The organism is Paracoccus sp. TOH (assembly GCF_030388245.1).
GTDB classification, from domain to species: domain Bacteria; phylum Pseudomonadota; class Alphaproteobacteria; order Rhodobacterales; family Rhodobacteraceae; genus Paracoccus; species Paracoccus simplex.
In genome coordinates this window covers 57,672-171,440 of record NZ_CP098361.1, presented here as the reverse complement: position 1 = coordinate 171,440, position 113,769 = coordinate 57,672, and the positions used below count along the sequence as shown (strand labels likewise).

The following is a 113,769-nucleotide window of genomic DNA, read 5'->3' as shown; positions in this document are numbered from 1 at the left end:
GTCGAGGAGGCCTACGCATGAGCCGCACGGTCATCGTATCCCATTCGCATCCGAACCTGCGCTACGGCGGCGGCGAGGTGGCGGCCTATCGCCAGTTCCAGCACCTGCTTTCGCTGGGCGAGGACGTGTTCTTCATCGGCTCGACCATCGGCCCCGAGGACAGCGCCCGGTATTTCGACCCCAGCCAGCAGGTCATCAGCTTCGGCCCGCGCGACTTCTGCCTGCGCGGCCGCGGCATGGATGCCTTTACCATGGAACATGCCGAGATCCGGGACGAGGACTGGATCTTCGAGTTCCTGCTGGCCCTGCAGGGCGATGTCTATCACTTCCACCATTTCTGGAACATCGGCGCCGGCACCATCCGCCGGCTGCGCGCCGCTCTGCCGCAGGCGAAATTCATCTGCACCCTGCACGAATTGACGGCAATCTGCGCCAATCACGGCCAGATGGTGAAACGCTCGGGCGAACTTTGCCATGCCGCCAGCGAAGTCGCCTGCGCCGCCTGCATAGCGCGGCCGCCGATCGATTTCGTGCTGCGCCAGACCCGGATGCGCGAGCTGCTCGACCTGTTCGACCACCTGCTCTCGCCCAGCGAGTTCCTGCGCCGGCGCTTCGAGGACTGGGGTTTGGCCCCGGGCCGGATCGCGGTGATCGAGAACGGCCTGGCCTATCCGACCGGTTTCCGGCCCGAAACAGAGGCCGAGCTTCTGACCAAGTCCGGCCGCTTCGCCTTTTTCGGACAGGCCACGCCGACCAAGGGCCTTGATGTGCTGATCCGCGCCGCTTCGTTGATCGAGGCGCGGAAGGAGGCGTTCGACATGCCGCTCAGCCTCGAGATCCACGGTGTGGACAAGGAGGGCTTTGCCCGCATCTGGCCCGATCTGGAGGTTCCGGACAGTGTCCATTTCCGCGGCAGCTATCGCCCGCAGGACTGCGTGGAGATCATGCGGGGCTATGGCTGGATCATCATCCCGTCGATCTGGTGGGAGAACTCGCCGGTGGTGATCCAGGAAGCCCGCGCCGCCGGCACCCCGATGATCGCGTCGGATATCGGCGGCATGGCCGAAAAGACCGAGGGCTGGGGCGTGCAGTTCCGCGCCGGCGATCCGGTGGCATTGGCCGATGCGATCCTGTCGGTGCATGGTAACGTGGAAACCTTGACCGATCAGAAATGCCTCATCACCGCGCCATTGAATCTGGCAGGGTTTGTCGAGATTTGGCGGAGCACCTGCCACATTTCGCGTAAGGACACCATCGCAAGAGAGCGAAAGATGTAATGACCCACAAGACCATTCCTTACCGCTATTATAATACCATTCGAAATTGCGGTGACGCTGTGACGGCCTATATATTGGCAAAGGTTTTTGAAGTGACTGGGCGTGTCGTTCCGGTGACCGAAGATCACCTGCTTGCGATTGGCAGCGTCTTCTTCATGGCAAGCAAGAAGTCGCATATCTGGGGTTCCGGCGTTATGAACCCCAAGATGAATATTCCCGGAGTTGATCCGTCTTTGATCAGCGCATTGCGGGGGAAAAAAACCGTCGCTTACCTTCGTTCGCTTGGCCACGACATTCCTGATCTTCCTCTCGGCGATCCGGGCGTTCTTATTTCCGAATTTATGCAGCCCTCGGCAATCAGCAAGTATCGTGCCGCTGTCGTCCCACATCACAGTGGTTTTGGCAGCAAACGCTGGCAAGCCGCTCGCGAAAGCTCCGAAATATGCCTGGTGGACATGATGGACGATACTCTTCTGCCGATCCAGATGATCGCAGAATCAGATGTCGTCCTTTCGCAATCCCTTCACGGGCTGATCTTTGCCGCTGCCCTTGGGAAGCCTTATCTGTGGATCTCCGGACATAGTGACGAGTTGTGGAACTGGAAGTTTCAAGATTGGTTCACCACCTGCGAAAACGCCCAAACTGAGCCGGTATTGCTTAACGTGCCTTTGGAAGGGATGATCCGGCGTGCGGAGCTTCGTCCCTGTATTATTGATCGCGCGGCACTGAAGGCCGCGTTCCCGCGCCAACTGATAGAGGAACATGATGATCCGGTTCCGGACTTCGATTTCCATCGCCGCGCCTCTCCCGCGCAGGTTTTTCTTGATGGAGAGTTCTTTGGAAACACAACGGACCCTGTTCAGGACGTGCGCGAATTTACGAAAAAAGCAACACGTATCAAGAATTCTGTCTTTGCCCGTATGCCGGAACCGACATACACGGCGATCATATCGAACAGATCTACGCATATTCCTGACCGCGTCGCGCTCCTCCAGGGTCAACGCTATCTGGACGAGCATCGCGATATCCAGTTCATCTGGTATCCGGCGGACGTTCCCTCTCAGAGCCACCACCGGTTTGTGAAGGCAGGAGTCCGACTTTCTTCAGGGGCTCTTGGCGATGGAAGCGTCTTGCTGCGACCGTGCGACCATCTACCTGCAGACGCTGAATACGCGATCTACAGTGACTGGCAGCAGAAAGAGAAAGGCGACATTCCGAAGGAGTTTTGAGGGATAGGTCCAGCGCAGAAAGACAATAGCGTCGCTCCAGGCTTCACCAACCCCGCTGCGGAAAGAAAAATGAGGTGTCGAGTATCATAGCGCCTGCGAATGAAACCTACTGTGAATGTTGTGTTCGCAAAAAGGAAAGAACATGAAGATAGCCTTGTTATGGTCGAGCAAGGACTGTGGCCTCTACTCGAACTCGGATTTCGATTTGCTTAACAAGCAGATCGGAATGAACAATGGGAACTTGGCCTTTGTCTATGCTATCAGCCACCAGATCGAGGGAGAGATTGACTTCTTTCCGTGGCACACATCGCCGGAAAAGTTGAACACCTATGATTTCATTGTTTTTCCTGGGGCGAATCAGCTCGGAAAACACACGGATCTCGGTTCGATAGCTGGCACCTTGGCAAAAGTGACCAAGCCGGTTATTGTGATCGGCTTGGGCGCGCAGGCGAAAGGGTTCGATGCCGATATTGAGTTGACAGAAGGGACGGCAAACTGGCTTGAAGTGTTAATTGAGAACGGGAAGCGTAACGGAATTCGGAATATATATACGCGAGGGCCTTACACGACCGAGCAAATATACAAGTTGACCGGCGTAAAGACTTTGGCGAACGGCTGCCCTTCCCATTTCATCAATGCGCGACCGGATCTCGGTCGGAGGGTTGAGAGAAACTGGAAAAAAAACCCTCTTCCGCAGCGCATCGCAGTTGCCGGTGGACATGAAAGTTGGGAAAATACACGGGTTATAGAGCAACAGCTTGTCGCTCTCATGATGGATCCGATGTTTCCCGGAGTTTATATTGTCCAGTCCATGGACAATATGATAAAATTGTCGCGTGGCTTGTTTGATGATATTCCTGACTCCTCGTTTGATTTATTGAGAAATCATATAGCGCCTCATTATTCGAAAGAGCAGTTTTCAAGCTGGGCATTAAATTATGCCCGATCTTATTATGATGTCGCCTCATGGATGGATGAGCTTCGCAGGTACGACCTGCTCATTGGCCCCCGTTTTCATGGAGCGCAACTTGCCATACAGGCTGAGCGCATGGGCTGCACGATCACGATTGATACTCGTACTGAGGAGATGTGCCGAGAAACGGGTGTCCCGTTCTTGCGAGCGGAGGATCTGGCCATGCCTCTCACGAGAAGTCACTTGAAAGAGCTTATAAAATTCGACAGTGAATCTTATGATGCGCTCCGCGCGGCTAGATGCGCTCGTTATGTCGAGTTCCTTAAGGCGGCGGGCTTAAGGCCTTCCAAGCATCTTGTTGAAATATCCAATGCATAAACAACGCAATTGCATGAACAGCACAACTTCATAAGGGCGATGGAATGCGAGAGCTGATCTTGATCAGAACGCACTTTTATTGTGAGGCGACCGAACGATTCTATAATTATCTTAAGTCAACATCGAATCGTGATATCGCGTTTGTTTGCGATGAAACAAATGGCAATGTCGACGTCGGGTGCGGAAAGGTCAAGATTTCAATATCCGCTGACACAATAAGGGAAATGGGGCTGTACGTGCCCTCGAATTTTGGCTGGCTTTGTGGGGATTACTTTATATATGCTGCATCGCAGCTTCTCCGGGGATATGATAGATATTGGCTATTGGAATCCGATGTAAGGTTGAGCATGAGTTCGAGCGCCAATTTTTTTGATGCGTTTTCTGAAGATTTTTCAGATATTTTTGCCTTTCATGTGTATAAAGCAAAAAGCAATTGGTATTGGTATAAGCCGATGTCCCACTTTGAATGCGACGTCTATGCATGCCTGTTTCCCTTTATAGGGATAACCAGGGCGGCGGCAGACTTTGCATTTTCTGCCAGAAAGGAGATCTCGAAGACCTTCGATGGAGTCGTTCCAAGAAGTGAGAGAAGGCGCTGGCCAAACGATGAATCGTTCCTGATGACGACTTTGATGGCAAATGGTTTTACCTGCAGGAATATGAACGACGGGGCTATTAAATATATAACAGGCGAGACCTTTGGGGTGGGCTTGCCTAAATCGGATATCAGGCTTTCTAAGCAGGATCCGGATGGGATGATATATCATCCGGTTCATTTCAGTGAAAGATTCACCGCGAAAGCAGACAGGTGGCTAACCACTTACATCAAGAGCAAGGCAACAGCTGAAAAAATGCGTGATGTCTTTACGCAGGAGTTCATGGATGACTTCAGAGCGGAGTCAAATGAGCAGGAATTCGCGTTGTTTCGGGAGAGGTTGCATAAAGCCATTGAGGATTCTTCTAAGTCGTGTTGACTCTGTTGCACAAAACGGCTGTTGGCCGAGGTTCTCCTTTCCTCGGATAGATTTATCCCGGGGCTGCTGTGACAGGGACGCCGAACGCGGTGTAATCGTTCAGGACGGCGATGCGGACTTGGAGCTCCACCACCTAGCGGTCAAAGTCTCGCGCCATGAGCCGTTGGCCCAACAGCTTCACACAATGCATCTTTGTTTCGACGCGGCTTCGGCGGTGGTATCCGGTCCATTGTAACCGACCGACTGTTATCGCGGCGACTGTGTCTTGATGCGGCCTTGTTGCACCAAGGAGGCCTGAGATTCACTTTGGGAATCCAATATAGTAGCCGAATGGCCTGAGCAGACCGCCGAAGCCGACCTGCAAGACCACCAACTGGCATGCGTACAACCAGGCGCTGAGGCAGCGCGGATCTCTGACCGTCTGGTTCGATCCCTTGATGCAGTGGGAAACAGTGGCGTCAGGGCGGCGTGGCTGCCAGCAGGCCTAGAGCGACGCTGCGATTCGGCCTGCCTGACCATCAAGGTTCTCTTCGGCCGGCCGCTCCGCCAGGCCACCGGCTTCGTGGCAAGCCTTCCGGAGCTCTCGGGGCTCGGCTGGGCCGTGCCGAACTTCGGCACCCTTTCCCGGCGGCGGAAGACCTTGGAGGTCGTCATTCCATTTCGTGGTTTCAAGCGGCCGTTACACCTGCTCGTCGACAGCACCGGCATCAAGGTGGAGGGCGAAGGAGAGTGGCACAGGCGCAAGCATGGCGGCTCGAAACGAAGGGTTTGGCGCAAGGTCCATCTCGGGAGCGACGAGGAAACACTCGAGATCCGGGCGGTGGCAGTCACTTCAGGCAATGTCGGCGATGCTCCGATGCTGTCGGACCTGCTTGCCCAGATCCCGTGTAGGGGGACTAACTCTGGCACTGGACATGGATTTGTGCCGAAACCCCACAAAAGCCTGACAGGACGGAAGAAAAGGTGCCCTCGGGCGTGTCCCGCCCCTATGCCGGCGTGTCCTGATCCATCGTCGTGTTCACCAAGACCGGCGTCGGCGGCACAGATGACGTCTGGTTCTACGACGACATCCGTGGCGACCGTGCTGTCATCGCAAAGGAGGCGGTGGTGCCCCAGGAGCCAGAGATCACCGGGGCGGCTGATCGGCTCCTCCGGGGTTTGCGGGATCTCGTTTTCGCTCTCCTGCGGATTGGTGCCCGCATCGAGGCTCGACATCAGCGCGTTCACCTCGTCCTCGGTGAAGCCCGTCAGACCGAGGTCGAAATCCGCCTCCAGAAGGTCCGCCAGTTCGAGGTTCAGCAGGTCCTTGTCCCATTCGGCATTCTCGCCCGAACGGTTGTCCATGATCCGGAAAGCGCGGACCTGGGACGCGGTCAGCCCTTTGGCGACATGCACCGGCGCGGTCTTGAAGCCGAGCTTGCGCGCAGCTTCCAGCCGGGTGTGCCCGGCCAGCACGACCATCGCCTCGTCCACCATGAGGTTCAGGTAGGGGGAGTATGGCGGCAGGTTGAAAATGGTTTTAGCCGAGCTTCAACAACGGCAGCCTTTCCTCAGGCACTTGGGCCATGTAGGCCTCGCGCCACTCGTCGTTGATGCTGGCTGACTGTCGTTGAGTTCGAACCGGCTCGTCTACCTGTTCCCGCGACGGCATGTCCGCATCCAGACGTTCCAGCATCTGTTTCATCAGCGTTGGTCGCAGGCTTGGATCGACGAGGTCCTCGAACGCCACCCGAAGGACTGGCAATTTTTCCTGCTTTGAGAGGTACGACCCCCAAAAATTGTTTTCCGCGCGAAGATTATTGAGGTTCCTCTCGATCGCGGCAAAATCGTACCTTGGCTCTGCTTTTCTTGGCGCACCAGAAATCCACTGACCGGTCTGAGCCGCGATGGTATATGATATCGCCTGTCCCAAGATGTCTCGGCGATAAATCCAGAACACGGCGCGGAGATCGCCGAGAATGCTGATGTCGTATTCGCGACGGAATGGCGCAAATTGGTGCCAATGGGCCTTCAGGCCGAACCAGCCGGTTGGGCCGGTCCGGTGTCGGATCACTTCGCGCAGGGTGGGCTCTACTTCTTCCGTCCCGAAGCGATGCATCCACAGCTTCAGATTAGCTCGATGAAGGTATTCCAGCGGCACACCGAACGGCCCTGCGTCCTTCAGCATGTGCCCGAGCATATGGCTGCCGGACCTAGCCGTGGACGCGATGAGGTAGGTGCGAACAGGCCCCTCATAGGCCGGCAGGTCCATGTCGGTGGAGAACTGCTGGGGATACGGACTTAGCCGCTCGTAGAGAGATTGCATCGTTTTCCGTCGCCTGGGGGAAATTGTTCCTTCATCTTAGGGGTGATGGGAGACCGCGCAAGACTCCGCACGCAACTTTTATGCTGGGTCAGGGCATCACATGCCTCGAATTCTGCCCTGGGAACGCCCATATTCTTCACGGCATTCCGGGGCGCCCATGGGCATTCGGCGCGACGGCGATGTAAAAGCTTTTGCCCGGCTCGATGCACTGCGCAGGGCGTGCGGATGATCGACGACGGGGTGCCGTTGCGCGATTGCCATGCGGTTGAGGCCATCCCGACCGCCTCCGTCCGCAACCCCGACAGTCGTCCCGTTGCGCTGGCGCCTGCCAGACACGATACGAACGACCATCACGCTTCTCGACGGCCGATCGGCGTCGCCTATCCCGTGGATCGCTGGCCTGAACTAGGCTGGATGGGCGCACTGGAAGATCTGGTGCAGGCTCTGCGTGAGCCAGGGCTTACCCTCTGGGTCGCAAGCCCTGCCTGCTGGATGCACCGCCGCTCTGCGTATCGTTAGGGTCGAATGTCCCTTGCAGGCGCTGACCGCTCGTCTGCCCTTTGGTCAACACGGCGCGCTGCGGCTGGTCGCCTCGCACGGACCCCAGAGTCCTGTCGATGTACAGGACAGCATGGATCGCGGTAGCAGGGGGATGTCGATTCCCGCGAAGATCGGCTGCGTGCCCCAGGTCCCGAACGCGTGGGTCAAGAGGCCGAGATCGACAGCGGCAGGCGTCCCGAGCGATATGGCCGAGAGGATCAACGGCCTGTTCAAGGCCGCGCTCAGCCACTGCCGTGGCCCTTGGCGCAGCTGTGAGGGCGTCGAATATGCCATACTGGGGCGGGTGGACTGGGTCAGCGACCGACGTCCCCTCGAACCCATGTGAAACATCCCGCCCACCGAAACAGAGGTCAACTTCTATGCTGCTCTGCACCCATGGGCAGCGTAACTAACGAAAAATCAGTCTCCGGCAAACCTGGTGCGGTTTACAATGAGACAGTTCCAAGAGTCGCTCGCGCTTGCCTTCCCGGAAGATCTGGCCCACCGTCGGCTGATCTGTCCCAGCGGCGTCATGGCCGTCTCGTCCCCGTTTCGTTGTTTGCCCATGCCAAGATCCGCTTCTCCGCCCCTCTGTTCCCCGAGCGTCGCATGAGCGGCGCGCTTTCCGGCCTGCGCATTGTCGAGATCGCCGGCCTTGGCCCGACGCCCTTCTCGGCCATGTGGCTCGCCGACCACGGCGCGCGGGTGCTGCGCATTACCCGTCCCGGCGCCCGGCATATCTTCGGACTCGAGCGCGACGTGCTGGACCGCGGCCGCGACTGGCTGGAGCTGGACCTGAAATTGCCCGCAGGGCGCGACCTGGCCCGCGACCTGATCCAGCGCGCCGATGCGCTCATCGAGGGGATGCGGCCGGGGGTGATGGAGCGGCTGGGTCTCGGACCGCAGGATTTCCCCGATAACCCGCGGCTGGTCTATGGCCGCATGACCGGCTGGGGGCAGGGCGGGCCGCTGGCGCATTCCGCCGGCCATGACCTGACCTATATCGCCATCACCGGGGCGCTGCATGCCATCGGCCCGGCCACGCATCCGGTGCCGCCGCTGAATCTGGTGGGCGACTTTGCCGCCGGCTCGATGTATCTGGTCGCCGGCATGCTGGCGGCGATTCTCGCGGCACGCGAGACCGGGCAGGGGCAAGTGGTGGATGCGGCGATCTCGGACGGGGTGGCGCATCTGATGGCGATGATCTCGGGGATGCGGGCGGCCGGCATCTGGCAGGATGCGCGGCAGGCGAACCTGCTGGACGGCGGCGCGCCCTATTACGCCTGCTATCCTTGTGCCTGCGGCGGCTTCCTGGCGGTTGCCGCCATCGAGCCGCAATTCTGGGCCGAGCTGATCCGGCGCCTGGGCCTTTCTGCGGCCGATCTGCCCGACCGCGCCGATCCGGCGAACTGGCCGGTGCTGCGGGCGCGGCTGGCGGAACGCATCGCCACCCGCAGCCGCGACGACTGGGCGGCGGCGCTGGAGGGCACGGATGCCTGCGCCGCGCCTGTGCTGGCGATCGACGAGGCGCCGCGGCATCCGCACAACCGCGCCCGGGCGGTGTTCTCGGGCTCTGAGCCGCGGCCGGCGCCGCTTCTGTCGCGCACGCCGGGCCGGTTGGGGCCGGGGCGCCAGCTCTCCGAGGCGGAGGCGCGGGATCTGTGGCGCTGAGGCGGCATTCCTGTTGACTTGCCCGGCCGAATCCGCGATATACCCGCGACCGGCCGGGCACATGTCCGTTGCCGGCATGTTATTTTGAACCTCACCCACAAGGGTGCGCTGTCCGAAGGCGGGGGCCGACCCCATCAACATCCGCGATGCGGGGCCGAAGGACGCGGCAGAACAAGGAAAGACGGAATGTTCGCAGTTCTGAAGACGGGCGGCAAGCAGTACCGGGTCCAGGCCGGTGACGTGCTGCGCGTCGAAAAGCTGAACGCCGAAGCCGGCGACAAGGTCCAGTTCAACGACGTGCTGATGATCGGCGCCACCGTGGGCGCGCCGCTGGTCGCCGGCGCCGCGGTGCAGGCCGAAGTCATCGACACCATCAAGGCCGACAAGGTCATCACCTATGTCAAGCGCCGCCGGAAGCATTCCTCGCAGCGCACCCGCGGCCATCGTCAGCAGCTGACCCTGGTCCGCATCACCGACCTGCTTGAAAACGGTGGCGACAAGACCGATGTGAAACCGGCCGTCGGTGCCCGCACCAAGCTCGCGGCAGCAGCGCAACCGGCGGAAGCCAAGAAGTCGAAAGCCGAAGCCTCGGCCGCAGACGCCAACTGAGACAGAAGGAGACTGAGCCATGGCACATAAGAAAGCAGGCGGTTCGTCCCGCAACGGCCGCGATTCGGCCGGCCGTCGTCTCGGCGTGAAACTCTATGGCGGCCAGCAGGCCGTCGCCGGCAACATCATCGTGCGCCAGCGCGGCACCACCTGGTGGCCGGGCCAGAACGTCGGCATGGGCCGCGACCATACGCTGTTCGCCCTGACCGACGGCCAGGTGACCTTCCGCAAGGGCCTCAAGGGCCGCACCTACATTGCCGTGCTGCCCGCCAATCTCGAGGCCGCCGAGTAAGCCGATTTTAACACTCGGGTGCTAAAAAAGGGGGATCGGCGCAGGCCGGTCCCCTTCGCGTTTCCGCAGAGCGCACCCATATGATTTCGAGTGAATTGGGGGAGAACAGTGACATGAACGAATTGATTGCCTCGGATGCGCGGCAGGTCGAGATCGTGACGGAGCGTTTCGTGCTGCGCCCGCTTCGGGCGTCTGATGCGGGGCTCATCGCGCATTACACCGCCGATCGCCGCGTGGCCGAGGGAACCCGTTCGATCCCGCACCCCTTGCCGCCCGGCGCGGCCGAATCCTATGTCCGCCGTGCCATGGCGGAGGACCGCGACGAGGATGTCTGGGCCATCGACGGTTCGGCCAACAAGCTCGCGGAATTGCTGGGGGTGGTCTCTCTGACCCGCATCGACCAGGAACAGTCCGAACTGGGCTTCTGGATTGGCGCGGGTTTCTGGAACACCGGGTTCGCCACCGAGGCGGTCTCGGCCCTGGTCGAGGCGAACCCGCATCGCTCGCGCACGCTGTTTGCCGAGGCGTTCCAGGACAATCCCGGCTCGGCCAGGGTGCTGACCAATTGCGGCTTCGAATATCTGGGCGATGCCGAAAGCTGGTCGGTGGCGCGCGACGCCCGCGTGCCGACCTGGACCTACCTGCGCAAGATGGGCTGAGCGGTTCGGCTGTCCTGTTCGCAAGGGCTCGCATCCTGCATGCGGGCCCTTGCTGTTTGGAACCGTGGGCTTTCCCGATAAAGCAGGGGCGGTGCTGGAAGCCCCTCGGCGATGTCTGTCCGCGCGTCAGGTCGATCCGTTTATCGCAGCGGTGCGCCCGGAAGGATCGGTCCTGTTAACCTTCGGCGGCATTGAAGCGGCCCATCCGGGACGGGGGTTGTCCTGCGGAACGCGTCGGCTGCGGCAGCTATGGTCTGACATGTGCTGATTTCCAAGCCCGAGGGACTAGGGCATGAAGAAGCACAGAATCAAAGGGCATGGAATGCCGGCTCGGCACGCGCATCGAGAGACGGCGGCCCGGTCCTTCAGCGCCGCCCGAGATGGATCCTGCCGCTTGGGACGCCGTGCACTCGGACTCGTTTTCTCCTCGCGCTGGTTGCCGGCGCTATCGACCGGCAGGCGGAGCGCCTTTTAACAGGCAGCTGAAAAAGGATTTCGAGTCTGTTCTGCGGAGGCAATGGTTCTTCGATTTGTTGCAACTCGTCCAGACGTTCATATTTTTTGAGTCATTTCGGGGCGAGTGTCCCGGATCCCAGAGCCGGGTCGAGACATTCGGGCACTTTTCAGCAGCCTGCTAAAGCCGCGGGAGGGGAGAGCGGCGATCCCCGGGTTCATCCATGGAACGAACCGGATCGTCAGCGAGTCCCCGCGCTTGAGCGCTCCTTCGCAGGCTGGCCGGTGGCCACGAGTGTCGGTCTGCGCATAGAGCCCAGAGTATCCGTCAGCCCGGCGTTGCAGGGCCGCAGCCCCCCAAACGCCCGCCATCGGCCGGCCAGTGCCATCAGCCCCAGACCTCCACAAATTCGCGCCATTCGCCCTTGCTCATGCCGCTGTTTTCCTGGGTGACGGTGTCGCCGGCCAGCCGGCGCTTCAGCGCCTCGACGCCCTTGGCGGAAAGCTGCGCCCCGCCCAGCCGGTAATCCTCGAAGGCGGCATAGGCAAAGGGCACCCAGTCTCGGACGATGCCGCAGATGGTTTCGGCATAGGCGCGGATCTCGTATTGCGCATGGGCGTCAGCGCGCAGGCGCAGGAAGTGGAACAGGTTGTGCAGGTCCACCTTCCAGTACCATTGCGTATAGACATTTGCCGGCAGGTTCATGCGGGCCAGTTCGCGCGCCAGCCCTTGCTGGCCTTCCTGGCTCAGCATCTGCTCGTAATGGTCATAGCTGCGCATTGCATCCTCGCGCAGCAGGTCGAGGACGCGCGCCGCCTCGTCGCCTTCCAGCACCTGGCCGCGGCCCTGGTTGTTCACGGTCGATTGCGCAGCCAGGTGTTCGGGCGCCGGGATGTAGAATTCGCGGTCCAGGATCGAATAGCGCGCTGAATATTCGTTCACGTTGGCGGTGCGGTGGCGGATCCATTGCCGGGCGACGAAGACCGGCAGCTTGACGTGGAACTTGACCTCGCACATCTCGAAGGGGGTCGAATGCCAGTGCCGCATCAGATAGCGGATCAGCCCCTCGTCGTTCTGCACCGATTTGGTGCCGCGACCATAGCTGACCCGCGCGGCCTGGGTGATCGCGCCGTCGTCGCCCATGTAGTCGATGACCCGCACCAACCCGTGGTCCAGCACCTGATGCGCCTGGTAGAGATGGCCCTCCATTCCCGCGGAGACGGCGCGCAGGGTGGGGCGCGGGGTGGCGCGCAACTCGTCGATCTCGGCCTGTTGTTCGGCGGTCAGGGGCATGGCGGAATCCTTCGTGCTGTTGGGCATATCTTGTGGCACCGAAGGGTGATTCAATCAACTGGCAGTATGGGCGCCGCGGGTGCAGCCAATCGTCCCACGTTGCGGTCCGGCCGCCGCCATGCCAGTCTGGTGGCACCGAACGGGAAAGGGATGACGATGAAGGTCCGCTATCTGCATACCATGGTCCGCGTGCTCGATCTCGAGAAGACGATGGCGTTCTTCCGTCTGCTCGGGCTCGAGGAGACGCGGCGAATCGACAACGACAAGGGGCGCTTCACCCTGGTCTTCATGGCACCGCCCGGCCAGCCGGAATGCCCGGTCGAGCTGACCTGGAACTGGGACGGGGACGAGGGCCTGCCCTCGGACAGCCGGCATTTCGGCCATCTCGCCTATCGGGTCGAGAACATCTACGAGATGTGCCGGCGGCTGATGGAGGCCGGCGTGACCATCAACCGGCCGCCGCGCGACGGCCACATGGCCTTCGTGCGCAGTCCCGACAACATCTCGATCGAGCTGCTGCAGGAGGGCGAGCACCTGCCGCCCGAGGAGCCCTGGGCCAGCATGGAGAATACCGGGCACTGGTAAGCGCCAGCGGGCGGGGCGAGCCGGGATGCGCGGCGTTTCGCCCTTCAACGGCGCCCGCGCCGCCTGAAAACCGCCCCGCCCGCGGCTTCCGGGCGCACCCGGCGGCGGGCGGCGTGCCCGGCGGACCAGGACGGGACGACCCGGCGATGCTTTCCGCCGCCGTGTTCGGAGATGCGTTCGGAAGCGGCGCGGTTCAGTAGATATACCGGATCTGTTCCGCCCAGAACCGTTCCACCCGCCGCCATTGCAGATTCACCGTCTCGATCGGCGGGTCGTCCAGCACGCCGGACAGGTCCAGCCCTTCGGCATGGCGCATGAACAGCCGCGCCACGCTGTCGCGCACCTCCTGCCCGGTCGGGGTCAGCCGCACCCGGACCGAGCGGCGGTCCATCTCGCAGCGTTCGTGATGGAGATAGCCCAGCTCGACCAGTTTCTTGAGATTGTAGGACACGTTCGAGCCCTGATACATGCCGCGCGTCCGCAACTCTCCCGCCGTCACCTCGGACGTGCCGAGATTGTAGATCAGCAGCGCCTGCACGGGCGTCAGGTCGGAGCGGCCCAGCCGCTCGAACTCGTCCTTGACCAGATCCTGCAAAAGCCGGTGCAGGCGTTCAAGCATCTGCAGGCTTTCCAGATAAGCCTCGGCCCGGCTGGTCCGCGGCATGGGCCGCAGGGCGGGCACCGTTTGGGCAGAGCTGCGCTGTTGCATGGGCGGGTTCCGTTGATGGCCTCGTTTCGGCCACCATGGCGCATATTTCCCAATCTTCGGTTAACCCGCGCCCGGATGGCTAAAATTGCGGCTATTTCCCCGCCAGCCTGGCATGGGCGAAGCCGGCGATGCGGTCCAGCATCGGCAAGATCGGCGCGGGTCCGGGGCGGGCATCGCCCAGCCGCGCGGTGATCCAAGGATAAAGGTCCTGGTCGTTCTCGGCCAGCACCGCCTCGTAAAGGTCCAGTTCTTCGGCGCCCAGCCCGGCCAGTTCGCTGTCGGCGAAGGGGCCCAGGATCAGGTCCATCTCCTTGGTGCCGCGCCGCCAGCTGCGCATCCGCAGCCGTTTCAGCCTTGCCTCATGCTCGTCCATATCCGTCCCCGGCTTGCCTGTCCGCGGGGGGGCGCCTATGACGGGGCGACCCAGCCGCAGGATGAATTCGATGAGCTTTTTGTCCCAGACGCTCGCCCGCGTCAAACCCTCGCCCACCATCGCCATCACCGGCCGCGCCCGCGAACTGGCCGCCGAGGGCCGGGACATCATCAGCCTGTCCGCCGGCGAGCCGGATTTCGACACCCCTGCGCATATCCGCGAGGCCGCCAAGGCCGCCATCGACGCCGGCCATACCCGCTATACGGCGGTGGACGGCATCCCCGAGCTGAAGCGCGCCATCTGCGACAAGTTCGCGCGGGAAAACGGCCTGGACTATGCGCCCGGGCAGGTGACGGTGGGCACCGGCGGCAAGCAGATCCTTTACAACGCGCTGATGGCGACGCTGAACCCGGGCGACGAGGTGATCGTGCCGGCGCCCTATTGGGTCAGCTACCCGGACATGGTGCTGCTGGCCGGCGGCACGCCGGTGGTGATCGAGGGCGCCATGCAGAACGGCTATCGCATCACCCCCGAACAGCTGGAGGCGGCGATCACGCCGCGGACGAAATGGCTGATCCTGAACTCGCCCTCGAACCCGACCGGCGCCGGCTATGCCGAGGAGCACATGCGCGCCCTGACCAAGGTGCTGCTGCGCCATCCCCATGTCTGGGTGCTGGCCGACGACATCTATGAGCATCTGGTCTTCGACGACTTCCGCTTCGTCACCCCGACGCAGGTCGAGCCGGCACTGACGGCCCGCACACTGACCATGAATGGCGTGTCGAAAGCCTATGCCATGACCGGCTGGCGCATCGGCTATGGCGCCGGGCCCGAGGAGCTGATCCGCGCCATGGCCAAGCTGCAATCGCAATCGACCTCGAATCCCTGCTCGATCAGCCAGTATGCCGCGCTGGCGGCGCTGCAGGGGCCGCAGGATTACATCGCGGAAAGCCGCGCCGTGTTCCAGCGCCGCCGCGACCTGGTGGTCGCGGGGCTGAACGCCTGTCCCGGCATCGACTGCCCGGTGCCGCAGGGCGCCTTCTACGTCTATCCCTCGATCGCGGCGCTGATCGGCAAGACCTCGGCCGGCGGCACGCTGATCGCCGACGACGAGGCCTTCGCCACCGCGCTGCTGGACGAGACCGGCGTGGCGGTGGTCTTTGGCGCGGCCTTCGGGCTTTCGCCGCATTTCCGCATTTCTTACGCCACATCGGATGCGGTGCTGGCGGATGCCTGCGCGCGGATCAGGGGGTTCTGCGAAGGGCTGCGCTGAACATGGATAGAGGCGGGCTTTGGACCCGCCTCGTCCATGTCTCGGATGGATTCGAACCCGACCTCCAGTTTGTGTTGCGACTTGCGACGCATCACGCCCGTTCGGCTGCCGTCAACGATCCCTGATCAGTCCTTGACCCGATCAGGATAGCACCGCCTCCCGCCCCGCCAAAGCGGAATCGCCTAGATCACGTCGACCGCCTGCGCGGTGACATAGGCGCGCCGCGTGCGCAGGGCGGCATTGTCGCGCAGCCGCCAGACGCCGCGCACGATGTCGGCAAGGCCGGGGATCACGGCGATGCCGGTATCCATGCCGGTGACGTGGTTCTCGCAGATGGTCAGCAGATGCCCGCGCCAGCCGAACTGGCAGATGCCGAAATGCGGCGCAGGCGCCTCGACCGGGAACAGGCCCTCGGCCATCGCGACGCTGTTCTGCCCGACCGAGGCCCGCGCGACATGGCCCAAGAACAGCCCATGCGCCGGCGTGGCGCTGGAGAGCGGGTTCAGCGTGATCGTGTTGCCGCTGACAACGGCATGGGCGATGCGGTTCGCCGGCGGGCGGCTGCGCCAGATCGGCTCGCGCGGATCCCCGCGCCCCGAGGCGGCGATGCGGATGCCGTCATTGGCGGCCTCGATCCGGTTGCCGGTGATGCGTGCCTCCTCCACGGTATCGCCGCCGATGACGATGCCCTGGGCCAGGAAAGGCGTCTGCGCCAGGCGGAAATGCTTGTCGGGCAACAGGTTCACCGTCCTGCCGGCGATCACGGCCCGGCCGCCGTGACCGGCGGCCTCGCTGAGCAGGTTGCGCAGGTGACGGCGCATCTCGCGCGGATCGACGATGCGGCTTTTGCTGTTCGCCGCCAGGGCACGGGCCAGCGCCGGGCCGAAGCCCGGCAGCATGCGCAGGGCGACGCCCCCCCGATACATCGGAATCTCGATGGCTTGGCCGTCGAAGTAGAACCTTTCTTCGTCGATTTCGTCGAGCTGATCAGGCGGCTCGTCGGAGAACGGATTGCGCGCGCGCCGGACTGTCAAAGCAGGCCAGCTGCTATCGCGTGCCGTACTGAAGCGCAGCAGGCCGCGCCCGATCAGGGCACGCTGGCGGGCGTCCGCGGCGATGCGCAGCGCCGGGAGCCCGGGGCTGGCAGCGGCAGGCCGGATCAGGTTGTCCTCGACGATGATGCGGCTGGCGCCCACGACCTGGACGCCGATCTGGGCCTGGCCGGGTTTCAGCACGCAGTCGCGGATGCGAAGCTCTTGCCGGCGGCCCAGCCGGCCGATGCTGGCGATGCAGGCCGAGGCGCGGTCAAGGCCCGAGCGGCAGCCCGCCCGCACCCGTTCCACCGTGATGTCGCCGCAGCCCAGCATGGTCAGCGCGCCGTGGCGGCCGCTGCCATTGCCATTCGGCCCGCCGTTCACCGACAGATCCGCGACCCGCACCGAGGCGCAGCCCTCGAACAGCAATGCCGCCTCGCCCTCGGCGACCGAGACCACGGTCTGCGGCCCGGTGCCCTGCACGATCACATGGCCCAGCCGGGTTAGGGGCAGCGTCTGCTGCAGCTGGAAATTCCCGCCGGCCAGGCACAGCCGGATGCTCTGGCCGGGCACCAGCGCCTCGACGGCGGCGCGCAGCTCGTCGCGGTTGCGCACCAGCGCCGTGCAAAGTCCCTGACCCGAGCGGCCGGCCAGCGCCTCGATCGCCTCTTGCACGGTCTCGGCGCCCAGCCCGGTGGCGCTGTCGTCATAGCCGACATCCTCGGCCTGCAGACAGGTCAGCGCCGGGAAGGTGGCGCGCAGGTCGGTGATCTGCGCGATGCCATCGCCCGCGCGCCACGCCAACGCCAGCGGCACCCGCCGCACGCCCCAGGTCATCGGCGGCACCGCCGCGTCCGCGGCGCCGGGACAGGGCGGCCAGATCACCGCGCCGGTGGCGGCGCGGGCCTCGAACATCCAGGCGTCGCCCGCGACATAGCTGCCGTCGGTGAAGGCGACCTGCACGCCGCGCTCCAGCAGGGTCGGCGCGGCCGTCAGCGGCAGGCCGAGCGCCGAGGCGCCGCCATGGTCCCAGCGCCGGACGCGCGGGTTCACCATCTGGTCGAAATTGCCGATGCCGGGCGAGAAGGTCGCCACGCCCTCGGTCAGGGTCATGCGGGTGAAGGTGCCGGGCCGGCCAAGCGCGGCGTCGCGGTCGTCAAGCACCTCGACCCAGCCGCCCGAAGGGAAACCCAGCGCCTCGTCCTCGCGCGCGCCCAGCAGGATGAACGCGCCGCCCTCGTTGCGGCCGAGCCGCGCGGTGACCGAGCCGTTCTCGCGCGACCAGACGAAGCGCGCCTGCGCCCGCGTGCCGCCCCGGACGATCTGGACGCGATAAAGCTGGTTCTCCTGGCTCAGATAGCCGGCATCGGGCGGGATCAGGCAGTCGCTGTCGTCGGGCAGGTCGGCGGCGGGGGCGGTGCCGGCACTCATCCGGCCGGTGCCGGGGCGCCAGTCCGGAAAGTCCGGCGCATGGCCGCAGCCGGCGCGGGCGACGATCTCGGCGCGCTCGGCATCGGTCAGCGTCACCGGGCGGATGGCGACGCGCCAATGCGCGCGCTCGCGCACCGCCGTATCGACGCCCGACAGCGCCGGATCGGCCAGCAGCCCGTCCTGCAGCGCCGAGACCTCGTCCTTGCGCAGCTCCAGATGGATCAGCATCTCGGCGCCGTCCTGCACGATCTCGGTCAGCGGTTCCAGGTTCAGCCCGCCGCCCTGGTCGGCATAGGAGATCGGCGCCGGGTTCTCGACCCGGACGCCATCCACCCAATAGCTGCCGGCGCCGATGCCGAAGCCGCCCGCGCCGGCGGTGATGGCGAAGCCCGGTGCGGTCTTGGGCGTGCCGCCCGGCCCGATGACGCGGGCAAGCGCGCTTTCCATGCGCTCGGTCTGGATGGCCGTATTCTCGTTCCAGTCCGAGTCGGTGTAAAGCCGGCCCTGCTGCATCAGCACGCCCGAATAGCCGCGATGCTTCGCGTTCAGGCCGCGCCAGCGTGAAAAATCCCCGGTCATGTCAACCTCCTCGTTCTGGGCGCGTCAGCTTTCATGGAAGATCCCCGCGGCATGGCCGAAGCGCAGGAAATCCTCGATGCTGCGGGCGATGTTGTCGTCGCGGACGGTCAGGGCGGCGCGGTTATAGGCGCCGATCTCGCCGCCGTTCTCGGCCCCGCGGCGCAGGGCGTCGGGCGTGCCGGGGGCCAGCAGGAAATAGTCGGGATCGGCATAGCGCAGGCCGGCGAAGACCGGCGCCGGGCCGCGGATGCAGCGATAGAGCCGGGGTGTCGGCGATCCCTCGGGCACCAGCGAAAAGCGGATGCAGCCGACCTGCCGCCGCGCGGCCGTCACCGCCGGGGCCGCACCCAGAAACAGCGTGTCGGTGGTGGCGGGCAGGCCCCCGGCCGTCTCCTCCTCGGCGATCAGGCCGCCGGTGAAGCCGTCGGTCTCGACCCGGCCGCGCAGCGTGCAGCGGGTCAGGCTGAGGACGTGGCGCAGCGTGTTCGGGGCCGCGAAGATCGCCCGCGCCGTGCCGCTGCCGGCGTCGATGATACAATCGGCGAAGCCCGCCTCGACATCCGAGGCCAGCCGAACCGGCCCGGTCACCACCCGCTCGCAGTCCAGCGCCATGCCCGTCGCCTCAATCAGCAGCGAGACCTCGCCGGGCGAGACCGGGTCGCCCAGCCGGTCGAGCCCCAGCCCCGGCACCAGCGTGCAATCGCGCAGGACCAGCGTGCCGGGCGCATTGGCATTGCCGCGGATGCGCAGCATGCCGCCATGCAGCCGCAGCCCGTTCAGCTCGACCCGCGCAGCGCGGCCCAGGGTGATGGTCAGGGGCGCGGAAAGCCGCACGGTCGGGAAGCGTCCCTCGGCGGCGATCAGCCGCAGCACGCCGCCGTCCGGGACCGCGATGCTGGCGCCCGCGCGGTAATGCGTGCTTTGCTCCAGCAGGAAGGTGCCGGCGCTGCCGTTCTCGGCGATGCGGGTGGCGATGACCACCGAGGGCGGGATCGTCACCGCGTCCTCGACCGAACCGATCGAGGCCAGCCGGGCCTGTTCGCCGCCGCCGATCTCGCAGGGGCGGGCGAAATGGCAGGTGACGCGCACCGTGCCGCTGCGGTTCGCCCCGACCACCAGCCGGCCCAGTTCCGGGTCGATCAGGGTGCGGTCGGGCAGGGGCGCGCGGTTCCACGGCTCGGTGCCACCGCCGGCGCGGTCGCCCAGATGGGCGGCGCGGATCTCGGCCAGCGGCACCTCGGCATTGCCGACGAAAACCCGGATCGCCCGGCCCTCGCCATAGAAGCGGCCGGGATCCTCGGCCATCAGCGCGCGGCTGATCGGGATCGGCAGGGCGGATTCGCGCATCGACTGTTCGATGGGCGGCCGGGCCTGGGCGCGGTCGAAAAGCGGCGCGTCGCAGCCCAGCGGATGGAAGCGGAAGGCGCGCCGCCCCGCCACCACCGGGTTCACCTGATGGTTGCTGATCGGCCAGGGCCGCAGCCGCCAGACATGCAGCCCGACATTGCCCAGGTTCCAGCGCCCGCCGCGCGTGTCGATGCGCCGGACCTCGACCCCGCGCGAGGCGCGCTCATAGGCCGCGCCGATCCGCGCCAGCCCCGGCTTGTCGCGGAAATCCACCGCCGCGCCCATGGCGGGATGCGTCAGGCGCATCGACTGCGCATGCACCAGCTTGCGGCCGTATTCCACCGCCAGCGCCGGCAGGTTGGCGCTTTCCGAAACGGCGTGTTCCAGCGCCCGCAGCGTGCCCTTGCGCGCGCGCAGCGCCAGCGCATCGGCGACGCGGGCGCGCAGGTCCAGCCCTTCGGGAATGTCGCCCAGGCCCCGCACGCCCAGCAGATCGCCCAGATAGGGCACCACCCAGGGCGCGCAGGTCTCGATGAAGGCGTCGTCGTAAAGCCGGTCGATCTGCTCGTCCGCCACCTGCGCCTCGCGCGCGATCAGCGAGGCGAGCGTGCGCAGCGGGCCGAAATCCTGCGCCTCGCGCGGGTCGGTCGGATCGAGCCGGCCCTTGACCGCGGCGCCCTCGGCCGCGTCGCGCAGCCGCATATAGGCGGGCAGCAGGGCGAAGATGTCCTCGGTCGTCAGTCTCATGCCGCCACCTCCAGATGCAGCCGGATGGGATCCAGCGTCAGCAGTTCGGCCGCGACCGGCAGCGCCCCGGCAAGGTCGGGCCGGCCAAGCGCGGCGGTCAGGCGCGGCTGCAGTCGCGGCGTGTCGCCGGTATAGAGCGCGTCAAGATCGACCCCGACGACACCCGGCGCCGATTGCAGCGCGGCGATGACCTGCGCCTGGCTGACGCCTTGCCCCAGCTCGCGCGCGTCGAACGAGAATGCCGCCAGCACCGCCCGGCGCGCGGCGTCGATCACGTCCTCGGGCATGTGGCCGGGATCGGCGAACAGCCGCGCCGCCAGGCCGAAGCCGGTGGGGCGATAATTGCGCAGGCCGACGCGCAGGTCGGATTCGCCCGCTGCCAGCAGTGCGGCGCGCAGGTTCTGCATGTCGTCGCCGGTCTCGGGCAGGATGGCGCCGCCCTGTCCGGCGACGGTGACCAGGATCGGGCGGGCGAAGCCGTCGAAGGTCCAGTCGGCCCGCGCCTTGGCCACGGCGGCAAAGCCGCGGGCGAAATCCTCGTAATCGCGCAAGGACACGGCGCGGCCCAGCGTCAGGACGCCCATGGGCGCGTTGCGGCGTGCATCTTCCAGCCGCTCGGCATCGGCGCCGCCGGCGGGGGACAGGGGGTTCGTCACCGCCTTCAGCCCGGCGGGCTTGGTCGCCAGCAGCGACAGATGCCCAGCCTCCAGATGACCGGACAGCCCGGCGCCGCGCCGATAGACCGCTTCGACATTGCCCTGTCCGGTGGGCAGGCGGGCGCCGCGCAGCCCGTCGCCGAAGACGACATGGGCGCTGCCGTCCTCCTCGATGCGCAGCAGCCAGACCCGGTCCTGCGGCCCGGCGGCGCGGAAATCCTCCACCAGATCCCAGCGGATGCGGTTGACCCGCAGCTCGATCGCCGGGACCATGCCGCGCGCGTTGCGGGCCGAGACATGGGTCAGCGGCACGGATTTCAGCCTGAAGCGCTGGAAGGTCCGGGTGGCGTCGCCGTCGCCCAGCACCTCGGCCACCGTCTCGCCATGCGTGGCCAGCGCCACATTGGCCGAGATGCGCACCGTGTCGCGGACATAGCGATGCGCCAGCGGCTGGGTAAAGGTCAGCAGCGAATGGTCGCCGACGATCAGGTTCTGCGCCAGCACCCGGATCTCGGCCGCCGTGACGCCGGCCAGATCGGCGCGCTCGCCGGTGATGGCCAGCACCTTGCCGGGCATCAGCTGCAGCTCGGGCGTGGCGATCTCGACCTGGTCGGCGCCAAGCGCGCCCGCGGCCTGCCCGACCGGATCGGTGATCGGCAGGTCGGCCAGCGGCAGCGGTTCGGGCAGGGCATGGGCGATGCTGCCGCGGGTGCTGAAGCCCGACAGCGCGATCAGCGCGCCGTCCGGCGCCAGCCCCTTGTCGTCCACCTCCAGCCGCGTGACCTTGGCCGCGAGGCCGTAAGCCTCGACGCCCTGGGTCTCGGCGGCATGGATGCGCAGCCAGGCCTCGTTCGCGGCATCGCGGATCAGCAGGCCCTGGCCGGCGGTGATCTCGGGATGGTCGCGGTCCAGATAGAGATAGGCGCGGTTGCCCGGCGCGGTGTCGCCGACCTCGCCGGCGGTGGCGGTGACCGCCCCCGGCGCGCCGATGCCGGAATCCGCCGGCAGCAGCTTGACCGCGGCGGTATTGCCGAAGAATCCGGCGCGGACGCGCAGCACCGCCGGGCGGATCGGCCCCTCGGCCCGGAAGTCCGAGGCCTGCACCGCCTGCCGCATCTCGCGCGCGGTCAGGCTGTGGAAATTGCTGGCCGCGGCCAGCGTCGCCACCGACCAGCCATGCCCGGCCAGCAGCGCCACCATGCTGCTGGTCGAGAACGCCAGCCCCGGCGTCCAGACGGCCTGCAGGATCGGCCGGAAGCCGTAGGGCGGCTGGCTGGCGGGATCGCTGCGCAGCGCCAGGATGCGCCGCCCGCCGATGCCGTCGCGCAGGCCCGAGACCCGGCGCAGGAACCCGGCCTGATCGCCCGCGCCGGCGGCCACCGGCACCTCGCCCCGCATCAGCAGCAGCGGATCGCCAAGCGCCAGGCGCGGCGCGTCCTGCGCCAGCTGGATTTCCTCGGCACCCGCGGCCAGGATCTGCGGCCAGGCCATCAGCGGCCGCATGGCGTTCCATTCGGCGCGCGCCAGCAGCGACTCGACGGTCTCGAAAAGCTGCGGCAACTCGCCGTCGCGCGGGATCGAGCGCACCTGCAGGCCGGGCGGATAGTCCAACACCGCCTCGGGCGCGTCATGGGGTTCGGCCTCGAAGACCAGATGGCACGAGGCCGCCTTGGCCGGGGCAAGCTCGTAGCCGATCAGCCTGGCATGGGCGCGGACGCTTTCGCGCCGGGTCGCGGTGCGCAGATAGGCCTCGTTCGCCTGCCGCTCGGCATAGAAGGTCAGCGTGTCCAGCGTGGCCGCCCAGGCGTCCAGCAGGCCCAGGGTGAAGTCGTCCTGATCCCGGCTGCGCAGCTCGGACAGGCCGGGGCGGTTGCCGTCCGCCAGCCCGCGGCGCAGCGCGGCCAGGAAGGTCGGATGCGTGCCGGCGCGGGCGCGCAGCGCCGGCAGGCCGGCGCGGTTGACGATCGGTTCCGGCGTGGGTTTGACGCTGCTCATCTGCCCCCCCTCGTCTCGATGGTCAGCCGTCCCTCGCCGGGGCGGTTCGGGTCGTTCGACAGCACCGGGATCTCGCGCGGGCCAAAGGCCAGCACGCCCTCGGCGCTGGCATCGGGCTGGCCCGAGCGGCCAAAGGCGGTGACGCGCAGGTCGGCCACCCCCGGCACATCGAGCCCGGCGCGGTAGATATGGCTCAGGTAGATGCGGCTGCCGAAGGTGACGTTGTCGGGATGGAAGAAGCCCGGCCGCCCGTCCTCGGCCAGCCCGGCGGAAAAGCGCGCGGCCAGCGCCCCGGCCACCTTGTCGGCGAAGGCGTCGGCTGCGGCGCAGGCGCGGATGGCGATGGTCAGCGGCACCAGGATCGGCGCGTCCACGGTCAGGTCGTGGCCCATCATCCGGTAGGGTTCCAGATAGTCGAGCAGCATCTGCCGGAAGGGTTGATCCACCGGCAGGCCGGCCACCCGGTCCACGGTCAGGAAGATCGCCGGCCAGCCGCCCAGCCAGCGCTTGCGGGCGGTGGCGCGCTGCACCTGGGGATGGGCGTCCAGCAGCGCCTCGTAATCGGCCAGCGTCACCGCGCGCCTTTGCAGGTGGAAGCCGACCGGCGCGCGCTGGCGCACTTCCGCCACGGTCTCGCGCTCTGCGCCGCCGGTGGCGGGTAGCGGGTTGGTCACGCCCGCGACATTGGCCGCCACCGCGCCCGAGGCGGCGACCCGCGCCAGCGCCCCGGCGCCGATATTGCCGGCGCGGCCGTGGCCGACGCGATAGCTGGCGGTGAAGCCGTCACCGGGCAGCGGCGTCTTGCCGTTCAGGCTGGGCAGGGCGCCGTGCGGCTGGCCGAAGCGCAGCCGGGTGGTGCCGTCGGCCTCGACCTCGGGGACGAAGACCAGCGTATCGGCGGGCTGGCCCAGCAGGTCGGGCACCGGCAGCCAGCGGTCGGTCTCGTCGGTCGAGCGCAGGCTGATCTGCGCCACCGCCCGGGCCGGATCGACCCGCAGCAGCTCGGCGGCCGAAGCCGCGCCGTCGTCCGGCGGCACCGCGAAGCTCAGGTCGTGGCGGGCAAGGCGCGGGCGGAAGGGCCGCGGCCGGTCCAGCGCCGCCAGCGGCTTCGGCTCGTCGGGCTGGCCGGGGGCGGGCGGCTCCTCGGGGTCGGTCAGGTCGGGGGCAAGGCCCAGCGGCTCGGCCAGCGGCTGGTCGGTCGCCGGGTCGGGCAGGGTCAGGCCGTGATCGGCCAGCACGATATTGCCAAGCGCCAGCGCCATCGGTTCGCCTGCGGTCGCGCCGTGGTCCAGGTCGAAGCGCAGCGCGTCCCCGGCCCCCCAGCGGATGCGCCAGACCCGCAGCGGCTGCGCGGCGCCGCCGCCGGGCGGCGGCAGCAGCTCCAGCGGATCGGCCAGCATCTCGGGCGGCTTGGTCAGCCGCACCGCCTGGCGCGCGCCGGGATCGGCATCGGACAGCCGGCGCGTCACCGGGTCGCGGTTCTGCACCAGCACCAGCAGGTCGCCCTCGGCCAGTTGCAGGGCCTGGTCGGGGTCGCGCAGGTCGCAGAAGGTGGCGCCCCGCGCCAGCACCGCGCCGGCATCGCCCCAGTGATGCAGGGCGATGCGGTCATGGGCGGCGCGCAGGGCGGCGGGCGCCAGCGGCTCGAAGGCCACGGCGCCGGTCTCGACCGCCGGCTGCGCGGCGGCCAGCGGGATCACCGCCCCGTCGTCGGTGTCCGAGCGGGTCAGGAAGGCCAGGCCGTGATCGGGCAGGGTGAAGTCGGTCACCCCCGGCGCCAGCCGCAGCTGCGCCAGCACCCGCGCGCTGGCGCCGTTATGCATCCGGTAGCCGACCAGCCGGGCATGGCGCGCGGCCGAGACCCGCAGCCGCGCCGTCTGCAGCGCGTATTCGGTGCCGACATGGTCCAGCCGGTAGCTGAGCGCGTCGCCGATAAAGGCCAGCCATTCGACCAGCGCCACGCCCAGGTCGGCCGGGTTGCGCTCGGTCCAGCCCGGCACGCTGACCGCCATGCGGTCCAGCATCAGCCGGCGATAACTGTCGTAGTCGCGCGCCAGATAGTCGATCTGCGGCGGCTCGGCCGGCCGCGCCGGCGCCGGCGGCGGGGCGGCGCAATCGCCGCTGTCGCAATGCAGCCGGAAGGCGAAGCGGATCTCGCGCAGGATCGGATCCCAGCCCGGCAGGCCATCGCGGATGCGCAGCCGGTAGGTCGAGAAATCGCCCGCCCGGTTCACCCGCAGCCGCAGCTCGCGCCCCGACGCCTCGGCCGCCAGCACGCTGACGCCGCGGATGCGGTCGCCGCCCTCGACCAGCAGGTCCGAGGGCCGCAGCGCTGGCGCGGTCGGGCGGCCGTTCGGCTGGCCGGGCAGCGGATGGACGAAGCGCAGCAGCAGCCGGGTCATGTCGCCGGCATCGACCTCGATCCCGGCGATGCCGTTCACCCGCGCGGCCGAGGCGGCAAGCCTTTCGCGCCTTTCGTCGAGGAAACTTTCCGCGCGTGCCATGGCCTAGACCTCGCGCCTGAAGGTGTCGCTGACCGTCTCGCCGGTGTCGCGCAGGACATAGGAGAGGGCGATCTCCAGCAGCCCCTCGTCGCGGCGCAGGCTTAGTTCCGAGACGGTCAGGATCTCGGACAGGTGCTTCTGGATCGCCGTCTGGATCAGGAAATCGGCGGCGGTCTCCAGCGCCTGGTTGTTGGTATCGAACAGCATCTCCAGCAGGCCCGAGCCGAAATCGGGCCGGTTCACCCGCTCGCCCGGGGCGGTGAACAAGACCGCCTCGATCAGGTCGCGGGCGTGGCGGCGGGCGTCGCCGGTGGTGGCGGTGCGGCCGGTGCCGTCGATGCGGAAGGGGGCGGAAAGATCGGTCATTGCCCTGTCACCCTGATCTGGCTTGCCACGACCTGCGGCGGCCCCGCCGGCCCGGCCGCGCCGATGCAGATGCCGCCGCTGGAAGACAGCAGCGCCGGGCTGCCCTCGATCGTCACGCGGGCCGCGGGCGTGGTCCATTGCACCTGCGTGCAGGGCATCGGATTGGTGCCCGAGGTGAAGGGACAGCCGGAAATGGTCATCATATGCGCCACCGTCACCGCCGGCTGGCCGCCCAGCTGGACGCGGGTCGAGCTGCTGCCCGGCTGCGCCTGCCCGCCATGCGGGCACAGGATCGTCGCGCCCCTGTGCAGAAGGCTGGTCATCACGTCACCTCCAATGCGCCCGAGTTCACCGTGACCTTGGGCCCCGAAAGCTCGACCTTGGCGCCGCCCGAGCTTTCCAGCGTGATGCCCTGCGCGGTGATGGTGATGCGGTTGCCCGACGGGGTCTCGATCACCAGCGGCGCCGAGGAATTCACCTCGTCCAGCGTGATCGTGGCGGCCTGGGTCTTGATGATCTTGACCATCGGCGTCTGGCCGGGGCATTCGCCCTCGCCCCAGAAGCAGCCGGACCAGATGGGGGCGTCGATATTGCCGCCCTCGAACTCGACCCAGATATTGGCGCCCACCGGCGGGATCAGGTAGAAGCCGACGCCCGAGCCGGCGAAGGGCACCGAGGGCATGGCCCAGTTCAGCGTGTTGGTGCCGTAGACGGCCGGCACCTGCACCTGCAGCCGGCCCTTTTGCAGCGGGTCGGTGTTGTTCGACACCGTGCCGCGATACTTGCCGAAATAGCCGGCGCGCGTCGTCTGTTCGTTCATGGCAGCACCATGGGCACGGTGGTTCCCGTGCCCTCCCGGTTCAGGGTGAAGGATTGCGTCCACGCGCCGCGCGAAATCTTGTGGATCACGCTTTGCACGTAATAAAGCCCGTCATGGTCCAGCCCCGCGCCGCGCAGCCCGACCAGCCCGCGCGGCGACAGGATCGCGCCATAGCGTGCGGTATCCAGATCGCCCGTCACCTTGACCGTGTCGGTGGTGGCGTCGGATTGCGCCTGCGCCTCGCCCATGGCCTGCGCGGCCGAGGGCGCGCCCCGGGTCTGGAACAGGTTGGTCCGGACCGTGGCGCGGTTGGAGATCGAGGGCTGCGCGGCCAGCGGCGGCCGCAGCGCCATGGTCGAGCGCACCGGCATGGTCTGGCCGGTGGCGGGATCTTGCACCTGGCCCTGGACCTCGGCCGCCTCGCCCGCCGCGTTCTCGAAGCTCAGCCCCGAGACGTTGCTTTCCGGCCCCATGTCGGTGGTGATGGCGCGCTGCGGCAGGCCGATGCGCGGCGGCGGTCCCCAATAGCCGGTCGAGGTCAGCGGCACCGGGCCGGGGATGATGGTGAAGATGCGGTCATGCGCCGCCGCCAGATCCTTGAGATAGGCGAAATCGGTGCCGCGCTGCATCGGCACCCGCTCGGTCGGGTTCGGCCGGTCCGCGGTCATCGGCGGGATGACCATCGGCAGGATGCCATATTGCATGTAGCGCAGCAGGATCATGCTGGCGATCTCGCCCGGGCCCTGGGCGGGGTGGGTGGTCTCGCGCTCCTCGCGGTCCATGACGAAGCTCAGATCCTTGCCGCGCAGCTGCAGCCGGGCCGGGCCGGCGGATTGCGCCGGCTTGAACTCGGCCGTCTCGACGATGCCGTCGATCAGCACCACCGGCATCAGGCCCATCACCGCCGTCAGCACGATGCGCGATCCCGTCTTCAGCGCCGGCTCGGCCATGATCGGGAACACCCCCGCCAGCGCCGGGGCGCGGATGGCGTCGAAGACCAGCTCGAAGCCCGAGATCTCGCGGTCCGAGACCGCCACCTCGGCCGAGACGAAGCGCTCCATCAGCTCGGCCGGCAGCGGTCGGGGCAGGCCGGTCCCGGCCAGCAGCGTCAGGCGGACCCCGATCAGCTCCTGCAGCATGTCACGCCTCCCCCGGCTGGGTCAGGTTCAGGCGGCGGCCGGGGGTGTCGGCCAGCGCCAGCGGCTCGGGGTCGGGATTGGCGTCCATCACCCGCCAGGACTGGCGGGCGTCGCCATAGGCGCGATGCGCCACCAGGTCCAGCCGGTCGCCGTCCGCGACCGCGATGCGCGCGGCGATGCGCGGCGCGTCGGGGATGATGCGGCGGTCCAGATAGGCGATGTCGCGGCCCTGCGCGTCGGTCAGGTGCAGGACGGCGGCCTTGGCATAACGGGAATCGCGGTCGATCATGGCGCCCTCACATAATCTTCACGTCCGAGCCCAGAACCGAGCCCAGCGAGTTGATGCGCCCGACCATGGCCATGGTTTCCTTGACCAGTTGGTGGCTCAGGAACATGGCATAGCCGGGATGGCTGCTTTCCAGGTCCGAATAGCTGAGCACGGCCAGATCCATCGACACCTTGGCCCGGATCGGGTTCAGCTTCGGGTCATAGGCTTCCTCGGTGATCGACAGGCTTTTCAGCCGCACCGGCAGGATGCGGGTCTTGCCCCAGATGAACACGGTGAACGGGCCGCTGGCCGGCAGGATCTCGACCGTGCCCAGGCGCAGCAGCACCGCATTGGCGATGACGGTCGAGGCGGCGGGGTAAAGCAGCGTCTCCAGCTGCGCCAGGCGCGGATGCAGGCCCAGTTCCTCGGCCTCGCCCTGTTCCAGGTCGTCGCTGGCGTCCAGCACCGCCTCGACCTTGATGACCTCCTTCGGGGCGCCGGCCAGGCGGAAGCTGTCGGCGCCGCCCTCGCTTTCGGCGGCATTGGCCTCGATGGTCCTTTGCAGGCTTTCCGGGTTGATCTGGAAGGGGATCACCTCGGGCAGCGGCACCGGCGGCCGGAAGGCGACGATGGCGCCTTTCAGCAAGCGGGGCGAGCGGGAATAGCCGGACATCTAAGCGCTCCTCACCTGGTCGATCTGGGCCTGCAGCGTGGCCTCGAAATTCGGGAAATAGCCGCGGTAATCGGCCGCCAGCGCCGAGAGGTTCTCGGCCTGAGCGCCCGAGTCGAAATATTCGCCGTAAGCCGAGCCGCCTTCGGGCAGGGTCTCGCCGTTCCAGACCGTCAGCCGGAAGAAGCGGACGATGTTCTCGGCCATCTGGTGCATCTCGCTGAAATAGACCGTGCCGTCCGAGAGATCGCGGGCGACGATGCCCTCCAGCGCCTGGTCCCATATGCCATGACCGACGGTCTGCTGCTTGATCTCGGGGCTGGGGGCGCCGCCGCTGACGCGGGCATAGATGGCGCCGGGATGGCCTTGCATGATGCCGATGCGTGCGCCCTGATGCGGGCTGCCCGGCGGATACCATTCCGCGCGCCGCGCCTCGGGCAGGGCGGGTTCCGGCGTGTCCTTCCATTCCGGGTCCATGCGGTGGCCGTAAGCCTGATAGCTGATGATCACCTTCTGCGCCGGATAGGAGCCCTCGGGCGCGAAGATCAGTCGCTTGGTGGGCGTGCGGACGCGGTGCTGGAACTGGATCAGCTCGCACAGCCCGCGCAGCCGCTCGGTCCGGCCGCGCTCGACGTCCTCGGCGGCGTTGCGGATGATCTGCGCCGCGAAGCGCGAGGCGATCCATTCGTGCTGGCCGGGATCGGCGCCCCTAACCGCGTCGGCCAGCCGCTGACCGTTGCGTGCCGCGCGTTTCGAGCCGGCATTGCCGGTCGGGTCGGGGCGGACGAAATGGCCCAGCGGCTTCGTCACCCCGCCCTCGCCGTTGCCGGAGGCGTTCATGGCATCGTCCTGATAATAGGTGCCCCAGCCGGTCTGCGTCATCACGCTGTCGAACTGATCGACGATCACCGTCCGGAAATAGCTGCCCGTCACCCGCTCGAAGGCGTGGTCGTAACTGTCGGTCCCGCCGCTGCACATGGCGGTCGCCGCCTCGGACAGCGGCGTCGCCAGCGCGGTCATCAGCGCCGGGTAATCCGGCCCGCCGCCGGCCAGAAGCTGGTCGGTGATCGCCAGCGTCGCGCCGCCCTCGTTCAGCCGCCGCGCCAGATGGTCGCCGAAAAACTGGCCGACCCGGGCCGGGTCGAATGCCGGTTCGGGGCCGAGGAAGGTATCGGCATTCGGCAGGCTCAGCGCCTTGGCCAGCCGCCGCGCCTCGGCCGAGACGGCCGCGTCGAAGCCGCCGCCGGTGAAGCGCCGGGCGGCGCCGGTGGCATTGGCCGGCCGCCGCCAGGGCTCGGTCGCGCTGCCGTCGCCGGCCAGCATGGTGGCGAAGCCGCGCCAGTCCAGCGGCGTATAGCGCGCCACGTCCAGATTGGGCAGCACGTAGCGGCGCAGGTTCTCGGACAGCGAGGGGGCCATCGCCACGAGCTCGGGGGCGAATTTCTGGTCCAGCGGCACGATGCTGATGCCGAAGAATTCCAGCACCCGCGCCACGGCGCTTTTCGTCTGCTCGCCCTTGGCCTGCGTCTCCTGCGCCTTGGCGGCGGCCTCGGCCTGGACGGCGTCCGAGGCGCCCTCGGCCTGGGCCGCGTTCACCGCGTCCTCGGTCAGCTCGGCCTGGGCGTCCAGCTGCGCCTCCTCGGCCTTGGCGGCGGCGACCAGCGCCTCGAGCTCGGCGCGCTTGTTCGCCAGCACCACGCCGCGCCAGTTCTTCCGCGCCGCGTAATCGGTGAAGGGCTGGCCCAGCCGGCCGTCCAGCCATTGCACCAAGGGCGTCGGGTCCGAGCGGATGACGGGCCGCACCGTCTCGCCCTCGTCCTCGATCAGCAGGGTGTGGGCTTCGGAACCGGCGCGGAACGGGATCGGCGCCATGATCTGGCCGGCGGCGGGGGCCTCGGCCGGCCTGCCCTGGATGCCGAAGGCAGCCAGCACCCGGCGCATCAGCTTTTCCAGCGCCGTCTCGATCTTCAGCCGGACGGCGCGCAGCACCTCCTGCACCTTCTGGGGGATGCCCGAGACGCCGATCAGCCGCGCCAGCAGGTCCAGCACCACCGGCAGCAGCCGCGCCAGCACCTGCTCGACCCCGCGCATCGGCGGCTCCAGCGCGCCGGTGGCGATTTCCCAGATGGTGTTGATGACGGTCTGCACCACGGCGAAGATCCGCGCCAGCTGGGTGCGCAGGAACTGGATGAAGTTCCAGATCGTCATCACCAGCTTCACCAGCGCGCCGACCGGGTTGAACATGCCGGCCAGCCACATGATCGAGGCCAGCACCACCTTTTCCAGCAGGAAGGTCTTGAGCTGGTCCAGCACCATGTCGCGCAGCATCGCAAGGTCGCTGGTCAGCTGTTCCCACAGCCCCTGCCAGCCGCCGGTGATCAGCGCCCGCACATAGCTCAGCACGTATTCGATCTTCCGCACGGCGCTTTCGCCCAGCACGCGCACGGCGACGCGGCGCACGGTCTCCAAGGTCAGGCCGAGCGCCTGCCGCGCCACGTCCAGCAGACCCCAGAGGTCGAATTCCGCCGGCATGGTGATGCCGCGGCCGAGCGGGCCGGTCAGCCACAGGATGATGCCGGCGATCAGGTGGCGGCGGAAATTGTCGGCAAAGCGCCGGATGCCGCCCTTGACCGCCTCCAGCAGGTTCTGCACGAAGCCGCCGGGATCGGCGACGATCAGGTCGATGGCCTGCGCGGCGCGGGCGAAAAGCTGGAAGAAGGCGTCGGGCTGGATCCCCAGCGCCATCAGGATCGGCGACAGGATCAGCCGGGCCAGCGCCGCCCAGTCGCCCGACAGCGCCGCCTGGGCCAGCGCCAGCGCCGCGTTGACCGCCGCCTGCCAGGCCGCCAGCAGCGCGTCCAGCGCCGCCGCCAGCGCGTTCATCAGGAATTCGATGCCGGTCTTCAGCGCATCGGCGATACGGTCGATGGCCGCGGTCGCCGCCGTCACCGCCGCGTCGATGGCGGCGTTCAGCGCCGCGGCGATGGCGGGGAAATATTCGGCCAGCAGCCGGTTCACCAGCTCGTGCAGAAGCGCGCCGAAGGCCTCGATGACGCCCTTGATCAGCCCGGCGGCGGCGGCGATCAGCGCCAGCGCCGCCGATTTCACCGCCTCGATGATGTCGCGCACCGCGGCGCGCACCGCGTCGAAGATCGCATTGATCGCGGCGGTCAGCCGTTCGAGCTGCGCCTTGACCCAGTTGACGGCGCGGTCCCACCAGCTCTGGCTCTCGGATTCGCGCTCGGCCTCGTCGCGGCTGGTTTGCGCGCGGCTTTCGCCCTGCGCCACCTCGGTCTCGGCCTCGCGCTCGGCCTGGGCGAAATCGGCGTCGATGCGGGTCTCGGTGCGGCTGACCTCGGCCGCCACCTCGGCGCGGGCCCCGCTGCGGGCCGAAGCCGCCTCGTCCCGCAGCTCCGAGACCTGGCCGGCCTGCTGGTCCAGCGCGTCCTGCCGGGCGGACTGGATGTCGGCGCGCCGGGCGATCACCTCGTCGCGCTGCGCCTGGTCGGCCTCGGCGTTCAGCCGCGCCTGTTCCGTCTCGGCATGGGCCAGTTCGGCCTCGCGCCCGACCTCGCGACTCTGGGCGGCGGCGTCCAGATCGGCCTGCGCGGCGGCCAGCGATTCCTGCATCGCCGGGCCATGCGCGCGGTCGAACAGCGCCACCGTGGTCGCGTCCAGCAGCTGGGCGGCGAAGGCGGCGGCGCCCTCGACCGGGGGCAGGGCCGGCGCGGGCTCGGGGGCCGAGCGCGGCGGCAGGGCGAAGCCCTCGGACATCTCGCGCAGCTGCGCCTGTTCGGGGCCGGGGCCGTCGATCACGGCGCGGGCGGCCCCGGCCCCGGCCGCGGTCGCTTGCGTGCCGGCGGCGGCCTCCTGGCCCTCGACGCGGGCCGGATCGGTCTCGCCGGCCAGCGGCACCAAGGGGGCCGCCCCGGCCGAGGTCGCGACCTGCCCGTCGCGGGTCTGGACCCGGTCGAAGCTGCGCTCCAGCGATTGCGGGTCGCCGGTGGTGAAGTCGCGTTCCAGCAGCGGGGCCAGGTTGGCATTGGCGGCGGCCGGGCCGGGATCCGGGGTCGGCGCCAGATCGGGCTGCGGCGCGGGTTGCGGCGTCTGGGCCTCCAGCGCCCCGGCCGTGGCGGCGGGGGCGGCGACGGGCGGGGCGGCGGAAAGCGGGACGCCCGGCGCCATCTCGGCCCGCAGTTCCGGCAGCGCGGCATCCTCGGCGGCGCGGGCCCGGGCCGAGGCGGCCTCGATCCGCGCGCCCAGCCCCGCCGCCTCGCGCGCCTTGACCGAGGGCGGCGCGGCGGCAAAGGCCGCCATCACCGCATCGGCGTCCTGCGCCGCCTCCAGCGCCGCGCTGGCGGCTTCCGCCTCGGCTGCGGCGGCCTCGGTCCCGGCGCCGAGATCGGGTTCGGGCGCCGGGCCGAGCTGTTCCGGGGCGGCCGCCTCCGGCGCATCGGCTACGGGCTGCGGGCTTGGCGGGGGATGCTCCGCCGCCGGCGAGACTGGCTGTTCGGCGACCGGCTCGGGCGGCAGGGCGGCCGGCGGTTCGGGTTGCGGGGCCGGGTCCGGCGCGCCCTGCATGCGGAAGGCGATGGTGCCGGGGGCTAGCCGCGCCGCGACCGGCGCCGGGGGTGCGCCGAGCCGCGCCTGCAGCTCGATCCGCTGCGCTTCGGCCTCGGGGCTGGTCTCGCCGCCTTGTTGCGGAGCGCGGGATTGCAGCACATGCGCCAGCTCATGCGCGACCACCGGCAGGGCCGGGTCGCGGCGCAGGAACAGCACGCCGTCCAGCGCCGCCGCCTCGGCGCCCTTGCGGTCCAGCGCCGCCTCGACCGGGGCGCCGGTCAGCACCTCGACCGGCGGCAGCGCGCCGAACATCGCCTCCAGCGCCGGGCGGAAGGGCAGGGGCGCGCGATGCAGCCCCGGCGCGGCGGCCTGACGCAGCCGCTCCAGCGGGATGTGGTCCGGGGCCTCGGCCGCATCAGTCCGGGGCGGCGCGACCCTCACCTTCCAGCGCGGCCTGGCGCGGGCCGGTTCGCGTGGCGCCGGCTCGGGCGCGGCATGCTTGCGCAGCGCGCTCATGGCCCCAGCCTCCGCAGCAGCGCCCGGGCCAGTTCGCGGCCCATCGCCTCGGGCGTGCCGGCGCCGGCGGGCAGCCGGCCCAAGTCGATGCGCTCCAGGTCGGCGGGGCGGATGCCGGGGGGCAGGCCGTGGCGTTCCAGAAGCGCCGTCAGCTCGGCCTCGAAGGCGCGGGCGGCGCGGGCCGCCTCGGCCTCGGTCAGGCCGGGCAGGGACAGCGCGCCGACATGCAGGGTGACCGCGCCGCTCATCGGAAGCCCCGCAGTTCCGCCTCGGACAGCGGCTTGCCAAGCTTCATGTATTCCTGCCGCGCCGCGCGCTCCAGATGCGCCATGCCCAGCCGCCCGCCGCTTTCGGCCGCAAGCCAGGCGGCGGTCAGCGCGATCGAGCGGATGAAGCCGCCGGTCACCGCCAGCCGGGCCAGCGCGTCGAAGTCGATGGCGTCGCGGGGCAGCGCCTCGGGCAGCACCGCCTGCCAGATCAGCGCCCGCTGCGCGGCGTCGGGGAAGGGGAAGTCGATCACCGCGCGGAAGCGGCGCAGGAAGGCGTCGTCCACCGCCGCGCGCAGGTTCGTGGTCACGATGGCGATGCCGGCATAGCTTTCCAGCCGCTGCAGCAGGTAGGAGGTCTCGGAATTGGCGTGGCGGTCGTGGCTGTCTTTCACCTCGGGCGAGCGGCGGGCGAAGATCGCCTCGCCCTCGTCGAAAAGCAGCACCGCGCCCGCATCCTCGGCGGCGTCGAAGATGCGGCCGATGTTCTTCTGCGTCTCGCCGATATATTTCGAGGTCAGCGCCGCCAGGTCGACGCGATAGAGCGCCAGCGCGCCGCCGTCCTCGCAGAGTTCGCGGGCCAGGATTTCGGCCGCCATGGTCTTGCCGGTGCCCGAGGGGCCGCTGAACAGCGCCGTCAGTCCAAGCCCGCGCGCCGACTTGGCGCGGAAGCCCCAGTCGTCCAGCACGCGCGGCCCGTGGCGGCGGCAGGCGGCAAGCTGGCGCAATTGCTGCAACTGCGCGGGCGGCAGGACCAGGTCGTCCCAGCGCGCCTGCGGCGCGATGCGCTGCGCCAGTCCCTCCAGCCCCTGGGCGGCGCGGGCGCGGATCAGCGCCGGCAGGTCGGGGGCCAGGCCGGTGGCGTGGCTGGCCTGCGCATCCGCCATCTCGCTGCCGGGCAGCGGAGTGGTGCGGACCGGGGCAAGGCTGGCGCGGGGCCGCTGCGTCGGTTGCGGGGAAAGGCCCCAAAGCAGGCATGGCCCCAGCAGCCGGTCGGCGATCAGGCAGCCTTCGGGCGTGGCCGGGATCAGCATGGCCGTTTCGGTCAGCACCACGTCGCGGTTGAGCAGTTGCGCGGCGCGCGCCGGGTCGAGATCCTGCGGCAGCAGCCGCGGCTCCAACGCCGCCAGGCGCAGGCCCAGCCCCGCCACGGCCTCGGCGGCCAGCGCGCCGGCCTCGACCGGGTCGGCGGTGGCCAGGTGCAGGATCGGCGCCGGGTTTTGCGCGCGCGCCCTCAGCAGCGCCTCGGCCAGCGCACCCGCCTGCGGATGCGGCGCGGCCATGCAGGGTGAAAGCGCCGGGGCCAGCGCCGGATCGGGGACCGGCGCGGCGATCAGGGCCAAGGCCACCGCCTCGGGCACCGCCAGCACCCGCTGGGAAAACCCATGGCCCGGCAACGCCTCGACCAGCGCTCCCTGGCGCAGCAGCGCGGTGGCAGAAAGCGCCGGACCGGCCTCGGCCCCCAGCACCATGCCGCACAGCGCCGGCGTGGCGCGGCCGTGCCGGGCCAGCGGATGCGCGGCCAGGGCGGCGGCGGGCTCGATGCCCAGTTCGGGCGCGGCGATCAGGCAGAACAGGTCGAGATCCAGCGCCGACAGGCCGAAGCGCCGGGCGATCTGCAAGAGCGCCACCGGCCCGAGCGCCGAGAGGTCTTCGAGCTGCGCCAGCAGGGGCTCGGCCGGTTCGCCTTGCAGCAGCGCCATGGCATGCCGGCCGGCCAGCTCCAGCGCCCGTGCCTGCCGCGCGGCGGCGGATATGGCCTGGTGCCGGGTCATGGATCCAGATCCGCGACCGGCGCGTCGAAGCCCTGCGGCCCCAGCGTCGGCAGGCTGGCGGCGCCGTCGATCTCGGCCCGCACGACATACTCGGCGGCGACCACGCCGGCTAGATCGGCGTGGATGCGGTCGGTGCTGCCCTCGACCCGCTGCGCGGGAACCGAGAAGGCCGGCGCCGATCCCCCCGGCAGCGGGTTGAACAGCAGCGCCGCCGCTTGCCGCTCGCCCACCGGATGGCCCAGGGTCAGCGTCACGCTGCCCGTGAACCGGCCGGCGGTCACCGTGCCGGCCCGCGCCACCGCCGTCACCACCGGCGCGATGGCAAAGGGCAGCGCGTTCGAGCTTTCCCAAAGCCGCTCGGCCTGGCCGGGCGCGGGCTCGAACAGGTGATCGACCGTCAGCCGGGCGATGCCGGCCGGCTGGTCGGCGGGCAGCTGCAGGTCGATGCGCCGCGCGTCGACATTCGCCGCCGCCACCGTGACCGGCCGGGCCCCCAGCATGACCCGCATCCGCTCGGCGGCCAGCGCCGTGCCCTCGGCCGCCACCCAGCCGCCGGGCAGGATGGCGGCCATCGGCTCGGGCAGCGTCCCCGCGCCGCCGGGCAGCGCCGTCACCCGCAGGATGCGCGGCGCCTGCAGGGGCGCGGTGCGGCCGCCGATGGTCAGCACCGGCAGGGCCGAGCGCGCCGGGCGGCGGCTTTCGATCAGCACGCAGGCCACCTGATACAGCGCCGAGGCCCGCAGCGGCGCGGAAAAGGCCGACCAGATGTTGCTCAGCGCCTCGATCTGGCCGAGGTCGCGGCTTTCCGGCATGGCTTGCGTCACGCGGATCTGCTCGAACTGCTCGGCCAGGTCCGCCGCGACCAGCAGCCGCAGCGGCGCCGGCAACAGGCTTGCATCCACCGCCGGATCGGCGCCGCCCAGCGAGATGCGGATGTCGGCGCGGGTCAGCACCGGGGTTTCGTGCAGCACCTGCATGCCGTAGCCCAGCAGGATCTCGGCATTCAGGTCCTCGGCGCCGGTGGCGGTCAGGATGTAATGCAGGTCCAGCGCCAGCCAGGGATTGTCGAGCCGCGCCCCCGAGGCGCTGCGGGCCGGCAGGCGCTGGCTGGACCAGGCGGCGTTGCGGGTGACGTTCCACAGGTAGATGTTCAGCCGGTTGGACGGCTCGGCGTCCCCCTCAAGCCGGTCGGGGGGCGAGGAGGTGACGCTGAACTGGCCGATGGAATCCAGGTTGGCATTCAGCAGCCCGTCGTTCAGCCGGTCCCTGAGGATCGCGGTCACGGCGGCTATGGCAAGCGCGTTCGACATCCTATCGCTTCCATCCGAGATAGTCGGTCAGGCCGGGCCGGGCTGGCGCGGCGGGGCGCGGGGCGGGGCCGGGCCTTGCGGCTTGCGTGGGTGGGGCGGGCGGCGGTTTCGCGGCGGCGACCTCGATGCGGCCGATATGGATCTCGACCCTGGGCGCGGGTTCCGGGACCGGCGCGGGCGGCGCGGCTTCGGGCGTGCTGGCGGGCTTGGGCGCGGCCGGGCTGACGCGCATCCGGGGCGGGGCAGGCGGCTCGACGGTTTGCGGCGCGCGATGCTTGCGCGGTTCGCCCGGCCGGTGCGGTTTTTCCGATGCGGGTCCGGCGCGCGGTTCGGCCGGCCGAGATGGGGGTCGGGGCACGGGCGCTTCCGTCGCAACGGGCTTCGGCGCAGCGTCGGGACGCGGTGCCGGCTCGACGGTGATGCCCGGCGCTGGCGACGCATCCCGGCCGGCGACGGCTGGCACAGGCGCGGGCGCCGGGTGCGGCTGGGGTTGCGGCGCCGGGGCGAGGCCTTGCGCCGGCGCCTCGGCAATCCGCGCTGCCGGCCTCGGCGCTGGGGCGGACAATGGCGGGTGCGGCGGTTCGGTCCGCGGCTCGGTCCGCGGCACGGGCGGGCGCGGCGGGGCGGCAAGGCGCTCCGCCGTCTCCTCGGCAAAGCCCGCATCCGGGGCATCGCCCTCGAAGCGCTGGCGCGGGCGGGGCAGGATCGCCGGCGGTTGCAGGAAGCGGCGGCTGAGGGTGTCGAACAGGCTCATGGCGCCACCTCGGCCAGGTAGAGCGCGCGGCGTGCCGGCGGCATCGCAAGGATGTCGCGCTCGGACCAGCCGAAGGCGCGGGCCAGCCGCACCACCTCGGACAGCAGGCGCCGGGCCTTGTCCTCGATCTCGGCCCAGAGCCAGGCGGCGGGGTCGAAGCCTTCGGCCAGCGCCGCGCCGCATTCCGGGCAGTCCATGGCCAGCGTCAGGCCAAGCGCCGGATCGGCGGCCTGCAGCGCCTCGGCCGCCAGCGCCGCAAAGCCGGGATCGTGCCAGGGCGCCGCACCCAGCGCCTGAAGCCGCAAGCCCTGCGGGCCGAAATCGGCAAGGCGGGGCAGGCGCAGCACATGGGTTTCCCCCTGCCAGTCCACCGCCACGGTCTGGGCGACCGCCGGGGGCGGGGCGAAATCGGCGGGCAGGGCGAATTCCAGCCGCGCGCCGCAGGCCGGGCAGGTGCAGACCGCTTCGTCGCCCGCCGGTCCGCCGGTTTCGGCGACCAGCCGCGCGCGCAGCGCCCAGATGCGGCGGTCGAGCTCGCCCAGCGGCAGCGTCTCGGCGCCCACCCCGGCGGCGGCACGGCCGAGCAGCGCGGCGCGGTCTAGCGCATCGCCCGCCCGTCCGCGCTGGTAGAGGTCAAGAAGCGCGTTGCCGTCCAGCATGATGCTTCCCCGATCATGGCGTCAGACCGCCGGCTCCAGGAAGGAAATCTCGCTGGGTTCGGCCACGTCGTAATCGCGTTCCCAACCCTCGTTCTCCAGCTTGATCGACTGGATGGCGACGGCATTGGCATTGGCGTCGAGTTCCGGCAGCGCCTGGTATTCCGACACCCAGGCCCGGAACACGCGATAGGACAGCGCCAGCTGCCCGGCCTCGTTGTAAAGGTCGATCACCAGATCCTTGCGGAAATCGCGCAGGGACACCTCGGCGCCCAGGCCCGAGCCGTAGTTCCAGACCTTGTTCGCCCATTGCTCGAACTCGACGTCATGGGTGACGCCGCGCTCCAGCGTGATCGCCTCGAAGCTGGTGCGGCCGGGGCTGCGGCGCGAGACGGAGGGATCGCCGCCCTCGCGATGCTCGACCACCTCGGTGGTGCGCTTCAGGGCCGAGACCTTCGAGATGCCGGCGACATAGCGGCCGTCCCATTTCACCCGGAACTTGAAGTTCTTGTAGGGGTCGAAACGGGTGGCGTTGATGCTGAACTGTGCCATGGTCGGACCCCTCAGTTCGTGGTTTGCAGGCGTTGCTGGATGCGCAGCATGACGAATTCGGCCGGCCGGACCGGGGCGAAGCCGACATAGATGTTCAGGATGCCCAGGTTGATGTCGGCCTGGGTGGTGGTCTCGCCGTCGCATTTCACCAGGAAGGCGTCGCGGGCCGAGGCGCCCTGGAAGGCGCCCTGTCGGTGCAGCTGCGACATGAAGCCGGTGACGTTCAGCCGCACCGAGGCCCAGAGCGGCTCGTCATTCGGTTCGAACACCACCCATTGCAGGCCGCGCAGCAGGCTGTTCTCGATATAGAGCGCCAGCCGGCGCACCGGGACGTATTTCCATTCCGAGGCCAGCGCATCGGCGCCGTCCAGCGTGCGCGCGCCCCAGACCACGGTGTTGTAGACCGGGAAGGTCCGGATCACGTTGATGCCCTGCACGTTCAGCGGCCCCTGCTGCGGATCGGTCATCACATCGACGGGCCGGCCGCCGGCGACGCCCGCCGCGGTGCCGGCCGGCGCCTTCCAGACCCCGCGCGTCGCATCGGTGCGGGCGATGATGCCCGCCGCCGCGCCCGAGGCGGCGAAATTGCGGTTCTGCGTCGGGTTCAGCGGGTCGGGCGCCGTCAGCTTGGGGAAATACAGCGCCGCGTTGCGCCGGATCGTGCCGCCCAGCGCGGCGGTCCATTCCAGGATATTGGCGCGGGTGGTGCCCTCCAGCGGATCGACGATCAGGAAGGCGAAGTGCCGCTCGCAATAGGCATAGGCGCGCTGGTAGACCTGCGCCGCCACCGCGCGGCGGGCATGGCCCAGCACCGACAGGTCGGGAAGGCACATCAGGTTGAACACGTCCGGCACGATGGCGTCCAGCGCGTCGATGCCGGCCCCCAGCGCGTTCACCGCCAGGTTCTGCCAGGCATCGGTATCGCCGGGCAGGGTGCCGTCGGCGCCCTGGGTGGTCATGGCCGCCAGCGCCGCCGCCGCAAGCTGGCGCAGCCCGTCCAGCGTGGTCACGTCGGCGCCGCCCGATTGCGTGGCATTGGGCAGGTTGCCGTTGGCATGGGCGCTGACGGTGACAAGCTGGCTTTCCGCGGCCAGCACCCGCGTCACATAGCGCGGATGGGCGCTGTTCGCCGACAGGCCGCTGTAGGATTCCTCGCGCATCACGTCATTGCCGCGATAGAGCCGCACCAGCAGGTCGAAGCTGGTGGCACCGCCGCCGGCCCGCGCCACGCCGATGCGCAGGTTGTTCCCCCATGTCCCGGGCGAGGAGGCGGCCAGCGTCAGCCCGGCATTGTTCGGCGGCAGCAGCACCGATGCCGGGGTGGCGCCGTTCGAGGCCCGCACGATGAAGGCGATGTTGCCGCCGTTCAAGAAATAGTTGCGCACCGCATAGCTGGTCTCGCATCCCGGATGCAGCCCGCCGAAGACCCGCTCGAATTCGCCCCAGGAGGTGACGCGGGTGGCGCGGCCCAGCGGGCCTTGCCCGAGAACGCCGATGAAGGCGGTGTTCGAGGTCGCCACGCCGGCGATCGGCGCGCTACCGCTGGGGATTTCCTGGACATAGACGCCGGGAGTGTCGAGCATGGGGGAGCCCTCGCTGAATGGCCCGGCGCGGATGGCGGCCGGGATTGCGCATGAACCGTCAGCAGACCGGAGAGATCACTGGCGCCGGAGGCATGTTCCGGACGCCGCGGACCCGACTGGTCGACCTGGCCGAGGGGAGGGCAGCCCCTCTTGGATTATTCGAGAAAGAGAAGAGACACGTATGAAGCGAAAGTTAGCAAAACTTTGCCGCTGACGCAACGAATGAGATTCGGGGATTTGCCGGAAACCGGCGGGCTGGAACGAAAAAACCGATGCGCCCCGGCCTGGACGATGGTCAGGTCGGGGCGCGGACGAGTCGGCCCAGGGTTGTGCGGGCCGCGCCGCCTCAGGCGACGAAAAGCTGCGGCTTGGTCAGGCTTTCCGGGCGCAGGATCGCGTCCAGCCGTTCCTTGGGCAGCAGGCCCTTTTCCAGCACCAGCTCATAGACGCCGCGGCCGGTCAGATGCGCCTCGGTCGCGACCTCGGTGGCGGCGGCATAGCCGATATAGGGGTTCAGCGCCGTGACGATGCCGATCGAGCGGCGCACGGTTTCCTTGAGCACGTCGCGGTTGGCGGTGATGCCGCGCACGCAGTTGTGCTCGAGCGTGTCGCAGGCGGCGACCAGATGACTGACCGAGCGGAACATGCTGTAGGCGATCACCGGCTCGAAGGCGTTGAGCTGCAGCTGCCCGCCCTCGGCCGCCATGGCGATGGTCATGTCGTTGCCGATCACCTCGAAACAGACCTGGTTCACCACCTCGGGGATCACCGGGTTGACCTTGCCCGGCATGATCGAGGAACCGGCCTGCTTCGCCGGCAGGTTGATCTCGTTGAAGCCGGCGCGCGGGCCCGAGGACAGCAGCCGCAGGTCGTTGCAGATCTTCGACAGCTTCACCGCCACCCGCTTCAGCACGCCCGAGACCTGCACGAAGGCGCCGCAATCCTGCGTCGCCTCGACCAGGTCGGGGGCGGTGACCACGGGAATCACCGTGATCTCGGCCAGCCGCGCCCGCACGCGTTCGGCATATTCGGGATGGGTGGTGATGCCGGTGCCGATGGCGGTGGCGCCCAGGTTGATCTCGCAGATCAGGGCGGCAGCTTCGGCCAGGCGCAGCTCGTCCTCGCCGATGGTGATGCCGAAGGCGTTGAATTCCTGGCCCAGCGTCATCGGCACGGCTTCCTGCAACTGGGTGCGGCCCATCTTCAGGATGTCGGCGAACTCGGCGCCCTTCTCGGTGAAGGCGCCGCGCAGCGAGGCCAGCGCCGCGATGACGTTCTGCAGCCCCCGCCACGAGGCCAGCCGCAGCGCCGTCGGATAGACGTCGTTGGTCGACTGGCTCATGTTCACATGCTCGTTCGGGTGCAGGAACTGGTATTCGCCCTTGGCATGGCCCATCAGCTCCAGCGCCCGGTTGGCGATCACCTCGTTGGCGTTCATGTTGGTCGAGGTGCCGGCGCCGCCCTGGATCTGGTCGACGATGAACTGGTCGTGCAGCTTGCCGGCGCGGATCTCCTCGCAGGCGGCGGCGATGGCGTCGCGGCGTTCGGGCGAGAGCAGACCCAGATCGGCATTGGCCAGCGCGGCCGCCTGCTTGATCGCGGCCAAGGCGCGGATCAGTTCGGGAATTTCACCGATCGGCCGGCCCGAGATCGGGAAATTCTCGACGGCGCGCAGGGTGTGGACGCCCCAATAGGCGTCGGCGGGCACCTCGCGGTCGCCAAGCAAGTCATGTTCGATGCGGGTCTGTTTCATGGTCACCTCGAAGAGGCACGGACCAGCGGCCCGCGTTCCGCGGGACCGTTGCAGCCATGCAGTTTGTCTGGATCTGTTCGCGTCTTGCGGGCCGGTCGGCCCTTGGTGCCCCTGAATTAGGCGCGGCCGCGCGCAATTTCCAATGCCGAGTCCGGCTGGGTTATTCGGTTATTGCATAACCATCGCCCAATTCGCGGGCGGCCTGCCAGACCCGGCCGGTGATGCCGCGGCCGCGCGCGGCATTGCGGTAAAGCCGGATCTCCATCGGCAGTTCCGGGGCGACGATCTCCAGCCGGCCGGTCTCGATCTCGGCCTCGACCAGCAGGCGCGGCAGCCAGACGACACCATGCCCGGCGACGGCCATGCTTTTCATCGCCTCGGCCATGCTCGCCTCGTCGGTATGGGCGACATAGACCTTGGGGGCGCCGGGCTGTTCCAGGGCGATCCGCGCCATGGCGTTCAGGAACGAGCCGCGGGAATATTTCAGCATCGGCATGCCCTCGGTCAGCCATTCCCGCGGCCAGCCGGGGCGGGCGACGGCGACCAGGCTGTCCTGGCCGACGACCAGATGCGGAAAGCCCGTCGGGTCCAGCGGGATGTTCACCTGCGGATGCGCATAGGTCAGGAAGAAATCATAGCCGCCCTCGGTCAGCGCCTCGATGCAGCGGTCGAAATTCTCGGGCTTGACGCGGCTGGTCATCTGCCCGGTCGCCGCCTTCAGCCGCATCAGCCAGCCGGGCAGGAAGGTCACGGTCAGGCTGTGCAGCGCCACGAAGGAAATCTCGCCGCCATGCGAACGGGTGTGGTCGCGGAATTCGGTGCGACGGGCGTTGATCATCCGCACGGCTTCCTCGGCGGTCTCGCGGAACAGCACGCCTTCCGGGGTCAGCGTCACCGGGTAGCTGTCGCGCGACAAAAGATCGGTGCCCAGCCATTCCTCGAGCGCGCGGATGCGGCGGCTGAAGGCGCTTTGGGTGACGCCGCGCAGCTGCGCCGAGCGCGAGAAGCTGTGCGTCTCGGCCAAGCTCAGGAAATCCTCAAGCCATTTGAAATCCATGCACCCCCCTTTCGCGTCGCTTTACCCGACCGGCAGGGGCGGCGCCACAGAAAGACGCGCGATGCGCGCGCGGTGCTAGAACAGGAATTCGTCCGCCAGGGTGGGCGCGGCGAAGCCCGAGCCGGTGGACAGCGCCACCTGGACGACATCCTCGCCGAAGCCGACGATATCGGCGCGGCCGTCGCCATTCACATCGGCCATGCGCCTTTCGTGGCGGTCGGTGCGCCAGCCATCGGCATGGCCGAACCCGTCGGACCAAAGCTGCGCCGCCGCGAAACCCGCGCCGGTGGACAGGGCGACAAGGACGCCGTCCTCGCCGAAGCCGACGATATCGGCGCGGCCGTCGCCATCCACATCGGCCAGCAGGCGTTCATGCAGCGCCACGCTCCAGCCGGTATCGCGGCCGAATTCCGCAGTCCAGAGCGTGCTGGCCGCGAAGCCCGTGCCAGTGGACAGCGCCACGCGCACCCCGGCATCGCCGAAGCCGACGACATCGGCGCGGCCGTCGCCATTCACATCGGCCAGGTCGCGCACATGCAATTCGTTGCGCCAGCCGGCCGCATAGGAAAATTCCCGGGTCCAAACCCGCACCCCGGTCAAGCCGGTGCCGGTCGACAGGCTGACCAGCGTGCTGCCGCCGCCGAAGCCGATCACGTCGTCGCGCCCGTCGCCATCGACATCGGCGACCGCGCGTTCGTGCAGGGCGACGCGCCAGTGCCCGGCGTTCTGGCCGAAATCGGCAAGCCAGCGCCCGGCATCGACGAAGCGCGTGCCGTCCGACAGCGCGACATGCACGCCGCCATCGCCAAAGGCGATCAGATCGGCGCGGCCGTCGCCGTTCAGGTCGCCGGTCTCGCGCTCGTGCCGGTCGGTGCGCCAGCCGGTCCGAAAGCTGTAATCCGATGCCCAACCCGTGGCGTCGCCGAAGAACAGGCCGTCTGCCAGTGCGGTCAGCACCTGGCGTTCGCCGAAGCCGATGATATCGGCGCGGCCGTCGCCATCCACATCGGCCATGTCGCGCACATGCCGCTCGACCTGCCAGCCGCTGCGGCCGGCATTGAAATCCAGCGACCAGATGTCCAGCACCTCCTCGACCAGATAGTCGCGCTGCAGCCAGGCGAGGAAATGCGCGCTGAAGACCATCGTGCCATCCGCAGCGCGGCCGACCTGGGTCGCGGCGTCATGTTCGGTATAGGCGCGGAAAATCTCGCAGAAATGCTCCAGCAACGCGGTCGGCACATTGGCCGGCAGCCACCGGCTGCCATAATCGACATAGCTGTGCAGCGTGCTGTCGGTATCCGAGCCGTCATGCGCCAGCGTGGCCAGGAAGGCGACGGAGCGGTGGTCGCTGTGATCGTCATGGGCGAAGATGCTGCGGTGATCCTGAACCATGACATTGGTCGCGTCATGGCCGTCCATGATCAGCTGCATCAGCTCGACCAGTTCGGCCTGGCTGTAGCTGGCGGCACCGTCCACCGTATGCACCGCGTCGATATCGCCCTCGACCAGTTGGCGCAGGCTTTCCCGCCCGTAGCGCGCCGAGCCGCCGCCCTGCATCATGCCGTCCGGGGCACGCAGGAAATACAGCCGGATCTCGGGATGGTCGGCCAGGTAGCTGGACACCACCTGATAGCTGCGATCGCCGCTGCCGAAAGTCACCGTCTCGGTCACCCAGGCGGCCGAGCCGGTCATAGCGCTATAGGCCGCGCGGGCACCCGCCTCGCGCTCGAGCCAGTATTCCTCGCCGCGGCCGGCATCGCCGGCGGTCACGAAGACGGTGGTGATGGATTCTCCGCGCATCAAGGCGGCGTGCAGATCCTGTTCCATGAACAGAATATGATCGTCCTGATGGGCGACGAAAACGACATTCGATGCCGCGCCAGACATGATTCAGACTCGTTAACAGAACAACCGAGAAACAGGTCCAGCCTACTCCTCGCGCCCGTTTCGCGCAATCTTCATCATGAACGGCAGGGGAAAACGGTCCGATTCTGTCGCGGCCTGGCTAGCGCCGCATCAGCGCCAGCCAGGCCCGGATCGCCTGCAGCGCCTCGGGTTCGTCCAGCCAGGGGATATGGCCGCGATCCGGCACCTCGGCCAGGATCATGTCGGGGCGTCGGTTTCGCATCTCGGCGGCGGTCCGGGCCGAGAGCAGGTCGGAATTGGCGCCGCGGATCAACGCCAGCGGCAGGACGGCCGCGGCATCGAAAAGCGGCCAGAGGTCAACCTCGGGCGCGTCGAAGGCGGCCAGGAAGGCCGCGCGCAGCGCCGGGTCGTAATTGATGCGCAGCCCCTCGGGCGTCTCGACATAGTGACGCTCGGCCTCCTCCTGCCAGCGCCCGGGCGGCACATTGGCAAATTCGGGCATGGCGGCGGGCAGGCGCTCGGCCAGATCGGCCAGGCTGGCGCCGGCGGGGTTGCGGCCGACATAGTCGAAGATCCTCTCCAGCCCGCTGCGCTGCAGCGCGGGCCCGACATCGTTCAGGCACAGGCCCAGCAGCCGGTCCGGCGCCGTCGCCGCCAGCAGCATGCCGATGATGCCGCCGCGCGAGGTGCCCAGGACCGCCGCCTTTTCGATGCCCAGATGATCCAGCAGCGCCAGGACGTCGCGGGCCTCCTGCGGGACGGTATAGCTTTCGGCGCCGGTCCAGTCCGAATCGCCGCGGCCGCGATAATCCGGGCGGAGCAGCCGCAGCCCGGCCAGATGCGGCGCCAGATAGTCGAAATCGCGTCCGGTGCGGGTCAGGCCGGCCAGGGCCAGCACGGGCAGGCCATCGCCCGCATCGCGATAGGCCAGCCGCGCGCCGTCCTCGGCCCGGTAGAAGCGGACGGTCATCAGAGGTTGTCCGATTGCGGCATGCCCAGGACGTGATAGCCGCCATCGACCAGAACCACCTCGCCGGTGGTGCAGGCGCCCCAGTCCGAGCAGAGCCAGACCGCAGTGCCGCCGATCGCCTCCAGCGTGGCATTGGCGCGCAGCGGGGCATTGGCTTCGGTATGGCGATAGGTCTTGCGGGCGCCGCCGATCGCCGCGCCGGCCAGGGTCTTCATCGGGCCGGGGCTGATGGCGTTGACGCGGATCCCCTCGGGGCCCAGGTCATTGGCCAGGTAGCGCACCGAGGATTCCAGCGCCGCCTTGGCCACGCCCATGACATTGTAGAACGGCGTGACCCGGTTCGAGCCGGCATAGGTCAGGGTGATGATCGAGCCGCCCTTGGTCATCAACGGCTGCGCCCGCCGGGCCAGGTCGATCAGCGAATAGCAGGAAATCGTCAGGGAATTCCTGAAATTCTCCCGCGTGGTGTTGATGAAGCGGCCGGTCAGTTCGGCCTTGTCCGAGAAGGCGATGGCATGGACCAGGAAATCCAGGCCGCCCCAGCGCGCGCCGATCTGGTCGAAGGCGCGGCCGAGCGATTCGTCGTCGAGCACGTCCACATCCATCAGGAAATCCGAGCCGAGCGAGGCCGCCAGCGGTTCGACCCGCTTGCCGAAGGCCTCGCCCTGATAAGAAAAGGCCAGCTCCGCCCCCTGCTCGGCCAAAGCCTTCGCGATCCCCCAGGCGATCGAGCGGTCATTCGCGACCCCCATCACCAGGCCGCGCTTTCCCTTCATCAATTCGCCCATGGCTTAACCTTTTCTTGGCTTATTCGCGGTATTTCGACAGGACCAGAGTCGCATTGGTACCGCCGAAGCCGAAACTGTTGGAAAGGATGCTATCGAAATCGACATTGTCCACGCGCGTCCGCGCAATCTCCTCGGGCCGGATCTCGGGGTCGAGCTCGGTGATGTTGGCCGAGGCGGCGATGAAGCCGTTCTGCATCATCAGCAGCGAATAGATCGCCTCATGCGCGCCGGTCGCCCCCAGCGAATGGCCGGTCAGCGACTTGGTCGAGGAGACCGGCGGCACGGCGCCCTCGCCGAAGACGCGGCGCAGGGCCTTGATCTCGCCCACGTCGCCGACCGGGGTCGAGGTGCCATGCGCGTTGACGTAGGAAACCTTGCGGCCCTCGGGCAGGGTCGAGAGCGCCAGCCGCATCGAACGTTCGCCGCCCTCGCCCGAGGGGGCGACCATGTCATGGCCGTCGCTGGTGGCGCCATAGCCGGTGACCTCGGCATAGATCTTCGCGCCGCGCGCCAGCGCGTGGCCCAGTTCTTCCAGCACCACCACCCCGGCGCCGCCGGCGATGACGAAGCCGTCGCGGGTGGTGTCGAAGGGCCGCGAGGCGGTCTGCGGCGTGTCGTTATATTTCGACGACATGGCGCCCATGGCGTCGAACAGGCACGACAGCGTCCAGTCCAGCTCCTCGCCGCCGCCGGCGAAGACGATGTCTTGCTTGCCCATCTGGATCAGCTCGGTGCCGTTGCCGATGCAATGCGCCGAGGTCGAGCAGGCCGAGGTGATCGAATAGTTCACGCCCTTGATCCTGAACGGCGTGGCCAGGCAGGCCGAATTGGTCGAGGACATGCAGCGCGTGACCATGAAGGGCCCCATGCGCTTCGGCGCGCCCTTCTCGATCACCGTGCGGTGCGCCTCGAACAGGTTGGCGGTCGAGGGCCCGCCCGAGCCCATCACCAGGCCGGTGCGCTCGTTCGAGACATCCGCGGGCGCCAGGCCCGCATCCTCGATCGCTTGCTGCATGGCGATGAAGTTATAGGCCGCGCCCATGCCCATGAAGCGCAGGTTGCGCTTGTCGATATGCTCCTCGACGGCGATCTGCGGCATGCCGTGGACCTGGCTGCGGAAGCCATGTTCGGCATATTGGGGAGAGAAGACGATCCCCGACCGGCTCTCGCGCAGGCTCTCCGCAACTTCTGCGGCATTGTTGCCGATGGGAGAGACGATGCCCAGCCCGGTGATGACGACGCGGCGCATGGCGTGCTCCTTGTTCATGGGTCAGGCGGCCGACAGGGCCACTTTCATGTCCTTGACCTCGTAGATGGTTTCGCCGTCGGCCTCGACCCGGCCGTCGGCGACCCCCATGGTCAGGCGACGGGTCTGCACCGCCTTGGTGAAGTCGACGTGATAACGCAAGAGCTTGCGGTCGGGGCGGACCATGCCGGTCAGCTTGACCTCGCCCACGCCGAGCGCATAGCCGCGGCCCTGCCAGCCGCGCCAGCCGAGGTTGAAGCCGGTGAGCTGCCAGAGCCCGTCGAGGCCCAGACAGCCGGGCATGATCGGATTGCCGGGGAAGTGGCAGGCGAAGAACCACAGGTCGGGATGGATGTCGAACTCGGCGGTGACATGGCCCTTGCCATGCGGCCCGGCATCGGCCGAGATGTCGGTGATGCGGTCCATCATCAGCATCGGCGGTTCGGGCAGTTGGGCATTTCCGGGGCCGAACAACTCGCCACGGGCGCAGGCCAGCAGATCGTCCTTGTCAAAGCTGGTCCGTGTCATCGTCATGCGCGTGTTTTCCCTTGGTCGGACGTTGCGTTATTGCTGCGGCCTGCGCCGGGCAAGCCCCGCGCGACACTTGGCTTTCGGTCTATCATTCCGCCCCGGCAAGGTGCAAGGGCGCAGGTTTTTGCGCGATTCTGCCCGCTCGTGCCGGGAGAGGGCGGATTTGCCGGGGCGCCGCCCGGCCCGCATCGCGACCGGGGGCTTTGCGCCCCCGGACCCCCACAGGGTATTTGGCCAACGGAGAGCGGCCGCGATGGCCGGGGCGGACCCGGATTGCCCGAATGCCGGCCGGGCTAGACCGGCGGTTCGGCGGCCAGTTCCAGGGCGCGGCGGGCGATCAGGGCGATTCCCGGCGCGATATCCGCATCCTTGATCGAGGAATAGCCCAGCCGGAAGAAGCGGCAGGGGCTGGGCGGCGTCTCGAAGAACACCTCGCCCGGCTCGATCAGCACGCTGTCTTCCAGCAGGCGGCTGGCCAGGATGCCGCTGTCGATGCCCTCCGGCCCCTCGATCCACAGGCTCGATCCGCCCGAGCGCGCGGCGCCGGCGATACGCAGCGGCGTGGCGGCCAGCGCCTCCTCCATCAGCGCGCGCCGGCGTTTCAGCGCCCCGCGCAGCCGCACGATATGCGCGTCGTAATGGCCAAGCGCCAGGAAATAGGCGGTGATCCGCTGCAGGTGGTTCGGCGGGTGGCGCAGCATGATGGCGCGCAGCGCCCGTGCCCGGGCGATCAGCGGCGCCGGCGCCACCATGTAGCCGATGCGCAGCCCCGGAAACAGCGATTTCGAGAAGCTGCCGATATAGATCACCCGCCCGGCGCGATCGAGCGATTTCAGCGCCGGGGCCGGTGGGGCGAGATAGGACATCTCGAAGTCGTAATCATCCTCGACGATCAGGAAGTCATGCGCGGCGGCGCGGGTCAGCAGGTCGCGGCGCCGGGCCAGCGGCATGGTGGCGCCGGTGGGGATGTTGTGGCTGGGGGTGACGATCACCAGCCGCGTGCCCTGCGGCAGCAGCTCGGGATTCAGCCCGCCCTCGTCCACGTCCAGGAAGGTGGTCGGGCTGTGGGCGCGGCGCAGGGTCTCGGCGAAATCGGGATAGCCGGGGTCTTCGGTCACCGCCAGCCGGTCGCCGCGCGCCAGAAGCTCGATGGTGATGAACAGCGCGTTCTGTGCGCCCAGCGTCACCAGCACCTCGTCCGGTTCGGCCTGGATGCCGCGCCGGGGCAGGGAATGCGAGCGGATATAGTCGATCAGCATCGGATCGTCGGCGCCGTAGAGATCCGAGGCCAGTTCGCCGAAATCCCGCGTGCCCCAGGCGCGGCGGGCGCAATCGCGCCAGGCATTGTGGTCGAAAAGCGCCGCGTCGCTTTGCCCATAGATGAAGGGATAGCGGAAATCCTGCCAATTCGCCGGCTTGCGGATCACCCGCTGCCGCGGCTGCTGGTCCGCCAGCCAGTGGTTCCAGTCGAGCGCGGTCTGGCGCGGCAGCGGCTTCTGCACCTTCAGCCGCCGGTGCGGCACGGTGGCGGCGACCATGATGCCGGAGCGCGGCCGGGTCTCCAGATAGCCCTGGCTGACCAGCTCCTGATAGACCAGCGTCACCGTCATCCGCGACAGTCCCAGCGATTCCGCCAGCCCGCGCGAGGAGGGCAGCCGACTGCCCGGCCGCGCCCGCGTTTCCAGGATCGCCCGCACGATGGCCGCCGCCAGCCGCGCCTGCAGCGTGCCTGCCTCGCCATCGCGCAGAAAGAACATCTCGACGGGAATCCGGTCACTCATCTGGATCTAACTTTGGTTTGAACTGGACATATCGTTGCGCTGCGTCACCTGCAACATTTTGCCGCATCAGCGATCGCAAACAAGGCGACGCCTATCTCAACAGGGGGCTTCCAATGTCTTTCATTACCCGCATTCTGTCCGGCACCGCGCTTGCGTTGAGCCTGGGAACGGTCGCCCTGCCGGCTTCGGCGGCCGAGTATCGCATCGCGGTCGGCGATGGCGCCGGCGGCACCCAGGAGGCGCTGGGTAAGGCCTTCGTCGCGGCGCTGGAGGAGAAAACCGGCGGCCAGATGACCGGCAAGCTGTTCCTCAACGGCCAGCTCGGCGACGAGCAGGACACCGTGACCGCCGCCGCCACCGGCACGCTGGATTTCTCGATTCTCGCGATCAACAACATCACGCCTTTCTCGCCCACCGTCGGCACCCTGACGCTGCCCTATGTCATCCTGAGCCAGGAGGATGCCGAAAAGGTCACCCAGGGCGAAATCGGCCAGCAGATGATCGCGCAGACCGTCGAGGATGCCGGCGTGCGCATCATCGGCTGGGCCTATTCCGGCTTTCGCGTGCTGACGAACTCAAAAAAGCCGATCGCCACGGTGGCCGACCTGCAGGGGGTCGTGGTGCGCGTGCCCAAGAACGAGATCATGATCGAGACCTACAAGAGCTGGGGCATCAACCCGACCCCGATGGCCTGGGGCGAGACCTTCGCCGCGCTCCAGCAGAAGGTCGTCGACGGTCAGGACAACCCCTACATGACCGTCAACTCGATGAAGTTCTACGAGGTCCAGAAATACGTGACCGACCTGCGCTACCTGTTCTCGATCGAGCCGCTGATCATCAGCGAGGCGCTGTTCCAGAGCCTTTCGCCGGAAGAGCAGCAGCAGGTCCTGGAAGCCGGGCAGGAGGCGACGCAAGCCTCGGCGCAGTTCCTGCGGGACCAGGAAAGCAAGATCAAGGAAGAGCTGGTCGGCCGGGGCATGGAGATCACCGAGCCCGCCGATGACGAGAAGGAATTCATCGAACTGGCGACGACCAAGGTCTGGCCGAAATTCTACGACCAGATCGGCGGCAAAGAGGTTCTCGACGGGGTGCTGACCTCGCTGGGTCGCGATCCGGCGAAATAACCCTCCTCCCCGACTGCGGGCGCGCCCGGCGCGCCCGCCCTTTCGCCAATCCTCGCTGGAACGCCCCTTATCCGGAGGCAATTCATGTCTGCATTCTGGAAGCATCTCGACCATCTCGAAAGCTACATCTGCCGCGCGCTGCTGGCGCTTTTCGTCACGCTGCTTTTCGTCCAGATCGTCGCACGGCAGATCTTCGGCTTCTCGATCACCTGGATCGAGGAACTGTCCGTCATCCTCTTCGTCTGGTTCGCCTATTTCGGCGCGTCCTATGCGGCGCGCATGGCGGCGCATAACCGGGTGACCTTCCACCTGAACATGATGCCGCGCAAGGCGGCGCGTGTGTTGGAGGCGATCGGGGATCTGTTCTGGATCATCTTCAACATCGTGTTCATCTGGCAGGCCATCCAGTTCATCGGCCGGCTGAAGCCCTTCGTGAAGGCCCAGACCCTGGGCTGGGAGATGCGCTACGTCTACATGGCGCTGCCCATCGCCTTCGCGCTGATGACGATCCGCATCCTGCAGGTGAACTATCTGAAACTCGTGAAGGGCATCGACCCGCGCGACCCCGACAAGGTCGAGGTCGAGGAGATGCTCGAACTCGCCGCCGACGAGCAGCGCGCCTACGAGCGGGAGCACAAGAAATGAGCGATTATGTCGTAGAAGTCCTGTTCGGCACCTTCGCCCTGCTGATGGTGCTGGGTGCGCCGATCACCGTCGCGCTTGGCGTGGCCGCGCTGGCCGCCATGCTCTATCTGGGCGACAATCCGATCAAGATGGTGCAGATGGCCTGGTCCTCGGTCGGGTCCTTCCCGCTGATGGCGCTGCCCTCGTTCATCCTGGCCGGGGCGCTGATGGAGGCCGCAGGCCTGTCGCGCCGGCTGATCTCGGTCGCCGAAAGCCTGGCCGGTCCGTTCACCGGCGGCCTTTCCGCCGCCACCATCGTCGCCTGCCTGTTCTTCGGCGCGATCTCGGGTTCGGGGCCGGCCACCACCGCCGCGGTCGGCATGCTGATGATCCCCGGCATGATCCGCAACGGCTACAGCCGCGATTACGCCGCCTCGACCACCGCCGCCGCGGGCGGTCTGGGCATCGTCATCCCGCCCTCGATCCCGATGATCATCTACGGCATCTCGGCCATGGGCATCGCGCCCGATCCGGCCGCCGTCGAGGCGCATGGCCAGTTCCAGTCGGTCTCGATCTCGAAGATGTTCATCGCCGGCTTCCTGCCCGGCGCGGTCATGGCCGGCGGCCTGCTGCTGATGAACTACGTCCGCTGCAAGCGGCGGGGCTATCACGGCTCGTCCGAGACGCTGTCGCTGCGCAAGTTCATGTGCGCCTGCTATCAGGGCTTCTGGGCGCTGCTGGCCCCGGTGGTGATCCTGGGCGGCATCTATACCGGCATGTTCACCCCCACCGAAGCCGCCATCATCGCCATCTTCTACACTTTGTTCGTCGGAATCTTCATCTACCGCGAACTGGATCTGCGCGAGGTCTTCAAGGCGCTCGAGGCGACGACCTGGCTGGCCGGGCGGGTGCTTCTGGTGCTGTTCGCCGCCACCATCTTCGGCCGCGTCCTGATCGAGAACAACATCCCCGGCATCATCGCCGGCGGCATCCTGGGCCTGACCACCAACATCTATGCGATCTGGGCGCTGATCATCGGCATGCTGCTGATCGTGGGCATGTTCATGGAGACGCTGGCCGCGATCATGATCCTGGTCCCGGTCATGCTGCCGGTGGCCTATATGGTGGGCATCGATCCGATCCACTTCGGCATCGTGATGATCTGCACGCTGTCCGTCGGCTTCCAGACCCCGCCGCTGGGCGAGAACCTGTTCATCGCCTCCGGCATTTCGGGCGAGACCATCGAGAAGATCAGCGTGACCGCGCTGCCCTTCGCCATCGCCTCGACCGCCGCGATTTTCGTCATCGCCCTGTTCCCGCAGATCGCCCTCTGGCTTCCCGCCCTGCTGGGCTATTGACCAAGGAGTTACCCATGACCCGCAAGCTGACCGCCGACGACCTGAAGGCCACCTTCGACGCCTTCAACCGCCACGACATCGACGGCGTGATGACCCATTTTGCCGATGACTGCGTGTTCTACACCGTCGCCGGCGAGCACGAATACGGGAACAAGGTCGAAGGCAAGGCGGCGATCGCCAAGGCTTTCGAGACCGTCTGGACGACGATGCCGGACGTCGCATGGGCCGACCACACGCATTTCCTGTCCGAGGACGGCACGCGCGGCGTTTCGCAATGGACATTCCGCGCCACCAACCCGGACGGCAGCCGCATCGAGGTGCAGGGCGTGGACCTGTTCCGCATCCGCGACGGCCGGATCGTCGAGAAACAGGCGATCCGCAAGCAGCGCCCGGCCATCCCCGCCTCTGCCCCCGCCCTTGCCGAGAAATGAGGACGGCCATGCAGGCGATCGAGAAACGTGCGGGTTCGGTCCCCTTCGACCCGTTCTATGATCCCATCACGGCGCCCGGCCTGGGTCCGCGCAGCGACTATGCACCGACCTACTGGATCGGCACCGCCGGCACCCCGCCGCCGGACGACGGCCCGGTGACGGGCGACATGGATGCTGATGTGGTGGTGATCGGCTCGGGCTATACCGGCCTTTCCTGCGCCATCCACCTGGCCAAGATGCACGGCATCAAGGCCACGGTGCTGGAGGCGAACGGCGTCGCCTATGGCTGCTCGACCCGCAACGGCGGCCAGGCGCAGGTCAGCTCGGGCCGGCTGAAGCGCAGCCAGTGGATCGAGCGCTGGGGCCTCGATGTCGCGAAGCGCCTGCATGCCGAGGTTTGCGAGGGTTTCGAGCTGTTCCGCGGCCTGATCCGCGACCATGCGATCGACTGCGAGCCGCAGGATGGCGGGCATTACTACATCGCCCACAAGGCCGGCGTGATGCCGGCGCTGGAAAGCGAGGCGGCGCTGCTGCGCGACACATTCGGCTATGACGCCCGCATGCTCTCGCGCGGCGAGCTGCACGAGACCGTGGTGCGCGACCACGAGGCGCATGGCGCCATGTGGGAGGTGGACGGCGTCGGCATCCATGCCGCGAAACTGGCCTTCGGCTATCTGCGGGTGGCCCGCGAACTGGGCGCGAAAGTGCATGTCGACAGCCCGGTTCAGGGCTGGGACTACCGGGACGGCGTGCATCACCTGCGCACGCCGGGCGGCACGGTGCGGGCGAAGCGCGTGGCGGTGGCGACGGCGGCCTATGCGCCGCGCAGCCTGCACCCGCGGCTCAGGGACCGGCTGATGCCGATCATGTCGAACAGCATCGTCACCCGCGTGCTGACGCCGGGCGAGCTGGAGGCGATCGGCATCCGCAAGCTCTCGCCGCTGACCGACACCCGGACGCTGCGGCATTATTACCGGCTCTTGCCCGACAACCGGCTGCAGATCGGTTCGCGTGCCGCGATCACCGGCCGCGACGCCGCGAACCCGACGCATCTGAACGGGCTGAAGGAGGGCATGTACCGCAAGTTCCCGACCCTGCGCGGCATCGAGCTGGATTACAGCTGGTGGGGCTGGGTGGATGTCAGCCACGACATGATGCCGCGCATCACCGGCCTGCCGGACCTGCCCGGCGCCTTCTACGCCCTGGGCTATGGCGGCAACGGCGTGATGTATTCCGCCATGGCCGGCCGGCGCATGGCGCAACTGGTCGCGGGCGAGGCCGTGCCCGCGCTGCCGATCTTCAACACCGAACTGCCGCATGAGGGCTGGAAGACGCCGTTCCGGCGGCTGGGCCAATGGGGCCTCTACAAGTTTTACCACTATCGCGACGAGCGCAGATAAGGAGCCATCGCCATGAGAATGACCACCGAGGAAGCCTTTGTTAAGGTTTTGCAACTGCACGGTATCGAGCATGCTTTCGGGATCATCGGTTCTGCGATGATGCCGGTTTCGGATCTGTTCCCGAAGGCGGGGATCACGTTCTGGGACTGCGCGCATGAGACGAATGCCGGGCTTATGGCGGACGGGTTCACGCGCTCGACCGGCAAGATGTCGATGGCGATCGCGCAGAACGGCCCCGGGGTGACCGGGTTCGTGACGCCGGTGAAGACCGCCTACTGGAACCACACGCCGCTGCTGCTGGTGACGCCGCAGGCGGCGAACCGCACCATCGGCCAGGGCGGCTTCCAGGAGATGGAGCAGATGCGGCTGTTCGCCGATTGCGTCTGCTACCAGGAGGAGGTGCGCGACGCCTCGCGCATCCCCGAGGTCCTGAACCGGGTGATCATGCAGGCCTGGCGCAACTCGGCCCCGGCGCAGATCAACATCCCGCGCGACTTCTGGACCCAGGTGATCGACGTCGAGCTGCCGCAGGTGGTGGCCTTCGAGCGGCCCTCGGGCGGCGAGGATGCGGTGGCCGAGGCGGCGCGGCTGCTGTCGGAGGCGCAGTTCCCGGTGATCCTGTCGGGCGCCGGGGTGGTGCTGTCGGGCGCGATCCCGGAACTGGCCAAGCTGGCCGAGCGGCTGGATGCGCCGGTGGCCTCGAACTACCAGCACAACGACAGCTTCCCGGGCAGCCATCCGCTGGCGGTGGGGCCCCTGGGCTACAACGGCTCGAAGGCGGCGATGGAGCTGATCGCCAAGGCCGATGTGGTGCTGGCGCTGGGGACGCGGCTGAACCCGTTCTCGACCCTGCCGGGCTACGGCATCGACTACTGGCCGAAGCAGGCCAAGATCATCCAGGTCGACATCAACGCCGACCGCATCGGCCTGACCAAGAAGGTCACGGTGGGCATCCAGGGCGACGCGGCCAAGGTGGCGCGCGGCATCCTGGCGCAGCTCGCCGCCACGGCGGGCGATGCCGGCCGGGCCGAGCGCCGCGACCTGGTGGCGCAGACCAAGTCCCGCTGGGCGCAGGAGCTGTCGAGCCTCGACCACGAGGATGACGATCCCGGCACCGAATGGAACCAGCAGGCGCGGGTCCGCGACGCCGGTCTGATGTCGCCGCGCCAGGCCTGGCGGGCGATCATGCAGGCGGTGCCGAAAGAGGCCATCGTCAGCTCGGACATCGGCAACAACTGCGCCATCGGCAACGCCTATCCGAGCTTCGAGGCGGGGCGGAAATACCTGGCGCCGGGCCTGTTCGGCCCCTGCGGCTACGGCTTCCCGGCGATCCTGGGCGCCAAGGTCGGCAATCCGGACGTGCCGGTGATCGGCTTTGCCGGCGACGGCGCCTTCGGCATCTCGATGAACGAGATGACCGCCTGCGGGCGCGAGGACTGGCCGGCGATCACCATGGTGATCTTCCGCAACTACCAGTGGGGCGCGGAAAAGCGCAACACGACGCTGTGGTATGCCAACAACTTCGTCGGCACCGAGCTAGACCGCGACACCTCCTATGCCGGCATCGCCCGGGCCTGCGGCTTGAACGGCGTGCAGGTGAAGTCGCAGGAGGAGCTGACGGCGGCGCTGCACGAGGCGGTCGAGCGGCAGATGCAGAAGCGCGAGACCACCTTCATCGAGGTGCTCTTGAACCAGGAGCTGGGCGAGCCCTTCCGCCGCGACGCGATGAAGAAGCCGGTGGTGGTGGCGGGGATCGACCCGGCCGACATGCGTCCGCAAAAGGGCGCCGCCTGACGGAAGCGGCGGGCCGACCGCAGCCCGGCCCGCCGCCTTCGGATAATACGCCGAGGGGAACAAAACCCCTCGGCAATCCGAAACGGCTTCCGACCCCTGCCATCCCACGGCGCGGCCTCCTCCGCGCCGGTCCACTTCCCGCATCCGGGTGACGACGATGATAACCACCATGATCCCTTCGCGCAGCCTGCTCGGCGAGGCCTTCCCGGGTTTCGCGGTCTCGGCGCTGGTCGCGGCCACGGCGCAGTTCCTGTCGGACCATTACGGCGCCCCGGCCATGCTGCTGGCGCTGCTGCTGGGCCTGGCGCTGAACTTCCTGGCCGAGGACGGTACCCGCACCGCGCCCGGCATCGCCTTCACCGCCCGCACGGTCTTGCGGCTGGGGGTGGCGCTGCTGGGGGCGCGGATCTCGGTCGAGATGCTGACGGCGCTGGGGCCGCGCTTGATCGCGCTGGTGGTGGCGGGGGTGGTGCTGACGATCCTGTTCGCGCTTCTCGCCACCCGCTGGGTCGGCCGCGGCTGGCGCTTCGCGCTCTTGACCGGCGGCTCGGTGGCGATCTGCGGCGCCTCGGCCGCCATGGCCATCGCCGCGGTGCTGCCGCGCCACGAGAAATCCGAGCGCGACCTGGTCTTCACCGTCCTGTCCGTCACCGTGCTCTCGACCGTGGCCATGGTGCTTTATCCGATGCTGTCCAACGTCTTCGGCTTCACGGCGCGCGATTCCGGCGTGTTCCTGGGCGGCACCATCCATGACGTGGCCCAGGTGGTCGGTGCCGGGTTCTCCGTCGGCCCCGAGACCGGCGAGACCGCGACGCTGGTCAAGCTGATCCGAGTCTCGATGCTGGCGCCGGTGGTGCTGTGCTTCTCGTTGGTGATCCGGGCGCGCGGGCTGTCCGACACCGACGGCGGCAAGGCGCCGCCCCTGCTGCCGGGCTTCGTCATCGGCTTCCTGGTGCTGGCGGCGCTGAACAGCCTGGGCCTGATTCCGCAGGCGGTCTCGGACTTCGCCGGGCAGCTTTCCCGCTGGGCGCTGCTGATCGCCATCGCCGCGGTGGGGATCAAGACCTCGCTTGGCAAGATGCTCGAGGTCGGCGGCGGCGCCATCGCGCTGATCGTGGCCGAAACCGTGTTCCTGGGCGTCTTCGTCGTCGCCGGCCTGCATTTCCTGGGGTAATGAGATGAAACCGCTCGACCGCATCCACGAGACCGCGAAGGCGTTGAACCGCCATATCATCCTGTCCGAGGGCGAGGATCCCCGCGTCGCCGAGGCCGCCCGGCGGCTGGTCGACCAGGGTCTGGCCCGCGTCACCCTGATGGGCGGACCCGAGATCCCCGGCGTGGGCCGCATCGACCCGGCGGGCGCGCCAGATCTGGCGGAGCTCGCCGAGGAATGGCACCGGCTGCGCGCCGCCAAGGGCATGACTGCCGAGCGGGCGCTGGAGGAGATGCGCGACCCGATCCGCCAGGCGGCGATGCGGGTGCGGCTGGGCCAGGCCGATGGTACGGTGGGCGGTGCGGTCGCCACCACCGCCGACACGGTGCGGGCGGCGCTGCAGATCATCGGCCGCGCGCCGGATGCCGGGATCGTGTCGAGCTTCTTCCTGATGCTGTCCTGCGGGCCCGCGGCGCCGGTCAAGGGCGGGATGATCTTTTCCGATTGCGGGCTGGTGATCCAGCCCGACGCGGCCGAGCTTGCCGCCATCGCGCTTTCCGCCGCCGAAAGCTGCCGGCAGCTTCTGGCCGAGGAGCCGCGGGTGGCGCTTTTGTCCTTCTCGACTGCCGGCTCGGCGGATCATCCGAGCCTGGGCCGGATCCGCGAGGCGCTGGCGCTGATCCGCGCCGCCGCGCCGGATCTGGAGGTGGATGGCGAGATGCAGTTCGACGCGGCGCTGGACGACGCGATCCGGGCGAAGAAGGCGCCGGGAAGCCGGCTGACCGGCCGGCCGAACGTGTTCATCTTCCCGGACCTGGCGGCGGGCAATATCGGCTACAAGATCGCGCAGCGCCTGGGCGGCCTGACCGCCATCGGCCCGATCCTGCAGGGCCTCGCCAAGCCCGCCAACGACCTGTCGCGCGGCTGCTCGGTCCAGGACATCGTCGATGCAAGCGCCGTCACCGCCGTTCAGGCCGGGACGGTGGCGAAGGTGCCGGCCTAGCCGGCCGGATCCCGCAGCGCCTCGGCGATGCGGCGGATGCCCTCGGGGATGCGTTCGGCGGCGATCGAGGAATAGGCCAGCCGGAAGAAGCCCCTGCCGCGCGCGGCCAGCGCGAAGAAGGGCGCCCCCGGCTCGATCAGCACTTCGCGCGCCTTGAGCCGCGCCGCCAGCGCCGCGGAATCGACCCCCTCGGGCGTCGCCAGCCAGAAGCTGGAGCCGCCGGTCGCCTCGGGCGAGGCCAGCCGCAGCCCCTGCTGCGCGATGGCGGCGAGCATCACCTCGCGCCGCCGGGCATAGGCGCGGCGCATCCGGTTCGCTTGCGCGTCGTAATGGCCCAGCGACAGGAAATGCGCCAGCGTGCGCTGCATGTGGCCGGGCGGGTGGCGCAGCACCATGCCGCGCAGCGCCCGCGCCTCGGCGATGACGCGCGGATCGGCCACCACATAGCCCAGCCGCACGCCCGGAAACACCGATTTCGAGAATGAGCCGATATAGATCACCGCTCCGGCCCGGTCGATGGCCTTGAGCGCCGGCGAGGGCGCGCCGGCGAAGGACATCTCGAATTCGTAATCGTCCTCGATCACGGCGAAGCCCTGGGCCTGGGCGCGGGCCAGCAGTTCCTTGCGGCGGGCCAGCGGCATGGTGGAGTTGGTCGGGCATTGGTGGCTGGCGGTGGTGAAGACCGCCGCGACCCCGGGCGGGATGGCGTCGGGCGGCAGGCCGCGCGCATCGACCGGCACCGGCAGGATGCGGGCGCGGCTGGCCAGCAGGATCTCGCGCTGACCGGGATAGGAGGGGTCCTCGATGGCGCAGGAGGCGCCGGGGCGCAACAGCACCTGCGTCACCAGCCACAGCGCGTTCTGCGCCCCCATGGTCAGCAGGATCTCGTCGCGCCCGGCGCTGATGCCGCGCCGGGGCAGGATCTGGCGGGCGATATGGTCGACCAGTTCCGGGTCGTCGGCGTCGTAGAGGTCGCCGGTCAGGCTGGCGAACTCGCGCCGGCCCAGCGCACGCATGGCACAGTCGCGCCAGGCGGCATGGTCGACCAGCGCCGGATCGGCCTGGCCGTAGACAAAGGGATAGGCGAAGCGGCGCCAGTCGCGTTCGCGATCCGTGCGTTGCGCGCGGGCGAAGCGGCCCTCGAACTGGCTGTCCCAGTCGAAGCGCGGCGTGTCCGGGGCAGGGGGCTCGGCCTCGAGCCGCCGCTCGATGCTGTCCGAGATGTAATGCCCCGAACGGTCGCGGCTGGCCAGGTAATCGGTCGAGACGAGTTCCGCGAAAGCCTGCGCCACCGTGACCCGCGCCACGCCCAGATGCCGCGCCAGCGCCCGGGTCGAGGGCAGTTTCTCGCCCGCGCGGAAGCGGCCGGCGGTCACCGCGGCGATGATCTGGCGCCGCAACTGGACCTGCAGCGGCAGACCGGCGGCATGGTCCAGGAAGAAGGCATCGGGGGGAATCGGCATGGGATGATCCGCGGCGGCTGGCGGGGCCCATCAGTTCCCCGAATGCCGCCCCGGATCAAGGGAGTGGATCAAGCGCTCAGCCGAACACCTTGGTCAGCGCCCGGTCGATGGTGTCGGTGATGCGGTCGATGTCGTCCGCCGTGGCGATCAGCGCCGGCGACAGGCAGAGCGTGTTGTTGAAGCCCGGCAGCGAGCGGTTGGTGGCGCCGATGATGACGCCCTGCGCCATGCAGTCGGCCACGACGGCCTGCACCTTTTTCTCGTCCATCGGCTCCTTGCTGGCGCGGTCCGAGACCAGCTCGGCGCCGCAGAACAGGCCCTTGCCGCGCACGTCGCCGATGACCTTGTGCTTCTCCATCAGCGCATTGAGGTTCGAAAGCGTGCGCTCGCCCATGGCGACGGTGTTGGCCAGCAGCCCCTCGTCCTCGATGATGCGCAGGTTCTCGATCGCTGCGACCGGCCCCGAGGTGCAGCCGCCAAAGGTCGAGATGTCGCGGAAGAAGCTCATGCCGTCCTCGGGCTTGTCCTTGAACATCTCGAAGACGCGCTCGGTGGTGACGGTGCAGGAGATCGCCGCATAGCCCGAGGCGACGCCCTTGGCCATGGTGACGAAATCCGGCTCGATCCCGTATTGCTGATAGCCGAACCAGGTGCCGGTGCGGCCAAGTCCGCAGACCACCTCGTCGATATGCAGCAGGATGTCGTATTTGCGGCAGATCTCCTGCACGCGCTGCCAATAGCCCTCGGGCGGGGTGATGACGCCGCCGCCGGCGGTCACCGGCTCCAGCACCAGGCAGCCGACGGTGTCGGGCCCCTCGCGCAGGATCACCTCTTCGATGGCGTCGGCGGCGCGTTCGCCGTAGTTTTCAACATCCCATTGCTTGCGGTATTCCAGGCAATGCGGCACCCGCACGAAGCCGTCGGGGAAGGGGCCGTAGGCGATGGCGCGCTGGTCCTGGCCCGAGGTCGCCAGCGTGGCGATGGTGGTGCCGTGATAATCGCGGTCGCGATAGAGGATCTTCCATTTCTTGCCGCCGTGATGGTTCGCCGCGATCTGGCGCACCATCTTGTAGACCTTCTCGTTCGCCTCGGAGCCGGAGTTCGAGTAGTAGACCCGGCTCATGCCCGGCATCTTCTCGATCAGCTTCTGGGCGAAGATGGCGCCCGGCACGGTGCCCGCCGCGCCGGCGTAATAGTTCAGCTTGACCAACTGGTCGCGGATCGCATTGGCGATGCTTTCGCGGCCATAACCGACGTTCACGGTCCAGACCCCGCCCGAGACCGCGTCGAGGAACTCGCGCCCCGTCGCATCCCAAAGTTTCATCCCCTTGCCCTCGACGAAGACGCGCGGGTCGATGGTCTCGTATTGCTTGTGCTGGCTCAGATGGTGCCAGACATGGGTGCGGTCGGCCTCGACCACATGCGACATGTCGTTGGGGTTCAGATCGAGCGTCATGGCCGGACTCCTGCGGATAAAAGGCGTTCTCTCCTGACTGCGCCCGAACGCGGCAAAGTGATAGAGCCAGATTCATCGCATAGATGGGTCCAGAAGGCGAAGCCGTCGCGGGTCGCGGGCCGAATCGGCACCGGAGACGGCGAAGAAACCGCTGCTGCCGCGGCGCTGTTTCTGCGAGCGCGAGATTTGCGCTGCGCCGCAGCTTACATCTATCATATTGTTTAAATTCATGAATATTGAAGATGGCGGCATGGCCAACCTTATAGACAGATAATCCTATCTATCCGTATAGTTTTGAAAGTTGCCGCATCCAGACCAATGCAACACCAACAACAGGGTTTTCTCATGCTCAATCGTCGTCGCTTCCTGACCACATCCACGCTGGCCGCGGCCGCGCTCGCCGCGCCGGGCCTTGTCACCCGCGCCTTTGCCCAGGGCGCGGCGCTGAAGATCGGCGTGCCGGTGCCGATCTCGGGCGCCTTCGCGGCCAACGGCAAGTTCGCCACCATCGGCGCGCTGATGGCCGCCGAAGAGGTCGCGGCCGCGCATGGCGTCGAGGTCTCGACCCTCGATCTCGATACCGAGGGCAAGCCCGCGACCGCGGTGCGCAAGGTGCAGGACGCGCTGGCGCAGGACGGGGTGAAACTGTTCGCCGGCGGCATCCTGTCGTCGGAATCGCTGGCCATGGGCAAGGAGATCGAGCGCGGCGGCGGCGCCTTCATGACCACCGCCGGCGCCGACGAGATCACCGGCGTCGATTGCAACAAGGCCACCTTCCGCTGGTCGGTGCCGACCTATGGCGCCATCAACGAGACGGTGCGGCCGATCATCGACGCGCTGCCCGATGCCAAGAAATGGTATACGATCACCCCGCAATATGTCTTTGACGACGGGCTGCTGAACGCCGCCAAGGCGGTGTTTCAGGAAAAGGGCATCGAGCATGTCGGCAACAGCTATCATTCGCTGACCGACAAGGAATTTTCCGGCTACCTGACCAATGCCATCGCCGCCCAGCCCGATGTGCTGCTGCTGCTGAACTTCGGCGCGCAAAGCTCGGACACGCTGCGGCAGGCGGTCAGCTTCGGGCTGAAGCAGCGCATGACCATCGTCGTCGCCTGGGCTTCGGGGCTGGAACAGTTCGAGGCGCTGGGACCGGACATCTGCGAGGGTGTCTATTTCGGCGCGCAATACTGGCACGGTGCCGACTCGACGCTGAACCGCGAACTGGTCAAGAAGGTGCAGGAAAAGCACGGCTTCAACCCGAACTATTCCTTCGCCGGTTCCTATATCTGCGCGAAACTGCTGCTGGAAGCCGCGGTCAAGGCCGGCTCGCCGGACGGTGCGGGGGTCGCCGCGGCGCTTGGCGGGCTGAAATACCAGGGCCTGACCGGCGAGGAGGAGATCCGCGCCGCCGACCACCAGGTCATCAAGGATTACTACCTGCTCAAGGGCAAGCCCAAAGCCGACATGGCCGACAAGGACGATTACGCCGAGATCATCAGCGCCGGCAAATCCTTCCTGTCGCCCGAGGATGCCGGCTGCAAGATGCCCGCCTGATCCCCCGCCTCCCCGCGCGGCCGCCGGTCGCGCGGGGCCTTTTCGCCCGGTTTCAGGGAGAAGCCCGTGATCTACCTTTTCCAGGTTCTGAACGGCATCGGTCTGGGGATGCTGTATTTCCTGCTCGCCGTCGGCCTCAGCGTCATCTTCGGCCTGTTGCAATTCGTGAACTTCGCCCATGGCGCCTTCTACCTGCTGGGCGCCTATCTGACCTATGACCTGACCACGCGCGGCTTCGGCTTCTGGGCCGCCATGCCGCTGGCCACGCTGATCGTCGCCGGCATCGCCGCGCTGATCGAGGCGGTGCTGCTGCATCGCATCTACAAGCTGCCGCACACCTTCCACATCCTGGTGACCGTGGGCCTGGCGCTGGTCGTGCAGGAACTGGTCATCATCGCCTGGGGGCCGCTGGGCGGCTCGGTGCCGGCGCCCGAGGGGCTGCAGGGCGTCGTCATCCTGGGCGATTTCATCTATCCGCAATATCGCCTCTTCACCATCGGCTTCACCGCCGTGCTGGCCGGGCTGCTCTGGTGGCTCCTGGAGGGCACGCGGCTGGGCGCCATCGTGCGCGGCGGCTCGGAATCGCCGGCGAACATGGCGCTTCTGGGTTACAACACGCTGCGCATCAACACCGCCGTCTTCGGCTTCGGTGCCGGGCTTGCCGGGCTGGCGGGCGCACTGGCCGCGCCGATCCGCGGCGTCGAGCCCTTCATGGGCATCGAGGCGCTTTCCGTCGCCTTCGTGGTCGTGGTGATCGGCGGCATGGGCAGCTATACCGGCGCGCTGGTCGCCGGCCTGCTGGTCGGGGTGGTGCAAAGCGTCATGACCACGCTTTGGCCCGAGGGCGCGCGGCTGATGATCTATGTCGGCATGGCGCTGGTCATCGCGCTGATGCCGCGCGGCCTGCTGGGGAGGGCATGAGCATGAACCCGCTTGACAAACCCTGGGCGCAACTGACGCTGGCGCTGCTGGCCGTTCTGGTGCTGCCGCTGTTTCTGAAATCCGGCATCCTGGCGACCGAGATCCTGATCTTCGCCATGGTCGTCGCGGCCTGCAACCTGCTGCTGGGCTATACGGGCCTGCTGTCCTTCGGCCAGGGCATCTTCTTCGGCATCGGCACCTATGCGGCGGGCATCTGCCTGACGCGCTGGCAGATCCCGGTGCCCTTGGTGCTGGCCGGCGCGGCGGTGCTTGGCGCGGCCACCGCCACGCTGGTCGGCTGGCTGTCGATCCGCCGGCAGGGGGTCTATTTCGTCATGCTGACGCTGGCCTTCTCGCAGCTGTTCTATTTCGTCGCCTATACGTTCAGCGGCGTGACCGGCGGCGACAACGGGCTTCTGGGCGTGCCGCGGCCCTCCATCGCCGGCACGGCGCTGAACGCGCCCTGGTCCTATTACACCTTCGTCGCGGTCTGCTTCGTGGCGGTGTTCGCGATCCTGGTCGTGGTGACGCAATCGACCTTCGGCCGCACCCTGCTGGCGATCCGCGAGAACGAGGGCCGCGCCGCCGCCATCGGCTTCCCGACCCGGCTGTTCAAGATCGAGGCTTTCGCCATTTCGGGCGCGGTCACCGCCTTCGGCGGCGCGCTCCATGCCATGCTGATCGGCGTCGCGCCCCTGTCGAACATCGAATACCACACCAGCGAACTGATCCTGATCATGACCATCATCGGCGGCAGCTCCAGCCTGTTCGGCTCGGTGCTGGGGGCGGGGTTCTACCTGCTTCTGGCCGATGCGCTCTCGACCGTCTGGCCGCGCTGGCTGCTGCTTTTGGGCCTGGTGCTGGTCGCCGTGGCGCTGTTCCTGCAACGCGGGCTCTGGGGTCTGGTCGAGCGCGGCTACGACCTGGTCTTCCGCCGCCAGCGCGCGCCCGAAACCCCGGCCGAGGAGCATTGAAGATGACCGACATCGCCTTGCGGACCCGCGGCCTCGGGGTCAAATACGGCACCTTCCACGCGCTGGCCGACGTGGATCTGCAGATCCGCCGCAACTCGGTCCATTCGATCATTGGCCCGAACGGCGCCGGCAAGACCACGCTGTTTCACGCCCTGACCGGGCGGGTGCGGGCCTCGTCCGGCCGGATCGAGCTGGACGGGCGCGACATCACCGACACCTCGGACGACGACCGGGTGCGGCTGGGGATCGCACGCTCGTTCCAGGTCACCAGCCTGTTTCCGAACCTGACCCTGCGCGAGAACCTGCGGCTGGCCGCCCAGGGCCGCACGCCCTGGGCGGCGCTCGTCCCCTGGCGGCGGGCGGAAACGAACACCGAGGCGCTGGCCATCGTCGACGAAGTGACGGCGCGGCTGGAGCTGGGCCCGGTCGCGAACCGGTTGGCGGGCGAGCTGTCGCATGGCCAGCAGCGCCGGCTGGAGGTCGGCATGGCCATGGCGGCGCGGCCGCGCGTCATCCTGCTGGACGAGCCGACATCCGGCATGGGCATCGACGACATCGAGGCGATGAAGCAGCTGATCCGCGACCTGGGCCGCGACCATACCGTGCTGTTCATCGAGCATAACATGGGCATCGTCATGAACATCTCGGACATGGTCACGGTGATGCGGCTGGGCCGCAAGCTGGTCGAGGGTCCGCCCGCCCAGGTCCGCGACGATCCCGAGGTGCAGCGCGCCTATCTGGGCAACATGATCACGGGGGACATCGCATGACCGCCGCGCTGAAACTGACCGATCTGCATGCCTATTACGGCAAGAGCCACATCCTGCAGGGCGTCACGCTGGAGGTCGGGCCGGGCGAGATCGTCACCCTGCTGGGCCGCAACGGCGCCGGCAAAAGCACGACGCTGAAAACCGCCGTGGGGCTGATCACGCCGCGGCAGGGCCGGGTGGAACTGGCCGGTCGCGACATGACCGGCCAGCCGGCGCATCGCATCGCCGCTGCCGGGCTGTCGCTGGTGCCCGAGGATCGCGGCATCTTCCAGCTGCTGACCGTCGAGGAGAACCTGCGCATCGCCGAGAAGCGCGGCTCGCCCTGGTCGCTTGGCGACATCTACCGCATCTTCCCGCGCCTCGAGGAGCGCAGGAAGAACGGCGGCGGCCAGCTTTCGGGCGGCGAGCAGCAGATGCTTTCCATCGCCCGGGCGCTGCTGAACGGTCCCAAGGTGCTGATGCTCGACGAGCCGGTCGAGGGCCTGGCCCCGATCATCGTCGAGGAGATCGTCGCCCAGATCCGCCTGATCCGCGAGGCCGGCGTGCCGATCCTGCTGGTCGAGCAGAACCTGGCGGTCTGCAGCCAGCTGGCCGATCGGCATTACATCCTGGAACTCGGCCGCATCGTGCATTGCGCCAGTGCCGCTGAGTTCCGCAGCGACCCCGATACCATCGACCGCTATCTGGGCGTGAAGGCATAAGGAAAACCCATGTCTAACCTGAATATCGACGCTGCCCGGCTGTGGGACAGCCTGATGGAGACGGCGCAGATCGGGGCCACGCCGGATGGCGGCATCGCCCGGCTGACGCTGTCCGAGGACGACCGCCGGGTGCGCGACTGGCTGCGCGCCCAATGCGACGCGCTGGGGCTGAGCATGACCGTGGACGAGGCCGGCAACATGTTCGCCACCCGGCCCGGCACCCGCGCGGACCTGCCCGCCATCGCCATGGGCAGCCACCTGGACACCCAGCCGACCGGCGGCAAATTCGACGGCGTGCTGGGGGTGCTGGCGGGGCTCGAGGTGCTGCGCACGCTCGACGCCGCCGGCTACCAGACCGAGGCGCCGTTGATGCTGGTCAACTGGACCAACGAGGAGGGCTCGCGCTTTTCGCCGGCCATGCTTGGTTCGGGCATCTGGGCCGGGGTCTATGGCCGCGACTATGGCGACGCGCGGGTGGATGCCCGCGGCGACAGCTTCGGCGCCAGCCTCGACCGCATCGGCTATCGCGGCGAGGCCGAGGCGGGGTCCGTCCGCTTCGGCGCCATGTTCGAGCTGCATATCGAGCAGGGCCCGATCCTCGAGGCCGAGGGGGTGCGGATCGGCGTGGTGCAGGGCATCCAGGGCATGCGCTGGTTCGAACTGACGCTGATCGGCACGGCGGCGCATACCGGCTCGACCCCGATGGCGATGCGCCGCAACGCGCTGCTGGGCATGGCGCGGGTGATCGAGGGCATCGACCGCATCGCCAAGGCGCACCCGGACGCCGTGGGCAGCATCGGCTTTCTGGAAATCACCCCGAACTCGCATAACGTGATCCCCGGGCAGGTGCGCGCCACCATCGACCTGCGCCACCCCTCGGATGCGGTGCTGGACCGGATGCAGGCCGAGGTCGAGGCGCTGGTGCGGGATGCCGCCGAAGCGGTCGGGCTGGAAAGCCGGCTGGAGCAGATCTCGCGCACCGCGCCGGTGGTGTTCGACGCCGGATGCATCGCCTCGGTCAGGGCGGGGGCAAAGGCGGCGGGTTACTCGACGCGCGACATCATCTCGGGCGCCGGCCATGACGCCGCGCATGCCGCGGCCGTGGCGCCGACGACGATGATCTTCGTGCCCTGCAAGGACGGGCTGAGCCACAACCCCGCGGAATCGACCGAGCCCGCGGAATGCGCCGCCGGCGCGCAGGTGCTGCTGGAGGCGGTGCTGGACTACGACCGCCGCATGGCCGAGGCCCGCAACGGGGCCGCCGCATGACCCGCCTTGTCCTGGCCCGGCTGAACCACGAGACCAACAGCTTCTCGCCGGTCAAGACCCCGCTGGCCGCCTTTGCCCCGAAATGGGGCGAGGAGGCGCTGGCCGCGGCCGCGACCTATCCCGCCGCCATCGGCGCCTTCCACGCCTTCGCCCACCGCATCGGCGCCGAAATCGAGGTGCCGCTGATCGCCCATGCCATGCCCTCGGGGCCGGTCGAGGACGAAGCCTTCGAGGCCATGGCGCAGGCCATCCTGACGTCGGTGGAAAAGGGCTGCGACGGCATCCTGCTGGACCTGCACGGCGCCATGGTCACCCGCAGCCATGACGATGGCGAGGGCGAGCTTTTGCGCCGCGTCCGCGCGGCGGCTCCGGGCGTGCCCATCGGCGTGGCGCTGGACCTGCACGGCAACATCACCCAAGCCATGCTGGACCATTGCGACCTGATCGCGGGCTTCAAGACCTATCCGCATGTGGACATGGTCGAGACCGGCGAGCATGTCGCGCGCCTGTTCGAGCCGCTGCTTTCCGGCCGCCCGCGCCCGGCCATGGCGCTCTGCCATCCGCCGATGCTGGCGGCGACGCTGTGCATGAACACCACCACCGATTGCGCCATGACCGACCTGATCGCGCTTGCCCGGCAGGCCGAGACGCGGCCCGGCGTGCAGGCGGTGACGGTGTTTGGCGGCTTTCCGATCTCGGATCTGGCCGAGACCGGCCTCTCCATCGTCACCGTCGCCGACACGCCCGAGCTTGCCCGCGCGGTCGCGAGTGAGCTTGGCCGCGAGGCATGGCGGCGGCGCGCCGAATATGTCTATGCCGAGGAGCCCCTGGGGCAATCCATCGCCCGCGCCGCCGCGCTGGCGGACGGTTCGGCGCCGGTGCTGCTTCTGGACCATGGCGACAATTGCATGTCGGGCGGCAGCTGCGACGTGATGGACGTGCTCGAGGCACTGCTGGCCGCCGGGCAGCGGGGCATCCTGGTCGGCCCGATTGCCGACCCCGAGACCGTGGCGCAGCTTTTCGCCGCGGGCGAGGGGGCGGCGGTCGAGATCCGGCTGGGCAACAAGACCCCGGCCGAGGGCCTGCCGGCGCCGCGCCCGCCGCTGCGGCTGAAAGGCCGGGTCGCGGCGCTGTCGGACGGGCGCTATCGCGTCGCCGGGCCGATCTATCACGGGCAGGAGCTGTCGATGGGCCGCGCCGCCGCCGTGGACATCGGTGCCGCGCGCATCGTGATCTGCGAGGAACCGCACGAACCGCTGGACCTGGGCTGCTTCTCCTGCCTGGGGCTCGACGCCGCGCAGGCGCGTTTCCTGCACCTGAAATCGCGCATGTATTGCCGCCCGGTCTTCGAGCCGCTGGCCAAGGCGGTGGTGGAATGCGCAAGCTCGGGTGTAACCGCTTCGGATTACGGTCTGTTCGCTTTCAAAAAACTCGCCCGGCCCATATATCCGCTGGACCCGGGGACAATCTGGCAAGGCTGAAGCATCGCATGGATCAGGACGCGCCGGCAGGCAAGGAACGCAGGCTGACCCGCATCAAGCTGTCGGATCAGGTGGCCGAGGACATCCGCCGCCGCATCGCCCGGGACGGCCTGCTGCCCGGCGACCGCCTGCCGCATGAGCGCGCGCTGATGGAGCATTACGGCTGCTCGAAAGGCACCATCCGCGAGGCGCTGAAGGCGCTGGAGGTCGAGGGACTGGTGCGCATGCTCTCGGGTCCGAACGGCGGGCCCGAGATCCAGCCCGCCTCGATCGACATCGTCACCCAGCAGCTGCGGCAATACCTGCATTTCCAGAAGATCGACTTCGCCCAGGTCTACGAGCTGCGCCAATCGCTGGAGGTCAGCCTGGCCCGCAACGTCATCGGCAAGCTGACCTCCGCGCATTTTTGCCGGCTCGAACAGAACATCCGCATCTGCGAAGCGGCGAACGCGGCGCAGGACCGCGCCGTGGTCCGCCGGGCCGAGACCGAGTTCCACGACATCCTTTGCGAGGCCTCGGACAACGTGATTCTGGTCTTCATGTGCCGCTTCCTGAACAGCATGTTGCGCGACCTGGTCAGCTATCGCAGCGAAAGCATGCGCGAGCACGAGATCTTCGGCGAGGCGAATATCGAAAGCCACCGGCAATTGCTGGCCGCCTTCCGCGCCAAGGACGGCGATGCCGCGGCCCGGATCATGCATGACCACATGTGCTGCGCCGAAAGCTACATGCGCCGGCTGGATGCGTCGTTCCGCTCGGACCTGCTGAGCCGGTTCTGAAACGGAAGGTCCCGGCCGCAAGGGGCCGGGACCGGGATCTGTCAGCGCGGCCCGGGGGGCCGGGATCAGAACGGGATGTCGTCGTCGAAATCGGGACGGCTCTGCGACTGCCCGCCGCCGGACGGGCTGCCGCCCGAGGCGCCGCCGCCATAGCCGCCGCCACCGTAGCCGCCGCCGCCATAACCCTCGTCGCGGCCGCCGCCGCCGCCGCCGGCGCCACGGCCGTCAAGCATGTGCAATTCGCTGCGGAAGGGGCGCAGGGCGACCTCGGTCGAATAGCGGTCGTTGCCGCTCTGGTCCTGCCATTTGCGGGTTTCGAGCTGGCCTTCGACATAGACCTTGGAGCCCTTTTTCAGGTATTGCTCGGCCACGCGGACCAGCGGCTCGGAATAGATCGCCACCGTGTGCCATTCCGTGCGCTCGCGCCGCTCGCCGGTATTGCGATCCTTCCAGGTTTCGGACGTCGCGATGCGCAGGTTGGCGACCTTGCCGCCGCTGGGGAAGGTGCGGATTTCCGGGTCCTGACCCAGATTGCCGACCAGGATCACCTTGTTCACGCTGCCTGCCATGCTGCGGTCCTTTTCTTGGGTTTGTCTTGCGCGGGTGTAGCGCGGAGGCCCCGCTTACGGTAGCGCGCCGATAAGCGGAAGGGTTTATCGGCGGAAATCCGCCGAACAATTCGGCCGCCACGGCCGCGTGCAATCCTTTTGCGGCACCCGCCCGGCTTTGCGCTATAGTGCAGCACAAAAAAACACGACGGCATGCATGAGGGACCAGAGATGCTTTCACGCAATCGGGCGATGCTGCGCCAGTTTGGTCGGGCGGTGATCGCCCTGACGATTTCGGCCGGGCTGGTCGCGCCAGCCGCGGCCGAGGGGCTGCGGCTGCAGGTGAAAAGCGGCAAGTCGCGGCTGGCGCAGTTCGAGCGCCAGACCCGGCTGATGGATTCGCGCCTGGCCGGGCAATACCAGCAATCGGCGCGGCTGCGCCCCGGTGGCACCTCGACGAAAAGCGTGGTCGAACTGGATCTGCCTTCCGCCGTTCCCGCCTATCGCGGCAGCCGGCGCAGCCAGTATCTGCCCCATGCCCGTGCCATGGCCCGCAAGCATGGCATCCCCGAGGATCTGTTCCTGCGGCTGGTGCAGCAGGAATCGGGCTGGAATCCCTCGGCGCGCTCGCACAAGGGGGCGCGGGGGCTGGCGCAGCTTATGCCCGGCACCGCCGCCAAGCTGGGCGTCGATCCGAACGACCCGGAGCAGAATCTGGAAGGCGGCGCGCGCTACCTGCGCATGATGTACAACACCTTCGGCAGCTGGCGGCTGGCGCTGGCGGCCTATAATGCCGGGCCGGCGGCGGTGGCGAAATATGGCGGCGTGCCGCCCTATCGCGAGACGCGCAACTACGTCCGCATCATCCACGGCGGCTGAGGCTCCAGGGCCGGGCGGGACGCCCGGCCTTTCCGCTTGCGGTCGCGGCCTCAGAAGGTCGAGGGGATGATCCGGGTGTATTTCGTTCCGGCGATCGAGGCGCCGGCCATCAGCCCGGACTGGCCGAAGATCATCGCCACCACCGGTTGCTGCGAGGTGATGGTGTCGGTGCCCATCGAGACGCCGCCGGCGGGCAGGGCGTAATAGGCCCCGGCCTCGGCCACCCAGCCCGGCGCCTTGCGGAAATCGGCCAGCGCCGCATCGGTCTGGAAGATCAGCACATGCGCGTATTGCTGGGCGCCGATCTGGAAGCCGACGCTGGCCTGCGTCGCCGAATAGTAATCCACCGTCACGTCGTTGATGCGCAGCGCGCCCTGACCATAGGCGCCGCCGACGCCGAAGCCCGCCTCGGTCATCAGCGGCATGTACAGCACGCCCTTGGCGTTCCGCACCATGGGCGCGACATTGGGATAGCTGCGCAGCAGGAAGTCCCGCGTCGCATCGACCCGCGCGTCCAGCCGCGAAGGCGCGTCCTGGCCGATGGCGTTCGAGCAGCCCGCAAGCCCCAGCGCCGCGCCGCCCAGCAGCAAACCGCCACGCAGCAAACCGCCACGCAGCACAAGGCGCCGGCTCATTCCGTTGGAATTCATCATGTTTCGCCCCTCGTTCCCGGTTCGGCGGCTGGCCCGCCTGTCAAGGCGGCGATGATAAAGGACCGCCGGCCCTCATGCCAGCCTTTCGGCGACCTGCGGGGCGTAATAGCTTAGAATGCCGTCGCAGCCGGCGCGGCGGAAGGCGAGCAGGCTTTCGGCCACCACCTCGCGCGACAGCCAGCCGTTGCGGATCGCGCCCTCGATCATCGCGTATTCGCCGCTGACCTGATAGGCAAAGGTCGGGGCAGCGAACTGGTCCTTCACCATGCGGCAGATGTCCAGATAGGGCATCCCCGGCTTGACCATCACCATGTCGGCACCTTCGGAGAGATCGCGGGCAACGCAGCGCATCGCTTCCTCGCGGTTGGCCGGGTTCACCTGATAGGTCTTCTTGTCGCCGACCAGCCGCCCCGAGGCGCCCACCGCATCGCGGAACGGCCCATAGAAGCCGCTGGCGAATTTCGCCGCATAGGACAGGATCGCCACGTCCTTGTGGCCGTTCGCCTCGAGCAGGCCGCGCAGCGCGCCGATGCGCCCGTCCATCATGTCCGAGGGGCCAAGGATATCCGCCCCCGCCTCGGCCTGAACCAGCGCCATGCGGCCAAGCGCCTCGACCGTCTCGTCGTTCAGGATCACCCCGTCGCGCACCAGCCCGTCATGGCCGTTGGCGTTATAGGGGTCCAGCGCGATGTCGGTCATCACCGCCAATTCGGGCGCCACCTGCTTGATGGCGCGGATGGCGCGGTTGCCGATGTTTTCCGGGTCCCAGGCGCGCTCGCAGCTTTCGGTCTTAAGATCCGGGTCGGAATGCGGGAAGATGCAGATCGCGGGGATGCCCAGCCGCATCGCGGTTTCCGCGGCGCGCTTCGCGCCCTCCAGCGTCAGCCGCTCGACCCCCGGCATCGACGGGATCTCGCCCTCGCCGCCGGCGATCTCGGTCACGAAGATCGGCCAGATCAGGTTGGCGGGGGTCAGGGTCACCTCGGTCACCATGGCGCGCAGCGCCGGCGTGCGGCGCAGCCGGCGCAGGCGGGTGGCGGGGAACGGGGCGGCGATCGGGGACGGGGACATGGCGGGGCCTGTGGCTGCGGGGATCTGGGCCTGAAACTGCACCCTGGGCCGGCAGGGCGCAACCCCCCGGCTCCAGCGCCGGAAAATCGTGGTTTTCCTTTGCACCAGGCCCGGTTAGTTTGCCTGTCGCAACCGATGCAAGGAGAAGACGTGCTCCGACCCGAGGGAATTCTCGCCCTGCTGGACAGCCGGTCCTTCGGCTCGATCTGGTTCTGGGTGATCCTGATGCTGGCCTGGACCATGGCGGGGCGGCGCGTTCTCGGCGTGCCCTCGGACGTGATCGCCGGGGCCGTCGGCACCGAGCCGGGCCCCGAGGACGACCCGGCGGCGCTGACGCTGCTCGACTGGCTGTCGCTGACCCTGCCGCGCTGGCGCATCGACCAGCGCGAGGGCGCGATCCTGCTGGGCCTGGGCGCCTTCCTGCTGACGGCGCTGACCGTCCTGGGATTCGGCTACGGGCTGGAAATGGCGCAGGCGCTGGTGCTGCTGGTCCTGCCCTTCGCCCTGCTTTTCGCACTGGAGCTGCGATTGGCGCGGCGGCTGCGCGCGGTGCTGGCCCGGGCCGAGGTCGGTCAGCCGGTGAACGAGGCCGGGGCCGAGGCCGCGCGGCTGATGCGCCGCCACAAGACGGCGGCCGTGGCGATGTCGATCCTCGCCGTGGCGCTGACTGCCTTCTACGGCGCGGTCTGGATGATCGCGCATCCTTTCGGGTTCTGAACCGGGCTTGACTTCGCCCGTGCCGGCTTTACCTCGGGGCGCATGGCACCGCATCCCGAACACCTGATCCTGTCCGGCGCGCCCGAGGGCATGGACGCCGCGCTGGTCGCGCGCGAACTGGCCCGCGGCAATCCCGTCATCCACATCGCCCGCGACGACCGCCGCATGGCTGCGATGCGGGCGGCGCTGGCCTTTTTCGCGCCGCAGGCCGCGGTGCTGGAGTTTCCGGCCTGGGACACCACGCCCTATGACCGGGTCTCGCCGGCGGGGGCGGTGATGGCGGCACGCATGGCGGTGCTGACGGCGCTCGCACATGGCGCGCTGAAAGGGCCCTTCGTGCTGCTGACCACGCTGTCGGCCGCCATGCAGCGGGTGCCTGCGCGCGAGGCGCTGCGCGATGCCGGCTTCTCGGCCGCGGTGGGAGACCGCATGGATGAGGCTGCGTTGCGCGCCTTCCTGGCCCGCATGGGTTTCTCGCAGGCGCCGACCGTGACCGAGCCCGGCGATTTCGCGATCCGCGGCGGCATCATCGACATCTTCCCGCCCGGCGATTCCGGTCCGATCCGGTTGGACATGTTCGGCGACGTTCTGGAGGGCGCGCGCAGATTCGATGCAGAAACACAGCGTTCCATCGAAAAGCTCGATCGCATCGAGCTTGCGCCCATGTCCGAAGTGATCCTGGACGAGCCTGCGATCACCCGCTTTCGCCAGAACTACCGCGCCGAATACGGCGCCGCCGCCAACGATCCGCTCTACGAGGGGATCAGCGCCGGCCGCAAGATGGCCGGCATGGAGCATTGGCTGCCCTGGTTCCATGCCCGGCTGGAAAGCCTGTTCGACTACCTGCCCGGTGCCTCGGTGGTGGCGGACGATCATCTGGACCAGGTTCGCGACGCACGCTGGCACACCATCACCGAACAGTTCGAGGCCCGGCGCGAGGCGCTGGCCCGCAAGGGCGGCACCGACACGGTGTATCGGCCGGTCCCGCCCGCCGAGATGTTTCCGGACGAGGTCGAATGGGCGCGCTGGCTGGCCGCGCATCGGGTGCTGCGCCTGTCGGTGCTGCCCCAACCGCCGGGTCCGGGCGTCCTGGATGCCGGCGGCCGGGTCGGGCGCAATTTCGCCCCCGAGCGTCAATCCGAGAATATCAACCTTTTCAAGTCATTTTCAGATCATATTCGAAATCTTCAAACTTCGCGCCGGGTGGTGATCGCCAGTTTCTCGGAAGGTGCGCGCGAACGACTTGCCGGGCTGATTGCGGACGAGGGGCTCAAGGGCGCCAAGCCCATCGCCGATCTGCGCGACCTGCCCGATCAGCCCGGGGCGCTGGGGCTGGCGGTCTGGCCGCTGGAGGAAGGTTTCACCTCGGACGGCGCGGCCACCGGCGCACTGGCGGTGATCTCGGAACAGGACGTGCTGGGCGACCGGCTGATCCGGGGCGCGAAACGCCGCCGCAAGGCCGAGAACTTTCTGCGCGACACCACGACGCTGAGCCCGGGCGATCTGGTGGTGCATGTCGAACACGGCATCGGCCGCTATACCGGGCTGGAAACCGTGCAGGCGCTTGGCGTGCCGCATGATTGCGTGGCGCTGGAATATGCCGGCGGCGACCGGCTTTACCTGCCGGTGGAAAACATCGAACTGCTCAGCCGCTACGGGCATGAGGAGGGGCTGCTCGACAAGCTGGGCGGCGGCGCCTGGCAGGCGCGCAAGGCGCGGCTCAAGGAACGCATCAAGCTGATCGCCGACCGGCTGATGCGCGTCGCGGCCGAGCGGCTGCTGCGGCCGGCCCCGATCCTCGAACCCGAGCATCACGAGATCGAAAGCTTCGCCGCCCGCTTCCCCTATGCCGAGACCGAGGACCAGGCGGCGGCCATTGCCGACGTGGCCGAGGACTTGGCCGCCGGTCGGCCGATGGACCGGCTGGTCGTGGGCGACGTGGGCTTCGGCAAGACCGAGGTCGCCATGCGCGCCGCCTTCGTCGCGGCCTCGCAGAGCCGGCAAGTCGCGGTGGTGGCGCCGACCACGCTGTTGGCGCGCCAGCATTTCCGCACCTTTGCCGAACGGTTCCGGGGCACGGCGATCAATGTCCGGCCGCTGTCGCGTTTCGTATCCGCCAAGGATGCGACCGAAACCCGCAAGGGCTTGGCCGAGGGCAAGGTGGATATCGTCGTCGGCACCCATGCCGTGCTGTCGAAACAGGTGCGATTCAAGAATCTGGGCCTGCTGATCGTCGACGAGGAGCAGCATTTCGGCGTCGCTCACAAAGAGCGGCTGAAGGAGCTGCGCAGCGACATCCATGTCCTGACCCTGACCGCGACACCGATTCCGCGCACGCTGCAGCTGTCGCTGACCGGGGTGCGGGATCTGTCGATCATCGGCACGCCGCCGGTGGACCGGCTGTCGATCCGCACCTATGTGTCGGAATTCGACAGCGTGACCATCCGCGAGGCGCTGCTGCGCGAGAAATATCGCGGCGGGCAGAGCTTCTTCGTCGTGCCGCGCCTCGCGGACCTGCCCGAGGTCGAGGAATGGCTGAAGGAGCATGTCCCCGAGGTCAGCACCATCGTCGCCCATGGCCAGCTGGCGGCGGGCGATCTGGACCGGCGCATGAACGCCTTCTACGACCGCGGTGCGGATGTTCTGCTGGCGACGACCATCGTGGAATCCGGTCTCGACATTCCGACGGCGAATACCATGGTGGTCTGGCGCGCCGACATGTTCGGCCTGGCGCAGCTTTACCAGATCCGCGGTCGGGTCGGGCGTTCGAAGACCCGGGCCTATTGCTATCTGACCACCAAGCCCCGGGTGCCGCTGACCCCGCAAGCGATGCGGCGGCTGAAATTCCTGGGCGCCATCGACAGTCTTGGCGCCGGCTTCAACCTGGCTTCGCAGGATCTCGACCTGCGCGGCGCCGGGAACCTGCTGGGCGAGGAGCAGTCCGGCCATATCAGGGAGGTCGGCTTCGAACTTTACCAGCAGATGCTGGAGGAAACCATCGCCAAGCTGAAATCCGGCGAGATCGAGGGCACGCCCGAGGATGAATGGGCGCCGCAACTGAACCTGGGCGTGCCGGTGACGATCCCCGAAAGCTATGTGCCGGATCTGGACGTGCGGCTGGGCCTTTATCGGCGGCTGGCCGAACTGACCACGAAGGTGGAGCTGGAAGGTTTCGCCGCCGAACTGATCGACCGGTTCGGTCCGCTGCCGCGCGAGGTCAACACGCTCCTGCTGGTCATCCGCATCAAGGCCATGGCCAAGCGGGCGAATATTTCCAAGCTGGATGCGGGGCCCAAGGGCGCGACCATTCAATTCCATAACGACAAGTTCCCGAACCCGGCCGGGCTGGTCGAGTTCATTCACGACCAGCGCGGCCAGGCCAAGGTCACCGACAACCGGATCGTCGTGCTGCGCGACTGGCCCACGGATGCCGACCGCATCAAGGGCAGCTTCGCCATCGCCAAGGAACTGGCGGCGAAGATCAAGGAAGGCAAGGCGAAGGGCTGACGCCGGTCATCGCCGCGCAGCCGGACCGGGGGCGTTGCCCCCGGACCCCCGGGTATTTGGGCAACGGTGAACACCATCGGGCGCCCCCGTTGGAAAAGGGCGCGCGTGGTATGTGTCTGGGATGCCTGGGGCCTGGCTGGCGGTTTCGCAGGGCTCCGCCTATCGGCTGCCGGCCGAGGCATGCGGCGGGACCGCCTGCGGCATCCGAGGGCTGATACGACGGTGGATCGCTTGTCGGGCGGTCTGAACGAAAAGGGCGATGCCGGTCGGCATCGCCCCCTTGGGTCCGGATCAGTCGGCCGTCAGCAGCGGCGGCTTGGAATTGCTGATCTTGGGCGCTTCGGGACCGGTGATGTCGAAGACCGGCTTGTCGTCCTCGATCCGCACCCGCACCACGCCGCCCTTGGTCAGCCGGCCGAACAGCAGTTCCTCGGCCAGAGGTTTCTTGATCGTTTCCTGGATCACCCGGCCCAGCGGGCGGGCGCCCATCTTCTCGTCATAGCCGCGTTCGGCCAGCCAGTCGGCGGCTTCAGGAGTGAGCTCGATATGGACGCCGCGGTCGATCAGCTGCGCCTCGAGCTGGAGGACGAATTTCTCGACCACCTGGACGATGATCTCGCGCGAGAGCGGCGCGAAGCTGATCACCGCGTCCAGCCGGTTGCGGAATTCGGGCGTGAAGGTGCGCTCGATGGCGGCGGTATCCTCGCCCTCGCGGCGGTCGCGGCCGAAGCCGAAGGCGGCCTTGGCCTGGTCGGCGGCGCCCGCGTTCGAGGTCATGATCAGGATCACGTTGCGGAAATCCACCTGCCGGCCGTTATGGTCGGTGAGCTTGCCGTGATCCATGACCTGCAGCAGGATGTTGTAGACATCCGGATGCGCCTTTTCGATCTCGTCCAGCAGCAGCACGCAATGCGGATGCTGGTCGACGCCATCGGTCAAAAGCCCGCCCTGGTCGAAGCCGACATAGCCCGGCGGCGCGCCGATCAGCCGGCTGACCGCGTGCTTCTCCATATATTCGGACATGTCGAAGCGCAGCAGCTCCACCCCCAGCGACGAGGCGAGCTGTTTGGCGACCTCGGTCTTGCCGACGCCGGTGGGGCCGGCGAACAGGTAGTTGCCGATCGGCTTTTCGGGTTCGCGCAACCCGGCCCGGGCCAGCTTGATCGAGGAGGCCAGCGCCTCGATCGCCTTGTCCTGACCGAAGACCAGGCGTTTCAGCGTCGCTTCCAGGTCCTTCAGCACCGCCGCATCGTCCTTGGAGACGCTTTTCGGCGGGATGCGGGCGATCTTGGCGACGATGGCCTCGATCTCCTTGGGGCCGATGGTCTTGCGGCGTTTGCTTTCTGCGACCAGGTGCTGCGCCGCGCCCGCCTCGTCGATCACGTCGATGGCGCTGTCGGGCAGCTTGCGGTCATTGATGTAGCGCGAAGCCAGTTCCACCGCCGACTTGATGGCATCGGTGGTATAGCGCAGCTCGTGGTGCTTTTCGAAGCTGGGCTTCAGACCCATCAGGATCTTGATCGCATCCGGCACCGAAGGCTCGTTCACGTCGATCTTCTGGAAGCGACGCGACAGCGCGCGGTCCTTTTCGAAATGCTGGCGGAACTCCTTGTAGGTGGTCGAGCCCATGCAGCGCAGCTTGCCGCCGGCCAGCGCCGGTTTCAGCAGGTTCGAGGCATCCATCGCCCCGCCGGAAGTGGCGCCGGCGCCGATCACGGTATGGATCTCGTCGATGAACAGGATGGCGTCGGGATGCTCCTCCAACTCCTTGACGACGGCCTTCAGCCGCTCCTCGAAATCGCCGCGATAGCGGGTGCCGGCCAGCAGCGCGCCCATGTCGAGCGAGAAGATGGTCGAGCCGGCCAGAACGTCCGGCGTCTCGCCCCGGGTGATCTTCAGCGCCAGGCCCTCGGCGATGGCGGTCTTGCCGACGCCGGGATCGCCGACCAGCAGCGGGTTGTTCTTGCGCCGGCGGCACAGCACCTGGATGCAGCGCTCGACCTCGTCGGCGCGGCCGATCAGCGGGTCCACGTCGCCCTTGCAGGCCTTCTTGTTCAGGTCCACGCAATATTTCGACAGCGCGGATTCGTCCTTGGCCTGGGTCTGCTCGGCCTGGACCTGCTCGCCCTGCTGCTCGGCGCCCTGAACGGGACGGTTTTCCGAGAAGGAGGGATTCTTGGCCACGCCATGGGCGATGAAGTTCACCGCGTCATAGCGGGTCATGTCCAGTTCCTGCAGGAAGAAGGCGGCGTTCGATTCCCGCTCGGCGAAGATGGCAACCAGGACATTGGCCCCGGTCACCTCGGTCCGGCCCGAACTTTGGACATGGATCGCGGCGCGCTGGATCACGCGCTGGAAGGCGGCGGTGGGGACGGCCTCGGAACCCTCGACATCGGTGATGAGGGTCGAGAGGTCGTCCTCGATGAACTCGACCAGCATGCGGCGCAACTCGTCCAGATCGACATTGCAAGCCCGCATCACCTTCACGGCATCGGGCTCCTCCGTCAGCGCGAGCAGCAGGTGCTCGAGCGTGGCAAGCTCATGGCGATGTTCGTTGGCCAGCGCAAGCGCGGCATGGATGGCCTGTTCCAGGGAGGTCGAAAAGGACGGCACTTCAAGCTCCTGTCAGTCGGCTGGCGGTATGGGCCGCCAGATTTAGCGGTCCACCTGACCAGACTGTCACGATACAGTTAAGAATCGGTGGATTTTCGCGCAATTCAAGCGGTATTTGCTTTCGCTCGTGCCGAATTTCCGGCGGTTGAGGCAGATGTGATGATCGGCCGGGGAAATTTCAAGCATCGGATCCCTGCCGGCCACGCCGATCGGATGAATGTCGCGGCAAGGCAGATTTTCCTTGCCTCCGCTGCGGAGCGGCCTAGAACCTGTCCTTGCGCGCCCGCAACTCGGCAAAGACCCCGGCATCGGATCGGCCTTGCAGGCCAAGGGAATCGCGCAATTCCGCCACGCGCAGGAAAGGATTCGTCGCCCGTTCCTCGGCCAGGGTCGCGGGGGCGCAGGGCCGCGCGCCCGCGGCGGTTTCGGCCAGCCTTTGCCGCAAAGCGGCATTGTCGGGATCGACGGACAGCGCAAAGGCGCCGTTGCCCCGGCAATAATCGTGCCCCGAGCAGACCAGGGTTTCGCCCGGCAGCGCGTTCAGGCGCGAAAGCGAGGCCCACATCATCGCGGCATCACCCTCGAACAGCCGGCCGCAACCCAGCGCCATCAGGCTGTCGGCGGTGAAGACCATGGCCGATGCCGGCAGATGGAAGGCGACATGGCCGATGGTGTGGCCGGACACGTCGATCACCTCGGCTTCCTCGCCGGCAAGGGCGAAACGCCCGCCCGGCCGGACGGGCTGGTCGAGCGGCGGCAGACGGGCGGCGTCCTGGGCATTGCCAAGCACCCGGGCGCCGGTCGCCCCGACCAGTTCCGGCACCGCCTGGATGTGGTCGGCATGGTGATGGGTCAGGGCGATCAGGTCCAGCGACCAGCCCCGGGCGGCAAGCTCGGCCAGGATGGGCGCCGCCTCGGGGGCGTCGACCAGCGCCGTGCTGCCATTGCCATGCAGCAGCCAGGCGTAATTGTCGGTCAGGCAGCGGACGGGGACGAGTTCCAGCGGCATTGGCAAATTCCTCACTTTGCCGCAGTCTGGCCTCGCGAAGCCGGAGGCGCAATGCATCACGACGTCTATGAGCTACGGAAGTTCTATTATACCCGCGCGCTGGGGCGGGTGGTGCAGCGGGTGTTGCGCGACCGGCTGACCGGCCTGTGGCCGCCCGAGCAGGTGCAGGGCATGACCGTGGCCGGCTACGGCTTCGCGGCACCGCTGCTGCGGCCCTATCTGGCGCGGGCGCGGCGCGTCGTCTCGCTGATGCCGGGGCCGCAGGGGGTAATGGCCTGGCCGGCCGGCATGCCGAACTGCTCGGTCCTGTGCGAGGAAGCCGCCTGGCCGCTGGACACCGGCAGCGTCGACCGGCTGGTGCTGCTGCACGCGCTGGAGACCGCCGATCATCCCGCGGTGCTGCTGGACGAGGCCTGGCGGGTGCTGGGGCCGGGCGGGCGGATGCTGGTCATGGGGCCGAACCGCGCCGGGCTCTGGGCGCGGTCCGAGACCACGCCCTTTGGCTTCGGGCGCAGCTACACCGCCGGCCAGCTCGAGGCGCAGGCCCGCGCGGCCGGCTTCGTGCCCGAGCGGACGGGGGCGGCGCTTTATATCCCGCCCTCGGACCGGCGGTTCTGGCTGAAAAGCGCCCAGATGTGGGAACGGACCGGGCTGCGCATCAGCCAGGTGCTGGTCGCCGGGGTGGTGCTGACCGAGTTCACCAAGCAGGTCCAGGCGCCGGTCGGCCGCGGCCGGAAGGTCAGCGTGCCGAGCCCGCTCGACGTGCTCGAGGGCATCGCCCGGCCGCGGCCGGCGGGGCAGGGCGCCGGGCGGGCCGCCCGCGGTCCCGCCGGCGGTCCGGGGCGCGGCGGGGCGAATCCTCGGCCGACCTGACCCCGGCCCGAAATCCATATCGCGCCCACGCGCACCCGCGCGAGAAGCCATGCGCCGCGGCTGTTTGCGCAATCGGCGGAAAACTCGCCATCCCTAAGGACCGAAACACTCTCATTTCCGTGTTCAAGGCGGTTGCGGCAGCGAAAATCACCTGCTAGAGACGCCGCAGATTTTCGGGAAGGCCTCAGCCCGATCCATGCCAGGGCCGACCCTTGACCCGCGCTCCGCGACTGACCGGCCTGCCAGCCGGCCCGCCAGCGGAGCTTGCGCTAACCGGAAGGATGACCGTGGCCAATTCCGCTTCGATTTCCGCTGATATCGCCGGGCGTTACGCACAGGCCCTGTTCGATCTGGTCCGGGATGCGGGTGGCATCGACGCCCTGTCCAGCCAGATCGATGATCTGGCCTTGGCCTATGACGCCAGCAAGGATCTGCGCGATCTGACCGTCTCGCCCCTTTACGACCGCCAGCAGCAGGAAGCGGCGATCGGCACCCTGGCCGAGCGCATGGGCCTGTCGCCCGAACTGGCCAACACGCTGCGGCTGATGGCGAAAAACCGCCGGTTGTTCGCCCTGCCGCAGTTCATCGCCCGGCTGCGCGGCCTGATCGCCGATGCGCGCGGCGAGGTCACCGCCGACGTGGTCAGCGCCCAGGCGCTGAGCGACGAGCAGAAGACCCGTCTCGCGGACACGCTGGCCGTGAAATCGGGCAAGAAGGTGAAACTGAACGCGCGCGTCGATGAAAGCCTCATCGGCGGCATGATCGTCAAACTGGGCTCGCAGATGATCGACAGCTCGATCCGCTCCAAGCTCGCCTCCCTCCAGAATGCTATGAAAGAGGTCGGATAATGGGAATCCAGGCTGCCGAAATCTCGGCCATCCTTAAGGATCAGATCAAGAATTTCGGTCAGGACGCCGAGGTGGCCGAGGTCGGGCAGGTGCTGTCCGTCGGGGACGGCATCGCCCGCGTCTACGGCCTGGACAAGGTTCAGGCCGGCGAGATGGTCGAATTCCCGGGCGGCATCCGCGGCATGGTGCTGAACCTTGAAACCGACAACGTCGGCGTCGTGATCTTCGGCGACGACCGTTCGATCAAGGAAGGCGACACCGTCAAGCGCACCGGCGCCATCGTGGAAGTCCCGACCGGCAAGGGCCTGCTGGGCCGCGTCGTCGACGCGCTCGGCAACCCGATCGACGGCAAGGGCCCGATCGCCGACCCGATCATGGCCATCGCCGACGTCAAGGCGCCCGGCATCATGCCGCGCAAATCGGTGCACGAGCCGATGGCGACCGGCCTGAAATCGGTCGACGCCATGATCCCCGTCGGCCGCGGCCAGCGCGAGCTGATCATCGGCGACCGCCAGACCGGCAAGACCGCCATCGCGCTGGACACCATCCTGAACCAGGCGAATTACAACGGCCGCGAGGCCGATGGCATGAAGACCCTGCACTGCATCTATGTCGCCGTCGGCCAGAAGCGCTCGACCGTGGCCCAGCTGGTGAAGAAGCTGGAAGAGACCGGTGCCATGGCCTACACCACCGTCGTGGCCGCGACCGCCTCGGACCCCGCGCCGATGCAGTATCTGGCGCCCTATTCGGCGACCGCCATGGGCGAATATTTCCGCGACAACGGCATGGATGCGTTGATCATCTATGACGACCTGTCGAAACAGGCCGTGGCCTATCGCCAGATGTCGCTGCTGCTGCGCCGTCCGCCGGGGCGCGAAGCCTATCCGGGCGACGTGTTCTACCTGCACTCGCGCCTGCTGGAGCGTTCGGCCAAGCTGAACGAGAACAACGGCGCCGGCTCGCTGACCGCGCTGCCGATCATCGAAACCCAGGCGGGCGACGTGTCGGCCTATATCCCGACCAACGTGATCTCGATCACCGACGGCCAGATCTTCCTGGAAACCGAACTGTTCTTCCAGGGCATCCGCCCGGCCGTGAACACCGGCCTGTCGGTGTCGCGCGTCGGCTCGGCCGCCCAGACCAAGGCGATGAAATCGGTCGCCGGCCCGGTCAAGCTGGAACTGGCCCAGTATCGCGAGATGGCGGCCTTTGCGCAGTTCGGCTCGGACCTCGACGCCGCGACGCAGAAGCTGTTGAACCGCGGCGCGCGCCTGACCGAGCTGATGAAGCAGCCGCAATATTCGCCGCTGACCAACGCCGAGATCGTCATCGTGATCTATGCCGGCACCAAGGGCTATCTGGACAGCATTCCGGTTGCCGACGTGACCCGTTGGGAACAGGGCCTGATCCAGTACCTGCGCAACCAGAAGGCCGATCTGCTGGACGACATGACCCGGAACGACCGCAAAGTGGCGGGCGATCTGGAGGATGCGATCAAGGCGGCGCTGGACGGTTACGCCAAGACCTACGCCTGAGGGGAGGGATAGATGCCCAGCCTCAAGGATCTCAAGAACCGGATCGGCAGCGTCAAGAACACGCGCAAGATCACCAAGGCGATGCAGATGGTCGCCGCCGCGAAACTGCGCCGGGCGCAGGAAGCGGCGGAGGCGGCGCGTCCCTATGCCGACCGGATGTCCACGGTGATGGCCGGGCTGACCGCTGCAGCGGCCGGCTCGGACATGGCGCCGCGGCTGCTGGCCGGGACCGGCGAAGACCGCCGCCACCTGCTGGTGGTGATGACCTCGGAGCGCGGGCTTGCGGGCGGGTTCAACTCGTCCATCGTCAAGCTCGCCCGCCAGCGCCTGCTGGACCTGCAGGCGCAGGGCAAGCAGGTGGAAATCCTGACCGTCGGCAAGAAGGGCCGCGAGCAGCTCAAGCGCGAATACGGCAATCTCTTCGTGAATCACGTCGATCTCAGCGAGGTCAAGCGCATCGGTTATGACAATGCGCGCGCCATCGCCGACGAGATTCTCGACCGGTTCGAGGCGGGGCAGTTCGACGTGGCCACGCTGTTCTACAACCGTTTCGAATCCGTCATCAGCCAGGTTCCGACCGCCCGGCAGGTCATTCCCGCCGTGGTCGAGGAGGGCGAGGCCGCGGCCTCGGCGCTCTACGATTACGAGCCGGATGAGCATGCGATCCTGAACGACCTGCTGCCGCGTTCGGTGGCGACGCAGGTCTTCGCGGCGCTGCTGGAAAACGCCGCCTCCGAGCAGGGCGCGCGGATGACCGCCATGGACAACGCCACGCGCAATGCCGGCGACATGATCGACCGTCTGACCACCGAGTACAACCGCTCGCGTCAGGCCGCGATCACCAAGGAACTGATTGAAATCATCTCGGGCGCAGAGGCGCTCTGACACGTAGGGGTTAAACACATGGCAGAGGCCAAAGGAAAAATCACGCAGGTGATCGGCGCCGTGGTCGACGTGCAGTTCGACGGGCAGCTTCCCGCGATTCTGAACGCTCTGGAAACCGAGAACAACGGCAAGCGCCTGGTGCTGGAAGTGGCCCAGCACCTGGGCGAGAACACCGTCCGCACCATCGCCATGGACGCGACCGAAGGTCTGGTCCGCGGTCTGCCGGTGCGCGATACCGGCGGCCCGATCACCGTTCCGGTGGGCGACGCGACCCTGGGCCGCATCATCAACGTCGTCGGCGAGCCGGTGGACGAAGGCGCCCCGATCGAGGCGACCGAGAAGCGCGCCATCCACCAGCCGGCCCCGGACTTCGCCCAGCAGGCGACCGCGTCCGAGATCCTCGTCACCGGCATCAAGGTCATCGACCTGCTGGCCCCTTACTCCAAGGGCGGCAAGATCGGCCTGTTCGGCGGCGCCGGCGTGGGCAAGACGGTTCTGATCATGGAACTGATCAACAACATCGCCAAGGTGCACTCGGGCTATTCGGTGTTCGCCGGCGTCGGCGAGCGGACCCGTGAAGGCAACGACCTGTATCACGAGATGGTCGAATCGGGCGTCATCAAGCCCGACAACCTGGCGGAATCGCAGGTGGCCCTGGTCTATGGCCAGATGAACGAGCCCCCGGGCGCGCGGATGCGCGTCGCGCTGACCGGCCTGACCCTGGCCGAGCAGTTCCGCGACGCCACCGGCACCGACGTCCTGTTCTTCGTCGACAACATCTTCCGTTTTACCCAGGCGGGTTCGGAAGTGTCGGCGCTTCTGGGCCGCATCCCCTCGGCCGTGGGCTACCAGCCGACGCTGGCCACCGACATGGGCGCGATGCAGGAACGCATCACCTCGACCAAGAGCGGCTCGATCACCTCGATCCAGGCCGTCTATGTTCCGGCCGACGACCTGACCGACCCGGCGCCTGCCACGACCTTCGCCCACCTCGACGCCACGACGGTTCTGTCGCGCGCGATCTCGGAACTGGGCATCTACCCGGCCGTGGACCCGCTCGACTCGAACTCGCGGATCCTCGACCCGGCCGTCGTGGGTGATGAGCATTACAACACCGCCCGCGCGGTGCAGGGCATCCTGCAGAAATACAAGTCGCTGCAGGACATCATCGCCATTCTCGGCATGGACGAACTGTCCGAGGAGGACAAGCTGACCGTGGCCCGCGCCCGGAAGATCCAGCGCTTCCTGTCGCAGCCCTTCGACGTCGCCAAGGTCTTCACCGGCTCGGACGGCGTGCAGGTGCCGCTGGAGGACACGATCAAGTCGTTCAAGGCGGTGGTGAACGGCGAATACGACCACCTGCCGGAAGCGGCCTTCTACATGGTCGGCGGCATCGAGGATGTGAAAGCCAAGGCTCAGCGTCTCGCCGCTGACGCGGCATAAGGGGGCGACATGGCCGACACGATGCAGTTCGACCTCGTCTCGCCGGAACGGAACCTGGTTTCCGTCCCGGTGCGCGAGGTGCGCCTGCCCGGCGCCGATGGCGACCTGACGGCGATGCCCGGCCATGCGCCGGCCATCGTCAACCTGCGCCCCGGTCTGGTGACCGTGGTGGCGGGCGACGGGTCCGAGACGGAATTCGCGGTCACCGGCGGCTTCGCCGAGATCAACAACGAATCCGTCACCCTGCTGGCCGAGCGCGGGCATCCCCGCGCCGAGATGACGCAGGAGGTCTTCAACGAGATGATGGCCCAGGCGCATCGTCGCGTGCAGGCCGCCAAGGAGCGCGAATCCGCCGGAGAGGAGCTGGTCGCCGCGGCGGTCAAGCTGCTGGCCGACATGGAGGCGCTCGGCACCCATATCGGGCTCGATCCGAACCAGGCAAATTTTCCGCACTGACGCGGGTATTGTCTAAAAAGATAACAAGCCCCGGAGGTTCCGGGGCTTTATTAATTCGTTCTCTGGTCATTCCATATCGCTGGGGGAGAGGAACGGGACTTGAGACGTTTTGGCCATTTCGCCGTCGGTGTCGCCAATGGCTCGACCGAGATGTTCTCGGCTTTCGAGAGCGGCGGCCCGATGTGGACCGGGCAGGGGGCGCGGGTCGAGGTCCAGCGCGTGCGCTTCGACGAGAGCTTCGCCGAACCCCCGGTCGTGCATGTCGGGCTGAGCATGTGGGACGTGGATCGCAACGCCAATCAGCGTGCCGACATCCAGGCGGCCCACATCACCACCGACGGGTTCGAGCTGCAGTTCCGCACCTGGGGCGACACCCGCGTCGCCCGGGTGCGGGCCAGCTGGATGGCCATCGGCCCGGTCCGGCACGAGGATGACTGGGATCCGGACTGATCTGCTCAGGCGCGGTCGAGGTTCAGCCCGATCAGCTCGGCCACCTGCCGCGGATGGGTGATGGGCAGCATGTGTCCGGCCCCCGGCACACGGGCGCGCCCGACATCCGGCAGCCGCGCCGCCAGGGCGTCGGCGATGGCCGGGATCACCGGCGGCGACTCGGCCCCCATGACGATCAGCACCGGGGCGTCGATGGCTTCCAGCCCGCCCTCGCGCAGGATATTGGCACTGTCCTGGCGCAGCGCCTCGTTGCTGGCCTGCACCAGATGGATCTGCCGTGTCAGCCGCGCCTGGCCGGCAGGGGTCTGGGATTGCCAGTCGAGCCCGCCCCAGACGCCCAGGAAAGCCTGTGCCGCCTCGGCATCGGCGCCGGCGGCAAGCCGGGCCGCGACATCGTCCAGAAGCGCATCGTTCATGACCTCGGGTGCGGCGGCGAACAGCACCGGCTCGATCAGGGTCAGGCTGCGTACCGCCTCGGGCGCCGCCACGGCGATGCGCAGGGCGACGGTGGCGCCCATGCTGTGCCCGATCAGATCCAGCGGGCGGTCGATCAGTGCCGCCGCCGCGCGGGTCACGAAGGTATGGTAGTCGGGCGGTCCGCCGGCCCAGTCGGGGCTCTGGCCATGACCGGGCAGGTCGGGCGCGGCGATCCGCACGCGATGACGCAGATCCGCGGCGATCGGCTTCCAATAGCCGGCATTGCCCATCATGCAATGCAACGCCAGGGCCGGGCGCTCCTCGGGCCCCGGCCAATGCCTCAGATGCAGTGCGCTCACAGGCCGGCCAGATACCGGTCGAGGAAATCCAGCCGGTCCTGGCCCCAGAACCGCTCGCCGCTGTCGCGCACCACATAGAAGGGCGAGCCGAAGACGCCGGCCTCGGCCGCGTGTTCCAGATTGCGGCCGAAGGTCTCGGCCCCGACGAACAGGCCCTTGTCGGCAAGATCGGGGTCGAAGCCCGCGGCGGCGAGCTTGGCGCGGATCACCGCATCGTCGGCGATGTCGGCATCTTCGGCCCAGACCCCGCGCAGGAAGCCCTGCACCAGCCCCGGCAGGTCGCCGCCGCCGGCCTGTTGCGCGGCGATGATCGCATAGGAGGAGGGCGCCGGGTTCACCGGCCAGAAGGCGGGCTTCAGGTTCAGGGGCACGCCCAGATGCTGGGACCAGCGCCGCAGCTCCTGGGCGCGGTATTCCATCCGCGAGGGGTGGCGGTTCGCCGGTCGCACGCCGCCGGTGCGGTCGAAAAGCTGCATCAGGTCCACGGGCTTGTAGGTGATCGACGCGCCATGGCGGGCGGCGATCCGTTCAAGCCGGTCCCCGGCCAGATAGGCCCAGGGGCTGGGTGTGCCGAAGTAATAGTCGATATGCGCCATGAGTGTGCCTCCGGGGTTTGCGGGCAAGCTAGCCCGGTGCTAAGCGGGGTGCAATCGCACGAATCCAGACAGGGAAAGCCCATGCCGGCCATGACCGAACCGAAGCTCATCGCGGGGAATGCGAACCGGCCTCTGGCCAATGCCATCGCCCGGCGCATGTCGATGCATCGCGGGATGAACGTCGCCCCCATCGAGGCGCGGGTCGAGCGTTTCAACGATCAGGAGATCTTCGTCGAGGTCTATGAGAACGTCCGCGGCGAGGACATGTTCATCATCCAGCCGACCTCGAACCCGGCCAATGACAACCTGATGGAGCTGCTGATCATGACAGATGCGCTGAAGCGTTCGTCGGCGGCGCGCATCACCGCGGTGATTCCCTATTTCGGCTATGCCCGCCAGGACCGCCGCGCCAAGGCCCGCACGCCGATCAGCGCCAAGCTGGTGGCCAACCTGCTGACCGAGGCGGGCGTGGACCGGGTGCTGACGCTGGACCTGCACGCGGCGCAGATCCAGGGCTTCTTCGACATTCCGGTGGACAACCTTTATGCCGCGCCGGTCTTTGCGCTGGACATCAAGCACCATTTCCGCGAACGGCTGTCGGATCTGATGGTGATCTCGCCCGACGTGGGCGGCGTGGCGCGGGCGCGGGAACTGGCGCAGCGCATCGGCGCGCCCTTGGCCATCGTCGACAAGCGCCGCGAGAAACCGGGCGAAATCGCCGAGATGACGGTGATCGGCGACGTGACCGGCAAGACCTGCATCATCGTCGACGACATCTGCGACACTGCCGGCACGCTTTGCAAGGCGGCGCAGGTGCTGACCGAGCACGGCGCGACCGAGGTGCATGCCTACATCACCCACGGTGTCCTGTCCGGCCCCGCGGTCGAGCGGGTGCAGGGCTCGGTGATGAAATCGCTGGTCATCACCGATTCGATCGAGCCGACCGAGAAGGTGAAATCCGCCTCGAACATCCGCATCGTGCCGACCGCGCCGATGTTTGCCCAGGCGATCCTGAACATCTGGAACGGCACCTCGGTCAGTTCGCTGTTCGAGGTGGACACGTTGGGGCCGATCTACGAGGGGCTCTATTCGGGTATCTGACCCTGGGCCGTCTCGGCCCGTCCATGGCTCAAGGCCCCGGTAACCAGCCGGGGCCTTTCTCGTGTCACAGGAAGCGCGGGAATTCGATCTTGGGGCAACGATCCTCGATCACCGTCAGCCCCTTTGCCCGCGCCCGACTCGCGGCCAGCGCGTGGCTGACGCCCAGTTGCATCCAGATCGTGCGCAGCCGCGGCAGGCTGTACAGCGCCTGGTCGACGATGCCGGGCACCGCCTCGGACCGGCGGAAGATGTCCACCATGTCCACGCCGGTCTCATGCGGAATGGCCCGCAGGTCGGCATAGACAAGCTCGTCAAGGATGGTGCCGCCGGCATGGCCGGGATTGACCGGAATCACCCGGTAGCCCTGCGATTTCAGATAGCGGGCGACACCCCAGGATGGTCGGGCCTCGTTCGGCGACAGGCCGACGATGGCGATGCAGCGCGTGCTCCGGGCGATGCGGGAAATGTCCTCATCGACCGGTGACGTGCCGATATCGCGAAGTACTGCCAGGTTCATCTGATCCTCCCCCAAGATCTCAACCGAAAGTGGCATGGAAAAAGCGCCCGGTCCAGAGGTCTGGCCGGGCGCAAGTCGCGGAACGAGGGACAGTGATCTGAACATGACCGTTCCGTGGTCATGTTCGGTAAATAAATGGGAACCGTGGCCAAAAGGTTCCACCCCTCTCGCAAAAATGTGAAGATCTTACGGATTCGTCCGCGTCCAGAACGCCTTTGCCCGCATCAGCACATGCTGAGGATCGGCAAGAAGCCGCTGACGCGCCTGTTCCGTGCGCAGAAAATAGGTGCGCTGGCCGATGACCACGAAATAGCGCGGATTGCCCGGCTCGGACCGGCCTTCGGACAGCGCCACCACGCAAAGCCCGCCGAGGCCGGGCGCGTAAGCCCCCGGATTAGCTTCGAAAAGGCTGCGATTCTGCTCGCTGGCGAAATGCCATTCCTTGCCGCGCCACAGCGTCACCAGGTCCGAACGTCCCGGCACCGCGGCATTTTCGGCCCAGTAGGAGACCGGATCCATGCCGTCCAGTGCCCAATCCTGCGCCATCGCCGAAGAAACGGGCATGAAAAGCAGCAGGCTGACAAGGAACGGGCGAATCATGATGACCGAAGATGCTGGGCGCTTCTCAGCATCTGGCAAATCGACCGGCGATTCTCAACCAAGCCGGGCGGGTTCTAGCAGCGATGTGATCCCGGCGCTCAACAGCGTGAGGCGGCGTAGAGCGCCACCGCCGCGGCGTTCGAGACGTTGAGCGAGCCGAAATCCGCCGCGAAGGGAATGCGCAGGATGCGGTCGCAGGTCTCGCGCGTGCGCTCGCGCAGGCCGGGGCCCTCGGCGCCCAGCACCAGGCAGATCGGCCGGCCCGAGAGGTCCTGCAGCGCCTCGGGCAGGGTGTCCTCTCCGGTGCCGTCCAGGCCCAGGACCGCATAGCCCATGCCTTGCAGCTCGATCAGCGCATCGGCCAGGTTGGTGACACGCAGATAGGGCTGGCGCTCCAGCGCGCCCGAGGCGGTCTTGGCCAGGGCGCCGGTTTCGGGCGCGGCATGGCGCGAGGGCGCGATGACCGCGCGGGCGCCGAACACCTCGGCAGAGCGCAGGATCGCCCCGACGTTATGCGGATCGGTGACCCGGTCCAGCGCCACCAGCAGCGGCCGGCCGGGCCCTGACAGGGCGAGATCGGTCAGGCTGCCCCATTTCAGCGGCTTCACCTCCAGCGCGGCGCCCTGATGCACGCTTTCCGGCGGCAGCGGGACGCTGCGGTCGAAGACCCGGGCGTCGGTGATCTCGGGCACGACATCGCCGGGCAGGGGCCCCAACCGGTCGAGAGCGTTCTGGGTGACGACGAGTCGCAGCTTCTCGCGCTTGGGATTGGCGAGCGCGTCGCGCACCGCGTGCAGGCCGAACAGCCAGACGGTTTCGGCCGCAGCGGCGCGGCGGGCGCGTTCCTTGTCGATCACCCAGGCGGGCTTTTTGGATTTCTGAGCTTTCTCTGCCATGTCGCAATCCCCGTTCTTGTCTCGACTGCGCAGAATTCGCTGCCGAATGCAAGTTTTCCGACTTCGACCGGGCAGGTTCGGGAAAGCGCAAAAAACTCGCCGCGCACCGCTTGACGCCCTGATCCGGCCGGGCTAATCACCCCCTCACGCCGAGAGCGTTCGGCGGGCGACGTGCTGCAAGGTGCGGCAGCGGACTGTAACTCCGCCGGGGAGACCCATGCCTGGTTCGATTCCAGGGTCGCCCACCACTTCTTCTGAAAACTGAACAAAATCAACGAAGTGGTGTCCCGCATTCGTGCAATGCGGCAGCATGCAAATCAATGGGTTATGACGCAGGTGTCCCGCAGTTTTGCGGCTTGACCTCTGCGCAAAAGAAAACCGTCGGAGGAGCTGGCACTCCATCCGACGGCACTGTTGAAGATTATGCCACAGTTTCCCGCCGCGCAACCCCGTGGGGAGGAATGGGATTCCAGAGTCGCTCACCACTTATTTTTTTAAGTAATTGTTTTTATTGAATTAATTAATACCCCAATGGGGAGGCCCACTCGCATACCCATCAGAATCATGACGATTGATGGTTACGAGAGAATACAGATATTAACGGCCTAATCGGGCCTTGCCGCCATCCTGACACACCGTTGCGCAATGGCGTTCCCTGATCCGACCGGGTCGCAAGACCCGCCCTGCGGGTAGCTAGTCGGATCAGACCGAACCGAAACCCAATCGGGAACATCCCGCCCACAGAAGCCGAGGTCAACTTCTACGCGGCTTTGGAAACTGAAGACATCGCCGCGTAACTAACCGAAATCAGCCTCCGGCAAACCCGGCGCGGTTCAAGGCGCTTCCAGCCCGTCTTCAACCTGTTCTGCCGCGATATCGATGCGCAGATGCGGTTTTACGCCGCGATCCTCGGCTGGTCCGAGGTCCATGAGGCGGCCTCGCCGATCTATCGCGCCATTGCCCAGGACGGCACCCGCATCGCCTTTCACAGCGGCGAGGCCTATGCGCTGCTGGGTCTTTCCGGGCGTGAGACGCATTTCGGCAAGAACCGATCGGGTCTCTCCTGACCTTCGTGATCGCGGATCACGAGAGCGTCGAGGCCATCGCGCGCCAGATCGTCGATCTGGGCGGGGCAATCGTCAAGCCGCCCTTCGCAACCTATTGCGGCCATTGGCAGGTGGTCTTCCAGGATCCGGAAGGAAACATCGCCCGGATCTCGGCAGCCTCCTTGCCGGCGGGCGTCGCCGTGCCGGGATTCGCATGCGAAGGCAGGTAGCAGCCATCGCCGGCTGCACCCTATGAGGACATTCCGCGGACGTTCCTGATCAGGAACGGCCCCGCCCTGCGGCATGGAATGGCGCAATCGCTACGGTGCCAATATGTGGGCGGATCACCCGCCTTCATACAACTCGCTTCAGTCGGCTGCGCCGCCGGGAGGGCGCAGGGCCTCGACCACCAGCCGGGCCAGCCCATCGGCGAAGTCCCGATCCAGCGGCGCATGCTTCGAGAAGGCGCGGAAATAGATCGGGCCCGCATAAAGGTCGATGATCAGGTCCAGGTCCAGGCCGGCACGGAACACCCCAGCCGCCTGGCCGCGCGCGATCAGCTCGCGCGCATGGTTGCGGCGCGGGACCAGGAAGCCTTGGTGAAACGCCGCCATCAGCGCTTCGTCGTTCTGCGCGCGGCCCAGAAGCTCGGCGATCACCCGGCCGACCCGGCCCTGCAGGAAACGCGCCAGCGAGACGATGTATTCCTGCAGCGCAAGCGCCGGCTCGGCGATGCCGGGGGTCGGAACCTCGTCCTCGACCATGGCGAGGAAGGCGTCGATCACGATGGCCTCGACCGAATTCCAGCGCCGATAAAGCGCCGGGCGGCTGGTCCCCGCCGCGCCGGCGATCTCGTTCAGGGTCAGCTCGGACAGGGATTTTTCGGCCAGCAGCGCCCAAGTCGCGCCCAGCACCCGCGCGCCCAGTTCCTCGTCCATCGGGCGGCCACGCGGCTTTCTGTCTGTCTTCACGGCAATTCCCCCTTGCCAGAACCGGGCGAGTCGGCTTAATAGCGTTACATGTAGTAACGTTATTATTTGTAACGTAATCCCTCCGCCGCAGCAATGGCAGGGGGCCGGCCAGCTTCATTCATCGGGAGGACGATACATGGGCGAGAGCTTTCTGGACAACGACACCTGGCGCTATTTCTGGCACCCGGTCTGCACAGTCAAGGAACTGGCGGACTCCGACAAGGGGCGGGGCGAGCTGCTTTGCGCCCGGCTGCTGGGCACCGAACTGGTGATCGCGCGGCTGGATTCGGGCGTGGTGGCGATGAACAACCGCTGCCCGCACCGCTCGGCCAAGCTGCATCTGGGCTGGAACCGGGGCGACAGCGTGCAATGCCCCTATCACGGCTGGCAATGGGGGGCGGACGGTTCGTGCAAGGGCATCCCGGCGGCGCCGGACGGCCCGATCCCGCCCAACGCCAGGGCCATCAGCTATGACTGCGCCGAGCGTTACGGGCTGGTCTGGGTCCGGCTGGACGGCAGCGCCGGGACCGCGATCCCCGAGCATCCGGTCTTCGACGACCCGACCTTCCGCTGCGTGCCCGGCCCCAGCTACGACTGGAAGACCCATTCGGCGCGACGGGTCGAGAACTATACCGATCTGGCGCATTTCCCCTTCGTCCATCCCGAGACTCTGGGCAGTGCCGGCCATGTGACCTTCCTGACTCCGCAGATCGCCTTCCGCAAGGAGGGCAGGATGCGGTTCCGCTATGCCCCGCCCAAGGGCGCGCGCAATGCGGTCGATGCCAGCGGCAATTTCTCTCCGCTGGCCTTTTCGGACTACACCATCCGGCTGCCCTTCGGCGTGACCGTGGACCTGACCTTGCAGAACGGCGCCCGCACCGTGCTGTGGGTCTGGGCGACGCCGCTGGACGACATCCACTGCCGCAGCTTCTGGTTCGCCTGCCGGAACGGCGATCTGGACGGGCCGGACCAGCCGCATATCGACCAGCAGATGCGTATCCTCGAGGAGGATGTCGATATCGTCGAAAGCCAGGATCCCGAACAGATCCCGCATCCCCGCGACGAGATCGCGGTCGCGCCCGACAAGGTGTCGCTGACCTATCGCCGGCTGCTCTACGCGCTTTGCAAGGCCAAGGCGCAGGGGCCCCAGGCGCTGAAGGCGTTCCTCGACACCGAACGCGACGATATCTGAGCCATGTTGCAGCCCCTGCCGTTGCAATGGACCCCGACCCGGCTGACGCTGGAATGCGTCGACATCGAAACCGAAACCCATGACGTGAAGTCGTTCCACCTTCGCGTTCTGCCCGATGCGGCGGGCGAGGTGCCGCTGTGCCTGCACCGGCCGGGGCAGTTCCTGACCCTGCGGCTGCGGCATGGCGAGGTGCTGGTGCCGCGATCCTACACCATCGCCTCGCCGCCCTCGCGGCCGATGCTGCTGACGCTGACCGTCAAGCGCGATCCGAACGGACTTGTCTCGCGCTACATGCACGACGTGCTGCGCATCGGCGACCGGCTGGCCGCGCAGGGCCCCGGCGGCAGTTTCGAGCTGTTCTCGGTCGCGCCGCGCCGGCATATCGTCATGCTCTCGGGCGGCTCGGGCATCACGCCGATGATGGCGATGCTGCGTTACCTGCAAGACCGGCGCGAGACCGCATATCGCGTGAGCTTCCTGCATTCGGCCCGCAGCCCGGCGGACCTGCTGTTCCAGGGCGAGCTTGCGGCGATCGCGGCGCGCGGCGGCATGACGCCGGGCTTCATCTGCGAACGCGACGCCCTGCCGGGCATGGAGGCGGGTTTCCTGACCCGTGACATGCTTCAGGCGCATGTGCCCGACCTGCATGACTGCACGGTCCTGACCTGCGGGCCGGCGCCCTATATGCGGGCGGTCAGGGCGATGCTGGGCGAGGCCGGCTTCGACATGGCGCATTACCATGAGGAGAGTTTCGGCGACGCCACCGAGCGGCGCAATCCCGACGGCGCCACGCCCGAACGCCTGCGTCCCGATGGGTTGGACGAGGCCGTTGCCGCCCCGTCGCCGCAGGCGGACCGCCAGCCCGAAGCCGAAGGCGAGCACCTGATCCGCTTTACCCTGTCGGACAGGACCGCGCCCTATCGGCCGGGCGAGACCATCCTCGACGTCGCCTCGCGCGAAGGCATCGCCGTGCCGACCAATTGCCAGATGGGGCTTTGCGGCACCTGCAAGGCGCATTGCAGCGCCGGGAATGTCGCCATGGACGATACCGAGGGCCTCGCCCCCGGCGAGCTGGAGCAGGGGATGGTGCTGACCTGCTGCGGCCGTCCGCAGGGCGCCGTCAGCATCGCATTATAGGAGCCAATCATGACCCGAAAGAACCTGTGGCTCGGCTGCAATGGCCGTGGCGTGATGCATCATGCCGTCCTGCCGGTCGAGGAGCAGTTCCGGCTGCTGCGCGACAGCGGCGTCTTCGACCATTTCGACCGCATCCCCCAGCCCGGAGAGGAGCGCGCCTATGTCGAGGCCTCGAACCGCTTCGGCGTGCCGATGACCACCGGGCTGTGGACCTATCAGGTCGGCCGGGACGAGGGCCTGCTGCGCCACAACCTGGAATGGGCGCAGCGCGCCGGCGCCGAATGCCACAACCTGATGATCCTGATCCATCACGCGCAAGGCCATGTCGTGACCGATGACGAGGTGGTGGAATTCTACCTGCGCGCCATGGAGGAGGGCGACAGGCTGGGCATCACCATCGCGGCCGAGGTGCATATCTACATGTTCACCGAGGATTTCCGCCGCATCACCCCCGTGGCCGAGAAGGTCCGCGCGCGGGGGGTGCCGTTCAACTTCGTGCTGGATCATTCGCATGTGCTGCTGAAGATCGAAAGCCCCGAGGAACAGGACGCCTGCGGCATCCGCGCCGATGTCGAAAGCGGCCGGCTGATCCTCGACCCCTATGAGCCGGGCAATGTCATCGACGAATGGCTGGCGCAGAACATGGTGGTCTGGCTGCAGACCCGGCCGGTGGCGCCGAACGGGCCGAAGAACACCGCGATGACGGGACCGGGCGGGCGTTACGGTCGCGCCTGCCAGTATCCGTTCCTGCGCCCGGCGCCCGGCGAATGGGAGCATGACTGGCATGCCTGGAAGGTTCAGCCCAGCAAATACGTCGCCCGCAAGGTGCTGCAACATCACCACGACCGCGCCGACAGCCCGCTGCGCTGGCTGACCACCGACATGATCGACATGGCCGATTACGGCGGCGGCGTCGGCTATTCGCTGTTCGAGCAGAACGTGGCCATCGCCCATTGGCTGCGCGAGACCTGGCGCGAGATCGCCGGGACCGATCTCAAGGCGGGATGCTGACAGGGAGGGCACGATGGCCAGCGAAGCTGGGGCCGATATGTCGCGGCCCATTCCGGCCACTCGCGAACAGCCCGGTGCCGTAGTGCGGCTTCCCTACCGCGGTCCTTCGTGTTCGCCGCAGCGGCCATGCGGATATGCCGGAGGCAAGCGGTCTGCCTTGATCAGCCGGCAGGATCCGCGACCCCGAACGCCTGCCGGAAACCGATCCTGCCCGCCGGGGTGATCTCCAGCGCCCTTGTCCCGGCGCGGCGCCGCACCCAGCCGTGATCCAGGGCATGGGTGCAGATGGCGGCGCCCAGAGCCCCGGCCAGATGCGGGCGGCGCTCGCTCCAGTCCAGGCAGGACCGGCAGAGCGGGCGGCGGCCGTGCATGTCGCGATCCGCCGCCAGGATGCCGAGAGCCTGCATCCTGGCCCGACCCATCTCGGTCAGGGCCGCGGCATCGCCGGCGATCTGGACCGCGCCGCTGGCCTGCAGCGCATCGGCGATGCCGACGCCCAATCGACCGGCCAGGTGGTCGTAGCAGGTGCGGGCATGGCGCAGTGCCGCGTCCTTTGGGCCGGTGCGGGGCGGGATCGGCGCGAGACCGCCGGCGATCTGCATCACGTTTTCGATCATCCGCGCGACTTCGGGGCTGGCGAGGCGGTGATAGCGGTGGCGGCCCTGCTTCTCGGCGGCGATCAGCCCTACGGCCGCCAGCCGCGCAAGGTGGCCGCTGGCGGTCTGCGGCGTGATCGCGGCGACCTCGGCCAGTTCGGTCGCGGTCAGCGCCCGGCCATCCATCAGCGCCGCCAGCATGGCGGCGCGGGCGGGCTCGCCCACGGCGGCGGCGACCTCGGCGATGCGGTTCGATGTGGCCATGGCGATCCCTCCGGCTGGCCTGCATCCTAGCGCGGAAATGCGGGAAATGCTTCGGCCTTCACCGAAGCATCGCCGGCGGGATCGCGGCCATAAGCGGCAAGATATCATCGAGAGCGTCCCATGAGCCCTCCTGCATCCGCCCCTCGGCCTTTCTTCGGCTGGCATGTCGTCGCCGCAACCTTCCTGCTGGCCGCTTTCGGCTGGGGCGTCGGCTTCTACGGCCCGCCGGTATTCCTCTATGCCGTCGTGGCGCGGACCGGCTGGGCGGTGCCGATGGTCTCGGCGGCGGTGACGACGCATTTCCTGGTCGGGGCGGTGGTCGGCGCCAATCTGCCGCGCCTGTATCGGCGCTTTGGGGTGCCGGTGGTAACGGTGCTGGGCGCCGTGCTGCTGGCACTTAGCATCGCAGGCTGGGCGCTGGCGGTCGAGCCCTGGCAGCTGTTCGCGGCCGCGCTGGCCAGCGGCGCCGGCTGGGTCGCGATGGGGGCCGCCGCCGTGAACGCGCTGATCGCGCCCTGGTTCATCCTGCGCCGACCCGCCGCGCTCGGCATGGCCTATAACGGCGCGAGCCTGGGCGGGGTGATCTTCTCGCCGCTGTGGATCGCGCTGATCGCCGGCATCGGCTTTCTGCCGGCCGCCCTGGCCGTCGGCGGCGTCATGGTGGCCGCGGTCGCGACCCTGTCGGTGCTGGTGTTCCAGCACACGCCCGACAGCATGGGGCAAAGCCCGGATGGCAAGGAGGGGGCCGATCCCCGACCACCGGCGCCGCAAGGCGGTTCGCCCGCGCGCCTCCGGTTCCTTCGCGACCGCAAATTCGTGACGCTGGCCGCCGGCATGATGCTGGGGCTCTTTGCCCAGATCGGGCTGCTGGCGCATCTGTTCTCGCTGCTGGTGCCGGGGCTGGGCGAGGGCATGGCGGGGCTGGCGATGGGCGGTGCGACGCTCGCCGCGATCCTCGGGCGTTCGGTGGTGGGCTGGATGATGCCGGTCTCGGCCGACCGCCGCCTGGTCGCCTGTGCCAGCTATGGCGTGCAGATGGCCGGATCGCTGCTGTTCCTTCCGGCGGCGGGCGAGGGCGGGGCATGGCTGATCCTCGGCATCGCGCTGTTCGGGTTGGGGATCGGCAATGCCACCTCGCTGCCGCCGCTGATCGCGCAGCAGGAGTTCGCCCCGGCCGAGGTCGCCTGCGTGGTGCCGCTGATCGTCGCCATCGGCCAGGCCGGCTATGCCTTTGCGCCGGCGGCGTTCGGCCTGCTGCGAGGGGGTGGCATGATCGGCGGATCCGGTTCGGTGCCGCTGTTCGCCTGCGCGACGGCGATCCAACTGGCCGCGATCGGCTGCCTTCTTGCCGGGCGGGTTGGAAGGCCGGACCGCCGGGAGCAGGGGTGACGAGGATCGAGGCCGGTTCCGATGCTTCCCGCAGGACTTCCGTGCGCAGTTCAACGCAGGCGGCCCAAAACCGCCAATCTGGCTCATCCCATGCTGCGTGGCCGCATTCTCCGAAGCTGCCGCCCACGGGCGCCGCGGCGAAATCGTGACCAGAATCGCCGCTCTGTGAGACGGAACCGGCCGTCGTGGCAGGTTTTGTGCAACCACTTGTCCGCGCCCGGCACCTGCCTGCTGTCATTCAGCGTGATGGTGTCGTAGTGATGGCAAAACGATTCAGGTCAGGCAATGCGAACTCATTTTGCTGCTCTTCTCGCTCTCATGATCGCCACCGGATGCGCGGTCGGCTCTGGAGCAGTGGTCAAGGGCGTCGGGCCGGACGATCTCCTGAAGCTTCGCGAAGGCCCTGGCCTCAACCACAACATCATAATCGGCCTGCCCGACGGAACGCGCCTCACCCGCCAGAATTGCGTCACGAACAACGGCAAGGCCTGGTGCAGGGTCACGCTCACCGACAGGCCTGGTATCTCGGGTTACGTTTCAGCGGACTATCTGGCGCATCGCTGACAGCAACATTTCGGCCCTTCGCCGTCGGTCGGTTGCGCAACTCGCTGCTCGGTAGCATTCCCGCAAGCTGTCGTTCGACTGGTGTCGCAGCAAAACCTTCGCCATCATGTGAGCGATGCGCCTAACCCTCAAGTCTCTACTGCTTCTTGATCAAATGCACTTCCACGGCATACCCCGTCAGTTGGATGCGGCTTGCTGCCGCCCGCAAGCTGACCTTGCTGAAGAACGGTAGGCCAAGCATATTAGGTCATGTTGACAAATGACGGAGCCACAGCCTGATGCAGGCGACATCGACGAAGCCGAGGAAACTATCTGCGGTTTTGTCGTAGCGGGTTGCTAGGCGGCGACTGTTCTTGAGCTTATTGAAACAGCGCTCGACCATGTTGCGTAGCGTGTATATCGTCATGTCGACCGCCTTGCGAACCTTACGATTCTTTCGCATCAGGATCATCGGAAGGGCGTTGCGGCCCTCGATGTCTTCCCGAATGTTATCAGAGTCATAGCCCCTGTCCGCCACCAGAACCGCCGGTTGCGGCAGGTTGTCCGCCATCACCAGATCATGCCGGTATAATCGGAATCCTGTCCCGGTGTGATTTCGGTCCTCATCGGGAGGCCAGCACCGTTGACGCGCAGATGGATCGTAACCGGTGCAAAGACCCCATGTTTCAATGAATCAATGAGTTAGCGATACTGTCACCACCTGATGAAGGAGGTGATATATGCTGGACGGAGAGGTTCCGGAGAAGGTGGATGAGGTTTGGGGCTTTGCGGTCCCGACCCGCAGCGGTGGTCGGCGGAAATGGCCCGCGGCGCTTCGCGCCATGGCGGTCGAGCGGATCGCCGCCGGCGAGGGAATCCGGGAGATCGCCGAGGAAATCGGCGCCAACAAGTCCCTGGTGGCGATCTGGGTCAAGAACGCGCAACGCAAAGATTCCGCGCCGGCATTCTTCGAGGTCGTGCCCCCGACCGAGGTCAAGCCCGGCCGCAAGCAGAGCGTGACGGTTACCGCGACGGACGCGGCCCCGGCCTGCCGGATCAGTATCGGCGACGCCGATATCGCGATACCGCCCGGCTATCCGGCCGACCATCTGGCCGAGGTGCTGCGCGCGGTGAGGGCTTCGCAGTGATTTCCCCGGCCGGCAGTTTCCGCATTTTCCTCGCCTCCGAACCGGTCGATTTTCGCAAGGGGATGGACGGGCTGGTGGCCCATGTTGCCAACCATTTCGACCTCGATCCCTTCGACGGAGCCATCTACGTGTTTCGCTCCCGCCGCGCGGACCGGCTGAAACTGCTGGTCTGGGACGGCACCGGGCTGGTGCTGACCATGAAGCGCCTGAACGGCGGGCGGTTCACCTGGCCGAAGCCGCAGGCCGGACCGGTCACGCTGACCAAGGTGCAGTTCGATGCGCTGTTCGAGGGGATCGACTGGCGGGCAGTGACGGCCGCCTCGGTGCGCAAACCCTCGTTCCTCTGATCAACCTACAGACCGGAAGCGGCCTTCCAGTTTTCACCCGCATAGCGCCGGGCATGTCGTGCCACGGCTCCGATCCATCATGTCTGCATTCCAAGGGATATATCCATGCTTTCTGAACATTCGCGCGAAAAGGTCGCCACTCTGCTCTCCATCTCCCCGTCGGCCCAGGCGGGCCTCGCTCCCACCTCGCTGGAGACGCCCAACCCCAGTCTTGCTGCGGAGGCGCGCGGCCAATGAACATCCTGATCACCGCCGACCTGCACCTCGACCTCTGGACCCACGCCGGGCGCGATCCGTTCGCCGGGATCCTGCCGGTGCTGCGCGACCTCGACGCGCTGATCATTGCGGGCGACCTGGCCAACGATCCGCAGCGGAACTGGCCCTGGACGCTGTCCCGGATCTCGCGGCTGGTCTCGCCCGCCCGGATCTGGGTCATTCCCGGTAACCATGACTATTACGGCGCAACGGTCGACGACAGCCTGCTGTCCCGGATCGCCGGATCCGCCGGGGCGAGCCTTGCCCAGAAGCGGGTCCTGACCTTCGGCAATTGCCGCCTGCTGTGCTGCACGCTCTGGACGGATTTTGCCCTGCTCGGCGATCCGGGAACGGCGATGGAGCGCGCGGCGATAGTAATGCCAGATTACGGTCGAATCCGACGGCTCTATGGGGATCTCATCACGCCCGGGGGCACCGTCGCGATCCACCGCGATCATCTCGACTGGCTGACGCGGGAGATCGCCAAACCGTGGCCCGGCCAGACCGTGATCGTCACCCATCACGCCCCAAGCACGGCGGTCTCCGGTCCGATCTCCAGCCTCAGCCCGGCCTTCGCCTCGGACCTTGACGGCTGGATTGAGGCGCACCGGCCCGATTACTGGTTCTTCGGGCATACGCATCGTCCGCTCTCGGCCCGTATCCGCGGCGCGCCGGTTGTCAATGTCTCGCTCGGCTATCCCGACGAGGTGCCCGAGGGCGGAGAGGCCGAGTTTCTGCTGCGCGGCCTGATCTTCCCCGGCGCCTGACCGCCATTCCCCCAACCCATCTTCCCCGGCCGGGTCTTCCTCGGCCGATGGCCCCCTCATGCCCGGAGTATTCCCATGTCTACCATCCCTTTCATAGAAGCCCGCTTCTTCGATCCGGCCGAGGGCCGCATCGAGCTCGAAACCCGCTTGATGCGGCATCTGCGCAAGCTGCGCTGCAAGAGGATTCCCCCGAACCTTCTGGCCCCGCCCGACGAGGTCGACGCTCCAGACAAGGTCTCGGACGCGGATCTGATGGGCATCGTCAGGTTCGGCGATGACGACGAGAGCCGCGTCAAGCGTCGGGTCAAGCGGCTCATGGAATGTCGCAAGGCGGCCTCCGGCCTCGAACACCTGAAGCGCGATGACCGTGAGCGGCTTGAGGTGCTGAAGGACGGCGCCCGGCTGATCCGGATCCACAGTGAACATCACGCTGACGAGCTGGCCGCGGCCTTGCACGAGGACATGCCTTGGATGGCTCCCGCCACCGAGGTGGTTTGGCACGCGATGCGCCGCTCGGTGCGCGAGGGCTGGCCGGGCCTCAGGATGCCGCCGCTCCTGCTCGACGGTCCACCGGGCATCGGCAAAAGCCATTGGGCACGACAGCTCGGCAAGCTTCTAATCACGCCGACCACGGTGATCGAGGCCACCGGCGAGAATGCCTCGTTCGGCATTGTCGGTTCGCAGCGCGGTTGGGGCGGGTCGTATCCCGGCCGCCTGATCGAAACGGTGCTGCAAAGCCGCATCGCCAATCCGGTCATGATTGTGGACGAGATCGAAAAGGCCGGTCGGGCAACATCGACGAACGGGCACGCCTTCGGTCTGGCCGAAGCGCTTCTGCCGCTGCTGGAGCCGCTGACCGCGCGGCGCTGGAGCTGCCCCTATTATCAGGTGAAGTTCGACATGAGCTGGGTGATCTGGGTGCTGACCTCGAACGATTGCCGGCTGCTGCCGGAGCCCTTGCTCAGCCGCTGTCCGCCGATCCGGCTGCGCCACCTCACCCTCGCTGAACTGACGGGCTTTGTGCGTCGCGAGGGCGCGAAGCGCGCGCTGTCCGAGACGGCTGTTGAAGCGATCTGCGAGATTCTCGCTCATCCCTCGCTGCGGCAGCATCGGCCCAGCCTGCGGGTTGCCGCCCGCATGCTGCAACGCGCTGCCGATCTGGAACAGGGGCCGACGCTCCACTGAGCCGGCCCGTCCACTTTTCCATACTTCCCTGAATCCAACGCGCCTGCGGCATCGCCGCAGCCACCTCCCTTCATGCCATCAAACCGGAGAAACCATCATGAAACTCTCGCCCAGCGACCGCGCCTGGTTCGACAAGGTTCTGCGCGCCATCGCCGCCGCCGAGGCCGGCCCCTCCCAGGCGGACCTCGCGCAGGCGCCGGTCCTGTCGGACTGGAAAGCGGCGATCTCGCCCTGCGGACATATCATGCTGTGGGGAGAAGTGACCGACCACCCCCTCCTCGGCAATGCAAGCATCCACACCTCGCAGCTCATCGCCATCGATCCCAAGGCCGGCTGGGCCCGGACGGCATCACGCTGGTATCGGCTCGGCCGGCCCATTGCTGCCCTTGAAGGCTTGCCGTCAGTGGTCTGCTATCAAACAAGCTTGACGACGAATTGGGAGGCCAGACTGGTGTCAAAGAGGATTCGTCATCATCGTCATTGGAGGACCTCTGAAAATTTCTGTTTTTGTCCCGGGATTTGCAACACGAGAAGCCGATCGGGGCAACCTGCACATCTGTGCTGGCCATCCGTCGGCCGATCGGCCATGACCAGAATGGTCACAAGCACCATGTCGGAATGTCGCGCCAGCGCGATCAGATGCTCGCCGCTTGGTCCCGTTCTCCGGAGAGCCAGTATTGTGCGGCGCGTTCGCTTGCGCCTGTCCAGCGCATCGCCGTCTTGATGGCCTGATGGGTCTGGCCCAGTTCCGCGCGGAGGGCGGCAGCGACAGCCTCGCGATACCGGGCCTGAGCCGCTTCCGGGCGCACAATTGTGCCCTTTTTCGGCACAACTGTGCCCATCTTGATCCGCATCTTGGCGTCCTCCTCCGATACGACTTGGGAAGGACATGAAAAACGGCAGTTCGTATTTGCGCCCGAACCAATGACAAGGGGTCATTCGCTCATCGCTGCCCGCATGACAGGATCGGGAAGCGGGCGTGGCTCGGGCAAGGACACCTTCATCCGGAGAACTGGCGGACGCGCCCGAGCAACTGCTTGCCGCAGAATACGTCCGGATGTCGACCGAGCATCAGCAATATTCCACCGAGAACCAGGCACAGGCCATCCGGGAATACGCGGAACAACGCGGCATCAGGATCATCAAGACCTATTCGGATGATGCGAAAAGTGGACTGATCATTGGCGGCCGGATGGCATTGCAGCAGATGATCGCCGATGTCGAATCGGGCGAGGCAGAATTCAGCGTGATCCTGGTCTATGATGTAACCTACTGGGGGCGGTTTCAGGACACGGACCGAGTCGGCCTATTACGAATACCGCTGTCGCAAGGCGGGGATGCAGGTCGTGCGCGGAGCAGGTTGAAAACGACGGCTCGCCCAATTCGACCATCATCAAGAGCGTCAAGCGCGCCATGGCTGGCGAATACAGCCGCGAGCTTTCGGTCAAGGTCTTCGCTGGCCAATGCCGCCTGATCGAGCTTGGCTATCGTCAGGGTGGCCCGGCGGGCTTCGGGTTGCGCCGCGCCCTGCTCAATGAACGCGGCGCGGTGAAGGCCGAACTGAAGCGCGGTGAGCACAAGAGCCTTCAGACAGGCCGCGTCGTCCTGGTTCCCGGACCAGACGATGAGGTCCGGACCGTGCGCTGGATCTACAGCCAGTTTCTGAAGCAGGGCCGGTCGGAAAGCGAAATCGCGGCCGAGTTGAACGAGCGTGGCGTCTTAACCGATCTTGGTCGGGTATGGACACGTGCGACGGTGCATCAGATCCTGACCAATGAGAAATACATCGGCAACAACGTCTACAATCGCCGCTCCTTCAAGCTGAAGCGCAAGCGCGTCGTCAACGGCCCGGAGATGTGGGTTCGCTCGGACGGCGCTTTCGAGGCCATCGTCGAACCCAAGCAATTCCAGAGAGTGCAGGCGATCCTCGCAGCGCGTAAACGCCGCAGGTCAAGCCCATAGCCGGCCATGAGGGCCAGGGCGGATTCGAAGAAATCGAGGCGGCCGCGCGCCGGGAATTCGTCGAGCAGCACCCGATGCGGTCCTTCGCATGCAGATCCTCGGTCAGCCTGCGGCCGATCTCCAGTGCAACGGCAGATCGCTGTTTCAGGATACATTTTACATACCGAACGGCGAAATTTATTTGACACTCAGAATCCATTACGCATACTGAAATGCAACATCCCACCGGCGACTCGCTGCGGTCAGGGGAACGTAATCCAATTATTTCAAGGGAATACAGGATGGGAAACTGGGTGATCGGAGTCGATGTCGGTGGGACTTTCACCGACTTTTCGGCGCGACAACTGTCAACGGGGCGCTCTGTCCTGCACAAGCGCCCGTCCACCCCTCATGATCCATCGGAGGCCATTCTGAACGGCCTGGCCGAGTTGCAGCAGAAGGCCGGCATCGCCGGCAAGGATATCGCGCGTTTCGCGCATGGCACCACCGTGGCGACCAATGCCCTGCTGCAGCGCAAGGGGCCGAAGACGGGGTTGGTCACGACCAGGGGCTTCCGCGACCTGCTGGAAATCGGCCGCCAGGTCCGTCCCGCGATCTACGACCTGCAAACCGACGCCCCGCCGCCGCTGGTCGAGCGCGAAAACCGTATCGAGGTTCTGGAACGCACCGGCCCGCAGGGCGAGGCCATCGTCGAACTGACCGATGCCGAGATCGAGGCGGTGATCGCCGAGCTCGGCCCGATGGATGACGTGGAATCCATCGCGGTCTGCCTGATCTTCTCGTTCCTCAACCCCGCGCATGAACAGCGGCTGGCCGCAGCGCTGCGCAAGGCCTATCCCGACCGCTACGTCTCGATCTCGAGCGAGGTCCACCCGGAATTCCGCGAATACGAGCGCTTCTCGACCACCGTCATCAATGCCTTCCTGCAACCCGAGGTCAGCCGCTACATGGACCGGCTCAGCGCCGCGATCCGCAAGGCGGCGCCGCGGGCGGCGCTGGGGATCTTCCAATCCGCGGGCGGGCTGATGTCCATCGAGCTTGCCTCGCGCTTTCCGGTGCGGACGGCGCTGTCCGGGCCGGCGGCCGGGGCGGTCGGCGCGCAGGCCGCCGCGGCCATGTCGCGGATCGAGAACATCATCACGCTCGACATCGGCGGGACCAGCACCGACGTCGCCCTGATCCAGGGCGGCAAGGTGGGCAAGTCGAACCTGCGCGACATCGCAGGTTTCCGCATCCGCCTGCCAACGGTCGACATCCATACGGTCGGCGCGGGCGGCGGCTCGATCGCCCATCTGGGTGCGGACGGGCTGCTGAAGGTCGGCCCGACGAGCGCGGGGGCCGTTCCGGGCCCCGCCTGCTATGGCCGCGGCGGCGACCTGCCGACGGTGTCGGATGCCAATGTCGTGCTTGGCCGCCTGCCGGCGCGCCTGGCCGACGGGTTCAGGATCGACAGCGACCTTGCCCGGGGGGCCATCGCAAAGATCGCGGCGCCGCTGGACGTGTCGCTGGAAAAGGCGGCGCATGGCATCGTCAGCATCGCCGCCTCGAACATGGCCCGCGCCATCCGCGCCGTCTCGATCGAGAAGGGCCAGGATCCGCGCGACTACACGCTGATGTGCTTTGGCGGGGCGGGCGGGCTGCACGCCGCCGATGTCGCCGACATCCTGGCCATGCGCCGCATCCTGGTGCCGCGCGCACCCGGCATCCTTTGCGCCGAAGGGCTGATCGTCTCGGACCTTCAGGAAAACTACGTGACCACCTGTCCCTGCCCGCTGGACGGCGATGTCTCGATGATCGACGCCGCCATAAGGGAGCTGAGCGCCCGCGCCGAGGAATGGCTGGGCGAGGAAGACGACTATATCGTCAACCGCAGCCAGACCGTCATCCTGGACCTGCGCTATATCGGCCAGAACTACGAGCTTCCGGTCGAGCTTGCCACGGCACGCCACGCGCCCGAACTTCCCTCGGTCGAGGAGCTGAAGCAGGCCTTCTTCCGGCAACACGAGATAGCCTATGGCCATTTCGACCCGCATGCCGGGGTCGAGGTGGTCAACGTGCGCATCCGCGCGACGATGGAATTTTCCAAGCAGACGCTTGAAGCGCCGCGCCCGGAGGGCAGTCCCGACCCGGTCTCGCACGAGCGGATCTGGTTCGAGGAGACCGGCTTCCTGTCAGCGCCGGTCTACCAGCGGGACGGCCTTGCCGAGGGCGCCTCGATCGATGGGCCGTCGCTCATCACCCAGTTCGACACCACAACCCTCGTGCCGCCGGGCTGGACGGTCCGGGTCGACGGCGCGATGAACATGATCATGGAACGCACCAATGGCTGAACCTGTCACGCTTGATCCCATCACCATCGAAATCAGCTGGAACAGCCTGCGCTCGGTGGCCGACGAATGCTTCCTGACGCTGATGCGCAGCGCCTTCTCGACCAATATCAAGGAGCGTCACGACCATTCGACCGCCATCGCCGATGCCCGCGGCCGGCTGATCGTGCAGGCCGAGAATGCCTTGCCGATCCACCTGGCGTCCATGTCGGGGCTGATCGGGCTGATCCTGGACCAGTATTCCGACACGCTGGCCCCGGGCGACATCTTCATCGCGAACGATCCCCATGTCGCGGGCGGCTCGCACCTGCCCGACATCAACATGGCGATGCCGATCTTCGACGGCGACCGCCTGCTGGGCTTCGTGGCCAATATCGTCCACCATGCCGATGTCGGCGGGGCATCGGTCGGCTCGATGTCGGGGGGCCTGAACGAGATCTACAAGGAAGGCCTGCGCATCCCGATCCTGCGCCTGTTCCGCAAGGGCGGGCTGCAGGACGACATCATGCGCTTCATGCTGCTGAACATGCGGCTGCCCGACGAGCGGCTGGGCGACCTGAACGCCCAGATCGCCGCGGTGAAGCTGGGCGTGAAGCGCATCGGAGAGATGGTGACGCGCTACGGCGCCGACCATCTTGTCGCGCTGTGCGACGAGATCGTGACACGGACGAACCTGCGCATGCGCAAGGCAATTTCGGGCGTTCCCGACGGGGACTACCGCTTCGAGGACGTCATGGACGATGACGGCCTGGGCACGCTCGACGTCAGGATCGCCCTGACCGTGCGCAAGCGCGGCGACAAGGTGGTGTTTGATTTCACCGGCACGTCGCCGCAGGTGGCGGGCAACTTCAACATGACGCTGAACACCACGAAATCGGCGGTCTGCTATGCGCTGAAGGCGCTGCTCGACCCCGAGGTGCCGAACAACCAGGGGATTTTCGACGCGATCGGCATCGAGGCCGAGCCGGGCAGCTTCGTCAACTGCAGGCATCCCGCCGGCGTCGCCATGCGCGCCAACTCCTGCCAGCGCGTCGTCGACGTGGTGCTGGGCGCCTTTGCCGAGGCGCTGCCTGACCGGGTGGTGGGCGCGGCGAACGGCGCCAATACCTCGGCGGTGTTTGCGGGCACCGACCCGCGGACCGGCCGCTCCTATGTCTATCTGGAAACGCTGGGCGGCGGCATGGGCGCGCGCGCGACCAAGGACGGCAAGGACGGCGTGCAGGTCCATATCACCAACACCGCCAACCTGCCGGTCGAGGCGATCGAGCTGGAATATCCGCTTCGGGTCGAGGAATACGCGCTGATCCAGGATTCCGGCGGCGCGGGCAAGTTCCGCGGCGGCATGGGCATCCGCCGCGCCATCCGCCCCATCGGCCACCTGTGCGAATTCAACGGCGTGGGTGAGCGGTTCCGTCACCGGCCCTGGGGCATCTTCGGCGGCAAGCCGGGCGCCGCCGGCAGCTTCCACCTCAGGAAGGACGACGGCGCACGGGAAGAGCTGCCGTCCAAGATCTCGGGGATCTTCGTCACCGACGAGACCGTGGTGGTGATCGAGACGCCCGGCGCCGGCGGCTACGGCGATCCCGCCGAACGCGCGCCGGAGGCGCTTCGCCGCGACATCGTTTCGGAAAAGCTGACCGAGGAATTCGTCGCCCGTAACTATTGCGTGGAAAAGGTCGCGTGATCGACGACACCTGACTTCGACATAACACCAACAGAGAGGAAACGATAATGATGCGAAACTGCATATTGGGCGCAACGCTCGCCCTCACCACCCTGGCGGGGGCCGCCTGCGCGCAAAGCGTCACCATGGATCTTGCCAATGAATACGGCGAATCCACCATCATGGGCCAGGCCGACAAGGTGTTCATCGAGGCCGTCGACCAGGCCTCGGGCGGAGACATCAAGATCACCGGCCATTATGGCGGGTCGATCGGCTACAAGTCGGTCGACCAGTTCGACGCGGTGGGCGACGGTGCGCTCGACATGGCTGACACCATCACCACCTCGCTTTCGGGCATCGAGCCGCTGTTCCTGCTGTCGTCGCTGCCGTTCATCGCCGGGTCGAATGCGGACGCGAAACTGCTTTGGGAGGTCGCCCGGCCGCATTACGAAGAGGTCTTCGCCAAGCACAACCAGGTCCTGCTCTGGGCGACGCCCTGGCCGCCCTCGGGGATCTGGGCCAAGAAGCCGGTCACCGCGCAGGGCGACATGGCGGAGCTGAAGATCCGCGGCTGGGATGCCAGCGGCGTGCGAACCATGACCAACGCGGGATCGACCGCCGTGCAGATCAGCTGGGCCGACACCGTGCCGCAGCTTGCCGCGGGCAGCATCAACTCGGTCCTGACCTCGGCCGATGGCGGGGCAAGCTCGAAGTTCTGGGAGTTCCTCGACCATTTCACGCCGGTGAACTATTCGATGGCGCTGAACATGACCCACATGAACAAGGACGTCTACGACGCCCTGACCCCCGAGCAGCAGCAGATCATCCGCGACGCGGCGCAGAAGGCCAGCGACGCGGCCTGGGCCGATCTCGAACTGCGCGTGGCCGAGAATTTCAAGGAGATGCAGGCCCATGGCGTGACCATCGTGACCGACATCCCGCCGGAGTTCCTGGCCTTCCTCAAGCAATCGGGCAAAGAGGTCTATGACGAATGGCTGGCGGCGGTGGGTCCGGCCGGCCAGAAGATCCTGGACGAATATGCCGCCAAGCGCGGTTCCTGATGCGCCGCGGGGGCGCAGGAAAGGCGCGCCCCCGGCCTGCAACCCCTTGCTGAGGTGTCAATCATGCTTTCGCATGCGGTCAACCGCGTTTCCGCGGCATGTTCAGGGGCAGGGATGGCGATCGCCGCGCTGCTTCTGGTCTATATCGTCGTCCATATCATCCTGGAAATCGTGCTGAGGAACTTCTTCGCCAGTTCGACCAATACCATGGGGGAATTCGTCGGCTATGCGACCGGCGCCATGGCCTTCCTGGCCATGGGCCATACCTTCGCCAGCCGCAAGCATGTCCGCGTCAGCCTGCTGCGCCGGCATCTGCGGGGCAATGCCGCGATCGCCGTCGAGCTGTTCTGCCTGGCGGCGACATTTGCGGTCTTCGCCTTCATGGCCCGCTTCGTCTGGCTGATCCTGGCCCGCGACTACATGCGCGGTTCGGTCAGTCCCGGGCTCGTTCCGACCCCGACCTGGTATATCGCCGCGGCGATCTTCGCCGGCCTGGTCATCTTCCTGATCCAGCTCGTCGCCTCAGCGTTCGACACGGTTCTCAATGGCGTTCCCGAAGAACAGATCGAGGGAGAGTAGGAATTGGAATCTCTGGTTGTCGCCTTCGGCGTCCTCGCCCTGGTCATCTTCTTCCTGGGGATCGGCGTCTGGGTCTTTGCCGGGCTGCTGCTCGTCTCGGTCACCGGGCTTGCCTTCTTCATCGACATGCCGCTGCACCGCATCGGCACGATCCTAGGCCCGCTGGTCATCCGCTCCTCGACCGCATGGGAGCTTTCGGCCATTCCGATGTTCATCTGGATGGGCGAGATCATCCTGCGCACGGATGTCTCGACCCGGCTTTTCAAGGGCCTCTCGCCCCTGACCTATTACCTGCCCGGGCGGATGCTGCATACGAACATCTTCGGATCGGCGGTCTTTGCGGCGATCTGCGGCTCCAGCGCCGCCACCACCGCGACGGTGGGCAAGATCACCATTCCCGAGCTGAAAAGCCGCGGCTATTCCAGCGCCCTCTCCTATGGCTCGCTGGCGGGCGCGGGCAGCCTGGGCCTGCTGATCCCGCCCTCGATCATGATGATCGTCTATGGTGTGCTGGCCGAGGTGTCGATCTCGCGCCTGTTTGCCGCGGGGCTGATCCCGGGGCTGATGATCGCGGGCATCTATTCGACCTTCGTCATCATCTGCAGCCTCATCAGGCCCAGCGTCGCGCCCGCCGACACCTCGGCGCCGACATTGCGCGACGTGATGATCGGGATCGGCAACCTCGCCCCCATCGGCCTGTTGATCGGCGTCGTGCTGGGGGCGATCTATTCCGGCCTTGCGACGCCTTCGGAAACGGCGGCGATCGGCGTGGCGGCGACGCTGCTTTACGCGGCCTGCACGCTGCAGCTGAACTGGGACGTCTTCGTCTCCAGCCTCAAGGCTTCGGTCCATACCAGCTGCATGATCTCGGCGATCATGATCGCGGCGGCCTTCATGTCGACGGCGATGGGCTTCATGCATGTTCCGCACAATATCGCCCAGGTGATCGACGGGCTGCAGCTGTCGCCCTATCAGCTCATCGCCATCCTCGTGCTGTTCTACCTGCTGCTGGGCATGTTCCTCGAGGGTATCTCGATG

The 113,769-nt window shown here is 67.4% G+C and carries 103 protein-coding genes, 1 tRNA gene and 3 pseudogenes (2 of these 107 running past the window's edge); 60 read left to right on the top strand and 47 right to left on the bottom strand.

Annotated elements, in window-relative coordinates; all coding sequences use genetic code 11:
• The 5 genes from NBE95_RS11455 to NBE95_RS11435 all read left to right on the top strand — a co-directional run.
• Positions 1-21, top strand: partial view of a hypothetical protein gene (locus NBE95_RS11455; protein WP_289895575.1) — the 3' portion only. Its footprint begins 1,539 nt before the window's first position; 21 of the gene's 1,560 nt are visible here — the last part of the coding sequence; the start codon falls outside the window, past its left edge; the stop codon is at positions 19-21.
• Entirely contained in the window at positions 18-1,277 is a 1,260-nt protein-coding gene (locus tag NBE95_RS11450; protein WP_289895574.1) for a glycosyltransferase, read from the top strand. Before NBE95_RS11455 ends, NBE95_RS11450 begins: the two co-directional genes overlap by 4 nt.
• The gene (locus NBE95_RS11445; protein WP_289895573.1) at positions 1,277-2,506 is read left to right on the top strand and encodes a polysaccharide pyruvyl transferase family protein; all 1,230 of its coding nucleotides are present in this window, start codon (positions 1,277-1,279) and stop codon (positions 2,504-2,506) included. The genes NBE95_RS11450 and NBE95_RS11445 overlap by 1 nt, the downstream gene beginning before the upstream one ends.
• Positions 2,507-2,648: 142 nt before the next feature.
• Entirely contained in the window at positions 2,649-3,797 is a 1,149-nt protein-coding gene (locus tag NBE95_RS11440) for a polysaccharide pyruvyl transferase family protein (RefSeq protein ID WP_289895572.1), read from the top strand.
• A 44-nt stretch (positions 3,798-3,841) separates the two neighbouring features.
• Positions 3,842-4,771, top strand: a complete 930-nt coding sequence (locus NBE95_RS11435; RefSeq protein WP_289895571.1) for a hypothetical protein — start codon at positions 3,842-3,844, stop codon at positions 4,769-4,771.
• A 52-nt stretch (positions 4,772-4,823) separates the two neighbouring features.
• Here NBE95_RS11435 and NBE95_RS11430 read toward each other — a convergent pair.
• Positions 4,824-5,003: pseudogene (locus NBE95_RS11430) on the bottom strand (IS5/IS1182 family transposase); the annotation flags it as partial.
• Between the two features lie 103 nt (positions 5,004-5,106).
• Here NBE95_RS11430 and NBE95_RS11425 point away from each other — a divergent pair.
• Positions 5,107-5,657 (top strand): annotated as a pseudogene (locus NBE95_RS11425) (IS5 family transposase); the annotation flags it as partial.
• Positions 5,658-6,290: 633 nt separating this feature from the next.
• On the opposite strand, the gene NBE95_RS11420 reads toward NBE95_RS11425, so the two are convergent.
• Positions 6,291-7,076, bottom strand: coding sequence for a Stf0 family sulfotransferase (locus tag NBE95_RS11420; protein WP_289895570.1), 786 nt, complete (start codon positions 7,074-7,076; stop codon positions 6,291-6,293).
• Between the two features lie 225 nt (positions 7,077-7,301).
• Between NBE95_RS11420 and NBE95_RS11415 the strand changes: the two genes are divergently transcribed.
• From NBE95_RS11415 to NBE95_RS11395, 5 genes are all read left to right on the top strand, one after another.
• Positions 7,302-7,595, top strand: coding sequence for a hypothetical protein (locus NBE95_RS11415; protein ID WP_289895569.1), 294 nt, complete (start codon positions 7,302-7,304; stop codon positions 7,593-7,595).
• Between the two features lie 630 nt (positions 7,596-8,225).
• Entirely contained in the window at positions 8,226-9,287 is a 1,062-nt protein-coding gene (locus tag NBE95_RS11410) for a CaiB/BaiF CoA-transferase family protein (protein ID WP_289895568.1), read from the top strand.
• Positions 9,288-9,473: 186 nt separating this feature from the next.
• Positions 9,474-9,896 (top strand): 50S ribosomal protein L21, encoded by a 423-nt coding sequence (gene rplU, locus NBE95_RS11405; protein ID WP_354670365.1) that lies wholly within the window; start codon positions 9,474-9,476, stop codon positions 9,894-9,896.
• 19 nt (positions 9,897-9,915) lie between these two features.
• Positions 9,916-10,188, top strand: a complete 273-nt coding sequence (gene rpmA, locus NBE95_RS11400; RefSeq protein ID WP_019352767.1) for a 50S ribosomal protein L27 — start codon at positions 9,916-9,918, stop codon at positions 10,186-10,188.
• 113 nt (positions 10,189-10,301) lie between these two features.
• Positions 10,302-10,847 carry a GNAT family N-acetyltransferase gene (locus NBE95_RS11395; protein ID WP_019352766.1) on the top strand — a complete coding sequence of 182 codons (546 nt, stop codon included), beginning with the start codon at positions 10,302-10,304 and terminating at the stop codon, positions 10,845-10,847.
• A gap of 841 nt (positions 10,848-11,688) precedes the next feature.
• Here NBE95_RS11395 and thyX read toward each other — a convergent pair.
• Positions 11,689-12,594 carry an FAD-dependent thymidylate synthase gene (thyX, locus tag NBE95_RS11390; RefSeq protein WP_289895567.1) on the bottom strand — a complete coding sequence of 302 codons (906 nt, stop codon included), beginning with the start codon at positions 12,592-12,594 and terminating at the stop codon, positions 11,689-11,691.
• A gap of 156 nt (positions 12,595-12,750) precedes the next feature.
• Between thyX and NBE95_RS11385 the strand changes: the two genes are divergently transcribed.
• A complete protein-coding gene (locus NBE95_RS11385; protein ID WP_289895960.1) occupies positions 12,751-13,179 on the top strand; it encodes a VOC family protein in 429 nt (142 codons plus the stop codon).
• A 193-nt stretch (positions 13,180-13,372) separates the two neighbouring features.
• On the opposite strand, the gene NBE95_RS11380 is transcribed toward NBE95_RS11385, so the two are convergent.
• On the bottom strand, positions 13,373-13,843 hold the full coding sequence (locus NBE95_RS11380) for a MarR family transcriptional regulator (protein ID WP_289895566.1): 471 nt from the start codon (positions 13,841-13,843) through the stop codon (positions 13,373-13,375).
• A gap of 136 nt (positions 13,844-13,979) precedes the next feature.
• The gene (locus NBE95_RS11375) at positions 13,980-14,261 is read right to left on the bottom strand and encodes a succinate dehydrogenase assembly factor 2 (RefSeq protein ID WP_289895565.1); all 282 of its coding nucleotides are present in this window, start codon (positions 14,259-14,261) and stop codon (positions 13,980-13,982) included.
• 70 nt (positions 14,262-14,331) lie between these two features.
• Here NBE95_RS11375 and NBE95_RS11370 point away from each other — a divergent pair, with 70 nt between their 5' ends.
• The gene (locus NBE95_RS11370; protein WP_289895564.1) at positions 14,332-15,534 is read left to right on the top strand and encodes a pyridoxal phosphate-dependent aminotransferase; all 1,203 of its coding nucleotides are present in this window, start codon (positions 14,332-14,334) and stop codon (positions 15,532-15,534) included.
• A 182-nt stretch (positions 15,535-15,716) separates the two neighbouring features.
• Here the strand turns inward: NBE95_RS11370 and NBE95_RS11365 are convergent, their stop codons facing one another.
• The 26 genes from NBE95_RS11365 to NBE95_RS11240 form a co-directional block, all read right to left on the bottom strand.
• Positions 15,717-18,578 carry a DUF6519 domain-containing protein gene (locus NBE95_RS11365; RefSeq protein ID WP_289895563.1) on the bottom strand — a complete coding sequence of 954 codons (2,862 nt, stop codon included), beginning with the start codon at positions 18,576-18,578 and terminating at the stop codon, positions 15,717-15,719.
• Between the two features lie 24 nt (positions 18,579-18,602).
• Positions 18,603-20,672 carry a phage tail protein gene (locus NBE95_RS11360; RefSeq protein WP_289895562.1) on the bottom strand — a complete coding sequence of 690 codons (2,070 nt, stop codon included), beginning with the start codon at positions 20,670-20,672 and terminating at the stop codon, positions 18,603-18,605.
• A complete protein-coding gene (locus NBE95_RS11355; protein ID WP_289895561.1) occupies positions 20,669-23,323 on the bottom strand; it encodes a hypothetical protein in 2,655 nt (884 codons plus the stop codon). Before NBE95_RS11355 ends, NBE95_RS11360 begins: the two co-directional genes overlap by 4 nt.
• Positions 23,320-25,827, bottom strand: coding sequence for a baseplate J/gp47 family protein (locus NBE95_RS11350; RefSeq protein ID WP_289895560.1), 2,508 nt, complete (start codon positions 25,825-25,827; stop codon positions 23,320-23,322). Before NBE95_RS11350 ends, NBE95_RS11355 begins: the two co-directional genes overlap by 4 nt.
• Before the next feature lie 3 nt (positions 25,828-25,830).
• Complete coding sequence (locus tag NBE95_RS11345; protein ID WP_289895559.1) at positions 25,831-26,193, bottom strand: GPW/gp25 family protein; 363 nt, start codon at positions 26,191-26,193, stop codon at positions 25,831-25,833.
• Positions 26,190-26,516, bottom strand: a complete 327-nt coding sequence (locus NBE95_RS11340) for a hypothetical protein (protein WP_289895558.1) — start codon at positions 26,514-26,516, stop codon at positions 26,190-26,192. Before NBE95_RS11340 ends, NBE95_RS11345 begins: the two co-directional genes overlap by 4 nt.
• A complete protein-coding gene (locus tag NBE95_RS11335) occupies positions 26,516-27,013 on the bottom strand; it encodes a phage baseplate assembly protein V (protein WP_019351809.1) in 498 nt (165 codons plus the stop codon). Before NBE95_RS11335 ends, NBE95_RS11340 begins: the two co-directional genes overlap by 1 nt.
• The gene (locus NBE95_RS11330) at positions 27,010-28,152 is read right to left on the bottom strand and encodes a hypothetical protein (protein WP_289895557.1); all 1,143 of its coding nucleotides are present in this window, start codon (positions 28,150-28,152) and stop codon (positions 27,010-27,012) included. Before NBE95_RS11330 ends, NBE95_RS11335 begins: the two co-directional genes overlap by 4 nt.
• A gap of 1 nt (position 28,153) precedes the next feature.
• Positions 28,154-28,441, bottom strand: a complete 288-nt coding sequence (locus NBE95_RS11325) for a tail protein X (protein WP_289895556.1) — start codon at positions 28,439-28,441, stop codon at positions 28,154-28,156.
• A gap of 7 nt (positions 28,442-28,448) precedes the next feature.
• A complete protein-coding gene (locus NBE95_RS11320; protein ID WP_289895555.1) occupies positions 28,449-29,093 on the bottom strand; it encodes a hypothetical protein in 645 nt (214 codons plus the stop codon).
• Positions 29,094-34,169 carry a hypothetical protein gene (locus NBE95_RS11315; protein ID WP_289895554.1) on the bottom strand — a complete coding sequence of 1,692 codons (5,076 nt, stop codon included), beginning with the start codon at positions 34,167-34,169 and terminating at the stop codon, positions 29,094-29,096. It lies immediately after the preceding gene.
• Positions 34,166-34,417, bottom strand: coding sequence for a hypothetical protein (locus tag NBE95_RS11310; RefSeq protein WP_289895553.1), 252 nt, complete (start codon positions 34,415-34,417; stop codon positions 34,166-34,168). The genes NBE95_RS11315 and NBE95_RS11310 overlap by 4 nt, the downstream gene beginning before the upstream one ends.
• The gene (locus NBE95_RS11305) at positions 34,414-36,210 is read right to left on the bottom strand and encodes an AAA family ATPase (RefSeq protein ID WP_289895552.1); all 1,797 of its coding nucleotides are present in this window, start codon (positions 36,208-36,210) and stop codon (positions 34,414-34,416) included. Before NBE95_RS11305 ends, NBE95_RS11310 begins: the two co-directional genes overlap by 4 nt.
• Complete coding sequence (locus NBE95_RS11300) at positions 36,207-37,520, bottom strand: DUF4255 domain-containing protein (protein WP_289895551.1); 1,314 nt, start codon at positions 37,518-37,520, stop codon at positions 36,207-36,209. The genes NBE95_RS11305 and NBE95_RS11300 overlap by 4 nt, the downstream gene beginning before the upstream one ends.
• A 1-nt stretch (position 37,521) precedes the next feature.
• Complete coding sequence (locus tag NBE95_RS11295) at positions 37,522-38,274, bottom strand: hypothetical protein (RefSeq protein ID WP_289895550.1); 753 nt, start codon at positions 38,272-38,274, stop codon at positions 37,522-37,524.
• Complete coding sequence (locus NBE95_RS11290; RefSeq protein ID WP_289895549.1) at positions 38,271-38,933, bottom strand: hypothetical protein; 663 nt, start codon at positions 38,931-38,933, stop codon at positions 38,271-38,273. The genes NBE95_RS11295 and NBE95_RS11290 overlap by 4 nt, the downstream gene beginning before the upstream one ends.
• Positions 38,934-38,954: 21 nt before the next feature.
• Complete coding sequence (locus NBE95_RS11285) at positions 38,955-39,482, bottom strand: phage tail protein (RefSeq protein WP_028713688.1); 528 nt, start codon at positions 39,480-39,482, stop codon at positions 38,955-38,957.
• 11 nt (positions 39,483-39,493) lie between these two features.
• Positions 39,494-41,065: a phage tail sheath C-terminal domain-containing protein gene (locus NBE95_RS11280; RefSeq protein WP_289895548.1), complete on the bottom strand. Its 1,572-nt coding sequence runs from the start codon at positions 41,063-41,065 to the stop codon at positions 39,494-39,496.
• Positions 41,066-41,411: 346 nt separating this feature from the next.
• The gene (gene aspA, locus NBE95_RS11275) at positions 41,412-42,818 is read right to left on the bottom strand and encodes an aspartate ammonia-lyase (RefSeq protein ID WP_289895547.1); all 1,407 of its coding nucleotides are present in this window, start codon (positions 42,816-42,818) and stop codon (positions 41,412-41,414) included.
• Positions 42,819-42,978: 160 nt separating this feature from the next.
• Complete coding sequence (locus tag NBE95_RS11270) at positions 42,979-43,875, bottom strand: LysR substrate-binding domain-containing protein (RefSeq protein ID WP_289895546.1); 897 nt, start codon at positions 43,873-43,875, stop codon at positions 42,979-42,981.
• A gap of 75 nt (positions 43,876-43,950) precedes the next feature.
• A complete protein-coding gene (locus NBE95_RS11265; RefSeq protein WP_289895545.1) occupies positions 43,951-45,762 on the bottom strand; it encodes an FG-GAP-like repeat-containing protein in 1,812 nt (603 codons plus the stop codon).
• Positions 45,763-45,880: 118 nt separating this feature from the next.
• Entirely contained in the window at positions 45,881-46,711 is an 831-nt protein-coding gene (locus NBE95_RS11260; protein WP_289895544.1) for an alpha/beta hydrolase, read from the bottom strand.
• Positions 46,711-47,499 (bottom strand): enoyl-ACP reductase, encoded by a 789-nt coding sequence (locus NBE95_RS11255; RefSeq protein ID WP_289895543.1) that lies wholly within the window; start codon positions 47,497-47,499, stop codon positions 46,711-46,713. The genes NBE95_RS11260 and NBE95_RS11255 overlap by 1 nt, the downstream gene beginning before the upstream one ends.
• A 19-nt stretch (positions 47,500-47,518) precedes the next feature.
• A complete protein-coding gene (gene fabB / locus NBE95_RS11250) occupies positions 47,519-48,748 on the bottom strand; it encodes a beta-ketoacyl-ACP synthase I (RefSeq protein WP_289895542.1) in 1,230 nt (409 codons plus the stop codon).
• Between the two features lie 21 nt (positions 48,749-48,769).
• Complete coding sequence (gene fabA / locus NBE95_RS11245) at positions 48,770-49,279, bottom strand: bifunctional 3-hydroxydecanoyl-ACP dehydratase/trans-2-decenoyl-ACP isomerase (RefSeq protein WP_289895541.1); 510 nt, start codon at positions 49,277-49,279, stop codon at positions 48,770-48,772.
• A gap of 290 nt (positions 49,280-49,569) precedes the next feature.
• Positions 49,570-51,057, bottom strand: coding sequence for a PLP-dependent aminotransferase family protein (locus NBE95_RS11240; protein ID WP_289895540.1), 1,488 nt, complete (start codon positions 51,055-51,057; stop codon positions 49,570-49,572).
• Positions 51,058-51,170: 113 nt separating this feature from the next.
• Here NBE95_RS11240 and NBE95_RS11235 point away from each other — a divergent pair, with 113 nt between their 5' ends.
• From NBE95_RS11235 to pta, 8 genes are all read left to right on the top strand, one after another.
• Complete coding sequence (locus NBE95_RS11235) at positions 51,171-52,181, top strand: TRAP transporter substrate-binding protein (protein ID WP_289895539.1); 1,011 nt, start codon at positions 51,171-51,173, stop codon at positions 52,179-52,181.
• Between the two features lie 84 nt (positions 52,182-52,265).
• Entirely contained in the window at positions 52,266-52,826 is a 561-nt protein-coding gene (locus NBE95_RS11230) for a TRAP transporter small permease (RefSeq protein ID WP_019352660.1), read from the top strand.
• Complete coding sequence (locus NBE95_RS11225; protein ID WP_289895538.1) at positions 52,823-54,163, top strand: TRAP transporter large permease; 1,341 nt, start codon at positions 52,823-52,825, stop codon at positions 54,161-54,163. The genes NBE95_RS11230 and NBE95_RS11225 overlap by 4 nt, the downstream gene beginning before the upstream one ends.
• A gap of 14 nt (positions 54,164-54,177) precedes the next feature.
• Entirely contained in the window at positions 54,178-54,594 is a 417-nt protein-coding gene (locus tag NBE95_RS11220; protein ID WP_019351391.1) for a nuclear transport factor 2 family protein, read from the top strand.
• 8 nt (positions 54,595-54,602) lie between these two features.
• Positions 54,603-55,994 carry an FAD-binding oxidoreductase gene (locus NBE95_RS11215; protein ID WP_289895537.1) on the top strand — a complete coding sequence of 464 codons (1,392 nt, stop codon included), beginning with the start codon at positions 54,603-54,605 and terminating at the stop codon, positions 55,992-55,994.
• A gap of 12 nt (positions 55,995-56,006) precedes the next feature.
• Complete coding sequence (gene xsc, locus NBE95_RS11210) at positions 56,007-57,788, top strand: sulfoacetaldehyde acetyltransferase (protein ID WP_289895536.1); 1,782 nt, start codon at positions 56,007-56,009, stop codon at positions 57,786-57,788.
• A 157-nt stretch (positions 57,789-57,945) separates the two neighbouring features.
• Positions 57,946-58,962, top strand: coding sequence for a putative sulfate exporter family transporter (locus NBE95_RS11205; protein ID WP_289895535.1), 1,017 nt, complete (start codon positions 57,946-57,948; stop codon positions 58,960-58,962).
• A 4-nt stretch (positions 58,963-58,966) separates the two neighbouring features.
• Positions 58,967-59,944: a phosphate acetyltransferase gene (gene pta, locus NBE95_RS11200; RefSeq protein WP_289895534.1), complete on the top strand. Its 978-nt coding sequence runs from the start codon at positions 58,967-58,969 to the stop codon at positions 59,942-59,944.
• Here the strand turns inward: pta and NBE95_RS11195 are convergent.
• The gene (locus NBE95_RS11195) at positions 59,941-61,407 is read right to left on the bottom strand and encodes a PLP-dependent aminotransferase family protein (protein ID WP_289895533.1); all 1,467 of its coding nucleotides are present in this window, start codon (positions 61,405-61,407) and stop codon (positions 59,941-59,943) included. The genes pta and NBE95_RS11195 overlap by 4 nt on opposite strands.
• Positions 61,408-61,483: 76 nt before the next feature.
• Positions 61,484-62,863, bottom strand: a complete 1,380-nt coding sequence (tpa, locus tag NBE95_RS11190) for a hypotaurine--pyruvate aminotransferase Tpa (protein WP_289895532.1) — start codon at positions 62,861-62,863, stop codon at positions 61,484-61,486.
• A gap of 345 nt (positions 62,864-63,208) precedes the next feature.
• On the opposite strand from tpa, the gene NBE95_RS11185 reads away from it, so the two are divergent.
• The 8 genes from NBE95_RS11185 (at position 63,209) to NBE95_RS11150 (ending at position 71,315) form a co-directional block, all read left to right on the top strand.
• Positions 63,209-64,420 carry an ABC transporter substrate-binding protein gene (locus NBE95_RS11185; protein WP_289895531.1) on the top strand — a complete coding sequence of 404 codons (1,212 nt, stop codon included), beginning with the start codon at positions 63,209-63,211 and terminating at the stop codon, positions 64,418-64,420.
• Between the two features lie 66 nt (positions 64,421-64,486).
• Positions 64,487-65,341: a branched-chain amino acid ABC transporter permease gene (locus NBE95_RS11180; RefSeq protein WP_289895530.1), complete on the top strand. Its 855-nt coding sequence runs from the start codon at positions 64,487-64,489 to the stop codon at positions 65,339-65,341.
• A 2-nt stretch (positions 65,342-65,343) separates the two neighbouring features.
• On the top strand, positions 65,344-66,315 hold the full coding sequence (locus NBE95_RS11175; protein ID WP_289895529.1) for a branched-chain amino acid ABC transporter permease: 972 nt from the start codon (positions 65,344-65,346) through the stop codon (positions 66,313-66,315).
• 2 nt (positions 66,316-66,317) lie between these two features.
• A complete protein-coding gene (locus NBE95_RS11170; protein WP_289895528.1) occupies positions 66,318-67,085 on the top strand; it encodes an ABC transporter ATP-binding protein in 768 nt (255 codons plus the stop codon).
• Positions 67,082-67,786 (top strand): ABC transporter ATP-binding protein, encoded by a 705-nt coding sequence (locus tag NBE95_RS11165; RefSeq protein WP_289895527.1) that lies wholly within the window; start codon positions 67,082-67,084, stop codon positions 67,784-67,786. The genes NBE95_RS11170 and NBE95_RS11165 overlap by 4 nt, the downstream gene beginning before the upstream one ends.
• A gap of 9 nt (positions 67,787-67,795) precedes the next feature.
• Positions 67,796-69,055 (top strand): Zn-dependent hydrolase, encoded by a 1,260-nt coding sequence (locus NBE95_RS11160; RefSeq protein ID WP_289895526.1) that lies wholly within the window; start codon positions 67,796-67,798, stop codon positions 69,053-69,055.
• Positions 69,052-70,536 carry a M81 family metallopeptidase gene (locus NBE95_RS11155; protein WP_289895525.1) on the top strand — a complete coding sequence of 495 codons (1,485 nt, stop codon included), beginning with the start codon at positions 69,052-69,054 and terminating at the stop codon, positions 70,534-70,536. Before NBE95_RS11160 ends, NBE95_RS11155 begins: the two co-directional genes overlap by 4 nt.
• Before the next feature lie 8 nt (positions 70,537-70,544).
• Positions 70,545-71,315, top strand: coding sequence for an FCD domain-containing protein (locus tag NBE95_RS11150; RefSeq protein WP_289895524.1), 771 nt, complete (start codon positions 70,545-70,547; stop codon positions 71,313-71,315).
• Between the two features lie 65 nt (positions 71,316-71,380).
• On the opposite strand, the gene ssb is transcribed toward NBE95_RS11150, so the two are convergent.
• Positions 71,381-71,884 carry a single-stranded DNA-binding protein gene (gene ssb / locus NBE95_RS11145; protein WP_289895523.1) on the bottom strand — a complete coding sequence of 168 codons (504 nt, stop codon included), beginning with the start codon at positions 71,882-71,884 and terminating at the stop codon, positions 71,381-71,383.
• A 210-nt stretch (positions 71,885-72,094) separates the two neighbouring features.
• On the opposite strand from ssb, the gene NBE95_RS11140 reads away from it, so the two are divergent.
• Positions 72,095-72,742 (top strand): lytic transglycosylase domain-containing protein, encoded by a 648-nt coding sequence (locus NBE95_RS11140; protein WP_289895522.1) that lies wholly within the window; start codon positions 72,095-72,097, stop codon positions 72,740-72,742.
• Positions 72,743-72,792: 50 nt separating this feature from the next.
• Here the strand turns inward: NBE95_RS11140 and NBE95_RS11135 are convergent, their stop codons facing one another.
• The gene (locus NBE95_RS11135) at positions 72,793-73,377 is read right to left on the bottom strand and encodes a lipid-binding SYLF domain-containing protein (RefSeq protein WP_289895521.1); all 585 of its coding nucleotides are present in this window, start codon (positions 73,375-73,377) and stop codon (positions 72,793-72,795) included.
• A gap of 90 nt (positions 73,378-73,467) precedes the next feature.
• A complete protein-coding gene (hemB, locus tag NBE95_RS11130; RefSeq protein ID WP_289895520.1) occupies positions 73,468-74,466 on the bottom strand; it encodes a porphobilinogen synthase in 999 nt (332 codons plus the stop codon).
• Between the two features lie 150 nt (positions 74,467-74,616).
• Between hemB and NBE95_RS11125 the strand changes: the two genes are divergently transcribed.
• Both NBE95_RS11125 and mfd read left to right on the top strand, forming a co-directional pair.
• Entirely contained in the window at positions 74,617-75,183 is a 567-nt protein-coding gene (locus tag NBE95_RS11125) for a hypothetical protein (RefSeq protein ID WP_289895519.1), read from the top strand.
• A gap of 42 nt (positions 75,184-75,225) precedes the next feature.
• Positions 75,226-78,690, top strand: coding sequence for a transcription-repair coupling factor (mfd, locus tag NBE95_RS11120; protein WP_289895518.1), 3,465 nt, complete (start codon positions 75,226-75,228; stop codon positions 78,688-78,690).
• A gap of 291 nt (positions 78,691-78,981) precedes the next feature.
• Here the strand turns inward: mfd and clpA are convergent, their stop codons facing one another.
• On the bottom strand, positions 78,982-81,303 hold the full coding sequence (clpA, locus tag NBE95_RS11115; RefSeq protein WP_289895517.1) for an ATP-dependent Clp protease ATP-binding subunit ClpA: 2,322 nt from the start codon (positions 81,301-81,303) through the stop codon (positions 78,982-78,984).
• A gap of 262 nt (positions 81,304-81,565) precedes the next feature.
• Entirely contained in the window at positions 81,566-82,312 is a 747-nt protein-coding gene (gene gloB, locus NBE95_RS11110) for a hydroxyacylglutathione hydrolase (protein ID WP_289895516.1), read from the bottom strand.
• A gap of 51 nt (positions 82,313-82,363) precedes the next feature.
• On the opposite strand from gloB, the gene NBE95_RS11105 reads away from it, so the two are divergent.
• The 7 genes from NBE95_RS11105 to NBE95_RS11075 all read left to right on the top strand — a co-directional run bounded on the left by NBE95_RS11105 (position 82,364) and on the right by NBE95_RS11075 (position 88,802).
• The gene (locus NBE95_RS11105) at positions 82,364-83,185 is read left to right on the top strand and encodes a methyltransferase domain-containing protein (protein WP_289895515.1); all 822 of its coding nucleotides are present in this window, start codon (positions 82,364-82,366) and stop codon (positions 83,183-83,185) included.
• A 281-nt stretch (positions 83,186-83,466) separates the two neighbouring features.
• Positions 83,467-84,033 (top strand): F0F1 ATP synthase subunit delta, encoded by a 567-nt coding sequence (locus NBE95_RS11100; RefSeq protein ID WP_289895514.1) that lies wholly within the window; start codon positions 83,467-83,469, stop codon positions 84,031-84,033.
• Positions 84,033-85,568, top strand: a complete 1,536-nt coding sequence (gene atpA, locus NBE95_RS11095) for a F0F1 ATP synthase subunit alpha (protein ID WP_289895513.1) — start codon at positions 84,033-84,035, stop codon at positions 85,566-85,568. The genes NBE95_RS11100 and atpA overlap by 1 nt, the downstream gene beginning before the upstream one ends.
• A 12-nt stretch (positions 85,569-85,580) precedes the next feature.
• Positions 85,581-86,453, top strand: coding sequence for a F0F1 ATP synthase subunit gamma (locus NBE95_RS11090; RefSeq protein ID WP_289895512.1), 873 nt, complete (start codon positions 85,581-85,583; stop codon positions 86,451-86,453).
• Between the two features lie 18 nt (positions 86,454-86,471).
• Positions 86,472-87,896: a F0F1 ATP synthase subunit beta gene (gene atpD, locus NBE95_RS11085; protein WP_289895511.1), complete on the top strand. Its 1,425-nt coding sequence runs from the start codon at positions 86,472-86,474 to the stop codon at positions 87,894-87,896.
• A gap of 9 nt (positions 87,897-87,905) precedes the next feature.
• Positions 87,906-88,352 carry a F0F1 ATP synthase subunit epsilon gene (locus NBE95_RS11080; RefSeq protein ID WP_289895510.1) on the top strand — a complete coding sequence of 149 codons (447 nt, stop codon included), beginning with the start codon at positions 87,906-87,908 and terminating at the stop codon, positions 88,350-88,352.
• A 99-nt stretch (positions 88,353-88,451) separates the two neighbouring features.
• On the top strand, positions 88,452-88,802 hold the full coding sequence (locus NBE95_RS11075) for an H-type lectin domain-containing protein (protein ID WP_019353698.1): 351 nt from the start codon (positions 88,452-88,454) through the stop codon (positions 88,800-88,802).
• A gap of 5 nt (positions 88,803-88,807) precedes the next feature.
• On the opposite strand, the gene NBE95_RS11070 is transcribed toward NBE95_RS11075, so the two are convergent.
• Complete coding sequence (locus NBE95_RS11070; protein ID WP_289895509.1) at positions 88,808-89,578, bottom strand: alpha/beta fold hydrolase; 771 nt, start codon at positions 89,576-89,578, stop codon at positions 88,808-88,810.
• The gene (locus tag NBE95_RS11065; protein WP_289895508.1) at positions 89,575-90,174 is read right to left on the bottom strand and encodes a 2-hydroxychromene-2-carboxylate isomerase; all 600 of its coding nucleotides are present in this window, start codon (positions 90,172-90,174) and stop codon (positions 89,575-89,577) included. The genes NBE95_RS11070 and NBE95_RS11065 overlap by 4 nt, the downstream gene beginning before the upstream one ends.
• Before the next feature lie 81 nt (positions 90,175-90,255).
• Here NBE95_RS11065 and NBE95_RS11060 point away from each other — a divergent pair, with 81 nt between their 5' ends.
• A complete protein-coding gene (locus NBE95_RS11060) occupies positions 90,256-91,275 on the top strand; it encodes a ribose-phosphate pyrophosphokinase (RefSeq protein ID WP_289895507.1) in 1,020 nt (339 codons plus the stop codon).
• Positions 91,276-91,339: 64 nt separating this feature from the next.
• On the opposite strand, the gene NBE95_RS11055 is transcribed toward NBE95_RS11060, so the two are convergent.
• The 3 genes from NBE95_RS11055 to rlmB form a co-directional block, all read right to left on the bottom strand.
• Positions 91,340-91,792: a CoA-binding protein gene (locus NBE95_RS11055; protein WP_289895506.1), complete on the bottom strand. Its 453-nt coding sequence runs from the start codon at positions 91,790-91,792 to the stop codon at positions 91,340-91,342.
• A gap of 186 nt (positions 91,793-91,978) precedes the next feature.
• Entirely contained in the window at positions 91,979-92,356 is a 378-nt protein-coding gene (locus NBE95_RS11050) for a YHS domain-containing (seleno)protein (protein WP_289895505.1), read from the bottom strand.
• Between the two features lie 134 nt (positions 92,357-92,490).
• Positions 92,491-93,288 (bottom strand): 23S rRNA (guanosine(2251)-2'-O)-methyltransferase RlmB, encoded by a 798-nt coding sequence (gene rlmB, locus NBE95_RS11045; RefSeq protein WP_289895504.1) that lies wholly within the window; start codon positions 93,286-93,288, stop codon positions 92,491-92,493.
• Between the two features lie 164 nt (positions 93,289-93,452).
• Between rlmB and NBE95_RS11040 the strand changes: the two genes are divergently transcribed.
• From NBE95_RS11040 to NBE95_RS11030, 3 genes are all read left to right on the top strand, one after another.
• Positions 93,453-93,536 (top strand) — tRNA-Tyr (locus NBE95_RS11040).
• A 639-nt stretch (positions 93,537-94,175) separates the two neighbouring features.
• The gene (locus NBE95_RS11035; protein ID WP_289895503.1) at positions 94,176-94,355 is read left to right on the top strand and encodes a hypothetical protein; all 180 of its coding nucleotides are present in this window, start codon (positions 94,176-94,178) and stop codon (positions 94,353-94,355) included.
• A gap of 5 nt (positions 94,356-94,360) precedes the next feature.
• Positions 94,361-94,564, top strand: coding sequence for a VOC family protein (locus NBE95_RS11030; protein WP_289895502.1), 204 nt, complete (start codon positions 94,361-94,363; stop codon positions 94,562-94,564).
• A 138-nt stretch (positions 94,565-94,702) separates the two neighbouring features.
• Here the strand turns inward: NBE95_RS11030 and NBE95_RS11025 are convergent, their stop codons facing one another.
• Entirely contained in the window at positions 94,703-95,305 is a 603-nt protein-coding gene (locus tag NBE95_RS11025; RefSeq protein ID WP_289895501.1) for a TetR/AcrR family transcriptional regulator, read from the bottom strand.
• 136 nt (positions 95,306-95,441) lie between these two features.
• Here NBE95_RS11025 and NBE95_RS11020 point away from each other — a divergent pair, with 136 nt between their 5' ends.
• From NBE95_RS11020 to NBE95_RS11010, 3 genes are read left to right on the top strand one after another with little or no spacing between them, the layout of a single operon-like run.
• Positions 95,442-96,497: a Rieske 2Fe-2S domain-containing protein gene (locus NBE95_RS11020; protein WP_289895500.1), complete on the top strand. Its 1,056-nt coding sequence runs from the start codon at positions 95,442-95,444 to the stop codon at positions 96,495-96,497.
• A gap of 3 nt (positions 96,498-96,500) precedes the next feature.
• Positions 96,501-97,634, top strand: coding sequence for a hybrid-cluster NAD(P)-dependent oxidoreductase (locus NBE95_RS11015; protein WP_289895499.1), 1,134 nt, complete (start codon positions 96,501-96,503; stop codon positions 97,632-97,634).
• A gap of 9 nt (positions 97,635-97,643) precedes the next feature.
• Positions 97,644-98,645 (top strand): xylose isomerase, encoded by a 1,002-nt coding sequence (locus NBE95_RS11010; RefSeq protein ID WP_289895498.1) that lies wholly within the window; start codon positions 97,644-97,646, stop codon positions 98,643-98,645.
• A gap of 161 nt (positions 98,646-98,806) precedes the next feature.
• On the opposite strand, the gene NBE95_RS11005 is transcribed toward NBE95_RS11010, so the two are convergent.
• Positions 98,807-99,505 carry a helix-turn-helix domain-containing protein gene (locus tag NBE95_RS11005; protein WP_289895497.1) on the bottom strand — a complete coding sequence of 233 codons (699 nt, stop codon included), beginning with the start codon at positions 99,503-99,505 and terminating at the stop codon, positions 98,807-98,809.
• A 120-nt stretch (positions 99,506-99,625) separates the two neighbouring features.
• On the opposite strand from NBE95_RS11005, the gene NBE95_RS11000 reads away from it, so the two are divergent.
• A complete protein-coding gene (locus NBE95_RS11000; protein WP_289895496.1) occupies positions 99,626-100,894 on the top strand; it encodes an MFS transporter in 1,269 nt (422 codons plus the stop codon).
• Positions 100,895-101,179: 285 nt separating this feature from the next.
• Positions 101,180-101,458: an SH3 domain-containing protein gene (locus NBE95_RS10995; RefSeq protein ID WP_019351965.1), complete on the top strand. Its 279-nt coding sequence runs from the start codon at positions 101,180-101,182 to the stop codon at positions 101,456-101,458.
• Positions 101,459-101,705: 247 nt separating this feature from the next.
• Here NBE95_RS10995 and NBE95_RS10990 read toward each other — a convergent pair.
• A pseudogene (locus tag NBE95_RS10990) lies at positions 101,706-102,097 on the bottom strand (IS5 family transposase); the annotation flags it as partial.
• Positions 102,098-102,177: 80 nt separating this feature from the next.
• Here NBE95_RS10990 and NBE95_RS10985 point away from each other — a divergent pair.
• The 5 genes from NBE95_RS10985 (at position 102,178) to NBE95_RS22400 (ending at position 105,863) form a co-directional block, all read left to right on the top strand.
• Positions 102,178-102,585, top strand: coding sequence for a transposase (locus NBE95_RS10985; RefSeq protein WP_289895495.1), 408 nt, complete (start codon positions 102,178-102,180; stop codon positions 102,583-102,585).
• Positions 102,582-102,932, top strand: a complete 351-nt coding sequence (tnpB, locus tag NBE95_RS10980; RefSeq protein WP_289895494.1) for an IS66 family insertion sequence element accessory protein TnpB — start codon at positions 102,582-102,584, stop codon at positions 102,930-102,932. Before NBE95_RS10985 ends, tnpB begins: the two co-directional genes overlap by 4 nt.
• 233 nt (positions 102,933-103,165) lie before the next feature.
• Complete coding sequence (locus NBE95_RS10975) at positions 103,166-103,954, top strand: metallophosphoesterase (protein WP_289895493.1); 789 nt, start codon at positions 103,166-103,168, stop codon at positions 103,952-103,954.
• Positions 103,955-104,029: 75 nt separating this feature from the next.
• Positions 104,030-105,139: an AAA family ATPase gene (locus NBE95_RS10970; RefSeq protein ID WP_289895492.1), complete on the top strand. Its 1,110-nt coding sequence runs from the start codon at positions 104,030-104,032 to the stop codon at positions 105,137-105,139.
• 97 nt (positions 105,140-105,236) lie between these two features.
• Entirely contained in the window at positions 105,237-105,863 is a 627-nt protein-coding gene (locus NBE95_RS22400) for a DUF6634 family protein (protein ID WP_354670364.1), read from the top strand.
• Here the strand turns inward: NBE95_RS22400 and NBE95_RS10965 are convergent.
• On the bottom strand, positions 105,775-105,993 hold the full coding sequence (locus tag NBE95_RS10965) for a hypothetical protein (protein WP_289895491.1): 219 nt from the start codon (positions 105,991-105,993) through the stop codon (positions 105,775-105,777). The two genes, NBE95_RS22400 and NBE95_RS10965, sit on opposite strands and share 89 nt — an antisense overlap.
• A 203-nt stretch (positions 105,994-106,196) precedes the next feature.
• On the opposite strand from NBE95_RS10965, the gene NBE95_RS22395 reads away from it, so the two are divergent.
• The 7 genes from NBE95_RS22395 to NBE95_RS10935 all read left to right on the top strand — a co-directional run.
• Positions 106,197-106,613, top strand: a complete 417-nt coding sequence (locus NBE95_RS22395) for a recombinase family protein (protein ID WP_354670363.1) — start codon at positions 106,197-106,199, stop codon at positions 106,611-106,613.
• Positions 106,553-107,101, top strand: coding sequence for a recombinase family protein (locus NBE95_RS22390; RefSeq protein WP_354670362.1), 549 nt, complete (start codon positions 106,553-106,555; stop codon positions 107,099-107,101). The genes NBE95_RS22395 and NBE95_RS22390 overlap by 61 nt, the downstream gene beginning before the upstream one ends.
• A gap of 281 nt (positions 107,102-107,382) precedes the next feature.
• Positions 107,383-109,431 carry a hydantoinase/oxoprolinase family protein gene (locus NBE95_RS10955; RefSeq protein ID WP_289895490.1) on the top strand — a complete coding sequence of 683 codons (2,049 nt, stop codon included), beginning with the start codon at positions 107,383-107,385 and terminating at the stop codon, positions 109,429-109,431.
• A complete protein-coding gene (locus tag NBE95_RS10950) occupies positions 109,424-111,112 on the top strand; it encodes a hydantoinase B/oxoprolinase family protein (RefSeq protein ID WP_289895489.1) in 1,689 nt (562 codons plus the stop codon). The genes NBE95_RS10955 and NBE95_RS10950 overlap by 8 nt, the downstream gene beginning before the upstream one ends.
• A 65-nt stretch (positions 111,113-111,177) precedes the next feature.
• Positions 111,178-112,152: a TRAP transporter substrate-binding protein gene (locus NBE95_RS10945; RefSeq protein ID WP_289895488.1), complete on the top strand. Its 975-nt coding sequence runs from the start codon at positions 111,178-111,180 to the stop codon at positions 112,150-112,152.
• 114 nt (positions 112,153-112,266) lie between these two features.
• Positions 112,267-112,731, top strand: a complete 465-nt coding sequence (locus NBE95_RS10940; protein WP_289895487.1) for a TRAP transporter small permease — start codon at positions 112,267-112,269, stop codon at positions 112,729-112,731.
• 3 nt (positions 112,732-112,734) lie between these two features.
• Positions 112,735-113,769, top strand: the 5' portion of a protein-coding gene (locus NBE95_RS10935; protein ID WP_289895486.1) for a TRAP transporter large permease subunit. 279 nt of this gene lie beyond the right edge of the window; the window shows 1,035 of its 1,314 coding nt (coding positions 1-1,035); it begins with the start codon at positions 112,735-112,737; its stop codon lies beyond the right edge, outside the window.

Bases quoted from the DNA above. Each gene is read 5' to 3' on its own strand.
- NBE95_RS11005 (WP_289895497.1), bottom strand. From the start codon at position 99,505: ATGGCCACATCGAACCGCATCGCCGAGGTCGCCGCCGCCGTGGGCGAG.
- NBE95_RS11370 (WP_289895564.1), top strand. From the start codon at position 14,332: ATGAGCTTTTTGTCCCAGACGCTCGCCCGCGTCAAACCCTCGCCCACC.
- hemB (WP_289895520.1), bottom strand. From the start codon at position 74,466: ATGTCCCCGTCCCCGATCGCCGCCCCGTTCCCCGCCACCCGCCTGCGC.
- NBE95_RS11155 (WP_289895525.1), top strand. From the start codon at position 69,052: ATGACCCGCCTTGTCCTGGCCCGGCTGAACCACGAGACCAACAGCTTC.
- NBE95_RS11080 (WP_289895510.1), top strand. From the start codon at position 87,906: ATGGCCGACACGATGCAGTTCGACCTCGTCTCGCCGGAACGGAACCTG.
- NBE95_RS10970 (WP_289895492.1), top strand. From the start codon at position 104,030: ATGTCTACCATCCCTTTCATAGAAGCCCGCTTCTTCGATCCGGCCGAG.
- NBE95_RS11440 (WP_289895572.1), top strand. From the start codon at position 2,649: ATGAAGATAGCCTTGTTATGGTCGAGCAAGGACTGTGGCCTCTACTCG.
- ssb (WP_289895523.1), bottom strand. From the start codon at position 71,884: ATGGCAGGCAGCGTGAACAAGGTGATCCTGGTCGGCAATCTGGGTCAG.
- NBE95_RS11020 (WP_289895500.1), top strand. From the start codon at position 95,442: ATGGGCGAGAGCTTTCTGGACAACGACACCTGGCGCTATTTCTGGCAC.
- NBE95_RS11300 (WP_289895551.1), bottom strand. From the start codon at position 37,520: ATGTCGAACGCGCTTGCCATAGCCGCCGTGACCGCGATCCTCAGGGAC.
- NBE95_RS11105 (WP_289895515.1), top strand. From the start codon at position 82,364: ATGCATCACGACGTCTATGAGCTACGGAAGTTCTATTATACCCGCGCG.
- NBE95_RS11135 (WP_289895521.1), bottom strand. From the start codon at position 73,377: ATGAGCCGGCGCCTTGTGCTGCGTGGCGGTTTGCTGCGTGGCGGTTTG.
- NBE95_RS11420 (WP_289895570.1), bottom strand. From the start codon at position 7,076: ATGCAATCTCTCTACGAGCGGCTAAGTCCGTATCCCCAGCAGTTCTCC.
- NBE95_RS11380 (WP_289895566.1), bottom strand. From the start codon at position 13,843: ATGCCGCGGACCAGCCGGGCCGAGGCTTATCTGGAAAGCCTGCAGATG.
- fabB (WP_289895542.1), bottom strand. From the start codon at position 48,748: ATGCGCCGCGTCGTCATCACCGGGCTGGGCATCGTCTCTCCCATCGGC.
- NBE95_RS11230 (WP_019352660.1), top strand. From the start codon at position 52,266: ATGTCTGCATTCTGGAAGCATCTCGACCATCTCGAAAGCTACATCTGC.
- thyX (WP_289895567.1), bottom strand. From the start codon at position 12,594: ATGCCCCTGACCGCCGAACAACAGGCCGAGATCGACGAGTTGCGCGCC.
- NBE95_RS22390 (WP_354670362.1), top strand. From the start codon at position 106,553: ATGGCTGGCGAATACAGCCGCGAGCTTTCGGTCAAGGTCTTCGCTGGC.
- NBE95_RS11215 (WP_289895537.1), top strand. From the start codon at position 54,603: ATGCAGGCGATCGAGAAACGTGCGGGTTCGGTCCCCTTCGACCCGTTC.
- NBE95_RS11450 (WP_289895574.1), top strand. From the start codon at position 18: ATGAGCCGCACGGTCATCGTATCCCATTCGCATCCGAACCTGCGCTAC.
- NBE95_RS11340 (WP_289895558.1), bottom strand. From the start codon at position 26,516: ATGACCAGCCTTCTGCACAGGGGCGCGACGATCCTGTGCCCGCATGGC.
- pta (WP_289895534.1), top strand. From the start codon at position 58,967: ATGAAACCGCTCGACCGCATCCACGAGACCGCGAAGGCGTTGAACCGC.
- NBE95_RS11235 (WP_289895539.1), top strand. From the start codon at position 51,171: ATGTCTTTCATTACCCGCATTCTGTCCGGCACCGCGCTTGCGTTGAGC.
- NBE95_RS11435 (WP_289895571.1), top strand. From the start codon at position 3,842: ATGCGAGAGCTGATCTTGATCAGAACGCACTTTTATTGTGAGGCGACC.
- NBE95_RS11285 (WP_028713688.1), bottom strand. From the start codon at position 39,482: ATGGCACAGTTCAGCATCAACGCCACCCGTTTCGACCCCTACAAGAAC.
- rlmB (WP_289895504.1), bottom strand. From the start codon at position 93,288: ATGGCAGAGAAAGCTCAGAAATCCAAAAAGCCCGCCTGGGTGATCGAC.
- NBE95_RS11325 (WP_289895556.1), bottom strand. From the start codon at position 28,441: ATGATCGACCGCGATTCCCGTTATGCCAAGGCCGCCGTCCTGCACCTG.
- NBE95_RS11260 (WP_289895544.1), bottom strand. From the start codon at position 46,711: ATGACCGTCCGCTTCTACCGGGCCGAGGACGGCGCGCGGCTGGCCTAT.
- atpD (WP_289895511.1), top strand. From the start codon at position 86,472: ATGGCAGAGGCCAAAGGAAAAATCACGCAGGTGATCGGCGCCGTGGTC.
- NBE95_RS11280 (WP_289895548.1), bottom strand. From the start codon at position 41,065: ATGCTCGACACTCCCGGCGTCTATGTCCAGGAAATCCCCAGCGGTAGC.
- NBE95_RS10940 (WP_289895487.1), top strand. From the start codon at position 112,267: ATGGCGATCGCCGCGCTGCTTCTGGTCTATATCGTCGTCCATATCATC.
- NBE95_RS11010 (WP_289895498.1), top strand. From the start codon at position 97,644: ATGACCCGAAAGAACCTGTGGCTCGGCTGCAATGGCCGTGGCGTGATG.
- atpA (WP_289895513.1), top strand. From the start codon at position 84,033: ATGGGAATCCAGGCTGCCGAAATCTCGGCCATCCTTAAGGATCAGATC.
- NBE95_RS11055 (WP_289895506.1), bottom strand. From the start codon at position 91,792: ATGAACCTGGCAGTACTTCGCGATATCGGCACGTCACCGGTCGATGAG.
- rpmA (WP_019352767.1), top strand. From the start codon at position 9,916: ATGGCACATAAGAAAGCAGGCGGTTCGTCCCGCAACGGCCGCGATTCG.
- NBE95_RS11345 (WP_289895559.1), bottom strand. From the start codon at position 26,193: ATGACCGATCTTTCCGCCCCCTTCCGCATCGACGGCACCGGCCGCACC.
- NBE95_RS11185 (WP_289895531.1), top strand. From the start codon at position 63,209: ATGCTCAATCGTCGTCGCTTCCTGACCACATCCACGCTGGCCGCGGCC.
- aspA (WP_289895547.1), bottom strand. From the start codon at position 42,818: ATGAAACAGACCCGCATCGAACATGACTTGCTTGGCGACCGCGAGGTG.
- NBE95_RS11015 (WP_289895499.1), top strand. From the start codon at position 96,501: ATGTTGCAGCCCCTGCCGTTGCAATGGACCCCGACCCGGCTGACGCTG.
- NBE95_RS11415 (WP_289895569.1), top strand. From the start codon at position 7,302: ATGATCGACGACGGGGTGCCGTTGCGCGATTGCCATGCGGTTGAGGCC.
- NBE95_RS11165 (WP_289895527.1), top strand. From the start codon at position 67,082: ATGACCGCCGCGCTGAAACTGACCGATCTGCATGCCTATTACGGCAAG.
- NBE95_RS11320 (WP_289895555.1), bottom strand. From the start codon at position 29,093: ATGTCCGGCTATTCCCGCTCGCCCCGCTTGCTGAAAGGCGCCATCGTC.
- NBE95_RS11385 (WP_289895960.1), top strand. From the start codon at position 12,751: ATGAAGGTCCGCTATCTGCATACCATGGTCCGCGTGCTCGATCTCGAG.
- NBE95_RS11310 (WP_289895553.1), bottom strand. From the start codon at position 34,417: ATGAGCGGCGCGGTCACCCTGCATGTCGGCGCGCTGTCCCTGCCCGGC.
- mfd (WP_289895518.1), top strand. From the start codon at position 75,226: ATGGCACCGCATCCCGAACACCTGATCCTGTCCGGCGCGCCCGAGGGC.
- NBE95_RS11445 (WP_289895573.1), top strand. From the start codon at position 1,277: ATGACCCACAAGACCATTCCTTACCGCTATTATAATACCATTCGAAAT.
- NBE95_RS11350 (WP_289895560.1), bottom strand. From the start codon at position 25,827: ATGGCACGCGCGGAAAGTTTCCTCGACGAAAGGCGCGAAAGGCTTGCC.
- NBE95_RS11395 (WP_019352766.1), top strand. From the start codon at position 10,302: ATGAACGAATTGATTGCCTCGGATGCGCGGCAGGTCGAGATCGTGACG.
- NBE95_RS11365 (WP_289895563.1), bottom strand. From the start codon at position 18,578: ATGACCGGGGATTTTTCACGCTGGCGCGGCCTGAACGCGAAGCATCGC.
- NBE95_RS11315 (WP_289895554.1), bottom strand. From the start codon at position 34,169: ATGAGCGCGCTGCGCAAGCATGCCGCGCCCGAGCCGGCGCCACGCGAA.
- NBE95_RS11150 (WP_289895524.1), top strand. From the start codon at position 70,545: ATGGATCAGGACGCGCCGGCAGGCAAGGAACGCAGGCTGACCCGCATC.
- NBE95_RS11295 (WP_289895550.1), bottom strand. From the start codon at position 38,274: ATGAGCCTGTTCGACACCCTCAGCCGCCGCTTCCTGCAACCGCCGGCG.
- NBE95_RS11410 (WP_289895568.1), top strand. From the start codon at position 8,226: ATGAGCGGCGCGCTTTCCGGCCTGCGCATTGTCGAGATCGCCGGCCTT.
- NBE95_RS11140 (WP_289895522.1), top strand. From the start codon at position 72,095: ATGCTTTCACGCAATCGGGCGATGCTGCGCCAGTTTGGTCGGGCGGTG.
- NBE95_RS11170 (WP_289895528.1), top strand. From the start codon at position 66,318: ATGACCGACATCGCCTTGCGGACCCGCGGCCTCGGGGTCAAATACGGC.
- NBE95_RS11160 (WP_289895526.1), top strand. From the start codon at position 67,796: ATGTCTAACCTGAATATCGACGCTGCCCGGCTGTGGGACAGCCTGATG.
- fabA (WP_289895541.1), bottom strand. From the start codon at position 49,279: ATGACGATGACACGGACCAGCTTTGACAAGGACGATCTGCTGGCCTGC.
- rplU (WP_354670365.1), top strand. From the start codon at position 9,474: ATGTTCGCAGTTCTGAAGACGGGCGGCAAGCAGTACCGGGTCCAGGCC.
- NBE95_RS11000 (WP_289895496.1), top strand. From the start codon at position 99,626: ATGAGCCCTCCTGCATCCGCCCCTCGGCCTTTCTTCGGCTGGCATGTC.
- NBE95_RS11035 (WP_289895503.1), top strand. From the start codon at position 94,176: ATGCGGTTTTACGCCGCGATCCTCGGCTGGTCCGAGGTCCATGAGGCG.
- NBE95_RS11265 (WP_289895545.1), bottom strand. From the start codon at position 45,762: ATGTCTGGCGCGGCATCGAATGTCGTTTTCGTCGCCCATCAGGACGAT.
- NBE95_RS11175 (WP_289895529.1), top strand. From the start codon at position 65,344: ATGAACCCGCTTGACAAACCCTGGGCGCAACTGACGCTGGCGCTGCTG.
- NBE95_RS10975 (WP_289895493.1), top strand. From the start codon at position 103,166: ATGAACATCCTGATCACCGCCGACCTGCACCTCGACCTCTGGACCCAC.
- NBE95_RS11225 (WP_289895538.1), top strand. From the start codon at position 52,823: ATGAGCGATTATGTCGTAGAAGTCCTGTTCGGCACCTTCGCCCTGCTG.
- NBE95_RS11065 (WP_289895508.1), bottom strand. From the start codon at position 90,174: ATGGCGCATATCGACTATTACTTCGGCACACCCAGCCCCTGGGCCTAT.
- gloB (WP_289895516.1), bottom strand. From the start codon at position 82,312: ATGCCGCTGGAACTCGTCCCCGTCCGCTGCCTGACCGACAATTACGCC.
- NBE95_RS10995 (WP_019351965.1), top strand. From the start codon at position 101,180: ATGCGAACTCATTTTGCTGCTCTTCTCGCTCTCATGATCGCCACCGGA.
- NBE95_RS11360 (WP_289895562.1), bottom strand. From the start codon at position 20,672: ATGAGACTGACGACCGAGGACATCTTCGCCCTGCTGCCCGCCTATATG.
- NBE95_RS11195 (WP_289895533.1), bottom strand. From the start codon at position 61,407: ATGCCGATTCCCCCCGATGCCTTCTTCCTGGACCATGCCGCCGGTCTG.
- NBE95_RS22395 (WP_354670363.1), top strand. From the start codon at position 106,197: ATGTCGACCGAGCATCAGCAATATTCCACCGAGAACCAGGCACAGGCC.
- xsc (WP_289895536.1), top strand. From the start codon at position 56,007: ATGAGAATGACCACCGAGGAAGCCTTTGTTAAGGTTTTGCAACTGCAC.
- NBE95_RS11305 (WP_289895552.1), bottom strand. From the start codon at position 36,210: ATGACCCGGCACCAGGCCATATCCGCCGCCGCGCGGCAGGCACGGGCG.
- NBE95_RS10950 (WP_289895489.1), top strand. From the start codon at position 109,424: ATGGCTGAACCTGTCACGCTTGATCCCATCACCATCGAAATCAGCTGG.
- NBE95_RS22400 (WP_354670364.1), top strand. From the start codon at position 105,237: ATGAAACTCTCGCCCAGCGACCGCGCCTGGTTCGACAAGGTTCTGCGC.
- NBE95_RS10985 (WP_289895495.1), top strand. From the start codon at position 102,178: ATGCTGGACGGAGAGGTTCCGGAGAAGGTGGATGAGGTTTGGGGCTTT.
- NBE95_RS11375 (WP_289895565.1), bottom strand. From the start codon at position 14,261: ATGGACGAGCATGAGGCAAGGCTGAAACGGCTGCGGATGCGCAGCTGG.
- NBE95_RS11290 (WP_289895549.1), bottom strand. From the start codon at position 38,933: ATGCTGGACGGCAACGCGCTTCTTGACCTCTACCAGCGCGGACGGGCG.
- NBE95_RS11220 (WP_019351391.1), top strand. From the start codon at position 54,178: ATGACCCGCAAGCTGACCGCCGACGACCTGAAGGCCACCTTCGACGCC.
- NBE95_RS11330 (WP_289895557.1), bottom strand. From the start codon at position 28,152: ATGCTGCAGGAGCTGATCGGGGTCCGCCTGACGCTGCTGGCCGGGACC.
- NBE95_RS10965 (WP_289895491.1), bottom strand. From the start codon at position 105,993: ATGCGGATCAAGATGGGCACAGTTGTGCCGAAAAAGGGCACAATTGTG.
- NBE95_RS11050 (WP_289895505.1), bottom strand. From the start codon at position 92,356: ATGCCCGTTTCTTCGGCGATGGCGCAGGATTGGGCACTGGACGGCATG.
- NBE95_RS11240 (WP_289895540.1), bottom strand. From the start codon at position 51,057: ATGAGTGACCGGATTCCCGTCGAGATGTTCTTTCTGCGCGATGGCGAG.
- NBE95_RS11255 (WP_289895543.1), bottom strand. From the start codon at position 47,499: ATGGGCGAATTGATGAAGGGAAAGCGCGGCCTGGTGATGGGGGTCGCG.
- NBE95_RS11205 (WP_289895535.1), top strand. From the start codon at position 57,946: ATGATAACCACCATGATCCCTTCGCGCAGCCTGCTCGGCGAGGCCTTC.
- NBE95_RS11335 (WP_019351809.1), bottom strand. From the start codon at position 27,013: ATGAACGAACAGACGACGCGCGCCGGCTATTTCGGCAAGTATCGCGGC.
- NBE95_RS11100 (WP_289895514.1), top strand. From the start codon at position 83,467: ATGACCGTGGCCAATTCCGCTTCGATTTCCGCTGATATCGCCGGGCGT.
- NBE95_RS11060 (WP_289895507.1), top strand. From the start codon at position 90,256: ATGCCGGCCATGACCGAACCGAAGCTCATCGCGGGGAATGCGAACCGG.
- tpa (WP_289895532.1), bottom strand. From the start codon at position 62,863: ATGACGCTCGATCTGAACCCCAACGACATGTCGCATGTGGTCGAGGCC.
- NBE95_RS11355 (WP_289895561.1), bottom strand. From the start codon at position 23,323: ATGAGCAGCGTCAAACCCACGCCGGAACCGATCGTCAACCGCGCCGGC.
- NBE95_RS11270 (WP_289895546.1), bottom strand. From the start codon at position 43,875: ATGGATTTCAAATGGCTTGAGGATTTCCTGAGCTTGGCCGAGACGCAC.
- NBE95_RS11090 (WP_289895512.1), top strand. From the start codon at position 85,581: ATGCCCAGCCTCAAGGATCTCAAGAACCGGATCGGCAGCGTCAAGAAC.
- NBE95_RS10955 (WP_289895490.1), top strand. From the start codon at position 107,383: ATGGGAAACTGGGTGATCGGAGTCGATGTCGGTGGGACTTTCACCGAC.